This window comes from Marinilactibacillus piezotolerans (genome assembly GCF_900169305.1).
Lineage (GTDB): Bacteria > Bacillota > Bacilli > Lactobacillales > Carnobacteriaceae_A > Marinilactibacillus > Marinilactibacillus piezotolerans_A.
On the sequence record NZ_FWDP01000004.1, the window covers coordinates 922,743 to 1,038,085 of the forward strand.

The 115,343-nt window shown below is 37.3% G+C and carries 105 protein-coding genes and 2 riboswitches; of the genes, 35 read left to right on the top strand and 70 right to left on the bottom strand.

Translation table 11 applies throughout. The features are described from left to right. Nucleotides 1-603 precede the first annotated feature (603 nt). On the top strand, nt 604-1,008 hold the full coding sequence (locus B6F02_RS08185; RefSeq protein ID WP_080146865.1) for a hypothetical protein: 405 nt from the start codon (nt 604-606) through the stop codon (nt 1,006-1,008). 56 nt (nt 1,009-1,064) lie between these two features. Further along, on the top strand, nt 1,065-1,931 hold the full coding sequence (locus tag B6F02_RS08190; RefSeq protein ID WP_080146866.1) for an SDR family oxidoreductase: 867 nt from the start codon (nt 1,065-1,067) through the stop codon (nt 1,929-1,931). A gap of 135 nt (nt 1,932-2,066) precedes the next feature. Here the strand turns inward: B6F02_RS08190 and B6F02_RS08195 are convergent, their stop codons facing one another. The 6 genes from B6F02_RS08195 to B6F02_RS08220 all read right to left on the bottom strand — a co-directional run bounded on the left by B6F02_RS08195 (nt 2,067) and on the right by B6F02_RS08220 (nt 8,445). Next, nucleotides 2,067-2,591 (bottom strand): HD domain-containing protein, encoded by a 525-nt coding sequence (locus B6F02_RS08195; protein WP_080146867.1) that lies wholly within the window; start codon nt 2,589-2,591, stop codon nt 2,067-2,069. Between the two features lie 216 nt (nt 2,592-2,807). Beyond that, complete coding sequence (locus tag B6F02_RS08200) at nt 2,808-3,578, bottom strand: TrmH family RNA methyltransferase (RefSeq protein WP_080146868.1); 771 nt, start codon at nt 3,576-3,578, stop codon at nt 2,808-2,810. Nucleotides 3,579-3,681: 103 nt separating this feature from the next. Continuing rightward, nucleotides 3,682-5,085 carry a peptidoglycan DD-metalloendopeptidase family protein gene (locus B6F02_RS08205; protein ID WP_080146869.1) on the bottom strand — a complete coding sequence of 468 codons (1,404 nt, stop codon included), beginning with the start codon at nt 5,083-5,085 and terminating at the stop codon, nt 3,682-3,684. 351 nt (nt 5,086-5,436) lie between these two features. Further along, nucleotides 5,437-6,261, bottom strand: a complete 825-nt coding sequence (locus B6F02_RS08210; protein WP_080146870.1) for a carbohydrate ABC transporter permease — start codon at nt 6,259-6,261, stop codon at nt 5,437-5,439. Next, nucleotides 6,261-7,127 (bottom strand): carbohydrate ABC transporter permease, encoded by an 867-nt coding sequence (locus B6F02_RS08215; RefSeq protein ID WP_080146871.1) that lies wholly within the window; start codon nt 7,125-7,127, stop codon nt 6,261-6,263. Before B6F02_RS08215 ends, B6F02_RS08210 begins: the two co-directional genes overlap by 1 nt. Nucleotides 7,128-7,131: 4 nt before the next feature. Continuing rightward, nucleotides 7,132-8,445 (bottom strand): ABC transporter substrate-binding protein, encoded by a 1,314-nt coding sequence (locus tag B6F02_RS08220; protein ID WP_080146872.1) that lies wholly within the window; start codon nt 8,443-8,445, stop codon nt 7,132-7,134. Between the two features lie 522 nt (nt 8,446-8,967). Here B6F02_RS08220 and B6F02_RS08225 point away from each other — a divergent pair. Continuing rightward, nucleotides 8,968-9,747 (top strand): GNAT family N-acetyltransferase, encoded by a 780-nt coding sequence (locus tag B6F02_RS08225; protein WP_080146873.1) that lies wholly within the window; start codon nt 8,968-8,970, stop codon nt 9,745-9,747. Continuing rightward, on the top strand, nt 9,740-10,777 hold the full coding sequence (locus tag B6F02_RS08230; protein WP_080146874.1) for a GNAT family N-acetyltransferase: 1,038 nt from the start codon (nt 9,740-9,742) through the stop codon (nt 10,775-10,777). The genes B6F02_RS08225 and B6F02_RS08230 overlap by 8 nt, the downstream gene beginning before the upstream one ends. A 56-nt stretch (nt 10,778-10,833) precedes the next feature. On the opposite strand, the gene B6F02_RS08235 is transcribed toward B6F02_RS08230, so the two are convergent. Continuing rightward, nucleotides 10,834-12,531: a M3 family oligoendopeptidase gene (locus B6F02_RS08235; RefSeq protein ID WP_080146875.1), complete on the bottom strand. Its 1,698-nt coding sequence runs from the start codon at nt 12,529-12,531 to the stop codon at nt 10,834-10,836. Nucleotides 12,532-12,788: 257 nt separating this feature from the next. Here B6F02_RS08235 and B6F02_RS08240 point away from each other — a divergent pair, with 257 nt between their 5' ends. The 3 genes from B6F02_RS08240 (at nt 12,789) to rpoN (ending at nt 16,176) form a co-directional block, all read left to right on the top strand. Further along, nucleotides 12,789-14,252 carry a PTS transporter subunit EIIC gene (locus B6F02_RS08240; RefSeq protein ID WP_080146876.1) on the top strand — a complete coding sequence of 488 codons (1,464 nt, stop codon included), beginning with the start codon at nt 12,789-12,791 and terminating at the stop codon, nt 14,250-14,252. Between the two features lie 231 nt (nt 14,253-14,483). After that, nucleotides 14,484-14,846 carry a PilZ domain-containing protein gene (locus B6F02_RS08245; protein WP_179128551.1) on the top strand — a complete coding sequence of 121 codons (363 nt, stop codon included), beginning with the start codon at nt 14,484-14,486 and terminating at the stop codon, nt 14,844-14,846. A gap of 49 nt (nt 14,847-14,895) precedes the next feature. Next, nucleotides 14,896-16,176 (top strand): RNA polymerase factor sigma-54, encoded by a 1,281-nt coding sequence (gene rpoN / locus B6F02_RS08250; protein ID WP_179128552.1) that lies wholly within the window; start codon nt 14,896-14,898, stop codon nt 16,174-16,176. 61 nt (nt 16,177-16,237) lie between these two features. Here rpoN and B6F02_RS08255 read toward each other — a convergent pair whose 3' ends face one another. The 5 genes from B6F02_RS08255 to B6F02_RS08275 all read right to left on the bottom strand — a co-directional run bounded on the left by B6F02_RS08255 (nt 16,238) and on the right by B6F02_RS08275 (nt 22,769). Then, complete coding sequence (locus tag B6F02_RS08255) at nt 16,238-17,179, bottom strand: PTS system mannose/fructose/sorbose family transporter subunit IID (RefSeq protein ID WP_080146879.1); 942 nt, start codon at nt 17,177-17,179, stop codon at nt 16,238-16,240. 18 nt (nt 17,180-17,197) lie between these two features. Continuing rightward, on the bottom strand, nt 17,198-17,995 hold the full coding sequence (locus B6F02_RS08260; RefSeq protein WP_080146880.1) for a PTS mannose/fructose/sorbose transporter subunit IIC: 798 nt from the start codon (nt 17,993-17,995) through the stop codon (nt 17,198-17,200). A gap of 18 nt (nt 17,996-18,013) precedes the next feature. Beyond that, nucleotides 18,014-18,994 (bottom strand): mannose/fructose/sorbose PTS transporter subunit IIA, encoded by a 981-nt coding sequence (locus tag B6F02_RS08265; RefSeq protein WP_080146881.1) that lies wholly within the window; start codon nt 18,992-18,994, stop codon nt 18,014-18,016. A 158-nt stretch (nt 18,995-19,152) separates the two neighbouring features. Then, nucleotides 19,153-19,638: a PTS system mannose/fructose/N-acetylgalactosamine-transporter subunit IIB gene (locus tag B6F02_RS08270; RefSeq protein WP_080147412.1), complete on the bottom strand. Its 486-nt coding sequence runs from the start codon at nt 19,636-19,638 to the stop codon at nt 19,153-19,155. Nucleotides 19,639-19,901: 263 nt separating this feature from the next. Next, nucleotides 19,902-22,769, bottom strand: a complete 2,868-nt coding sequence (locus B6F02_RS08275) for a sigma 54-interacting transcriptional regulator (protein ID WP_080146882.1) — start codon at nt 22,767-22,769, stop codon at nt 19,902-19,904. A gap of 929 nt (nt 22,770-23,698) precedes the next feature. Here B6F02_RS08275 and B6F02_RS08280 point away from each other — a divergent pair. Together B6F02_RS08280 and B6F02_RS08285 are read left to right on the top strand one after the other, a co-directional pair. Next, complete coding sequence (locus tag B6F02_RS08280; protein WP_080146883.1) at nt 23,699-23,902, top strand: helix-turn-helix transcriptional regulator; 204 nt, start codon at nt 23,699-23,701, stop codon at nt 23,900-23,902. Continuing rightward, nucleotides 23,903-24,313, top strand: coding sequence for a hypothetical protein (locus B6F02_RS08285; RefSeq protein ID WP_080146884.1), 411 nt, complete (start codon nt 23,903-23,905; stop codon nt 24,311-24,313). Between the two features lie 57 nt (nt 24,314-24,370). On the opposite strand, the gene B6F02_RS08290 is transcribed toward B6F02_RS08285, so the two are convergent. The 7 genes from B6F02_RS08290 to B6F02_RS08320 all read right to left on the bottom strand — a co-directional run bounded on the left by B6F02_RS08290 (nt 24,371) and on the right by B6F02_RS08320 (nt 31,601). Then, entirely contained in the window at nt 24,371-25,774 is a 1,404-nt protein-coding gene (locus tag B6F02_RS08290; protein WP_080146885.1) for a cryptochrome/photolyase family protein, read from the bottom strand. Nucleotides 25,775-25,930: 156 nt separating this feature from the next. Continuing rightward, nucleotides 25,931-26,395: a glutathione peroxidase gene (locus B6F02_RS08295; RefSeq protein ID WP_080146886.1), complete on the bottom strand. Its 465-nt coding sequence runs from the start codon at nt 26,393-26,395 to the stop codon at nt 25,931-25,933. Between the two features lie 26 nt (nt 26,396-26,421). Further along, entirely contained in the window at nt 26,422-27,294 is an 873-nt protein-coding gene (locus B6F02_RS08300) for a VOC family protein (RefSeq protein WP_080146887.1), read from the bottom strand. Nucleotides 27,295-27,399: 105 nt separating this feature from the next. Continuing rightward, a complete protein-coding gene (locus B6F02_RS08305) occupies nt 27,400-27,900 on the bottom strand; it encodes a glycosyl-4,4'-diaponeurosporenoate acyltransferase CrtO family protein (protein ID WP_080146888.1) in 501 nt (166 codons plus the stop codon). Nucleotides 27,901-27,915: 15 nt separating this feature from the next. Further along, nucleotides 27,916-29,046, bottom strand: a complete 1,131-nt coding sequence (locus tag B6F02_RS08310; RefSeq protein ID WP_179128553.1) for a glycosyltransferase family 2 protein — start codon at nt 29,044-29,046, stop codon at nt 27,916-27,918. Nucleotides 29,047-29,174: 128 nt separating this feature from the next. Beyond that, nucleotides 29,175-30,683 carry a phytoene desaturase family protein gene (locus tag B6F02_RS08315; protein ID WP_080146890.1) on the bottom strand — a complete coding sequence of 503 codons (1,509 nt, stop codon included), beginning with the start codon at nt 30,681-30,683 and terminating at the stop codon, nt 29,175-29,177. 36 nt (nt 30,684-30,719) lie between these two features. After that, entirely contained in the window at nt 30,720-31,601 is an 882-nt protein-coding gene (locus B6F02_RS08320) for a phytoene/squalene synthase family protein (protein WP_080146891.1), read from the bottom strand. Between the two features lie 832 nt (nt 31,602-32,433). Between B6F02_RS08320 and B6F02_RS08330 the strand changes: the two genes are divergently transcribed. Next, nucleotides 32,434-34,194, top strand: a complete 1,761-nt coding sequence (locus B6F02_RS08330; protein WP_080146893.1) for a methyl-accepting chemotaxis protein — start codon at nt 32,434-32,436, stop codon at nt 34,192-34,194. Between the two features lie 55 nt (nt 34,195-34,249). On the opposite strand, the gene B6F02_RS08335 is transcribed toward B6F02_RS08330, so the two are convergent. Further along, nucleotides 34,250-34,756 carry a ClbS/DfsB family four-helix bundle protein gene (locus tag B6F02_RS08335; RefSeq protein ID WP_080146894.1) on the bottom strand — a complete coding sequence of 169 codons (507 nt, stop codon included), beginning with the start codon at nt 34,754-34,756 and terminating at the stop codon, nt 34,250-34,252. A 142-nt stretch (nt 34,757-34,898) separates the two neighbouring features. Here B6F02_RS08335 and B6F02_RS08340 point away from each other — a divergent pair, with 142 nt between their 5' ends. Further along, nucleotides 34,899-35,810 carry an AEC family transporter gene (locus tag B6F02_RS08340; RefSeq protein ID WP_080146895.1) on the top strand — a complete coding sequence of 304 codons (912 nt, stop codon included), beginning with the start codon at nt 34,899-34,901 and terminating at the stop codon, nt 35,808-35,810. A 16-nt stretch (nt 35,811-35,826) separates the two neighbouring features. Here B6F02_RS08340 and B6F02_RS08345 read toward each other — a convergent pair whose 3' ends face one another. Both B6F02_RS08345 and B6F02_RS08350 read right to left on the bottom strand, forming a co-directional pair. Continuing rightward, complete coding sequence (locus B6F02_RS08345) at nt 35,827-36,558, bottom strand: response regulator (protein ID WP_080146896.1); 732 nt, start codon at nt 36,556-36,558, stop codon at nt 35,827-35,829. Next, nucleotides 36,551-38,182 carry an ATP-binding protein gene (locus B6F02_RS08350; RefSeq protein ID WP_080146897.1) on the bottom strand — a complete coding sequence of 544 codons (1,632 nt, stop codon included), beginning with the start codon at nt 38,180-38,182 and terminating at the stop codon, nt 36,551-36,553. Before B6F02_RS08350 ends, B6F02_RS08345 begins: the two co-directional genes overlap by 8 nt. Nucleotides 38,183-38,516: 334 nt before the next feature. Here B6F02_RS08350 and B6F02_RS08355 point away from each other — a divergent pair, with 334 nt between their 5' ends. Both B6F02_RS08355 and B6F02_RS08360 read left to right on the top strand, forming a co-directional pair. Further along, nucleotides 38,517-39,569, top strand: a complete 1,053-nt coding sequence (locus B6F02_RS08355) for an AEC family transporter (protein ID WP_143745257.1) — start codon at nt 38,517-38,519, stop codon at nt 39,567-39,569. Between the two features lie 52 nt (nt 39,570-39,621). Beyond that, nucleotides 39,622-40,653 (top strand): 2-hydroxyacid dehydrogenase, encoded by a 1,032-nt coding sequence (locus tag B6F02_RS08360; RefSeq protein ID WP_080146899.1) that lies wholly within the window; start codon nt 39,622-39,624, stop codon nt 40,651-40,653. Between the two features lie 152 nt (nt 40,654-40,805). On the opposite strand, the gene B6F02_RS08365 is transcribed toward B6F02_RS08360, so the two are convergent. After that, the gene (locus B6F02_RS08365) at nt 40,806-41,276 is read right to left on the bottom strand and encodes a GNAT family N-acetyltransferase (protein WP_080146900.1); all 471 of its coding nucleotides are present in this window, start codon (nt 41,274-41,276) and stop codon (nt 40,806-40,808) included. An 83-nt stretch (nt 41,277-41,359) separates the two neighbouring features. Then, nucleotides 41,360-41,530, bottom strand: coding sequence for a PspC domain-containing protein (locus B6F02_RS08370; protein WP_080146901.1), 171 nt, complete (start codon nt 41,528-41,530; stop codon nt 41,360-41,362). 157 nt (nt 41,531-41,687) lie between these two features. On the opposite strand from B6F02_RS08370, the gene B6F02_RS08375 reads away from it, so the two are divergent. Continuing rightward, entirely contained in the window at nt 41,688-42,632 is a 945-nt protein-coding gene (locus tag B6F02_RS08375) for an aldo/keto reductase (RefSeq protein ID WP_080146902.1), read from the top strand. Between the two features lie 638 nt (nt 42,633-43,270). Here the strand turns inward: B6F02_RS08375 and B6F02_RS08380 are convergent. Both B6F02_RS08380 and B6F02_RS08385 read right to left on the bottom strand, forming a co-directional pair. After that, entirely contained in the window at nt 43,271-44,206 is a 936-nt protein-coding gene (locus tag B6F02_RS08380; RefSeq protein WP_080146903.1) for a magnesium transporter CorA family protein, read from the bottom strand. Nucleotides 44,207-44,311: 105 nt separating this feature from the next. Next, nucleotides 44,312-44,878 carry a TetR family transcriptional regulator gene (locus B6F02_RS08385; RefSeq protein WP_080146904.1) on the bottom strand — a complete coding sequence of 189 codons (567 nt, stop codon included), beginning with the start codon at nt 44,876-44,878 and terminating at the stop codon, nt 44,312-44,314. A 165-nt stretch (nt 44,879-45,043) separates the two neighbouring features. Between B6F02_RS08385 and B6F02_RS08390 the strand changes: the two genes are divergently transcribed. Continuing rightward, nucleotides 45,044-45,610: an NADPH-dependent FMN reductase gene (locus B6F02_RS08390; RefSeq protein WP_080146905.1), complete on the top strand. Its 567-nt coding sequence runs from the start codon at nt 45,044-45,046 to the stop codon at nt 45,608-45,610. A gap of 112 nt (nt 45,611-45,722) precedes the next feature. Here the strand turns inward: B6F02_RS08390 and B6F02_RS08395 are convergent, their stop codons facing one another. Beyond that, nucleotides 45,723-47,099 (bottom strand): FAD-dependent oxidoreductase, encoded by a 1,377-nt coding sequence (locus B6F02_RS08395; protein WP_080146906.1) that lies wholly within the window; start codon nt 47,097-47,099, stop codon nt 45,723-45,725. 639 nt (nt 47,100-47,738) lie between these two features. Here B6F02_RS08395 and B6F02_RS08400 point away from each other — a divergent pair. From B6F02_RS08400 to B6F02_RS08415, 4 genes are read left to right on the top strand one after another with little or no spacing between them, the layout of a single operon-like run. Next, a complete protein-coding gene (locus B6F02_RS08400; protein WP_080146907.1) occupies nt 47,739-48,032 on the top strand; it encodes a hypothetical protein in 294 nt (97 codons plus the stop codon). Further along, complete coding sequence (locus B6F02_RS11180) at nt 48,029-48,220, top strand: PH domain-containing protein (protein WP_080146908.1); 192 nt, start codon at nt 48,029-48,031, stop codon at nt 48,218-48,220. The genes B6F02_RS08400 and B6F02_RS11180 overlap by 4 nt, the downstream gene beginning before the upstream one ends. Then, nucleotides 48,210-49,802, top strand: a complete 1,593-nt coding sequence (locus B6F02_RS08410; RefSeq protein WP_080146909.1) for a PH domain-containing protein — start codon at nt 48,210-48,212, stop codon at nt 49,800-49,802. The genes B6F02_RS11180 and B6F02_RS08410 overlap by 11 nt, the downstream gene beginning before the upstream one ends. Then, entirely contained in the window at nt 49,789-50,262 is a 474-nt protein-coding gene (locus tag B6F02_RS08415; RefSeq protein WP_179128554.1) for a PH domain-containing protein, read from the top strand. Before B6F02_RS08410 ends, B6F02_RS08415 begins: the two co-directional genes overlap by 14 nt. A gap of 49 nt (nt 50,263-50,311) precedes the next feature. Here the strand turns inward: B6F02_RS08415 and B6F02_RS08420 are convergent, their stop codons facing one another. After that, nucleotides 50,312-50,572, bottom strand: a complete 261-nt coding sequence (locus tag B6F02_RS08420; RefSeq protein ID WP_080146911.1) for a hypothetical protein — start codon at nt 50,570-50,572, stop codon at nt 50,312-50,314. Nucleotides 50,573-50,782: 210 nt separating this feature from the next. Further along, nucleotides 50,783-51,115: a hypothetical protein gene (locus B6F02_RS08425; protein ID WP_080146912.1), complete on the bottom strand. Its 333-nt coding sequence runs from the start codon at nt 51,113-51,115 to the stop codon at nt 50,783-50,785. A gap of 353 nt (nt 51,116-51,468) precedes the next feature. Here B6F02_RS08425 and B6F02_RS08430 point away from each other — a divergent pair, with 353 nt between their 5' ends. After that, nucleotides 51,469-52,233 carry a class I SAM-dependent methyltransferase gene (locus tag B6F02_RS08430; RefSeq protein WP_080146913.1) on the top strand — a complete coding sequence of 255 codons (765 nt, stop codon included), beginning with the start codon at nt 51,469-51,471 and terminating at the stop codon, nt 52,231-52,233. Between the two features lie 95 nt (nt 52,234-52,328). Here the strand turns inward: B6F02_RS08430 and B6F02_RS08435 are convergent, their stop codons facing one another. From B6F02_RS08435 to pgeF, 4 genes are all read right to left on the bottom strand, one after another. Beyond that, nucleotides 52,329-52,994: an SdpI family protein gene (locus B6F02_RS08435; RefSeq protein WP_179128555.1), complete on the bottom strand. Its 666-nt coding sequence runs from the start codon at nt 52,992-52,994 to the stop codon at nt 52,329-52,331. Continuing rightward, nucleotides 52,987-53,262, bottom strand: a complete 276-nt coding sequence (locus tag B6F02_RS08440) for an autorepressor SdpR family transcription factor (RefSeq protein WP_080146915.1) — start codon at nt 53,260-53,262, stop codon at nt 52,987-52,989. The genes B6F02_RS08435 and B6F02_RS08440 overlap by 8 nt, the downstream gene beginning before the upstream one ends. A 137-nt stretch (nt 53,263-53,399) precedes the next feature. Then, nucleotides 53,400-53,594: a hypothetical protein gene (locus tag B6F02_RS08445; protein WP_080146916.1), complete on the bottom strand. Its 195-nt coding sequence runs from the start codon at nt 53,592-53,594 to the stop codon at nt 53,400-53,402. A gap of 12 nt (nt 53,595-53,606) precedes the next feature. Then, entirely contained in the window at nt 53,607-54,344 is a 738-nt protein-coding gene (pgeF, locus tag B6F02_RS08450) for a peptidoglycan editing factor PgeF (protein ID WP_080146917.1), read from the bottom strand. A gap of 147 nt (nt 54,345-54,491) precedes the next feature. Between pgeF and B6F02_RS08455 the strand changes: the two genes are divergently transcribed. Beyond that, nucleotides 54,492-55,532, top strand: a complete 1,041-nt coding sequence (locus tag B6F02_RS08455) for an ElyC/SanA/YdcF family protein (protein WP_080146918.1) — start codon at nt 54,492-54,494, stop codon at nt 55,530-55,532. Nucleotides 55,533-55,614: 82 nt separating this feature from the next. Here the strand turns inward: B6F02_RS08455 and B6F02_RS08460 are convergent, their stop codons facing one another. Next, on the bottom strand, nt 55,615-55,944 hold the full coding sequence (locus B6F02_RS08460; RefSeq protein WP_080146919.1) for a tRNA-binding protein: 330 nt from the start codon (nt 55,942-55,944) through the stop codon (nt 55,615-55,617). A 186-nt stretch (nt 55,945-56,130) separates the two neighbouring features. On the opposite strand from B6F02_RS08460, the gene B6F02_RS08465 reads away from it, so the two are divergent. Together B6F02_RS08465 and B6F02_RS08470 are read left to right on the top strand one after the other, a co-directional pair. Next, nucleotides 56,131-56,793: an HD domain-containing protein gene (locus B6F02_RS08465; RefSeq protein WP_080146920.1), complete on the top strand. Its 663-nt coding sequence runs from the start codon at nt 56,131-56,133 to the stop codon at nt 56,791-56,793. 266 nt (nt 56,794-57,059) lie between these two features. Continuing rightward, on the top strand, nt 57,060-57,896 hold the full coding sequence (locus tag B6F02_RS08470) for a metallophosphoesterase (protein ID WP_080146921.1): 837 nt from the start codon (nt 57,060-57,062) through the stop codon (nt 57,894-57,896). Nucleotides 57,897-57,944: 48 nt separating this feature from the next. On the opposite strand, the gene B6F02_RS08475 is transcribed toward B6F02_RS08470, so the two are convergent. Next, entirely contained in the window at nt 57,945-58,325 is a 381-nt protein-coding gene (locus B6F02_RS08475) for a PH domain-containing protein (RefSeq protein ID WP_080146922.1), read from the bottom strand. A 207-nt stretch (nt 58,326-58,532) separates the two neighbouring features. Between B6F02_RS08475 and B6F02_RS08480 the strand changes: the two genes are divergently transcribed. Then, the gene (locus B6F02_RS08480) at nt 58,533-58,787 is read left to right on the top strand and encodes a DUF3884 family protein (RefSeq protein ID WP_179128556.1); all 255 of its coding nucleotides are present in this window, start codon (nt 58,533-58,535) and stop codon (nt 58,785-58,787) included. Between the two features lie 110 nt (nt 58,788-58,897). On the opposite strand, the gene B6F02_RS08485 is transcribed toward B6F02_RS08480, so the two are convergent. From B6F02_RS08485 to B6F02_RS08495, 3 genes are all read right to left on the bottom strand, one after another. After that, complete coding sequence (locus B6F02_RS08485; protein WP_080146924.1) at nt 58,898-59,785, bottom strand: ROK family protein; 888 nt, start codon at nt 59,783-59,785, stop codon at nt 58,898-58,900. Between the two features lie 94 nt (nt 59,786-59,879). After that, nucleotides 59,880-62,114, bottom strand: coding sequence for an alpha-galactosidase (locus tag B6F02_RS08490; protein ID WP_080146925.1), 2,235 nt, complete (start codon nt 62,112-62,114; stop codon nt 59,880-59,882). Between the two features lie 250 nt (nt 62,115-62,364). Further along, entirely contained in the window at nt 62,365-63,360 is a 996-nt protein-coding gene (locus tag B6F02_RS08495; protein WP_218672173.1) for a metallophosphoesterase, read from the bottom strand. A gap of 312 nt (nt 63,361-63,672) precedes the next feature. Here B6F02_RS08495 and B6F02_RS08500 point away from each other — a divergent pair, with 312 nt between their 5' ends. Together B6F02_RS08500 and B6F02_RS08505 are read left to right on the top strand one after the other, a co-directional pair. After that, nucleotides 63,673-65,526, top strand: a complete 1,854-nt coding sequence (locus tag B6F02_RS08500; protein ID WP_080146926.1) for a sensor domain-containing diguanylate cyclase — start codon at nt 63,673-63,675, stop codon at nt 65,524-65,526. A 310-nt stretch (nt 65,527-65,836) separates the two neighbouring features. After that, entirely contained in the window at nt 65,837-67,693 is a 1,857-nt protein-coding gene (locus B6F02_RS08505; RefSeq protein WP_080146927.1) for a DUF4084 domain-containing protein, read from the top strand. Nucleotides 67,694-67,792: 99 nt separating this feature from the next. Here the strand turns inward: B6F02_RS08505 and B6F02_RS08510 are convergent, their stop codons facing one another. Further along, nucleotides 67,793-68,044, bottom strand: a complete 252-nt coding sequence (locus B6F02_RS08510; protein WP_080146928.1) for a hypothetical protein — start codon at nt 68,042-68,044, stop codon at nt 67,793-67,795. A 304-nt stretch (nt 68,045-68,348) separates the two neighbouring features. On the opposite strand from B6F02_RS08510, the gene B6F02_RS08515 reads away from it, so the two are divergent. Next, a complete protein-coding gene (locus tag B6F02_RS08515) occupies nt 68,349-70,214 on the top strand; it encodes a sensor domain-containing diguanylate cyclase (protein ID WP_080146929.1) in 1,866 nt (621 codons plus the stop codon). Between the two features lie 101 nt (nt 70,215-70,315). Here the strand turns inward: B6F02_RS08515 and B6F02_RS08520 are convergent, their stop codons facing one another. From B6F02_RS08520 to B6F02_RS08530, 3 genes are all read right to left on the bottom strand, one after another. Next, a complete protein-coding gene (locus B6F02_RS08520; RefSeq protein ID WP_080146930.1) occupies nt 70,316-70,759 on the bottom strand; it encodes a MarR family winged helix-turn-helix transcriptional regulator in 444 nt (147 codons plus the stop codon). 164 nt (nt 70,760-70,923) lie between these two features. After that, nucleotides 70,924-72,693 carry an ABC transporter ATP-binding protein gene (locus tag B6F02_RS08525; RefSeq protein ID WP_080146931.1) on the bottom strand — a complete coding sequence of 590 codons (1,770 nt, stop codon included), beginning with the start codon at nt 72,691-72,693 and terminating at the stop codon, nt 70,924-70,926. Continuing rightward, nucleotides 72,686-74,449 (bottom strand): ABC transporter ATP-binding protein, encoded by a 1,764-nt coding sequence (locus tag B6F02_RS08530; protein WP_080146932.1) that lies wholly within the window; start codon nt 74,447-74,449, stop codon nt 72,686-72,688. Before B6F02_RS08530 ends, B6F02_RS08525 begins: the two co-directional genes overlap by 8 nt. A gap of 648 nt (nt 74,450-75,097) precedes the next feature. Between B6F02_RS08530 and B6F02_RS08535 the strand changes: the two genes are divergently transcribed. Continuing rightward, nucleotides 75,098-75,598, top strand: coding sequence for a QueT transporter family protein (locus tag B6F02_RS08535; RefSeq protein ID WP_080146933.1), 501 nt, complete (start codon nt 75,098-75,100; stop codon nt 75,596-75,598). After that, complete coding sequence (queF, locus tag B6F02_RS08540; RefSeq protein WP_080146934.1) at nt 75,598-76,095, top strand: preQ(1) synthase; 498 nt, start codon at nt 75,598-75,600, stop codon at nt 76,093-76,095. The genes B6F02_RS08535 and queF overlap by 1 nt, the downstream gene beginning before the upstream one ends. A gap of 229 nt (nt 76,096-76,324) precedes the next feature. Here the strand turns inward: queF and B6F02_RS08545 are convergent, their stop codons facing one another. The 9 genes from B6F02_RS08545 to B6F02_RS08585 form a co-directional block, all read right to left on the bottom strand. Further along, nucleotides 76,325-76,972 (bottom strand): HAD family hydrolase, encoded by a 648-nt coding sequence (locus B6F02_RS08545; RefSeq protein WP_080146935.1) that lies wholly within the window; start codon nt 76,970-76,972, stop codon nt 76,325-76,327. Between the two features lie 10 nt (nt 76,973-76,982). Further along, entirely contained in the window at nt 76,983-77,450 is a 468-nt protein-coding gene (gene ribH, locus B6F02_RS08550; protein WP_080146936.1) for a 6,7-dimethyl-8-ribityllumazine synthase, read from the bottom strand. 24 nt (nt 77,451-77,474) lie between these two features. Then, nucleotides 77,475-78,668, bottom strand: coding sequence for a bifunctional 3,4-dihydroxy-2-butanone-4-phosphate synthase/GTP cyclohydrolase II (locus B6F02_RS08555; RefSeq protein WP_080146937.1), 1,194 nt, complete (start codon nt 78,666-78,668; stop codon nt 77,475-77,477). 18 nt (nt 78,669-78,686) lie between these two features. After that, nucleotides 78,687-79,340 carry a riboflavin synthase gene (locus B6F02_RS08560; protein WP_080146938.1) on the bottom strand — a complete coding sequence of 218 codons (654 nt, stop codon included), beginning with the start codon at nt 79,338-79,340 and terminating at the stop codon, nt 78,687-78,689. A gap of 3 nt (nt 79,341-79,343) precedes the next feature. Beyond that, nucleotides 79,344-80,438 carry a bifunctional diaminohydroxyphosphoribosylaminopyrimidine deaminase/5-amino-6-(5-phosphoribosylamino)uracil reductase RibD gene (ribD, locus tag B6F02_RS08565; RefSeq protein ID WP_080146939.1) on the bottom strand — a complete coding sequence of 365 codons (1,095 nt, stop codon included), beginning with the start codon at nt 80,436-80,438 and terminating at the stop codon, nt 79,344-79,346. Between the two features lie 231 nt (nt 80,439-80,669). Continuing rightward, nucleotides 80,670-80,783, bottom strand: a riboswitch (FMN riboswitch). A gap of 112 nt (nt 80,784-80,895) precedes the next feature. After that, nucleotides 80,896-81,618 (bottom strand): CBS domain-containing protein, encoded by a 723-nt coding sequence (locus tag B6F02_RS08570; protein ID WP_080146940.1) that lies wholly within the window; start codon nt 81,616-81,618, stop codon nt 80,896-80,898. Nucleotides 81,619-81,830: 212 nt separating this feature from the next. Beyond that, complete coding sequence (locus B6F02_RS08575; RefSeq protein ID WP_256864697.1) at nt 81,831-83,582, bottom strand: ABC transporter ATP-binding protein; 1,752 nt, start codon at nt 83,580-83,582, stop codon at nt 81,831-81,833. A 43-nt stretch (nt 83,583-83,625) separates the two neighbouring features. Further along, on the bottom strand, nt 83,626-85,338 hold the full coding sequence (locus B6F02_RS08580; RefSeq protein WP_080146941.1) for an ABC transporter ATP-binding protein: 1,713 nt from the start codon (nt 85,336-85,338) through the stop codon (nt 83,626-83,628). Nucleotides 85,339-85,364: 26 nt separating this feature from the next. After that, nucleotides 85,365-85,793 carry a MarR family winged helix-turn-helix transcriptional regulator gene (locus tag B6F02_RS08585; protein WP_080146942.1) on the bottom strand — a complete coding sequence of 143 codons (429 nt, stop codon included), beginning with the start codon at nt 85,791-85,793 and terminating at the stop codon, nt 85,365-85,367. Between the two features lie 172 nt (nt 85,794-85,965). Here B6F02_RS08585 and B6F02_RS08590 point away from each other — a divergent pair, with 172 nt between their 5' ends. Continuing rightward, complete coding sequence (locus B6F02_RS08590) at nt 85,966-86,880, top strand: nuclease-related domain-containing protein (RefSeq protein WP_080146943.1); 915 nt, start codon at nt 85,966-85,968, stop codon at nt 86,878-86,880. A 130-nt stretch (nt 86,881-87,010) separates the two neighbouring features. Further along, nucleotides 87,011-87,532, top strand: coding sequence for a hypothetical protein (locus B6F02_RS10950; protein ID WP_143745261.1), 522 nt, complete (start codon nt 87,011-87,013; stop codon nt 87,530-87,532). Between the two features lie 110 nt (nt 87,533-87,642). Here the strand turns inward: B6F02_RS10950 and B6F02_RS08595 are convergent, their stop codons facing one another. The 13 genes from B6F02_RS08595 to B6F02_RS08655 form a co-directional block, all read right to left on the bottom strand. Then, nucleotides 87,643-88,503 carry a DegV family protein gene (locus tag B6F02_RS08595; RefSeq protein ID WP_080146944.1) on the bottom strand — a complete coding sequence of 287 codons (861 nt, stop codon included), beginning with the start codon at nt 88,501-88,503 and terminating at the stop codon, nt 87,643-87,645. A 449-nt stretch (nt 88,504-88,952) separates the two neighbouring features. Continuing rightward, the gene (locus B6F02_RS08600; RefSeq protein ID WP_080146945.1) at nt 88,953-89,732 is read right to left on the bottom strand and encodes an energy-coupling factor transporter transmembrane component T family protein; all 780 of its coding nucleotides are present in this window, start codon (nt 89,730-89,732) and stop codon (nt 88,953-88,955) included. After that, nucleotides 89,707-91,404, bottom strand: coding sequence for an ABC transporter ATP-binding protein (locus tag B6F02_RS08605; protein ID WP_080146946.1), 1,698 nt, complete (start codon nt 91,402-91,404; stop codon nt 89,707-89,709). Before B6F02_RS08605 ends, B6F02_RS08600 begins: the two co-directional genes overlap by 26 nt. A 3-nt stretch (nt 91,405-91,407) precedes the next feature. Beyond that, a complete protein-coding gene (locus B6F02_RS08610) occupies nt 91,408-92,007 on the bottom strand; it encodes an ECF transporter S component (protein ID WP_179128557.1) in 600 nt (199 codons plus the stop codon). Nucleotides 92,008-92,050: 43 nt separating this feature from the next. After that, nucleotides 92,051-92,722, bottom strand: coding sequence for a thiaminase II (tenA, locus tag B6F02_RS08615; protein ID WP_080146948.1), 672 nt, complete (start codon nt 92,720-92,722; stop codon nt 92,051-92,053). Between the two features lie 298 nt (nt 92,723-93,020). After that, a riboswitch (TPP riboswitch) is annotated at nt 93,021-93,123 on the bottom strand. A gap of 777 nt (nt 93,124-93,900) precedes the next feature. Next, nucleotides 93,901-94,470, bottom strand: a complete 570-nt coding sequence (locus tag B6F02_RS08620) for a GNAT family N-acetyltransferase (RefSeq protein ID WP_080146949.1) — start codon at nt 94,468-94,470, stop codon at nt 93,901-93,903. Between the two features lie 447 nt (nt 94,471-94,917). Further along, nucleotides 94,918-95,136 (bottom strand): family 1 glycosylhydrolase, encoded by a 219-nt coding sequence (locus B6F02_RS08625; protein ID WP_256864675.1) that lies wholly within the window; start codon nt 95,134-95,136, stop codon nt 94,918-94,920. A gap of 2 nt (nt 95,137-95,138) precedes the next feature. Further along, the gene (locus tag B6F02_RS08630) at nt 95,139-95,933 is read right to left on the bottom strand and encodes a MurR/RpiR family transcriptional regulator (RefSeq protein WP_080146950.1); all 795 of its coding nucleotides are present in this window, start codon (nt 95,931-95,933) and stop codon (nt 95,139-95,141) included. Nucleotides 95,934-96,150: 217 nt separating this feature from the next. Continuing rightward, on the bottom strand, nt 96,151-97,221 hold the full coding sequence (locus B6F02_RS08635) for a S66 family peptidase (protein ID WP_080146951.1): 1,071 nt from the start codon (nt 97,219-97,221) through the stop codon (nt 96,151-96,153). Between the two features lie 244 nt (nt 97,222-97,465). Further along, a complete protein-coding gene (locus B6F02_RS08640) occupies nt 97,466-100,336 on the bottom strand; it encodes a DUF3427 domain-containing protein (protein ID WP_080146952.1) in 2,871 nt (956 codons plus the stop codon). Continuing rightward, nucleotides 100,333-100,734: a (deoxy)nucleoside triphosphate pyrophosphohydrolase gene (locus B6F02_RS08645; protein WP_080146953.1), complete on the bottom strand. Its 402-nt coding sequence runs from the start codon at nt 100,732-100,734 to the stop codon at nt 100,333-100,335. Before B6F02_RS08645 ends, B6F02_RS08640 begins: the two co-directional genes overlap by 4 nt. Nucleotides 100,735-101,087: 353 nt before the next feature. Further along, the gene (locus B6F02_RS08650; protein WP_080146954.1) at nt 101,088-101,426 is read right to left on the bottom strand and encodes a nucleotide pyrophosphohydrolase; all 339 of its coding nucleotides are present in this window, start codon (nt 101,424-101,426) and stop codon (nt 101,088-101,090) included. 35 nt (nt 101,427-101,461) lie between these two features. After that, on the bottom strand, nt 101,462-103,207 hold the full coding sequence (locus B6F02_RS08655) for a DUF2075 domain-containing protein (protein WP_080146955.1): 1,746 nt from the start codon (nt 103,205-103,207) through the stop codon (nt 101,462-101,464). Between the two features lie 207 nt (nt 103,208-103,414). Between B6F02_RS08655 and B6F02_RS08660 the strand changes: the two genes are divergently transcribed. The 4 genes from B6F02_RS08660 (at nt 103,415) to B6F02_RS11075 (ending at nt 105,787) form a co-directional block, all read left to right on the top strand. Then, the gene (locus B6F02_RS08660) at nt 103,415-103,765 is read left to right on the top strand and encodes a GIY-YIG nuclease family protein (protein ID WP_179128558.1); all 351 of its coding nucleotides are present in this window, start codon (nt 103,415-103,417) and stop codon (nt 103,763-103,765) included. 840 nt (nt 103,766-104,605) lie between these two features. Next, the gene (locus B6F02_RS11015) at nt 104,606-104,776 is read left to right on the top strand and encodes a hypothetical protein (RefSeq protein ID WP_179128559.1); all 171 of its coding nucleotides are present in this window, start codon (nt 104,606-104,608) and stop codon (nt 104,774-104,776) included. Beyond that, entirely contained in the window at nt 104,773-105,348 is a 576-nt protein-coding gene (locus tag B6F02_RS08665; protein WP_080146957.1) for a GNAT family N-acetyltransferase, read from the top strand. The genes B6F02_RS11015 and B6F02_RS08665 overlap by 4 nt, the downstream gene beginning before the upstream one ends. A gap of 13 nt (nt 105,349-105,361) precedes the next feature. Next, nucleotides 105,362-105,787, top strand: coding sequence for a hypothetical protein (locus tag B6F02_RS11075; RefSeq protein WP_218672174.1), 426 nt, complete (start codon nt 105,362-105,364; stop codon nt 105,785-105,787). A 253-nt stretch (nt 105,788-106,040) separates the two neighbouring features. Here the strand turns inward: B6F02_RS11075 and B6F02_RS08675 are convergent, their stop codons facing one another. From B6F02_RS08675 to B6F02_RS11020, 6 genes are all read right to left on the bottom strand, one after another. After that, nucleotides 106,041-110,270, bottom strand: a complete 4,230-nt coding sequence (locus B6F02_RS08675; protein ID WP_080146958.1) for an ATP-binding protein — start codon at nt 110,268-110,270, stop codon at nt 106,041-106,043. A 60-nt stretch (nt 110,271-110,330) separates the two neighbouring features. Next, complete coding sequence (locus B6F02_RS08680) at nt 110,331-110,906, bottom strand: GNAT family N-acetyltransferase (RefSeq protein WP_080146959.1); 576 nt, start codon at nt 110,904-110,906, stop codon at nt 110,331-110,333. A gap of 127 nt (nt 110,907-111,033) precedes the next feature. After that, nucleotides 111,034-112,761 (bottom strand): metallophosphoesterase family protein, encoded by a 1,728-nt coding sequence (locus B6F02_RS08685; RefSeq protein ID WP_080146960.1) that lies wholly within the window; start codon nt 112,759-112,761, stop codon nt 111,034-111,036. Between the two features lie 223 nt (nt 112,762-112,984). Further along, nucleotides 112,985-113,428, bottom strand: a complete 444-nt coding sequence (locus B6F02_RS08690) for a hypothetical protein (RefSeq protein ID WP_143745265.1) — start codon at nt 113,426-113,428, stop codon at nt 112,985-112,987. Between the two features lie 388 nt (nt 113,429-113,816). After that, nucleotides 113,817-114,935, bottom strand: coding sequence for a hypothetical protein (locus tag B6F02_RS08695; protein ID WP_080146962.1), 1,119 nt, complete (start codon nt 114,933-114,935; stop codon nt 113,817-113,819). A gap of 162 nt (nt 114,936-115,097) precedes the next feature. Continuing rightward, a complete protein-coding gene (locus B6F02_RS11020; RefSeq protein ID WP_179128560.1) occupies nt 115,098-115,259 on the bottom strand; it encodes a hypothetical protein in 162 nt (53 codons plus the stop codon). Between the last annotated feature and the right edge of the window lie 84 nt (nt 115,260-115,343).

Consider the following 115,343-nt stretch of genomic DNA (forward strand, 5'->3'; position numbering starts at 1 on the left):
TTCATATTTTAGCGAAGACATATGTCCAAGCTGCTTATCTGACATTGCTTCATTTTCTTTCATTATCTGATTCGAACTGGGAACAGCATCCATATGCTTCACCTCCACTAGAATTCACACACACAAGGTTTTGCGCTTAAATAACGCTTCTAAGAACACAAAAACCCCTGAGTGTATTACTGATTATTTCTTCTGCTTCGATCCCTGATTTCTCCATAAAAAAAACACGCTCTGAGCATGCAATCAAGATGAACTCTTATTCATTAGACCTGCACCTCTGCTATAAGTCCTGACTTTAAACCTCTCAATAAACCTTTACAAACCTAGTATTTTATTCAGACTTTTAAAGCTGATTTAAAGCGTTATTCCTAAGAAATGTTTTCATCTTTAATATAGAACCTTCTCAGTGGACAGATGAATTTCCTCCATAATCATAGCGAATTACGTTATTCGTTTCAAGATAATATTATTAGTTTTACATTACCCTATTCACTTTACTTTTTCAAAGATGACAGCTCGAAATTCCTTTCAGTCCTATTCTTTGTGATTGAAAGGCTTATTTTGTATACTGGCAGTAATCAATCAATCTTAGGAGAGATCGAGATGAAAAATTGGATAGCACTTAGTTTGGCAACGGTATTATTAGGCGCTTGTACATCGGAAGTTTCTGAAGAAGACACGCTTTCTCAAGAAGAAGAAGCAGCTGTCGAAGAAGAGGTTTCTGACGCTGGCGCAACAGACGAAGAATTAGCTCCGGTCAATTCTGAGTCGCTAGATGAATCGGAAATCATTTCTGATATAACACAGTATGAAGAATTTGAGGAACAAGATGTTTTCGATCCATCTCAATTCGATGCTTATTTAGTCGAAGACTCTTATGGCGTTAGAATCATTGTTTTTGTAGAAGAAGGTACACAGAGATTTAAAAGCATTTTTACCAAAGAAGATAACCGGTTTAAAGTTATCGACTTAGAAACCGAAGAAGTATTATTAGATGCACCTATATAGTGATATGAAAAATAGACAAACAAATAATTAACTTAATAAAGAAAGAGGTTGAAAAAATGACTGATGAACAAAAGATTGAGACGCAAGAACCTAAAAAGGATTATCTTATGCCGGATGATCGGGAAAAACTCGATCCGGTTCCTCAAGTAGATGATCCGGAATATCGTCCAGCGGGTAAAATGAAAGGTTTCAACACCATCGTTACCGGTGCAGATAGTGGAATTGGCCGAGCAGTGGCCATTGCTTATGCTAAAGAAGGCGCGAACGTTGCACTGATTGATCTTGAAGATAAAGAAGATGCTCAAAGTATCAAAAAAGATATCGAAGATCTGGGGGTTCAAGCTTTGTTATATACCGGAGATGTGGGTGACGAAGCTTTTGTTCAGTCCACTGTTAAAGAGATCACAGAAAAATGGGGCAAAATCCATGTATTGGTTAATAACGCTTCTGAACAGCATCCGCAAAAAAGTATTCTGGATGTCTCGGCAGCACAACTGGACAGAACTTTTAGAACGAATATTTTTGGTATGTTCTATTGGGCGAGAGAGGTTTTTCCTCACATGGCAGAGAATGGATCGATTATCAATTCATCGTCCGTAACGGCTTATAAAGGCTCTCCAGGATTACTGGATTATGCATCTACAAAAGGCGCGATCATTTCGTTCACGAGATCATTCTCTCAAAATTCAGAAGTCCTTGAAAAGAACATTCGAGTTAATGCTGTTGCACCTGGACCAATCTGGACACCACTGATTCCCGCAACAATGGGCAGCAGTTATGAAGAACACGGCAGTGTCCCTATGGGCAGACCGGGCGAACCTTCTGAATTAGCACCCGCTTATGTCTATCTTGCTACAAAAGATTCAAGTTATGTAACGGGTCAGACGATTCATATTAATGGTGGTACCATTGTAAATGGCTAATTCTATATAGAATAAGTTTAAAGCTCTGTACAATTTTCTGTACAGGGCTTTTTTAGTATAGCTATTCAGTCTCCTTTGCACCAAAAAAAGCATTAGAGGCAAACTCCTTCTAATGCTTAGCTTTTTATATTAATTTTAAGCGTTGACTAAACGCAATCTAGAGACCCAGTCTGTCACTTTTGTTTTTGTCTTCGCACGAAGCGGTTGTGAGACTTCATAAATTGCACAGTATTTATCTACACACGTTACAATCATACTCTCTTTATAACGCGGCATACCGACTTTTGAGCACAAAAACATATGCTTTAAGATAATATCACGTTCTAATTCATTGAGCGGTGTAATTTTTTCTGCATTTTCTACAGCGATTTTAGGATGCACACAGTTATGAGATCCTAGCTCCATTGCAGCAATTTCTTCTCGGCCTTCATGAAAAAAGTCATGCAGCAGTCCTGCGCGAGCAACAGCTCTGACATTCAAATTCATTTTTTTAGCAATACGATAACTCACATAAGATACAAAGATCGAATGCGTTAATCTGGTTGTATAGTGATGATGCGTAATATCATCCAGTTTTAACAAGTCTTTGTTTTCAATTAAATCTGCAATCAAAGCCATATAATCTTGGTCTTGCTGCCAGATCGATTCAACAAATTCCATGAAACGTCTCCTTTTTGCTTCCGATATAAAACAGTTCATTATGTTAGACAATCATTGTTTTTAATGTGATTTACATTGTCTATCTTACTCCAAACTGATCTAAATGCAAAGATGAAACTCTATCTAAAAGCGATTACATAAAAATATAACAGAAATTGTCAAATTTCCGTTATATTTATGATGAGTAATATTTTAAAATTTTATCATGGTACACATTTATGCATACAGAGAAAACATTAAGATGCTTGCAGCTATCGCCACATTTAAGGACTCTGCTTGTCCTTTGATCGGAATATAAAGATTCTTATCTGTCAGCAGCAGGAGTTCAGAGCTGACACCGGATCCTTCATTTCCTACTATTAATGCAAATGGTTCTATTTGTTTTTCTCCATTATAAGGTACTGCTCTATCGTCCAAAGCTGTACCAAAAACAGGTCTGCCTTCCGTTTGAAACCTCTTGATCCACTCTTTTAAATCTGCTTGGTAAACTGGTAAATGCAAGTGACTGCCCTGCGCAGCCCTTAATGTTTTCGCATTATATAGATCAGCGGAACCTTCTCCCAATACAACACCTTCGAATCCGGCAGCATCAGCTGACCTAATCAGAGTTCCCACATTGCCGGGATCTTGAACAGCATCAAGAAACAGATATGGACTGTGAATCTCTTGCGGAATCATTTTCTCTGTAATGTTTACAACAGCAAATACCCCTTGTGAAGTTTCAGTGTCTGCCATGTCTCTAGCAACTGAATCTGTAATTTCTATACATTCAGCAGACAGCTGATTCACCCAGTTTAACTTCAGGCTATCTTGCAGGATATCCTCACGAATCAGTAAGTGGGTTATTTCTTCACCTGCCTTTACGGCTTCTTCTACTAGATGAAACCCTTCAAGGATGTATTGTTGAGCTTTTTTTCTCCCTTTTCTAGTCTGAAGTTTTTTCCAGTCTTTAACTTTCTGGTTCTTTAATGATTCAATTCTTTCCAATGGAAGCTTCCTCTCAATCGTTCTTATGACTTTTAGTTTATCATAATATGTATCCAGTATATATAAAAAGAGGCGCTCGTAAGCACCTCTTTTCACTTTCCTACTATCCTCCGATGTAAGAAATTGGATTAACTGGACTACCATTGATCAGTACTGAGAAATGTAGATGAACACCTGTTGATCTACCTGTCGTACCCATGATTCCAAGTTGTTGTCCCTGTGATACATTTTGTCCAGGAGCTACACTTAGTCCAGGCTGCATGTGAGCATAACGAGTGGATACACCATTACCATGGTCAATCAATACCATGTACCCGTAAGTTCCAGAATAAGTAGCTTGAACGACTGTACCTGCTTTGGCTGCGATAATAGGACCGCCTCCAGCAATATCAAGACCATTATGCAGTGATCTTTTACCTGTTACAGGATGAATTCTATACCCAAAATGAGAAGAAATTCTTCCTCTTGCTGGTCTAGTCCACCCAGAAGAGTTTTGAACAGGTTTAGATGCTGGTTTAGATACCGGCTTAGATACTTCTTCAGTTTTCTTGCTGCTGCCGGAATTAGAAGTTGATGCAGACGATTTTGCAGATGCCTTCGCTTTTGCTTCAGCTTCCGCACGCGCTTTTGCTTCTGCACGAGCCTGAGCTTCCGCTGCTTCTTTTTGACGTTTTTCTTCAGCTAAGCGTCTTTCTTCCTGCAATCTTTTTTCTTCTTCAATAATTCTCTGTTGTTCCTTTTTCATTTCTGCACTCAACGTACTTGTACGTTCTGCAACTATTGCTTGCTCAGTTACAAATGAAGCTTTTTCTTGTTCTGTCATATTGAATTTTTCAGCGACTTGAACGATTTTGTCATCCAGTTCCATACGCTGTGCAACTAAGTTATTACGGTCGATTTCTAACTGAGTTTTAACCGCTTCGACTTCTTGGCGTTCTTTTTCAATATCTTGTTCTGCTTTTTCCATTGCTTTTTGATCATCGATTTGTGCCTGCATGATCTCTTGGTTTGCAGAAACGATCTGGGTTACCACACCAATACGGCCGATCAAATCAGAAAAGTCTTCTGAAGCCATCAATAAATCAATGATATCTGTCGCTGTTCCTTGAGTCTGAACAGAACGTGCTTGAGATTCCAATTGTTTATTACGTTGTTCGATCTGCTCTTTAAGTTGAGTAATTTCTTCTTGCAGTCTTTTAATTTCTTTCTCAATACGTTCAATTTCTTTTTCCTGATCTTTAATATTGACGATCAATGCATCAATATCTTTTTGAAGTCCTTTGACTTCTGATTCTAGTTTTTCTCGTTCTTGTTGCAAGTTCTGCATTTGAGATTCTTTATTTTGAATTTGATCATTTAATTGACTGTTTTGTTCATTTAATTGTTGCTGTTGCTGCTGCAGCTCTTCCAAACGATCTGATGTTTGAGCGGAAGCAGTTGTAGGTACGAATACTGGTAAGGATAAGGTTGCTGTTGCCGCAACTATGAATAATTTTTTTCTAAGCACTTCTATTACTCCTAATTCTACTCATGATATTTTCAGTGATCTGCGGGTGCATCTCGCTGACAAAATCTATCCTATCATGATTTCCTATGCCGTAAGATTTAAATCTCATGACAAAAACCACTAGGATTTGTTATACAATTGTGATGTTTGACGAAATTTTGAACGTGTAATTCTATCATAAATCCTTTAACGACGACTTTTATAACAGTCACAATTTAATATAACTGGTGCTTATACGGCGTGTCCTCGGTGAACAAAAATTGACAAATCTATCTCAGCTATTAATATTTTTATCTAAGTAAAAAAGCAGCCGAAACATACGGCTGCTCTCTTCTCTTCTTATCTATTTCATTACGCTTTTGTAGCACCTTCCGTAACACCTTCTACAATATATCTCTGTAGGAAGATATACAAGATAATAATTGGAATAATCGCCAGAACGAGTCCGGCTAAGGCCAGTTCCCATTGAACTGTATATTCGCCAAAGAAATAGTACATTCTAAGTGGAATAGTACGCATCCCATCCTGGTTGATGACTAGCGAAGGCAGCAAGAAGTCATTCCAGAGACGAATGGCATTTAATATAATGACGGTTACAGTCGTTGGTTTCAAAATAGGAAAGATTACTTTCCAGAAAATCTGCAATGGATTGCCGCCATCCAAGTAAGCCGCTTCATCTAATGATACAGATATTGACCGCATAGCACCATAATACAAGAAGATAGACATACTAGTAGCAAATCCCCAGTTCATAATGATCAATCCAAAACGATTCAGCAAATCCACTTGACCAAACATACTGACCAAAGGAATCATAACCGACTGAAACGGTATCAGCATCGTGATAGCACACATAAAATAAATTAGATTACTGATTTTACTTTTCCTTCTAGCTAAAGCATAAGCTGCCATTGAAGAAAAAATAACGATCACTACAATACTGACTGTTGTTATGAGCAGTGAATTTAAAAAACTCATGGTAAATTGCAGACTCTCATAAGCAGTCGGGTAATTGGTTGTAACAACTTCTTGCGGTGCCCATAATGTGTTGGTAAAAATTTCGGAGCGGTTCTTGAAAGATCCGAAAAAGATGATCACAAACGGATAAATCCATGTTAGGGAAACAATTAATCCTAAGATTATAACCAGCGCTTTATGTCGTTTCTCTCTACTCATTATAAATCAACCTCTTTTCTTCGTGTCAGGAAGATTTGAGTAAGCGAAATGGCTGCAACCAGCGCTAGAAATACGATTGCTTTTGACTGAGCGTAACCTTGTTGATATTGATAAAAAGCTGTATTGTAAATGTTCATAGCGACCATTTCAGTAGAACCGTATGGTGCACCATTTGTCAAAGCTAGATTCATATCATAAACTTTAAAGGCATTTGCCAAAGTCAGGAATAAACTGATCGTAAACGCCGGTGCAAGCATTGGAAATTTGATTCGCCAGAATGCCTGCCAGTCATTCGCCCCATCAATAAACCCTGCTTCTATCAAATCTTTTGGAATATTGGCTAAAAAGGAGATGTAAATAATCATGATATAACCGCTCATCTGCCATAAAAAAACAATCACCAATGCCCAAAATCCTGTTGTTGAATCGGCAAGCCAGCCACTGAAAAAGCTGATTCCAGTAGCTCCAGCGATTCCCTCGAACGCTCTGACAAAAATAAACTGCCAGATAAATCCAAGAATGATTCCGCCGATCAAGTTCGGCATAAAAAACACTGTTCTGAAAAATGTACTGACTTTGCCGAGTTTTTGTGTAACTACGAGTGCCAATCCCAACCCGATAACGTTAATCAAAATAACTGCGACAAATGAAAAACGAATTGTAAACCATAAACTGGATAAAAATTGTTCATCACTTAATAATCTTTGGTAATTCTCCAACCCAGTGAATGCAGCTGTATAACCGTCTGAGTTTGTTAGAGAAGTTCCGATCCCCAGCAATAAGGGGATCAGAATTACTGCTAATACGACTAAAACCGAGGGCAAGATAAAAGCCCAATAATACAAAGTATTGTGTTTACCTTTCATTCAATCACCGCATTTCTGTAAAAGCTCTCGCTGTATTTTCTTCGAATTCTTCCCATGTCTGATCACCATTCAGATATTTCTGGAATTCAGGGTACAGTACTTGCTGGAACCAGCCGTCTGGATATTGCTTATGAGTCATGGCTCCCGTTTCACCATCTAAAAGCGATTGATACAAATCACTGGAAACTGGATCAGAAATATCCGCAGGATCATACCCTTCTTGTGCAGGAACAAAAGCAAGATCTCCAGTGATCATCTCTTTACCTTCTTCAGAAGTATACATCCAGTCCAAGAAGTTTTTCGCTTCTTCAACGACAGCTTCATCTAAATTTTTATTAATCCCCACGTAGAATGGTGCTCCGGCAATAATCTTGCCTTCTGTATCATTTTCTCCGTACACAGGCAGCATCCCTAGTTTTTCTTGAGCAAACGCAGGATCAATCTCATTCAATGTCGGAACGATCCAAATCCCCTGATGTACCATTGCTACCTGATCATTAACAAACAGTTCTTCTACCGACCGGCTGTAGTCAACGGTTAAAATCGGTTGAACATTATACTGATTGAATAAGTCAGTATATTTCTTCATCTGATCTCCGTATTCCCACTCCAGCTCTTGTGCTTCATAAGACTCTATGATACTTTCATTAAATTCCGGACTGGTAAAGTTAGCAGAAAATTGATTGACAATATAGTTTTCTCCGCCGCTGAAAGCAAAGACTTCTTCAATGCCCAGTTCTTCTTTCTGACTATCCAGTGTCTCTACCGCGGATACAAAATCCTCATAAGATTGAATGGAGTCAGGATCAACACCTGCTGCTTCAAAAATCTCTTTATTATACATCCATCCGAAACCCTCGATATTAAGCGGCACCCCTAAAGGCGTTCCTTCAATAGTTCCACCTTCCAGCATGCCATCAATGATCGTATCGGTCATTTCCAGTTCTGTCACATCTAATAGTGAATCACTGTATCGCTCGATCTCGGGAAGTCCACCCAACATCATCAGTGCGGGTTCATTTCCAGAAGCAAAACGAGCCTGCAGTCCTGCAGAACCTTCACCGCTCCCAACCGTCGTGATCGTAACTTCTGTATTCCCGCCAGTTTCCTCACTGTACATATCTGCTAATTCTTCCAATTGAGTGGTAATCTCAGGCTTCTGGTTGAAAAAGTCAATGGTGACCACATCCCCATTAACACCGCTTTCAGGATTTTCATCAGAAGAAGGTCCTGAAGTAGTACCACCTGTTCCGCAGGCTGCTAATACGATCGGCACCGCAAATAAGGGGATCAATAATGTACTGTATTTTCTTTCCATTAAACTCACTCCTCCATATTTAGTAGGTTCTTATAGTGGAATAAATGTACGATTATGAAGCGTATTCTGTATATTTATTCTGATAAGAAGTTTTTTATATTCTCATATTAGCATAATGAAGTAAAAAAGCTGTACTGATTACACTTGCAAATTTGTAAACCACTTCGATGACTATAATAAATGCTTATGTATCTTGTTTTCACTTTCTTAATGTAATATGGACATAAGGATGATTCACTGATAATCCTATTGTAAAATGTCGTTAATTCAGTAAATTGTCCAGCAAATTATAACTTTAGTTATCTTACCTATCTACTTAATGAACGTTTTCTCATTTTATAAGGTATACTGACTGAAACTTGAGTAAACAAGCATTCTGATTTATGATTATCCAGATTGACCGCCGACAGGATTGCATAGTTTTCAGTGAATACAGTATACTGATAGAAGTTCTTACAATGTTTCAAACTGTTATTGAAAATAGATATTAAAAGTAAGCCATAGAAAGCAGGTAAACAGCTTATGAACGAATTCAACTTACTGCATACGCACAGTACAATGATCGATGAGAATGAATTTTTTGAACAGTTCTTTAACGAAAACTTACCAGAGAGATATGATTCCAATTTTTTCCGGCTGAAGTATCAGCCGACAATCGCGGAGTTTGAATTAATTGAGCAAATGCAGCTGGTTTACCACCTAGATGCTGGATTGAAGCATTTGAAGTTTTACTGGCCGCCAAATAAAGGATTCACTCCTGAGATTGTTTCTTATTTTGAACAAGAAGGATATCAAATTGAAATGCTTGAACTCTATTCGATAGAGCCCGCTCAATTTAAAGCCGGAAAAACAGATTCAGAAATTACCATAGAACCATTAAGTGCACAAATTCTGAAAGATTTCTATCAAGTGAATGAACCGGCTGACCGCTTGCATGGACAGGAATTTGTAAATCTCAAACGCAGAATGTATGCAGCTATGGTTGATGATCCTGCTATCGTTCCTTATATTGCCTTTATTGATGGTACAGCCGTCGGGACGGTGACCGCTATTGTTGGAGATAAGACTGTAGAAATCGATGACCTGTTGACTAGTGAAAATTATCGTCATCAAGGCGTCGCTACTGCCCTGCAAAAACAAGTGATGCAGCTGGCTGAATCACAGCAGAAGCGTGTGATCTTAGTTGCCGATGGAGATGATACGCCAAGAGAGATGTATCTGAAACAAAATTATATGTTCATCGGATATCAGCTTGGTGCTCTGAAGATATTACCTGATCAGGAGGAAGTTTTTAATGAATAAGCAGATCAGACCCCTAGCGAAAGAAGATTTTTCTTTATATCAAACAATGGAAACTGGACTCCAAGAAGACTATATGCTGCGTCTGTTTCCAGGGCTAACTAGCGGAGAAAATCGATTATATGGTTTATTTATTGACGAGCAGCTTGTCAGCACAGCGGGCTATACTGTTTTTGCTCATCACTATATTATGCTGGGACGGTTGCGCAGTGATAAACGGTTTAGAGGAAACAACTATGGAACGGAAATCTTACAGTATGCTAAAGACCAGGCACTGCAATTACAGGATGTATCCTTTGTCGGCGCCAACACTGAAGCACATAACCATTCAGCTCAGAAAGTCCTTGCAAAAATTGGTCTGCCGCATGTTATTACCTTATTTGCTGCACAAACAACTAATTTGTCTTCTTTAGTCAGTTCAAAGGCAGCATCCTGGTCTAAAATCGAAAATATCGGACGTAAACTGGAATGGTTGAAGCGGACTTATTTAAATGAAGACTTTCCTGAAACAATTTTCCCATTTGAAGCTTACTATCCTTTTCCAGCTTCAGAGGATTTATTCAAAGAAGAAACTGTTCGAAACTGGCAGTTTTATGAAAATGCTTCTCAAACCCGCTATCTGATCTTATGGGAGGAAGACAAAGGAGATCATTATCTGCATATCACCTATCCGTGGAGCGACTTCATGGAACAAGAGGGTTTTTGGACGACAGTTGCTTCAGTTTATGAAGGCATCCAAAGAGATCAGCCTGAAACCATTCTCTGGATCGATCTGACTCGGGAAGAAGCAGCGCTTTTACCAGCTGACCATCCGTTTGAGCTGCCTTCTCCGTGGATGCTGCATGGTGTCCATCCTGATAAACCAGCAGAACGTCCGGATGAACCTGATGTTGGTGAAACACTTGATAAGGCGTTTGAAAGTCTTGAATTTTTGGAACAAGAAATTCAAGACTTAGAGCAAGAACTGAATGAGACCATTCAAAAAACCGATACATTAAAACAGACATTAGATGAACTGGATACTGATTCATAAAAAAGAGTGTACGCTCCGCTTTCCAGACATGGGAAATAGAGGTACACTCTTTTATTTTATAATGTTGTATCGTCTACTTTATCTAACTCTTCTTCAATCGTTTTAACGACACCGCTTAATGAACCCTCTTCAAATGGCGAACGCAGATGTGCTGTTTTGATGATTTCCAGGAAGCTTTGAGTACCGCCTACACGACAAATTTCCAGATAGTCTGCCCAAGCTTGGTCATCTTTGTCAATCAGTGCGCGTTTCCAGAATTGCAGTGCACAAATCTGTGCCAGTGTATAATCAATGTAATAAAACGGCGTTCCAAAAATGTGACCTTGACGGAACCAGAATGTTCCTTTTTCTAAAAAGTCATTATCTGAAAAATCTCTTTCTGGAAGATATTGTTTTTCCAGCTTGCGCCAAGTCGATTTGCGTTCTTCCGGTGTCATTTCCGGATGCTCATAAACTTCATGCTGGAAGTGATCCACCAGCACACCATATGGCAAGAATCTCAATGCGCTGCTTAGATGATCAAATTTATACTTTTCAGTTTGTTCTTTAAAGAACAGTTCCATCCATGGATAAGTGAAGAACTCCATACTCATAGAGTGGATTTCGCAACTCTCAAATGTCGGCAGGACAATTTCCGGTTGTTTGATCCATCGAGACGAAAACACTTGGAAAGCATGCCCTGCTTCATGCGTCAATACATCAATATCGCCTGCTGTTCCGTTGAAATTCGCAAAGATAAATGGAGAATCAAAGTTTGGTATATACGTACAGTACCCTCCACCCGCTTTCCCTTCTTTTGACAACAGATCCACCAGCTCTTTATCAAACATAAAGTCGATAAATTCACCGGTTTCTGAAGATAATTCGTGGTACATTTTTCTTCCTTGTTTAATAATATAATCAGGATCCCCTTGAGGAACTGGATTGCCATCTAGAAACTGAAGCGGAGTATCGTAGTGTTTCATGTTTTGTATCCCAATACGGTTGGATTGTTTTGCCGCTAGTTTAGTCGTCACAGGCACAACGTATTCCAGAACTTGTTTACGGTACACGTCTACCATTTCACGGTTATAATCATACCGTTTCATTCTAATATAGCCTAGTTCAACAAAGTCTTTGAAGCCCAGCTTTTTAGCAATCTCGTTTCGGGTTTTTACTAACTGATCGTAAATATCATCAAATCTGGATTCATTTTCTTCAAAAAAGCTCCACTGTGCATCGGAAGCAGAACGACGAACAGTACGGTCCGTGTCTTGCAGGTAAGGTCCAAACTGTGCAAGCGTCAGTTTCTTTTCATCATACTCGATTTCTGCAGAAGCAATAAGTTTCTGATAGTCACTACTCAATTGATTCTCTTTCTGAAGCAACTCAATGACTGATTTATCAAATGACTGTAATTCATACTGCATATTCTGGATATACGTTTTAGGAAAATATTGTTCGATTGTCTCATAGTAAGGCGAGTCCACTACTGCACGGTAAAAGTCCGTATCGATTTCTTGATACAATGGAAGATGTTCATTCCAGTATTGATCCTCTGCTTCGTAAAAAGTATCTTTTGTATTAATGGAATGGCGAATGGAAGCCAGTGTCATCATCGTTTCCAATGAAGACATTTGTTCTGACATCTCATTGATTGAATCGATTGCAGACTCCGCTTGATCAGCAGACTGAATCTGTTTTATAATCTCTGCTGCTTTTGATTTATAAGCATCGAAGTCCGGTCTTTCATAAGTATACTCTTGAAATTTCATTTATAGCGCTCCCCTGTGAAATGTTTAAGTACTGATGAATGTAGTATATCATAGCTGAGCAGTTGACACCGCCTTATATTATTCAGTTAAAAGAAGGATTACTTTAGAATCTTTTGTAATCGCCTATTTTACTTTTGAAATAAAATTTCATTTTAAATAACCTAATATTGAAAATGTTTTTTATTGATTTCCTTTTATAATGTGATAGGATAAAGATGTAGCGAACTTACATAAACTTTACAATAGGAGGAAGCAGTATGGCAAAGCAGAATGAACAGCAAATTGCTAAAGAGATTTACGAACAGATCGGCGGTACCCGCAACGTGAATACTCTGATCAATTGTATGACTCGAGTCAGGATAGACTTAAAAGACCCTAGCCTTGTGAATGATGAAAGCGTTAAACAAATCAATGGGGTATTAGGAACCGTTGAGGAAGATACTTATCAGATCATTTTAGGTCCTGGACTAGCGGCTAAAGTGGCAAATGAGATGGGCTCGATCGCAGACTTATCTGTAGAAGAAGAAGGTTCTCCTTCTGAAGATCAGGCACTTTTCTCTAAAGATACAGATCATTTAGACCAACTGACGGCTCAGAACAAGGCAGCACAAAGAGAAAAACATAACCCACAATCACCATTGAAAAAAATCTTGCGCTCGATCGCAAGTATCTTCATTCCGTTGATTCCTGCGTTTGTAGGTGCTGGAATTATTGGAGGTATAGCTTCGATTTTTACCAACTTACTGACGGCCGGCACTATTTCGGGCGTTGGGTTTGAATATCTCGTATCAATCGCTGGATTGATCCAAGGGGCCTTATTCGGATTCTTAAATATTTACGTCGGGATCAATGCAGCAAAAGTATTTAAAGCGACTGAAGGACTCGGTGGAATTATCGGCGGGATCGTTTACTTGACTTCAATCAGTGAAGAACTGCCATTACCCAACATTTTCACAGGCGAGCCACTTACTGCTAACCAAGGCGGAATCATCGGTGTCATCTTTGCCGTTTGGATCTTGTCTCTTGTAGAACACTGGCTGCGTAAATTCATCCCGAATTCAATCGATATTATCGTAACGCCTACGATCACTTTAATCGTCGTTGGATTAGCGACCATCTTCTTGATTATGCCGTTAGCTGGATTTATTTCAACCAATCTTGTCGGATTTATCTCATGGATTCTTGGTGTCGGCGGTGCCATAGCAGGATTTGTACTCGGCTCTCTTTTCTTGCCAATGGTCATGTTCGGACTGCACCAGATCTTAACGCCGGTTCATGTAACCATGATCGAACAGACTGGCGCAACTCAACTATTGCCGATCCTTGCGATGGCTGGAGCTGGACAAGTCGGAGCCGCTTTGGCGTTATGGGTAAAAGCTCGTAAAAATAAACAACTGGTCACGATGATCAAAGGGGCTTTGCCGGTTGGTATTTTAGGAATTGGTGAACCATTGATTTATGCCGTTACCTTACCGTTAGGCAGACCTTTTATCACTGCCTGTATCGGCGGCGGAATCGGCGGCGCTGTGATCGGATTATTTGGCGGAGTCGGTGCCAGTGCTATTGGACCAAGCGGCGTAGCTCTTATTCCTTTAATTGTTGACAATTTATGGTGGGCATACATTTTAGGTTTACTTGCTGCATATGCTGGCGGATTTATCGCTACTTACTTCTTCGGCGTACCAAAAGAAGCGTTAGAGCCTTCTTCCGTATCTCTTTAAAATCATTTTTATCCTCTCTATTCTATTTAAACTAGAATAGAGAGGATTTTTTGCATATTATTTTTTTTTACATTGATTTTTCATAACCGTTTTTATGTTAAACTAGAGTAGCGAAATTACATAGACTATCTGGTTATTATGAGATATCTAGCCCTACATATGCTATGCGGTAAAAGACAAAACCTCTTTAAAAAGCGGTCTTGGATTAAGTGTGAGAGGATGCAAAACGATATGATCAATAAAAGAAGGCTTTTCAGAGTTAAAATAAAAGGGTTTGAAAAAGCCACTATGGTTTATAATGATAACTATAAAAACATGTTTACCATTATTTTAGTCAATATCAGCGGAAGCGGCCTGTCGTTTATGAGCAAAAAGAAGTTTCCGGTATCTCAAAATAAGAAATTCTCATTTATATTCGAATTGGAGGGGGAAGAATTTCACTTGAAAGGTTTCATTATCCGAAAAGCCCCTAGAGAAAATGATAAGTTCATTGAATATGGTGTGAAATTTACTTCATTGACAACAAAACAAGAATCAGAACTCATCAGTATCCTTAATAAGTATCAAAGTAAACACTATAAACTAAAGATATAAAAGGGTTAACAGCAACTTATATGGAATGGCAATAGAAAGGAACAATCAAATGGGATTGAATCAACATCTCGATTTATCTCAAAAGCAGCAGCTGCACCCTATGCTGCTGCAGCGTATAAAAATGCTCTCGTTTAATCAGGAAGAGTTGAAGGAATTTTTTAACGCAAAAATTCTTGAAAACCCTTTTATTGATATAAGTATTCCCTTTAACGGGACTGAGCAGCAGAATACAGATCAGGATCTTTCTTGGATTCCAGACACCAAGATCAGTTTGCGAGATCATTTGATCGAACAAGTTTTTATGACCTACCGAGACAATATGATTAGAGAAATGATTTTCTTTTGGATCAATCAATTAGATCAAAAGGGCTATGTAAAGAAGACTTTAGAAGAAGCCAGTCAGGAAACGCAGATTGAAGAAACCGTCTTGTTGGATGCTTTGGTTTTACTGCAGCAACTTGAACCTGCAGGAGTCGCTGCTCGTTCACTTCAGGAGTGTTTGATGCTTCAGACAGAACGAGATGACACTGCCCCCCGAACTGCTTATATTATTCTGGAAGATTCTTTTGATGCATTTGTGCAGCACAAGTGGAAAGAGATTTCGCGAAAATATGATATCTCTCTGGTAGAAGTACAAGCCGTAGCTGACTATATCAAAAAACTAGATCCCTTACCTGGACAACAATTTCAACCAGTTGTGGATCTTTCTATCCGCCCTGACTTGATCGTAACATTGGCAAACGAAGAACTGGTGATCAAAGAGGCAAAGCAATATACTCCAATTCTTACATTTGATACTGAATATGTCCTGGAACTGAAAAGTCATCAGGACAAAGAAGTGACTAGTTATGTAGAGAAAAAACAACAGGAGTACAAGACCTTGCAATCCAATCTTCAACAAAGGCAGGAAACCATCTTGCTTGTTGGGACAGCAATTATTCGCAAACAGAAAGCCTTCTTTTTTGATCAGCAAAATTCTCTAGTTCCCTTACAACTGAGCGAACTAGCAGCAGAATTAGATCTGCACGAATCAACGATCAGTCGTGCGATCAACGGAAAATATATTCAGACAGATTCCGGTATCTATGAATTCAAATTCTTTTTATCCAGAAAACTAGCACAAGAAGATGACAGTGATATCTCAACCCATTCTATTCAGCAGAAAATTCTCCAACTAGTGGAAAAGGAAGATAAGCAGAAACCATTATCCGATCAGAAAATCGTTGACTTGCTGCAAGCCGAAAAAATAGAATTATCTAGAAGAACCGTTGCAAAATACCGGAAACAGCTGAATATCCCTTCTTCTTCTAAGCGAAAACGATTCGAATAAAAAAGCTGTACGCCCTATTAAAAAAGGTCGTACAGCTTTTTAGAGTTTCTATTAATATAGATTATGCAAAGATTTTTAAAACAAATCCTAAAATACCAATGACAAATAGTCCAAAGATAATAGTGATAGGGCTGACTTTCTTACGAAGCAACCACACACACGCTAGCGTCAACAGCAATGGTCCAATACCAGGAAGCAGTGTGTCTAAAGTGTTTTGCAGTGTCGTAACTTCTACAGGTGAAGTACTTACCCCATTTTGGATGTCTTGAACGACCCCTTGTAAAAAGTCGCCAGTCAGTGCTCCTTCATTCGCCATTTGAGCGATTCCGTCAAAGTCAATGTATTCGCCTTCTTGCAGATTTACACTACTTAGCGGCAAGGCAAAATTCATTGTCGTCCATCTTGGAACCAGAATCCCCATGATAAACATCCCTAAAACAGAAGCGCCTTGTGTTAATTTTTGCATCAACCCGCCACTTAAGTTTTCTGTAATGTTACCACCTTGTACATACCCTAATTCTTGTGTATACCATAGGAACGCCATACGAATAAGATTCCAAACCAGGAAGAAAATGATTGGTCCTAACCAATTTTCTCCTAATGCTAGGGAAGCAGCAAAAGCTCCTAATACAGGTCTTACCGTTGCCCAGAAAATAGGATCTCCTACTCCTGCAAGAGGACCCATCATACCAATTTTTACCCCTTGAATCGCAGCATTATCGATCTCTTTACCAGCAGCTCTCTCTTCTTCAAGCGTTAATGTAACACCTAAAATCGGAGATGCCAAGTAAGGATGTGTATTAAAGAATTCTAAGTGGCGTTTCAGCCCTTGAGCACGATCTTCTTTAGAAGAATATAGTTTTCTCAATGCGGGAATCATTGCATATGCCCAGCCAATATTCTGCATACGTTCAAAGTTCCATGAAGCTTGCAGGAATTGACTTCTCCATGCCACGTTCAAACGGTCTCTTTTTGATAATTTATACTTTTTGTTTTCAGCCATGTTTTACAACGCTCCTTTTTAATAATCGTTCAAGATGTCGTCTAATGGATCTCCGCCGCCGGAGTTGCCTCCACCGCCGCCGCCTTGATTAAACTCCGGTGCAAACTGGATGTAAAGAAGTGCTAACACAACTCCAATAATCCCCATTGCGATAAGGTTTAACTCTGAAACAGCTGCTAGAGCAAATCCAAGTGCGAAAAATAACCATAGTTTCGGTGTTGCCATCATGTTGATAACCATTGCATACCCTACAGCTACGATAAATCCACCACCGACAGCTAAACCGCCAGTCAACCAAGCTGGAATGGCATTTAAAGCGTCTGTAACGTACTCAGCTGGAACTGATAAAATCAATGCAGCTGGAATAGCAATACGCAACCCTTGAAGAACTAGTGAGCCTAGATGATAAAACTCAACTGCTCTAAAAGAACCTTCTGTTGCTTTTTGGTCTGCAGCATGTGCAGCCGCAACAGTGATTGTACGAACAAAAATAGTTAATACTTGACCAGCGATAGCTAATGGGATGGCTAAAGCAATACCATCAGTAACAGATGCGCCACGCATAGTTACTAAAATAGCTGAAGCGATTGAAGCCAAAGCAGCATCCGGTGCAACAGCTGCTCCAATATTCATCCAACCTAAAGCGATCAATTGCAGTGATCCTCCTAATAATAATCCTTCTGTCGGATTACCTGTAGCTAAGCCTACTAGTGAACAAGCTACGATAGGTTGGTGGAACTGAAATTCATCCAGAATCCCTTCTACCCCAGCAATAAATGCGATTAATAATACTAAAATAATAGAAATAAATTCCATAATTTACTGCCTCCTCAATTATACTGATCTTGTCAGTTTTGATTTTCTTAATAATTCTTCCATGTTTTTGCGTTGATCCGCTGGAACTTTACGGACATCAAATTTTACACCGTAAGATTTCAGTTTTTCAAATGCATCTACATCTTTTTGATCTACAGAAAGTACATTGTTGATCATTACTTTTCCTTCTGAGTGAGCCATCGATCCAACGTTAACTTCTTCAAGCTCTACGCCGCCTTCTACGACTCGTAACACATCAGTAGGGTTTTCAAACAATAGTAAAGCTTTCGTTTTACCAAATCTTGGGTCATTCCAGATTTCGATCATTTTATCAATCGGAATAACATTTGCTTTTACCCCTGGAGGTGCAGCTTGTGTAATCAGAGATTTTCTTAACTCATCTTTAGAAACTTCATCTGAAACAACAATGATTCGAGTTGGATTCACATCTTTTGACCAAGCTGTTGCTACTTGTCCGTGTAATAGTCTTGAATCGACTCGTGCAAGTCCGATCTTGATCTTGCCATCTCCAACTACCGTTCCTTCTGGTAATGGCTGGTTTGGTTCTTCGCCATTTGAAGCACTTTCTGCAACAGCCGGTTGCAACTCTTCCGGTCTTACTTTAACACTGTCTTGCGCAACACTGATAATCGCCGCTGCAATATCCTGTGCTTTTTCCATTGAAAATCTAGATGTGTAAGCTTCGATGACCATTGGCAAATTCATGCCGGCAACGATCGCCCATTTGTCTTTATGTTCTTCAAACAATGTGTTGGCTTGATTGAACGGAGTACCGCCCCATAAGTCAACTAAGAACAAAATTTCGTCTGTGTCAAAAGAAGCAATGGCTTCTTCCATTTTTCTGCGGATATCATCTGGTCCTTCACTTGGCATCAGTGTAACAGCTGCAACATTTTCCTGTTCGCCGATGATCATAGATCCTGACTGTAATATCCCTTCAGCAAACTTTCCATGGCTTGCTAGAATAATTCCTACCATTGAGTTCCCTCCTACTAATAACGATTGGCAGTATCGTTATTTCAGTTTTTACGCAGTCGCTGAATATGAGAACGACTGCTGATTGATCGTTTGAACACAAAAGGTTCGATACTATACTCTTTTCTTATCCAGATAAATCAGATTCAGAAACTATCCACTTACTCCGCTTTTTTCAGAACTTCTGTCAGACTGATTCTACGGTCGCTGGGGACTTTCCGGATTTCCAGTTCAATCTCCTGCGATGCTAAATAGTTGAATGCCTTGATATCCTCCTCATCGACTGAGATGAAGTTCGTGATCATCTTCTTGCCTTCTGAGAATTTCATTCCGCCGATATTGACGGTATCGATTTTAATACCTGCTTTGACCAGTCGGGCTACATCACATGGGTTTGTAAATAAGAGCATGACTTTTACATTACTTAATAAAGTGTGATCCGAGATCTGAAGCAGTTTATCAACAGTCAGGACATTCGTTTTGACTTCCGGCGGTGCAGCCTGCATGAGCAGAAATTTTCGCAGATCACTATTTGCAACTTCATCACTCACAACCAGTATTCTGCTGATTCCAGTAATTTTCGTCCAAGTAGTGGCTACTTGACCATGCACCAGCCGATCATCGATTCGGGCTAATCTTATATCCATCATCTAAAATCCTCCAGTATCGATATTTCGGCATTCTCCTCTCTTTTTTTACCTAGACAAGAACTTTGCTGAACGCTAGATGATATTGACTCATATTCAATACTGCATCTGGCAAGCAAAGGAGTAAAAAGACGTGCTCACTTATATATAAGCAAAAAGCGTGCCAACTTTTTCAGTGTATAAAGACTGTTGTACCGGCAAAAAAAGAAGATACACTATAACAACACACTAATCAGTGTCTTATACAGTGTATCTAGAGTGTTTTATTCTTCTTCCAGCAATTCATCTAAAGCTGTAGATTTTTCTGAGAGGCTGTTGTTCTCTAAATAATGGTATAAATAAAAGTATTCCGTTAAGGGAATCGTAATATTGACTTGCTCTTCAAGCTGCCGTACACGGTCCTTAACAAGCTGATAATCAGGATGATGCTTGATTTCTTCCAGATCTCCCTCGACCGTTAATGTGTCTTTCAGAATTGACCGTTCAACGACACCAGCGGCATGCATAATAAAGTTGATATGAAAAGCAAAGGTATTATCCTCTATTTGAGACAATTCATAAAACGATTCTGCAAAAGCCCACAGTGGATCGATCAACTTAACTGGATTTAAAAATGTATAACTTTCTTCTATAAAAGTTTGGCATAATTTTTTTGCTTTCTCTTCATCCAATTCTGCAGTAATAAACTGTTCGGTGTTCTTATTGCTCAATTCATTTAATATCACTTCGACATCTTGTTCAATAAACTGTTCCAACGGTATAAACGGCGCATCGATTCTTGGATTTAAGATACCTGTTGAAGCAATGATAGAATAGTCTTTCAATAATTGTTCTTTCTTTGTTTTGATTTCTGCAACTGAACAAGCAATCACCGTAAGATCAAACCCGATATTCTGATCAATGGCTTTCTCTACCAGTTCTTTTATCCGCTGCGCTGTTCCCTCACCGCTGGCACAAATCGCAAGGATGGCTTGCTTTTTATTTTTTTGTACAGATAGTTCAAACCTCGGCGCTTGCACTGTGTCGACATATCCTCGAAATTTCTTCAGCGAGTCATACAAAGCATTCAAATCCGTATCGACCAATGAAGCTTTTCTGACTGCTTCAAGTACAACTGCCGTAGTTACCATATCAATGGTTTTCACAGCGATTCCTGTTTCTTCAATAATCGTTTGTTCAAAGGTAGATAAAGACCCCATGTCCACCAGTAATAAGACGCCGTTTCCTTCATCCACTTCAATGACCGCTTGTTTGATCCGTTCATAAGCTGTTTGTGGAGGCATATCGAGCGGCATGTCAATGGCTTTCAGTTTATCAATATCCAGCAGATCTTCTACTACATTGGTCATACTGCTTGCAGTAGACTGTCCGTGCGTTGCGACGACTACCCCTACTTTTCCGTTTCCTTCTACATCACGCAAGGAAACGAGCAGAACCGTTAAATAATACACTTCATTATTCGGGATCCTCACATTCAGTTCATCAGATATAATCGTGCGAATTTCTTCAGAAACGGCATATTCTTCTGGGAAATCAATGGCCATTTCCTTAATATTGTGATTAATATTCCGCTCTTCACCAAGATAAATCTTTTTAAGAAACGAACTGATATGAAGACTCATTGCATAGATAAAATTCTGCTGGAATTCTGCGCCGAGCCTGTCAATGACTAAATCATATAGTCGTCTTGTTAATTGGATGACCTCTGCGTTAACAAATTCTGCCAGCTTAGACTCTGTATTAAAAGAAAATCCATGATTACGGTAATAGGATTTCAAGTGAACGTTAATATCGGTTGAGATATAATGATTAATGGATTCTTGATCTAATCCTTCTGCTTTTAATAAGGCTGCTTTATCACCTATGATATCGTATAAGTTATACGGCAGTTCATAAGCGTCTGTTTTCATTTTTACAAAAGACTCATTTGGCGAGACTGTAATTTCAGGTTCAAGATATTTAGAGAGTTCCATTTGTCCTTTGCGATCAGCCGACAATTGAATCAATCCGGATTTTATACCGTCCGGCAAATCATTGACCGTTAAGTTGACTTCGTCTTTGTGCATTTGATGCATAAATCCTCTTGCACATACAAGTTGGATATTCGACTTCAGCTGACCGACATTCCCGTAGCCGACACTAGCAATCAGCGCTTTCGCTACGTCTTCTGTCAAACTGATTTTTCTCTGAATCCGATTCGCTTCGATTCCTGTCATCAGCTTCACTAGGTCCAACTGTTCATTTGCCGGCCGTTGTTTAAAGGAAGGAAGCTGAATATTGATCGGTATCCGTCTCATGAATGTATCCAGCAGTGCAGATCCTGGATCTTCAGTGGTAGCTCCTACAATTCTGACTTCAGAAACTCTTGTCTTTCCTGTTTCACCCATTCGGTTATAGGTCCCATGGTCCATAAAGTAAAAAATCATTTCCTGACCTTCGGGCGGCAGACGATGAATTTCATCCAGAAAAAGCATACTGCCATCCGCTTGCTGTATCAGCCCTTCTCGATCTGCAACAGCACCTGTAAAAGCCCCTTTTGAGTATCCGAACAAATGACTCATCAACAGTTCTGGATTGTGAGCATAATCCGCACAGTTGAAGACGACTAGTTCTTTTTTGGAGTCAATCAGTCCATTCGACTGAGAGAATCGAAACATGGCATGCGCAAAGAAGGACTTTCCGGAGCCGGTCGGTCCAGTAATTAGTGTATTTAATCCTTTAGGCGGATATAAGACAGCTGCTTTAGCCTGCTCAACGGCGTTTTTCATACTCCCGTTCGCCCCTATTGTCGTCTGAAAGATGTTTTCGTCTGTTGAAAATGACATATTAGGATTTTTTGGTTGCACCGGCGCCTTTTCAGGACGGGTTTCCTTATAACTGGATACATACTTAGTCAAAGGCTTATGTCGCATCAATTTGATATCAATATATTTTACGGGACGACCGTCCAACTTATAAAGCTTGCCTTCTCTGACCAGCATATTTAAGTCTTTGGATACATTACTTCTTTGAATATCCAGATTCTCAGAGATGTCTTTTGTTGTGACCCCTTCTCGAAGTTCTAATTCCCTTTTGGTATATCCCTGTGTTTCTTTCAACACATACTGATAAATCCGTTCTTTTCGTTTCACTCTGATAGCCCCTTTCTTATTCACTGCAGTTGTGAAGTGATTCACCGTAAGTATACACTAGAAGATACACAAATAAAACACACTAAGAACAATCAATAGAAAAACCTTCTATCAACTCTTCTTAGTGTGTCTATTTTGAAAATAAGAGTGCAGTGAGAAGGGAAGGACACTCCTTTCCTTCTCAACTATCACCCGGTAAGGGATACCCGTAATGAAACATGAACGGCAGTTGTACATCAGTCCATTCATGCGGCCGGTTCTTTACACGCTCTCCCTAAATAATCACAGCCAAACAAACATAAACTAAGGTTAGCGTCTCTGTCCTGTTTTGCAGCTGCTGAAAGAGAGCTGCGAATATTTGCAGTTCCTTTTCAAATTAATAAACAGGAGAAGAAGGAGAGAATGCATTAATAGGATGTTTCTCCTCCTGCTTATTACTCTTAAACTATAAAACAAATTTGTGAAAAAGTCAACAATTATTTAGTGATTTTATGAACTTATTCAATTCACTTATAGTATTATTATAATCCACCTATAAATCACTATACACAACATTCATAGTGAACCAATCACAATAATTTTGTTAATGATTGTTTGAATATGATTAAAATTAAAAATGTGCTCAGTGAGCTACCCATAAAACCGTTATAGCAACTAGTTTAACGCTTCTAACTAGTCACTAACAGATCAGATCCGTCAGAAAATAATAATTTGAACATTTGAGCTGAACCTGAGAACTAAAAAAGTTAATACAATAGTCATTATTAACCGTAATCTGAAGATAAAGAATTGAAAATATCATTAAATCCAAGATTCTATCTTTTAATCCCTCTAACTATTTTGTAAAGGAAACTTGACATGCTAAATATGATTTGTTAGTGTATTTGTAAAGTTACCTTTACATAAAACAAAACCATAGGAGGACTGCTGTGAAAAATCGTCTTGAGTCATTACGCAAGTCACAAAATATTACACAAGCAGAGTTGGCTAAAACGCTGGCTGTCTCAAGACAGACAGTAAGCTCGATCGAAAATGGCCGGTATAATCCTTCTTTGGATCTAGCCTTTAAGTTAGCTCGGTGCTTCAATTGTACAGTAGAAGATATTTTTATTTTTGAGGAGGAAATGATTTAAATGAAGAAACTATTTCATTCGATTTTTAGTGAACGTTCCATCTTTTTAACGATCGGAGGGCTGCTGGTCATTATAGGAATAGGACTTTTTCTGACCGACTTATTCGAACTATGGACTGTATTCCGTGTATTCGGCAGCGGAATTATCCTGCTCGTCTTTGGTGGATTCGAGCGAACGGCCCTACACTTTCTGGAAAAATCAGCTGATCAGCATATGTACGACGAACGCTATCATTATCAAATGATGCAAGCCGATGCCAAGATGCGGCCCTTTGCCACCAGAGGTATCCCGCTGATCATTATTCTTTTTTTAATTCTCGATGTTTCTGTCATTCCCATTATCATTTTATTTGTCTATTTAGCAATCGGGCAAATCTACTATATCCAGAATGTCAGCAAGTATACCGTTTGATTGCACTATAAAAAGAACCTTTGTACAGACAATAAGCTGTGCAAAGGTTCTTTTTGTTTAGGCATCCTTGCTTTCTTCAAATATTGAAATAGCTCGTTTACGAGCATAGGAGTGGTTGACGATCGGTGCAGGATAATCACTGCCGATCAGCACGCCCGCTTCTTCTTGTTCTTCCGTGCTCATTTTTTCAGGAGCATGAATATATTTCTTTTTGACATCTTTTAATTCCGGAATATATTTACGAATAAACTCACCAGAAGGATCAAATCTTTCGGCTTGGGTCGTCGGATTGAAGACTCTGAAGTAAGGTACAGCATCCGTCCCCGTTGAAGCAGCCCACTGCCAGCCGCCGATATTATTGGCAGCATCATAATCTATCAGCATTTTCTGGAAATATTTTTCTCCTAAGCGCCAGTCAGTCAGCAAGTCTTTAGTTAAAAAGGAAGCAGTAATCATCCGCAGCCGATTATGCATCCAGCCCGTTTTGTTCATCTGTCTCATGGCAGCATCGACAATTGGATAACCGGTCTTGCCTTGTTTCCATTTCTCAAAGCTCTCTTGATGATTATCCCAGCGTATGTGTGCATAATTTTCTTTGATTGCCTTTTCTTTTTGTTCTGGATGTCCAACATAGATCATATGATAGAAGTCTCGCCAGCATAGTTCTTTTAAGAAAGTTTTTTGACTTTCTGAATCTGCTTCATTTTTTACAGCATCCCAGACTGTTCGGATACTGATCTCTCCTGTTCTCAAATATGAAGATAATCGACTGGTCCCCTCATTCAGCGGTATATCTCTTTCCTTTTTATACTGATCCAATCGTTCTTCAATAAACTTTTCCAGCTGCTCGTGCGCAGCAATTGTACCAGGATTGTAGTCGATATCCAAGTCAGCTTCTTCTACCAGTTTTTCTAATTTATTTTCATTCTCTTTAAATAAAGTCTTTTTATAGACTTTATCCGTATCCAGCTTTACCTTCATTGGAGTCGGTTTATCCAGTTCGATCCACTTGTTATAGTATGGTGTAAAAACTTTATAAAGCTCTCCAGAGTTGTTCTGGATTTCATAGGCACTATGAAGATAATGGTCCATATAAGAATGAACTTGGATATCATTCTTTTTGAAAAAAGCTCTCATCTTGTCATCTCGAGCTTTTCCATACCCTTTTTCGTCCTGGTTAAAGTAGACTTCTGCCCAGTCTGGAATTTTTTCTTTTAAAGCGTTAAAACTCTCTTCGACATCACCATACAGAATCTGCAAATGCATGCCTCTTTTATGTATCACTTCTTTGAAATGCTGTACACTTGCAAAAAAAGCCGCATGATTCATACTATCTTTCAAAAACTGATCCGGATTAACTTGAAACAGCAGAATCAATTTTTCTGATTGTTCAAACGCTTGTGATAAGGCAATATTATCCTCTAAGCGTAAATCTCTTCGAAACCACATTACAGATACCATATCATTTCCCTTTCAAACTTGTTCTCTTTCAAAAATAGCATATTCGGTCATAAAAAATACACTCATATGATTTCAATCGTTATTTTAAAAAAAACCGTTAAACAGGTGCCAAAGATACTTGACGCCTGTTTAACGGACCAAAAGTTCACATACTTATTAAAGCAGTTTTTCTAAATCTTTTGAAATCTTAGAAGGATTCGTTGTCGGTGCATAATGCTTCACCGGTTCTCCCTCAGCATTCACTAAAAACTTTGTAAAGTTCCATTTAATTAAACCCGATCGGGTTTCTTTTTTCAAATACTGGTACAGCGGATGTGTCTCTTCACCATTTACATTGATCTTACCAAATAAAGGAAAGGAAACATCATAGTTCACTTGACATAATTCAGCAATTTCTCCTCCTTCGAGCGGTTCCTGGTTCATAAATTGATTGCAAGGGAAGCCCAGAACAACGAAGCCGCGATCTTTATAGGTCTCATAAAGTTCTTCCAAATCTTTGAACTGAGGCGCCAACCCGCATTTGCTGGCTGTATTAACGATCAATACTGGACGACCAGCATAATTTGAAAGCTCCACTTCTTTACCGTCTAAATCGTTTACTGTATAAGCTGTGATTGACATCTTGAACTTCCTTTCTATCGATTATTTCATTCAGATTCCATAGTCAATAGGACAACAGATATACCGCTGGGATCTTTGAAATGAATAGATCCATCAGCCTTTTCTGAAACCAAAACGTTATACTGATCGAGTTGATTTTTGACCTTTGATTGTGCTGCCGAAGATTCTATTAGAATCGTATATGCGTCAAGACCTAAGTCTTCAGCAACGGGTTCAGGAAGATCACGCCCAAGCCATATGTTCGTTCCTATATGGTGATGATATCCATCTGCTGCAAAAAATCTGGCTTGATCGCCAAAACGATCCTTCAAGTCAAATCCTAAGACCGTTGTATAGAACTGTTCTGTTTTCTCTAAATCTGAAACCGATAAATGAATATGTCCGATTCTGGTCCCTGCTGGAAAGCTCTCATTTGGCTGTGCAGATCTGCTGGCTAGTACTCCTTCAGCATCCATTTCAACTGTAATACCTGCAATTCTGCCGTCAGGTCTAATATCCCATTTTTCGCGAGGTTTATCTCTATAAATTTCGATGCCGTTGCCTTCAGGATCTTCCAAGTATAACGCCTCACTATACCCGTGATCAGAAGCTCCGAGGATAGGAAGCTTTTTAGATAATAAAGTATACAATACATCTCCTAGTGACTGTCGGTCAGGAAGTAAAAAAGCGGTATGAAATAGACCAGCTGTTTTGCGAGGTATATTTGGTTTGGGAACTTTTTTCAACACCAATAGCGTTGTATTTGAGGCTTGAACACCAAGCCGCACAGTCTTTTCAGATTTTTCAAGCATTTCTAGTCCCAGCAACTGATAAAAAGTACTGAGTTTTTCTAAATCAGAAACCTTCAATGTAACAGTTCCTATCATTGTTGAATCTGGTATACGATTACTTACTTCCATTAATAGACTCCTTACATCTGTTTTTTTTACTCATCAAATTTACTTTATTTGCTTTGTTTGTTTATTTGTTCTACTAAGTATACTCCAAAAAAGCATTGTGTAAAATCAAAGTCGTTTTCTTTTTTCCTTTGTTCGCCGAATCCTTTCCAATCTGGGACGATTATATCGCTGGATCAGAATGAAGGGTATATTGGCTATACACCCATACAGGACATTTATCCAAGCCGCCCAATTTGGATTCCATAAAAAGAAGATGGGAGAAATCAGAAGAATACCCCAGTGCGTTAACTCAGCTCTTTTTGTTTCCAGTGAGAACTCTGCTATGTCGCTTTTCTGATGAGAAGGAAGATGCTGCTTTTCATACCCTAGATTAAACAATGCAGCTCCATCAGGTACCCTGTCTTTCCAGCTTTTAACTGCAAAGATTCGGTCCCATACTTCCCCTTCTTTTTCCCATCTGTAGGTTTTAAACACCACAGCAAATCGACTTTGTCTACTGAAAATATATTTAGAGACATGCAGAAGACTGATCGAAATAGAAAAATGAATGATGCACCACGCACCAATGTTGATCAGTAACAACCCTAAAAGTTGATAAACTCTCACCGTATGTCCCCTTTCTTACACCTTGATTTTTCGTCCGCGCCAGGTAACCGTGTGTAAAATGTGTACTTGGATAAAAGACCAGCAATAAACCGTCACAAAAGCTAACAGCAAGACCGGATATAGCAGAAACAGCCAGAACGGAAAACGTCCAACTTTCCCTGCCAACCAGTAAAAAAGTCCAGCATAAACCGCATACAGCAGTATCTCTATAGTTAACCATATAGTTGAAACACTCAGCAGCAAAGACAATCCTATCAGTATCGGGATTAAAAATCCGCCTATAATCCATAACGCCACTGCTGTCATCACTAGCGGATGTGTATTGCTCGAGCCATTTGCCAGGCTTTTAGACCACCCAGACAGCCATTGTCTAGGTCCTTCAGGATACATCCGAAAGGAAACAGTCCCTTTTCCGCCATAATTCCTGACAGGCAATTGATGGGATTGATAGAGTTTTGTCAGCATGAAATTATCCAAGTGAGAATCTAAAATCTTTTTATGCCCGCCTAATTCCCAGTATTCCTCAACGGAACACATAAGAAAAGGGCCAAAAGCTCCCCCTGTTTTTAGACGGCTTTTCAATATAGTGAAACTATTTAGACCAGCAACCACAATCATATTCAGCGGCGCTGACAGCTGTTCGTATAATTTTTTAGTGATGTGATAAGGTTGAATGGTCAGCAATCCAGAAGCTGAATGCTTACTAAATTCCTGGCAAATATCCCGCAAGCTATCCTGATGATCAAAATAAGTATCGGCATCTATAAATACAATCCAGTCACCGGTTGCACTAATCGCGCCCCGGTAACATGCTGCTGTTTTTCCTACAAATCTATCTTTCTTTGACTGTTTGTCTTTCAACTTGATCTCTACATCATACTGGGAAGCTGTCGCAACGGTTTGATCCGTTGAGTCATCATCGACAATGATCACTTGATGAGGTTGAATAGATTGCATCGCAAGAGAATCCAACAGTTTGGGTACTGTATGCTCTTCGTTTCTAACAGGGATAATGATCGATAGTGTTCTAATTGGCAAATTTCCTGGCTCTTTTTTCGAAATATAAGGCAGTTCTGATAACACAAACCAACCTCCGGCAAGCGCAAAAATAATAACCATAATAGTCAATAAGAATAGTGAAGACAAAGAACCCCTCCTTTCAGACGAACGACCGCTCATTCTCTCTTCTCAATGCTTGCTTCTGTAATGACCGCTTATATATATGTAAAGCGAGAGCAGCCGCTCTCGCTGACGAAACACCTTACTATTCTCCGTTACTTCAAATCACGTTTAACAATCATATCCCGTACTTGCTGACCACTCAATGTAACCATCGGCATACCGCCCCCGGGGTTGACAGTGCCGCCGACAAAATATAAGTTATCATAGCGTTCGCTGTGTTTGGGATGCTTAAATCCGTTATTCCTTTTTTTGTCCGCTGCTACGCCATAAATTGCTCCGCGATGAGAGTAATAGGTTTGCTGTATGTCTTCTGGCAGCCACATATCTTCAAAGACGATATGATCTCGCAGATCAGTAAGCCCCATATTTTCCAACTTAATCAGTACCCTTTCTCTTAAAGCTGCATATTCAGCTTCTGAGAAGGGTTCATCTTGAATATAGGGAATGTGCGGAAGAACCTTAAGATTCTCATGACCAGCTGGAGCCTGATCTGCATCCGTTTTATTCGGATTGACCAAGTATATCGTTGGGTCTTCCGGCAGCTCGTGTCGATGAAAAACTGTCTCATAATTCTCTTTGGAATCTTTAGAAAAGAAGAAATTGTGATGAGCTAATTGCGGGTATGCTCGATCGACCCCTAAATGGAGTACCAGGCCAGATGCAGCTGGCTCAAATTTCTTTTCTAATTGATCAATGAAGTTCAGGTCTTCTTCTAATAGATATTGGTAAGTCGGAATTACTTCCATATTTGAAATGAAGTAGTCGGCTGTGACCATTGTTCCATCTGCACATTCTGCTGCATTGATTATTCCATCTTCTGTACCGTGCAGTTTGACAATTTCCAGACCTGTATAGATCGAAACGCCAATCTCACTAGCCAGCTTCCGCAATGCTTCTCCTAATTTATGCATGCCTCCAGGAACATACCATAATCCTAAATGATGCTGCATATAAGCCAGCATATTCAGTATCGCAGGAGCATCTTCTGCAGAAGACCCTACATATTTGATATAGTACTTCAGCATTTCTCTTAGCTGAGGGTTCGAAATTCTCTTCTCAATAGCACTAGACATCGTTGAAAATACATCAAAATCTTTTAATGCAGAAATAGGTCCATGATATTTAACGACATCTCCCAGCGTATCCAATCCTTTACCAAAATAGCCTTCTAATGTAGTTTCATAAAGGGTCTTGGAATAGTCCAGAAAATGTTGATACTCTTCTAGATCTCTTTCACTTAAGAAAGGATTATTATGGTTCATCGCAGAAAACGTATCGTAAAGATCAATGGTTGTACCATCTGCAAAGAACGAGCGCCACTGTAAATCTAGTTTTTGAATAGTTACGTAGTCTTCCATCCGTTTTCCACTCACATGAAACAACCGTTCAAAAATAAAAGGCATAGTCAATATTGATGGACCTAAATCGAAACCGTACCCTTCTCTCTCCAGTCGATTCAACTTTCCGCCGATATGATTATTCTTTTCATACAATGAAACCTTATAACCGCTTTGAGCCAGTGAAATCGCCGCCGAAATACCACCTAAGCCGCCGCCGATGACGACGATCGATTTCTTTTTATTTTTTTGTTTGTCTATCATTCACTACTCTCCTTTGTAAACAGATAAGCGTTTCATTCAACGCTTCAGTTGTTTCTTTGTTTTCCGATATAAGCAGAGCTTTCTAACCAGAGTAGTTTTATTTCTAATTGTAAAAGAATCATATTGATTACTTCTAACAACGTCTAGAATCTCCTGATAAATATTAGCCGATAGCAAAACTGGGAATTGGCTGTCTTCATCAAATTTCCGCAGATCTTTTTTAAACAAGCTGTAAAGCATCTCTGAACGAGCTGCCAGCCTTTCCCATAATTCAATAAAGCTGGTATTTACCGTTTCCTGCTGCAAATCCTGCTCAGAATATCCGGAAGCTGCCATCAGTTCAGAAGGTAGATAGATTCTGCCGATTTCCCGCTGATCTTCTCCTACATCCCGCAGAATATTTGTGATCTGCATGGCTACACCTAATGAGATTGCTGATTCATGCAATTCATGATGACGATCTGTCGCCAGAATGGGTAAAAGCATGAGTCCTACAGACCCGGCAACATAATAACTATACCGTTCCAGATCTTCTAATGTTTCCGGCTGAATAAAATTAAAATCCATTGTCTGACCTTGCAGTTGATCGTAAAACGGTTGCAGCGACATTTCATAAGTATGAAATACATCTTCCAGCGCTCTCCAAATCGGATCATCCGGAATATTCCCTTCACTAAACTGATCCAGTTGCTCTTTTAACTGCTGCAGTGCTTTTTCTTGCTCTTCTATAGAACTTGCTTCATCAATACTGTCATCTGCTTTCCTGCAAAAAGCATATATGGCATAGATAGCTCTCGCTTTTGACTTTGGCAACCTGGAAAACGCAAAATAAAAGCTCTTAGAGTGCTCCTTTATGATTTCTTCACAGCAATCATAATCCGCCTCTATACTGCTCTGCGGTTTTCTTTCTTTTTCGATTTCACTTCCTCCTCAAAACAAATAAGGTAAATTTATTCAGAGATTTTCATTTTCATAATACAGATGAAGACAATCGCTGAGTTGAATATTGATCAAAAAGATCTATTCGTTGAATTAATTTTAACATATTATCTGTTATTGATTAGTGCACAACGTTTTAAATCAGGAAAAAAACTAACTTTCAATGTCATTATCAAAAAATACACTTGCCTGACTGGTCTGCTGCATGACTATCCTTTCAATATATAATTACAGTTTAAGTTGATAGATATTTGTTAATTCAACTAACTATCTTTATAAAATAATCGACTGATCTGTTCACTTAGATTCTTCATTATTTATTCTATTTTTGTTAACGACCATTCTTATCTTAAAAGATCACTTAATTTATAGATTGCGCAAAATTAAATAGCCTATCCATTAATTTAGAAAAACTTTATACTAGTAAGTCCATTAGCCGGATTTTTAATTTTATGTAAATCGTCTTTTTTTGTTCACAATGAAAACTCTGTTATCTTTTTTATAACAGTCGATAGTCTGCAAATATAAAAATGACACAATATTAACAAGGGTGTAATGTTACTTGTAGAATGACATATGTTTTATTCCTATTTTATAAAAGTTTATACAATAACTATTCATATTCTACAATTAGTTTTTTAATATCCACTTCCAATTTACAGTTTATAACCATCAATAATTTAATATTATTTTATCAATATAAATCTATTAGCTGCTTACTTAATCTTATACAATTTAAAAAATTCATATTAATACTATAATGATTTTTAATTTGTATCCGATAGTGATTTTAGAAAAGGAGTGAAGCAATATGGATGTATCAATCAATCAAAACACACAACAAGAAAAAGTTGAAGGAACAAAAAAAAGTCGTCGTCTCTTTAACTTTAAGAGTTTAAGAACAAAAATTTTATTTGGATTCGGATTAGTTATTTTGCTTGTAGCAGGATTAGTCACCATAACAAGTTTATCTTCGAATACAATCAATCAGGAATCTAAATTAATGAAGGACCACCAGATTCCTCTAATGATAGCAGATGAACGTGTTGGATTTTCTATAGCAAGACGTTCAACAAACGTTCGGGCTTATCTGATGACTGGTGAACCAAGATATCGAACGATGTTTGAAGAAAGTTCTGAAGCTGTCATTCCTTATTTGGAAACCTTAGGCAGATTATCCGAGTCAGAAACCATCGATAACGTGATTGCTGCTCATGAGGAATGGACCCAAGGGATGCTGACAGATGTTTTCGATGTCTACGAGAGCGGAAATGAAGCTTTAGCATTAGAAAATATGAGCGATTTAGCCCCTACCACAACGATGATGCTGGACGAACTATCCGCAGCGGCCCGAGAACGAGAAGTGCTGATCAATGAAGCACAGCAGGATATAATAGAAACTGGAACAGCTTCACTGATCACGAATATCATTTTAGCCGTTGTGATACTTATTGTATCGATAACCATTGCTGTTTTCACTGCGCGTTCTATTGCCAATCCGATCAAAAAGGTTATGGAGCGGATGCATCAGATTCAAGAAGGTAATTTAAAGAATCAACATCTAGAAGTCACTACTCAAGATGAAACTGGAAAGTTATCAAGTGCAGCTAATGCGATGCAGGAACGGTTAAAAGAGCTCGTCTCCAGCATATCTGAAGTTTCTTACTTATTGACTTATAACAGTAAAGAGTTGTCAGAAACGTCTTCTGAAGTCATGGCTGGAACTGATCAAGTTGCAATGACTATGCAAGAGTTATCAGAAGGCTCTGAAACACAAGCGAACTCTGCTAGTAAACTCGCTTCCATTATGGATATATTTTCCAATAAAGTATCTGACACAAACAAAAGTGGTCAGTATATTACAAAACTTTCCAATAAAGTATTAGAAGAAACGACCAGCGGCAAAGCATTAATGGAATCTTCTGAAGAACAAATGCAGAAAATCAATGATATTGTGAAGCAATCGGTAGAAAGAGTCGATGACCTGGATACGCAGACTCAAGAAATCTCCAAGTTAGTGGAAATTATCCAAAATATTGCGAACCAGACAAACCTTCTAGCATTGAACGCTGCGATTGAAGCTGCACGAGCTGGTGATCATGGTAAAGGATTTGCTGTCGTTGCAGATGAAGTCCGCAAACTAGCTGAACAAGTCGATGTTTCAGTTTCTGAGATCACCGGATTCGTTGAAAGTATACAAGTTGAATCAAGAAATGTGAGTGATTCTCTTCAAGAAGGCTATACCGAAGTCAAAACGGGTACTTCTAAGATTAAGGCTACCGGAGATACCTTTAATCAGATTACTCGATCTTTGAATGATGTAGACAAGCAAATCAGAGCCATCAATTCGAATTTGACTGATTTAAAAGATAGTACTGAAGAAATGAATGTCTCTATCGAAGAAGTAGCTTCCGTATCTGAAGAATCAGCTGCCGGTGTCGAAGAAACATCTGCTGCTACCCAACAAATCAATAGTTCAATGGAAGAAATGGCTGGAGATGGCGGTAAAATTTCTCAACTTGTTGAGCTTGCCCAAAATATGGATAATCTTCTAAAAGGATTTAAAATTTAAACAAACGTAAATAAAAAGGCGATGTTTTGCTATAATTGCAAAGCATCGCCTTTTTTTAAGATAAAGACCGTTTATACTTTTTGATTTTTTTAATGGCCCAGTTGTAATGACTGGATAAGTTGGAAATAAAATAAGAAGCTAAGTGAGAGGTTTTTGTCCACTTATAATATTTTTTAGTGAAAATCTCTTCTTCGCTATGCTGATGAACGAGTGTCAATACTTCTTCATGACTCTTTTTCAAAAGCTGTTCCGCTTCTTCCAGCGAATAAGCTTGAACAGATGACCAAATTTGCTGATTTAATGCAGGTAATTCTCTCCAAGTGTAACCAGGTGCCGGCATATCCGGTTTTCCTCCGCTCATTCCAACTTTGTACCATTTTAACAGCATTTTATGCCATTCATGTAAATGCATCAATACGTCAGAAATCTTTTTGTCACGATCGTCAAAAGGAAATAGTTCCTCTCTTTTGTCTGCTGGAATAGAGTAAACCAATGTATACAGATCATTAAAAGACTGCGTTGCAGCATCGATCAGATCAGACTTAGTAGTCGGCCTTGCCATTTACCTCTCCTGCCTTTCTTTATATAATAGATGATGTATCTTCGATTGAGCCTCAAAAAACTTGAACTACTGCTATTAACACCCTATGATAGAGATAGTACTCACTTTTACTTTATCTACATTATATCAAAGGAGCTTTTATATGGCTGCCATTTTTTTACAATCTTTTAGCTTTCTCCTCGTGATTCTTGTTGCTTATTTATCGAAAAAAATTGGGCTGCTAACTCCTAAAGATGGAACGATCCTGCAGAAAATTATTTTAAATCTAACTCTGCCTGCCACCATTATCATCGGATTCAATGCTGTTAAAGTAGATCTGATTTTATTTGTCATGGTTGGACTAGGACTTCTTTCTAATTTAATCTTGATCCTAGTCGGCGGTTTTATCTGGCAGAAAAAAGATGCTGCCGATCGCTCACTGATGATGTTCAGCCAAGCCGGGTATAATATCGGTAATTTTACTATTCCATTCGTACAAGGTTTTTTCCCTGCTGCTATTCCGTTTATCGGTAGTTTTGATATGGGCAATGCCTTGATGCTGTTTGGCGGTTCTCCAATGATAGTCGATAAAATACTAGGCATAGACAGAGAAGAAGCCGGGTATATTCAGAGAGCATTAAGTCTGTTTCGATCGCCATCTTTTACCACCTACGTTGTAATGTTTTTGCTGGCTTTGCTCGGCATTGTCTTACCAACGGAGCTGACATCGATTTTTGAATTATTTGCCAGCGGAAATGCCTTTTTGTCCATGTTTATGGTTGGGCTGTACCTCGAGATCGACATGGATGCAAAAGCACTCAAAAAGATTTCTAAATTACTGTCTGTACGGTACGCCCTGGCTGTTCCTGTAGCACTATTATTCTACTTTGTACTGCCGCTGCCTGAACTCGTTCGTCTTTCACTAGTATTAGTAGCCTTGGCGCCCGTTGGCACTGTCTCTACTATCAACATGATTATTTACGGCAACGAACGCGCCATCTCCAGTTTTTTATCTTCTATCAGCATTATCCTCTCACTGATTTTAATGACATTAGCTTTGACACTGCTTAATTAGCTTGTTAAAGCTTTTTTTATTTAGCTAATTCTTTCAATTCTTTATACTGCTGATCATTCACTTTGAATATTGCTGCAGGCCTGCCATTGTTCTGATAGTCCATTTCTTCTTCCAATAATGCTGCATCGACTAAAAACTGAATATACTTTTTAGTGGAAATTCTTGAAAGCCCGATAGAAGACGCGATATTCTCAGTAGTAAACCAGTCACTAGTCTTTAAAATTTCTTTCACTACTTTTCTAGTAGTGATTTTGGAAATTCCTTTTGGAAGTTCGTGTTCGTCCCTTACTTGCTGGTCTCTGACAGAATCTGATGCTGGTCTTATATTGAAATACTGATCAATCACTCTTTGGTCCGTTGCCGTCTGGTCCGATAATGCCCGGTTAAAAAGAATAATTCTCTCAACCGCATTTTTGAATCGTTCAAAAGTAAAAGGTTTGATCAAATAATCCACAGCACCGTATTTGACAGCATCCTGTACTGAGCTTTTATCATCCGCAGCAGAAATAAATAAAATCGAACTGAATATTCCTTCTTTCTTCAACGTTTCAGCAAACTCTAGTCCAGTTTGTCCCGGCAGATAGATATCGAGCAGAATCAGATCGGGTATGTGCTTCTTCATTACCTCCCAAGCTTCTGGTACAGATCCTGCTTGAGCAATCACCTCTACTCCCTCTATTCGTTCAGAGAACTCTTTGTTCAACATTGATACCATCGGGTCATCTTCAACAATCAGTACTTTAAACATCCGCTTCCTCCAACTTAACTTCTAATTCAATCAATATATTGGTGCCTTTCATTTCTTCTGATTCGACTTCAATCATTCCATTATAAGATCGGATGATCGTTTGCACTGCATCCAATCCATATCCTCTCCGATTTCCCTTCGTAGAAAATCCTCTATTGAAAATTTTTGATTTGTTTTCTTCTTTTATACCGATTCCCGTATCTCTAACTTGAATCATTAAAATTTGTTCTTCTTCATTGTAATACAAGTAAAAAGACACTTCTTTATAATCTGATTCTTGCACAGCTTCAAATGCATTATCCAGCAACACACCGATAGCTACAATTAAATGATGGGTCAACCGATTAACTTCAATATTTGGGAAATAAGAAGACTTATCGATCGAAAACAGAACGTTCTGTTCTTGTGCTTCATTGGCCTTTCCCAAAAGGAATCCAGCTAATACCGGAGACTTGATTTTTTCTGTGATATAACCGACTTGCTGATGGTAGGATTGATTTAAGATGGATACAAAGTCTTTTACCTCTTCATATTTTTTCAACTCAATCAATCCTAGGATGACGTGCAGCTGGTTCATAAAATGATGACTTTGAGCCCTAAGCGAATCGACATACTGCTCAGTTCCACTTAATTCTCTCAATAAATTCTGGACTTCTGACTGGTCTCTAAAAGTTGCTACAGCTCCAGAGAACTCATTATTGATCATCATAGGTGATATATTGATGACCAGCTCAATGTGGTTCAATACAATAGATTGATTAGAAATAGCTGACTTTTTCTCAAATGCTTCAGAAAATAGCACAGCATAGACTTCTTCATTTAAGTGTCCATCTATCACGATCGTATGGGTCAAATCTGCTTTTGTCAAAATAGTTTTAGCATTTTCATTGATCAGTAGAACTTTTCTATGACCATCTATCGCAATAATGCCTTCTACTACTGCATCTGTAATAATTTTTCGCTCTTTTAAACGTGTGGCAATCTGTTCTGGTTCTAGTCCAAGCAAGGTCTGTTTGATTTTATTAGCTAAAAGTATGGATCCTGACAAGCCGATCAGCAGACCGATCACTACTCCTAACAATAATTTCTGCTGAGCTTCTCTTGTCTGAACCGCAATCGTCTCTTTGGTATATCCTACACAGACAACTCCGACTTGCTCTCCTTCTTCATTTAAAACAGGTGTAAAAAATCTTAATCCATCTCCAAGTATCCCAACATGCTCAGAATAATGTTCATCGCCGTCTAATGACTTGCTGGCATCATTCACATTAGAAAACGTCTCTCCGATAACAGAGGACTCTGGATGAGAGTATCTAGTCAGTTCCATATCTAAAACGACAATAAATTCAACCCCGGTATCTGTGATAATTTCATTTGTATAAGACTGGACTTGTCCTTCCAGTTCCCGCTGGCTGACCGCATCGATCACTCGTTCATCTTCTGCTACGATTCGAGCCACAGATGAAATTCTATCTTTAATAACTTGATTTTCTCTGTTCTCAACATAGTTCTGTACAAATAATGCAGAGGCAATCAAAGAAATACTGATCGTAAGCAATATCAGCAGGATCATTGAAGTTCTTAATGATAAAAAGCGAAACCAGCGTTTAAAAATTGTTTTCATATAATAAGTCCATTCTATATGTAAATTTAATCCTTCACTTTACCTCTTAATAAAATTACCACTGCAGAATCTAGAAGTAAAGATGTAATGTTGTGCAGTTTAAAACAATTTCAAAGATGTACATATCACACTGTTAAAGAAGGTTTTCCAAATCGTCGAATCTTAAAATCTTATTTTTGTGATTATATTCACTTACATAAGTTTCAAAACTTACGATACTTTTAAATTGTTCACTAAATCACAAATCAATTGTATAGTACAGACATAGATAAACGTCGACGTTATCTCAAGGTAAAACTATATGTGAAATACCAAACATAAATTAGGAGGAATAATCATGTTTTTAGATATTCTCAATACTACATTAACCGATATGACCATTTTAAGTGCCATCAGTTCAACCATTTTCATTATTCTACTAGGTTTCTATTGTCGCAAGAAAGGCATTTTCACAGACCAGTTCGGAAAAATACTTTCTAAAGTTGTTTTGACCGTGGCCTTGCCGTTTTTAGCATTTAAAGCTTTTATGCAAGATATTGACCCTGCTTCTTTAGCTGAAGGCCGTAACGTACTCATCTGGGGAATCGCCATCTATATCATTATGATCTTAATTTCTAAACCGTTATTCATGAAATTTAGAGGCGACAAACAAGATACACTGCGCGTCTTGACAATATTCGGTTCTACCACCTTTTTTGGAATTCCTATCGTTGGTGCTATTTACGGGGCTGAAGGTGTTTTATACGCTTCTATTTTCAATATTGGATACCGAATCTTCCTGTATTCATATGGATATATCAAAATGAGCGGTCTGAGAATGGAAATGAAAAATATTAAAACTATGTTCTTGAACCCTATTGTTATCGCTACATTTTTAGGTTTGTTTATCTGGCTCGTTCAAGACTTTCTACCACAGATGACCGTTGCTACAGAAACAGGTACTGCTACAGTTGCCTTCTTAAGAATTGATTTGACAGCTCCATGGCTTTTTAAACCGATGACTTATCTAGCTGGTCTGGCTTCTCCGTTAGCATGGTTAGCTATTGGTTCTACCCTTGGAGAAGTCAGCTTCAAAAAAGCTGCTGCTTCAAAAACTTCCTGGTTCTATAGTTTTGCAAAAATTATCCTTGTTCCAGTTATCAATATTGTATTCTTAATGATCTTAACTTCTACAGGTATTTTACCAGTGAGCTTAGTCGGTCTTGGTACTATCGTAGTTATGATGGCTACACCAACCGCTACAGTCGCTGCTGCTTATGCCATCAGCTTTGACAAAGATGCCCTGCTTGCTTCAAATGCTTCTTTATTATCAACGATTGCCGCTGTAGTCATGATGCCGATATGGATCGTTATCATTAATCTGTTAGGTTCATTGAGTATTTTTTAATAAGCCCCACTTATCACTAATCGAACTATTATAGAAAAAGGAGAGAATCAATATGTCAGTAAACGTAGTTTGTTATGGCGTTCGTCCAAATGAAAAAAGTTATTTTGAAAAATTAAATCAGTTTGGTTACACATTAAACTTAGTAGAAGCTTTGTTGTCTCATGATAATATAAAAACAGCAGAAGGTATGGATGCAGTTATTTTAAGAGGAAACTGTGTAGCCGACCGCCAGAATATTGAAAAATTTGCTGAATACGGCGTACGCTATTTACTAACCAGAACAGCAGGATTCAACCATATCGATTTACAGGCAGCTGCTGATCACAATATGCTGGTTGCCAGAGTTCCTTCTTACTCACCAAATGCTATTGCTGAGTTGTCTCTGACACTTGCTATGTCATTATTGCGACATGTTGCCTATACAACGAATAAAACAGCAAATAAAGATTTTAGAGTAGACAGCACAATGTTCAGCAAAGAGATCAGAAACTGTACAGTAGGTGTAATCGGTGTTGGTAAGATTGGACTGACCGAAGCTGAACTTTTTAAAAACTTAGGAGCTGAAGTGTTAGGTTACGATGTTTATCAAAGCGATGCAGCTAAAAAAGTCGTTCAATTCAAATCACTAGATGAAGTACTGGCAGAAAGTGATATCATCAGTCTTCACGTTCCTTATATTCCAGGAGAAAATGATCAAATGGTCAATGCGGACTTTATCAGCAAAATGAAAGATCATGCTATACTGATCAACACAGCTCGAGGCGAACTGCAAGATAATCAGGCTATATTAGATGCAGTGGAGTCCAACAAACTAGACGGAGTAGCAACGGATGTTTTCGCAAACGAATCTTCCATCTTTTTCCGCAAATTCGAAGAAGGACAGAAACTGGATGATCCAGTGATTCAGCGTTTAGTAGACTTATATCCAAAAGTTTTGATCACACCACACATTGGGTCAAATACCGATGAAGCCCTCAAAAATATGATCGAAACCAGTTACCAAAACTTAGATGATTTATTGAAATACGGTCAGTCACCAAATGATGTAGCACTACCAGAAGCTTCATCAGCTGTAATGAATTAACGAAAAAAGAGACAATGAACTGAATGCCATTCTTTGGGCTCAGTCATTGTCTCTCTTTTTTAGTTGCAACCCCGTTAGAATAGCCTATTATAAAAAGCTGGTTCATAATCAACTGATCGTACATTTAAAAATATCAAATCCCAAAACTTATTCTACTTATAGTCAATTTTTTCAGCATCGCGTTTGCAGCTATTTAATCTTTTTTCCATCGTTTTATGAATAATACCGACTTGCCTATACGTTTCACTGATAAAGTGATAGCCGGATTTTTTATAAAAAGGCCATGCATTCTGTCTAGCATGCAGCCAGATTCTGCTGCTTCCCTGCTGCTGAATTGCCCATGTCTCTGCAGTTTCAACCAGCCTTTTTCCAATCGCCTTTCCTTGATGTTCTGGGTCGACTGCCACTTGTTTCATTTGATAATCTTTATTATCGTCCGGCATCAAAAAAAGTGTTCCGATGACTTTCTCGCCTTCAACAGCCACAAAATGTGCAGCAAGAGGCTCTTTTGTCAGATCATCCTCTTTGATATCTAAACCCAGCGGCTTTCTTAGGACAAGATTTCTTAATTCAAGCGATTTTAAGTATTCCGGCATATTAGTCGTGACTTTTTTAAATTCCATTTAAAGCACCTTCTTCTCCGAATTCATAAAAAATCCTTATATCAAAAGAGTATACACTCTAACGATATAAGGATTCAACCTTATTAATCTTCCGGCATAACGATGGCTAATATGATATACAGCATGATGCTTGGAACAAAAAGAACAAACAATAATCTGACGGCCCAAGAAGGAAGGCCTAAAAATTCTGCTATACCACCGCATACTCCAGAAATATACCGATCATATGAAGACTTTGTTAATCTACCTCTCATTGTATCTCCTCCATTCCTTGTAACGACTTCTCTACTATTAAAATACCGTTCTTAAACCTAAAAAGCAATTAATTTAAAGAAAGCAAGAGTAATGACTACAAATCCATTTCTTTTCATTTATAATATAATAAGAACCCTACTTAAAGGAGAGATTTTGATGAGTGAATTTGTAACATTAGGCAAGTCTGGTTTAAAGGTTCATCCAATTGGACTCGGTGCAAATAAAATCAGTGATGCTGATCCTTCTACCAATACAGAATACGGTGGAGACATATTATTAGATGCCATCGACAAAGGACTGAACTTTATTGACACTGCTTTTATCTACGGAGACGGCAAGTCTGAATCGATCATAGGGGAAACTTTGAAGAAACACCAGCTGCGTCAAGATATCGTGATTGCAACAAAAGGGGCGCACGAATACGTCAATGGTGAAATCAAGCTGAATAATCACCCTGACTTTTTAACTCAACAAGTAGAAGACAGTTTGAAGCGTCTGCAAACTGATTATATCGATTTATACTACATTCATTTCCCTGATGAGGACACACCAAAAGCTGAAGCAGTCGGTGCGCTTTCTCGCTTGAAAGAACAGGGAAAAATTCGTTCAATCGGTGTCTCCAACTTCTCTCTTGATCAAATCAAAGAAGGGAATGTTCATGATGACATTGATGTCGTTCAAGATGAATACAACTTGCTGAACCAGTCAGCTGAGAGTGAAGTTTTCCCTTACTATAGAGAGAAAAATATCAGCTTCATTCCGTATTTCCCTTTTGCATCAGGTTTGCTGGCCGGAAAATACGATAAAGATACACAATTATCAGACCGCCAGAAAAGTCGTCCGCAATTCCAAGAACCGACTTACAGCGAAATCTTGTCAAAAGTTGATCAACTGAAATCACTGGCAGACAAATACAATACAGGGATTCAAAATATCGTCTTAGCGTATTATTTATCAAAAGATGTCGTAGATGCAGTTATTCCCGGCGCACGAAACAGACAGCAGATGGAACAAAACTTAGCAGCTGCTAATATCCAGTTAACTGCAGAAGAATGCCAATTCATTTCTGAGGTATTCCCGTCTTCATTCAAACTGAAGTAATAACTGTTCAGTAAAAACACGTATGCTCGGTATAGCGACTCCTGAAAAACTAACTTCTCGGGGTCGTTATATAGCATACGTGTTTTTGTTTTGCGATATTTGAGGTTTTAAATCTCATTTTATTGTTTATCATGTGAGATTGAGGCTGGATTCAGTGCTTTATTTCTCATTTTGCGATTTAACGTGCGCAGTTAAGGCTCTATTCGGCGTCTTATTTCTCTTGTCGCGATTTATCATGCACAATTACCGCTCTATTCAGTACTTTACTTCTCTTGTCGCGATTTATCGTGCACAATTACCGCTCTATTCAGCAATTTATTTCTCTTGTCGCGATTTATCATGCACAATTACCTCTCTATTCAGTGCTTTATTTCAAGTGTTGCGATTTATCATGCACAATTACCGCTCTATTCAGTACTTTACTTCTCTTGTCGCGATTTATCGTGCACAATTACCTCTCTATTCAGCATCTTATTTCTCCTGTCGCGATTTATCGTGCTCAATGAAGACTTGGTTCAGTATCTAATTTCTCAATTCAAAATTTAACGTTCACAATTATCTTGCAATTCAACGCTTTACTTTCTATCTCTCATTTAACAGCAGCAACCCAACGCTCAGTTAAGTTACGCTCAAACAAATCAGTATTCTTTTCTTCTTAGATACACATAAGTAACTAAACCGAGCAGAATGGCGAAGACAACAACACCAATCGAACCGTAAGGAGAGTCGGATCCCAGCAAACCGCCTGTATTGATCCCCCATAGACTGAAAATCAGTGTAGGTATAGTAATGACCAGTTGGGCAGAATCTAGGTATTCCATAATACTATTCAGTTTGTTGTCAATAATTTCAGAAATCAACCCACTAGTTGAATTGATCAAATCGCTGTAGAGGTCTACTAGCTTTTCTGTCTTTTTAATTTTCCTTTGAATCTCCTGAAATTGTCTTTCCTCTGTTACCATCTTCAAGAATAGGTCGTCTTCCATCAGAGCTTTGATTGTTTCCTTTTGGTCATCCAGTGTTTGTTCTAAAAATACCATGTCTCTTTCTGCATCGGACAGACGAATCAGAATGTCTCGCTTCGTACTCGAACGTGCCAGCTCATTAATTTCATCGATGGTTTTTTTTAAACGATTCAATTCTATAACGTATAAATGATAGATATTAATGATACTGTCGACGATAAAGTCTCCTGGAGAAGCGTCTTCTTCTAAGTTAAGTTTGACAGAAGGTTTGACCAATTCGTCTTTCTCATCCGTGATGGTAATCAACACTTCCTCATTAAAAATATACGTAATCGGATATAATCCTTTCTCAATGGAGTGTGGCTTATTCAAACGGTAGTTGATCAATACTAAGTATAAGCAATCTCCTAACACGGTTGAATCAAAGCGTTCGATTTCTGTTATGTTTTCCGGAAAATAACTGTTCACGAACATATCCCTTGGAATATCATACTGATCCGAAAATTTCTCAATTTCTGTACTGGTCGGATTCTTGATCGCTATCCAATCAGCATCCTCTGGTCGCCCAGTCGCTATTTTATCATCTGAAATATTGTAGTAAGCAATCATTTTAGTACTCCTAATCTGTATTCAGTCATTATTTATTCATTATCTCATGTTTTCCAAAAAATAAAAAACTGAAGACATTGAGGGCACCTACGTAACTCTCTCCCATTACAGTTGAATGGTTTGATGAATGGATTTCATTGTTTGATCAAAATAGGTTTCTGGATCCTGATGACTCTGTGACTTCCACTCAAATGCTGCTCCAACCAGCATCCAACTTAATAATGAGGCTGTATTCTCAAGCTCACTTTGTTTTTTAAATTGGAATCTCGGTTTTAATATTTCAAGCAAAACTTGTTTCACTTCGACTCTTAAAATATCATCTGTATTTGCAGTCATTTCAGTATAGTTTCTGGAGCAGGTATCAGATAGTTTATGATGAAACCGGGTTAATGAAAGAAAAATGTTTTTTAAGGTATTTTCACAAAACGTTTTGTTCTCGTCTAACTCCATTTTCACATGCTGCAGCAGTCCCTCTTTGGTTGCTACTTCAAATAATTCATACTTGTCTGCAAAGTGATCATAAAATGTAGCCCGATTGATCATCGCTGTCGTTGTTATATCGCTGACTCGAATAGAATCGAACCGCTTTGTTTGCATTAATAAGTTAAATGACTCAATGATTGATTTTCTTGTTTTGACTTTTCGTATGTCAATAGTTCCTGTGTTTTGCATTTTATCACTCCTATACTTTATCAACAGTTTTAAATTTTTGTCGTCTATCCAACAGTCTTGATACATTGTCGGTTGATACTTATAAAAAGTAAGTTATAATTTAAGTATACAACATGTATTAAAGAAATAACAGTTGTTTAAAACAATTTATAAGGAGAATGTATCATGACTGATCAATTAAAAATCGGTATCATTTTAGGAAGCACTCGACAAGGACGCGTAAGTACACAAGTTGGACAATGGGCAAAAGAATTTGCCGACCAGAGACAAGATGCACACTACGAAATTGTTGATATTGCAGATTACGATCTTCCATTTGTTGGAACAACTGATGGGAACGAGCCTGGGCTTATGAAATGGGCGGATAAAATCAATGAGTTAGATGCTTTTGTATTCGTTGTTGCAGAGTATAACCACAGTATTACAGGCGCATTGAAAAATGCTTTGGACAGCGCTCCGCAAACTGCTTGGCATAATAAAGCAGCGGGCATAATGAGTTACGGTTCTACTGGTGGCGCTCGTGCCGCTGAGCATTTACGCGGCATTTTAGGCGAGTTAATGGTGGCTGATGTACGTGTTCATCCAACGTTCTCTCTTTTTACAGATTTTGAAAACTTCTCAACCTTCAAACCAGCAGCACTTCATGCAGAAAATATGACTGCGCTACTTGACCAAGTAAACACTTGGGGACATGCGCTGAGCACTGTTAGAGCATTACCTGTAAATGCATAAATGAATAACTGGTTCACCTACTAAGACTTGTCTAAACGACAAGTCTTTTTTTTGCACCAAAAAAAGAGACCGGGACATAAATCCCAGCCTCTTTGTATTGAATTCAGTTGAATTAGTTAGATCCAGCGTTCATTGATTCTTGTTCAATCTCAGCTTCGTGTGCCATTGCTGCTTGACCTAATAGGTTCAAGTAGTTCCAAGGACGGTCGAATACTGGTTGGAAGAAGAAGTCAACTAGAGCTAAGTCTTCGATTGTCATTTTGTTTTGAATAGCCAATGACAATGTGTTCGCTGATTGAGTGATGTCGTATTTAGACATTACTTGTCCACCAACGATACGTTTAGTTCCAACTTCGTATACAAGTTTCATCATAATTTTTTCGTTTGTCGGCATGAATTCTGGACGGTAGTTATCTTCAAACATAACCGCACGAGTTTCAAGTCCCATAACAGGTGCAGAGTTTTCACTTACACCAGTTGAACCAATGTTCCAACCGAACAAGTAAAGTCCTGAAGTAGATTGAGTTCCTCTGTATTCTAGAGTAGGTTCTTTGATATTTTTACCGACTAATAGTCCCATACGAACAGCGTTAGTTGCTAATGGAATATAAGCGTGTCCGCCAGTTGGATTGTAGTTCACTGCACAGCTGTCTCCAGCTGCAAATACGTCTGGATTGCTTGTACGCATATAGTTATCAACGATGATAGCACCGTTACCTAGCATGTCTACTTGACCTTTGACTAGTTCAGTGTTTGGACGGAATCCAACACATAGGATAACCATATCAGATTCGTATTCTCCGCCAGAAGTTTGAACAGTTGTTGTTCCATCTTCGTTATCTACAAATCCTTTAACCATTTCGTTTAATTGGATTTTAACACCGCGGTTTCTTAAGTCGTCTTCTAAAACTGAAGTGAATTCAGGATCTAGATATTTGTTTAAGATACGGTCAAGTCCATCTACTAATGTTACTTCTTTACCATCTTCAGCAAATGCTTCAACAAGCTCGATACCAATGTATCCTCCGCCTACAACAGTGATACGTTTTTTGTCATCTTTACGTCTGATGATTTCTTGTGCTTGGTTATAGTTTTTACATAAAACAACGTTATCGCTTTGGATTCCATCGATTGGAGGAATAATTGGCCATGAACCAGTTGTAACGACTAATTTGTCGAAAGTATCTTGAGTTTCTTCGCCAGTTTTTAGATCTTTTACAGTTAACGTTTTGCCTTCTGTATCGATATCTAAAACATCATGTTCCATTTTTACGTCTGCACCAAATGATGCTAATTCGTCAGGGTTTGAGTAGAATAATCCTTCAGGGTCTTTAACAACTCCGCCAACGTATAGAGCGATACCGCATGATAGGAAAGAAACATTGTCATTTCTTTCATATACAGTAACTTCTGCATCAGGATTTTCCGTTAAAATAGTTTTGACAGCTGACGTTCCAGCATGCGTACAACCTACTACTACTACTTTCATTCTCTATTTCCTCCTAGAAAAGTCTATTGTGTTTTCTTTAACAACGAAGAACAGAGAGATATCAGGCCGAAAGTTACCAAATTCACAATTCAGAACAGAAATGTTTAATAGAAATGTGTGTGCATTCCAAAAAACACAGTCCTTTGAATAATGACATGGAAACCATTCGATTATATAAGTCTTGCTTTCATATCCCTTACCCGGTGATCTTCTGCACTAGTTATAGATGAAAACAACATAACTGTTATTTTCATTTTAATTATACTCCTGATAGCATAAATTACAAGAGGTTTGCTCAAATTTATTCAAATAACAATCTTTATTCTTGTTTTTTTACGCTCAATCACTTATTTATAATAAGTAGATTGTATTTTTTTCTAATAACCTCCCCTGGTACTCTATTTTAAAATGATTATTTTATTTCTTCTATTGACTGAATCACTGCCATTTAATCAGCAGCAATGTCAAATAGAGCACAAAGAGGTCTTGTACATGAAAACGAATCACTTTCTAACCCCGAAACCACTTTGTTTCTGAAAAATAACTGATGAAATCTAATAATAAGATTGTTATAATGAGAAACGTTTTCTACCTTTATCTTAAGTTATGAATTTTTCATTATAAGAACGGAGTATGTTTATGGAACAAAACCTGCCTGCCAATCGGTTGCATGATAAGGTTATTCGATACGATAAAACCGAAAGCATCATCAGTGGTATATTTTTGATCATAGCTGGTGCATTGCTGGTTGTCGCTACCCTTTATTTTGACTGGCCGACTTGGCTGAATTACATATGGATCACTGCATCAATTGTGATTTCTCTTATTGATTATCTGATATTACCTGCTTTAAGACTGCGTTCGATTCGCTATGAAGTCCACCCGACCTATTTAGAAATTTTAGAAGGGGTCTTTTCCGGTCTCGTGAATTGATTCCGATCGAAAGAATCCAGCATGTAGAAATCAAAGACGGTCCTATTTCAAGGAAATACCATGTTCAAAGTGTGAAAGTTACTACAGCAGGGACTAATCATGAGATTCCTCTATTGTTAGAAGACGATGCTCAACGCCTTCATGATCAAATCGTGCAGTTAATCAAGGAGGGACAGTATGACCTTTGATAAACAGAGATTACATAAAAAGACCTTGATTGCCAAACCGCTTATTCGTTTTTTAAGTTTTATTGGTCCACTTATCGTTATCTTACTGTTCAATTTTCCTGATTTAACAGATATCACCAGTTTTGAAACCTTTTTGGATGAATTCCTAAGCTATGCAGTGATTGTTATTCCCATTATCATCCTGGTTATTGTTGGTGAGCTGGTCCAATTCTTCCGGACTTATTATTGGGTTGACGGGAATCGAATTGTTTTAGAGTCAGGATTATTTGTAAGAAAACAGCAGGATATCCAGATCAATCGTATACAAAGCATCGATACTTCAGAACCGGTCATTCACCGATTACTGCATTTAACAAAGGTGATTATTAAGACACCAGGGAAAGGCATTACCTTGGATGCTATGTCTCAGGCTCAGTATGAAGAACTATCCCGTTATTTGAATGACTTAAAGCATCATTTGAAGCAAGAAACAGCAGCTGAAGAAACGCCCAATGAAGATGCGTTCTACGGTGAAACAATCTCAGCAAATCACACATTTTCATCCGATCCATCTGATAAGCTGGTCACTGAACCCGCAGCTGATGAAGAAACTGAAACACTGTATCACCTTTCTGTTTTAGATATTATAAAAATGACACTCATGAGCGGAAGCTTTTTCAGTGGAGTTGCTGTCTTACTTGTTGGACTAGAATTTTTAACGGACGCCCTGCCGATTGATGCTTTATTTTCAAGTGCTGAATCCTTCGTTTTAAGTACTTCTATCTTATTGTTGATCCTGATTTTTATACTGATGGTTGTGGCCGTCTATCTCCTGGCAATAGCTGCAACAGTTATAAAAAATTACAATTTTACAGTAAAACGGACAGGAAATTTTCTGATTATTAAAAAAGGATTGTTTGAAACGAAAAGTCAAACTGTGAACTTGAAAAATATCCAGTCACTGGAAGAGGAACAGAATTGGATCCACAGTATACTTGGATTTACATCTTTTTTTGTATCCATTACCAGCGACTCAAAAACGGATAATAAAAATGCAGAGTCTGAGGACTTTGGGAAAATCAACCTTTTCCCATTGATAAAAAAACAGGCGCTCATTCCAATATTAACGGATTGTTTACCGAACTATCAGTTTAGCCCAGCAGTTCCAAAAGCGCCTAGAAGGTCGTATAGACGCTTTATCCAAATCCCTATTATATTCTGGGGTCTGGTTGCTGCAGCGGTCAGCTACTGGTTGTGGAGCTGGGTATGGGTGGCCTGGCTGCTGATTCTCCTTCTTTACTTGATCTATGGTTACCGAGCGATCAAACTAACCGGTTTTGCTCTTAATCAAGAGGAAGTGACCATCCAGACAGCTACTCTTTTTGGTGTCACTCAATCCTATATTCGAAAAGAACGCATTTTAAGTATGAAAGTCAAACAGACGCCATTTTTAAAACGAGTTCGCTTGTGTAAATTATCGTTTTCTGCGGCTATGGGCGATGCTAGTCAAACCTATCAATTGGATTTCATTGAAGAATCCGATGGTTTTATCCTGTTCAACTGGTTCAAGAAAGAGGGAGGTTCTGCAGATGAGAACAACTAAAACAATTAATCCAGCAGTAGTAAAATATTGGAGAATCAAAGCCGTGATTCAAAGTATCATCGTAATAATCGTAGTCTTCATAATATTAAACGTTATAGAATTTTTCATGGATGCCAGTATTCCTGAATGGATTACCATTCCAATTTATGTACTAACTGTATTGGATTGTTTATATGACATTACCCTAGCACCCTCCTTAAAACAAAAGTTTTGGCAATATGGATTCAGTGACGACCGGATTCTTCTAAAAAAAGGTATCTGGTTCAGAAAGCAGATCACCATTCCGATTCTGCGTATTCAAAATGTAGAAACAAAAATCGGGCCTATCGCAAAAACCATGAACCTTGCCTCATTAGAGATTACAACGGCAGCAACAGATTATACTTTTCCAGAAATGAATATCGAAGAAGCTGAACACCTGCAGAAACAGATCCAAAAACAAATCGAACAAACAGTATAAATAAAAGATCGAGTCCTTTTTTGAGAAAAGACTCGATCTTTTTATTTCATTAATTTCCCCAATGAGGATTGTGGAATCCAATCAAATAGTAAAGAGATATGTAAATAAAGTAAATTGTTCCAATAATGATCAGTACAGTTTTTGTTTTCTTACCTAATGCATCAAAAAAGGACAACCCCAAAACCAGCCCCATAGACGCCATTCCAAAGTTCATTAGTATGTTATCCGGCGAGCTTTCATACTGTCGATTGATGATCAGGCTTGACCAAATAATGGCAACCATAACAACATAAACCATTATTCTAACCAATTTAAAAATCTTTTTGTTCAGTCTTATTTGAATCTCCTCCTATTTCTGTAAGATACTAATCTATTCCAAAGGTTACTTTAATCATTTATGAATTGGACTAAATTTAACCACTACTATATCATAATAACTTAATTAAAACAGACTAAGACACAAGTCCAAAAAAATATGAACCTCATTATCTTATTACGAGCAGATAACAAGGTTCATAAGTTAAAATTCTGGAATATCAACGTGTGATTCATCCAGTAGATCCCGCTTGATCATTTCTTCTTTATATAGTCGATTCATCTGTTCATACTGCTGTTTGCCGTATTTATAGAATGGACCATATACTAGTATATTCATCAAAATGGTTGTGTTGTTATTTTTGGAAGATTTGTAATATCTTCTCAGCTTTTCATCATCAATTTTTCCACTGGCGATTCTTTTGGTGATCGTTCGTTCCTGCACCTTTAATATCCAACGCATAAACAAACCGAATAATAGATAAAATCCTCCTAATAAAATGACTAAAAATAAAATTAATACAATGAATTCTACCATATTACGCAATCTCTCCTTGTTCAATTGAATTTCACTATGAATATTCTAGCACAGTATCTATTTAAGCTCAATTCAAAACTCCTTCTACAGCAGCTTTCATTTCCTTCAGAACTTTTTAAGCAGTTTTTTCATACGATCAAGTCAGACTGCTGTAGTATTTATATATTCTACTTGCGTTTGAGGTATGCTATTATTTTAGTAGTACAGTATTTAAGTAAGGAGCGAAACCTTATGGAAATTAAACGAGAAATCTCCTCGATGTAGTTGAGTTAGATAGGCACTATATCGAGGCACTTTTCCTATCTGCTTGGCTATATCGCATTCAAACTATTATTGAATAAGGAGATATAGCAATGAACATTACAGAGCAATTAATACAATCCTGGCTGGACAGCGAACAGAATCAGAAGGACTTTATCGGATGGGAATTTTCCTATTTAAAAGGGAAATATGAACAAGAACCATTACCGTGGAGTTACCACTCCCATGTGACAGAACACCTCAAACCCACTCATCAATTGTTAGATATGGGGACAGGAGGCGGTGAACTGCTGCAGTCATTTGAACATCCGCTTTCGTTGACTTCTGTCACAGAGGGTTGGAAGAAGAATTATCACTATTTAATCAAACAGTTAAAACCTAAAGGTGTAAACGTTCAGTTTGTAAAAGAAGATGATCATTTGAATTTTCCTGATGATTCTTTTGATATTGTCTTGAATTCGCATGAGTCTTTTTCAATCAATGAAGTGAGACGTGTACTGAAGCCGAATGGCTGGTTTATTACGCAGCAAGTTGGAGACCTAAATGGATTAACGCTGTCTTCTAAACTGATTCCGGACTTCACAGTCGATTCCTTTGATCTTCATTTATCAACGGTCGTCTCCAAATTGAGAGCAGCAGGATTTAAAGTGCTGTATCAAAATGAGGCTTATCCAGTGCAACGCTTTTTTGACATGGACGGTTTGATTTATTATGCAAAAACGATTTCTTGGGAGTTCCCAGGTTTTTCTGTCGAAACCCATCTCCCCCAATTAGGCGCACTGCAAGAAGAACTAGAAAGAAATGGATTTATCTATAATCAAGAACATCGGTTTATCGTTGCTGCCCAACTGAACTAACGAATGAATGAATTTAATCTAGCTTTCAGCTGCCACAATACAGCCGTTAAATAAAACCCGGCTAGACTCTCATGGTGAGAATCTAGTCGGATTTTTTAAGATTTTTTGCGGTAGAGCAAAAATGAATAAATAGCTGGAATCAAAACCATCCCGAGGATCACGACGACTATCATTACGGCAAACCAGCTGCTATCGAAATAAAGGAATTGTAGTATATTACCCAGAAACAATAGAACACCACCGACCATGAAACAAATCCCGCCTACTCGATGGGTTTTATTCCAGTTATCTGGATCATTGAGTGTCCAGGGTAATTTAATTCCAATCGTATAGTTTTGTCTGGATTTTGGCAGATAATTGCCGATAATGATCAGCACAATACTAACACCAAGAGAGATGACAAAGGGAACAGAAATATCACTGCCAAGCGCTACAAGATAGGTCAACGGCATCGTTGTTAATGATAGTACGGGTACGATCCAGTAAGTGAAACGTTTCATCCATTTCGACTGATTCTGTTTCTTGGGATCATTTAAGACAGCGAATAATACAATCAAGTGTATAACAATAAAGAAGATTGGCAAGCCGAAAATCACAAGCGGCTTAGACGCTGTCTGGTCAATTTCACCAGCTGAGTTCCAATGAATCGGCAATTGTTCCGGTAACTGATTATAAAGTACCAAACCTATAACAGCAGGCAATAAACAAATTGCGGTCGTTAACCAAAGTATTTGTTTGTTTCTGTTATCGCTATTAAACATCTGGATCATCCTTTCTAAATTGAGAAAACCATAGCATCGTTTCTTCGAACACCGTTGTATTCAACTCATAGTAAATATAGTTTTTATATTTTATTTCATGGATCAGCTCAGCTTTTTTCAGCTGTGCTAGATGATAAGACAGTGTTGCGCCCGTGATATCGAAATGATCTTTGATTTCACCGACCGAGAGTCGTTTATCTTTTAACAGGACCAGAATCTCTCTTCGTATTGGATCAGACAGTGCCTTAAATGTTTCTGGAAATCCCATCTCTTCCCTCCTTATTTGACTCGAAACCTATTTCAAATTTCATCTAAATAGTACACCTTAAAATTCAAAAAGTCAATTCTATTTAAATATTTTTCTAAATAGATCACGTAAAAAAAGAGCGCTGAGTGCTCTCTTTATTACTTGCGCTTGGATATTTTCTCATCCACATACTCCAGCATTTTATTGACCAGCAAAAAGACACTCACACCAATCAAAGTGTAGGAGATAAATTTCACAAGAATAGAAGCTTCGATCGATAAAATCTGTGTAATCAGCACCGTAAGTGCCGTCGTTGCAAACAACCGTAACAGGGATTTTCTCTGTTCACTCATGTTTTTGCTCCTTTATTCTTTCGTTTGTCCGCCCATAATCGTCAGCATACCGTTCAGTCCATAATCCGCCCCTTCGTCTCTTGCAGAATGAAGCGTTGACTCTGTATAGGTTGATGCTCTCTCCACTTGGATCTGTTCCGGTTTAATTCCTGCTGCCGTTAAAATATCTAGATTGGCATCCAGCATGCTCAAATGGTATTTATCGCCTGACGGTCTAAAAAACTGATCCCGATTAGAGAAGGCTTGGAATGCTTCGTATACTTCGGGTCCGACTTCATAATGATCAATATCGATAGATGGTCCCAGGTAGGCGATTAAGTTGTCCAAATTGCAGCCGAATTCTAAGGTCATTTTCTCGATGGCTTTTTCTGAAATACGTTTTGTCGTTCCTCGCCAGCCAGAGTGCACAATAGCCTGGACCTTTTTTACCGGATCAAACAAAACGACCGGTGTACAATCTGCGAATTTGACGAACAGACCTATTCCCGGTTGATCTGTGATCAAACCATCTGTTTCTTTAAACGTTCTTCCGTAGATAAACGTCTCACCATTTTGTCCATCTGCATAGGCAATATTTGCACTGTGGGTCTGTTGACCAGAATATAGCCCAACAAGTCCGATTTTCATCTCCTCGATTATCTTGCTGATATCTTTTTCAATCGCTTTTCCGACTTTCTGGTAGCGGAAATTAAAGTCCGATCCAGCGATATAGTTGTTTAATCCATGTTGTTTTAATAATGATGAGTGCACAGTTTTTTCCCCTGTTCCTTAAAAAATCGTTTTATTTTTCTTGTAGTCATATGTGTTTCAATTTTACTCGTTCTCTATTATGATTGTAAATGATTAGACACTAAATAATATCGCTTATCAAACATTTATATATATAAAGGAGAACCTATGATATATATCCTTACATTAACTTTACTTGTCATTTTTATTTTATCCTATCTGCAAGACAGGCGGAAAGTCATCAATGGTTTTTTTCTGACTCTTTTTATCATCAGCTTATACGGATCTATTGCTATTGAAGGATTAGAACGTTCCGGCTCTCTCATATTCTGGATTTTCATCGTGTTAACTTTGCTTTATGCGTTCCTTTTAATTACTGGCGGATTTTTATTTGTTCTGTTTTCAATTTTGAATACTCGTCAGATCTACAAAAAAGAAGGAATCAAGCTGAAAAATTCACTGGTATTAGGCTTAGGCATCGGTATTGTTATCCTATATATTTTATCGTTATTCGACTTAAATGATAGAATTCCAATTGAATTAGGTTTCTTATTTTCTTTTGCCGAATTTAGTATCCTTTATGTTGCCTTTTTCTTATTCCTGTTTTTGGTAACTTCGCTCTTATATCAAGTTTATTTTCCAAAGTTGGATAAAGATTATATTGTTATTTTAGGCAGCGGTTTGATTGATGGCTACCGAGTTCCTCCGCTGCTGCAGAGCAGAATCAAAAAAGGTGTTCAATTCTACCAAAAACAATTAGCAGAAAATCAGAAAAAGGCGTTCGTGATCTTTTCCGGCGGGCAGGGTCCAGATGAGAAGCTTTCTGAGGCAGAAGCTATGGCTGACTTTGCATGTACGCTAGGTCTAGATGACCAGCAGATCATACTAGAAAATCAGTCTAAAAGCACTTATGAGAATATGAAATTTTCTGCTCAAAAAATGGAAAACCCGGCAACTGATAAAGCTGTCTTTGTGACAAACAACTATCATCTTTTAAGAGCTGGTATCTATGCGAAACGTGCTGGACTGCATGCAGACGGCATCGGTGCTCGAACCGCTTTTTACTTTATTCCTAATGCGTTCATTAGAGAATTTATTGCCTTTATGAATCTTTATAGAAAATATCACCTAGCCATTTTGTCTGCTGGATTAGCCCTCAGCGTCATTCTTACGATAACATTATTTATTTTGCAGCACTTGAGCAGCTAAGATCGTGCCCATGTAAGTGTACGACGAATAATGATTTTAAAAGCCGCCCTTTTTGACTAAAGGCGGCTTTTATTGTATTCAGTTAACCTAACTGATCTCCCTTGCTGACCTTTCTTTCTGGTTCGATCAGGACGACTCCTTCTTTAGTATATGTCCCCATGACCAAGACTTCTGACTTGAATCCTGCAATGTTCATCGGCGGAAAATTAACAACAGCGAGCACTTGTTTCCCAGTTAACTCTTCAAGCTGATAGACTTCCGTGATCTGTGCGCTGCTTTGCTTGATCCCTATCTCTTCTCCAAAGTCGACCCATAATTTATATGCCGGTTTTTTAGCTTTTGGAAAAGCCTCAGCTTTAATAATTTCTCCTACTCGAATATCCAGTTTTTGAAAATCTTCAAAAGTTGCCATCTGTCAGCCTCACATCCGTTCTAGTTATTGTTGGTTTTATTTTGTTCTGTATAATTTATCGTTTATCAAATTTGACTGCTCCTATGTATACCTGCCATTTTTTATACATCCAACTATCGTTTTCTTCTCAGTTCATTGGTACAATAGCCAATAAGACACTATTCCGACCAAAAGGAGCGAATTACAATGACTGAAAACATCAATAAAGCACTGAAATTTTTACAACAGACTTATGATAATAGCGCGTATTTTGAAGATCATCCTAGTGAAAAGGAGTACCGCTATCAGCATACTTTACGGGTATCACATATTGCCGAAACGTTAGCGGAAAAAGAAAACTTGGATAAAGATATTGTTGTTATCGGTGCTCTGCTTCATGATATTAGTTATGCCAAAGGGTTCAAAACTGAGCAGGAGCATAAAAATCACGGCCGAACATCTGCAAAAATGGTTTCTTCATTTTTAGGTGAACTTGATTTAACCAACCAGCAGATCGATGAAATTCTATTAGGTATCGCTTGTCACGTAGATGGCGATCCTATGAGGGACGGATCACTCACGACGAATGCACTGACCATTTCTGACAGCGACAATCTTGACCGCTTCGACATTTACCGAGTGATTGAAAATATGAATTATAATGGCTTTTTTGAAAAGTCGGTAAAAGAAAAAATCGATTTTTTAGAAGAAAAGATTGCCAGAAAAGCATTACTGCTGGAGGTAGAAGAAGAATTTGTCACGAAGACTTCCAAGCAGATGTGGCGCGACCGAATCTCAAAACATCAGGAGATTTATGCTGACTTGTTGACTCAACTGAAAAGCGGCTTTCTATTCGATCAGGATAAATAGCTGATTACACAATAACCTGAAACAGACTATGCAACTTATCTCACTGTCTGTTTCAGGTGATATTTTTGTCCTGCTTAGTCCTAATCAGCAATAGACTCCCAAGCATATACGTGTTCTTCTAGTTCTTTCCCAAACATTACTCACATCTCTGCCATGCTTCCCTTAAAGATCTTTAACGCTCTAAAATTTTAAATTAATTCAGACATTCTGTGCACTTTTATTGTAAAGTAGAAGCAGAGAAATAAAAAGACTAAAAGGAAGATACGATGAAAAAATTGACTAAAAAAAAGTCATTAAAGTTGATTAGTTTAGTTGGTTTGTTTGTCCTTCTCTTTATTATTTGGATTATCTGGGACAATGTACATATCCAAACGACTCATTATTCTATAGAAGATGAAGCATTACCCGAAGCGTTTGACGGGTTTAAAGTTGCGCAGATTTCTGACTTGCACAACAAAGACTGGGGAGCCGACCTTGCAGAAATTTTAGAGCAGGAGCAGCCTGATCTGATTGCCATTACCGGAGATCTGATCGATTCTTCGACCGAAGATTTTTCTCCTGCACTCTCACTCATCGAGAGCCTGACTTCTATTGCGCCTATTTACTTTGTCACCGGAAATCATGAAGCGTGGCATATTCAGTACGATGCTTTAGAAAAATCGCTGATAGATAAAGGCATTACCATTTTAGATGATCAAGCAATAGAAATTGGAAAGGATTCCTCCGTGCTAACATTGATGGGCATTCAAGATCCTGCATTTTCAGAAGATACTTCTGACACATTTGAAAATACATTAACTAAACTGGCGGATTCTTCAGACGAGTATACTGTTTTACTTTCTCATAGACCAGAACGATTCCAAAGTTATGTGGAGAGCAATGTAAACATCGTACTCTCTGGACATGCACATGGCGGACAATTCAGACTTCCATTTATCGGCGGTCTAGTCGCACCTGATCAAGGACTGTTTCCTGAATACACTGCAGGAGTTCATACAGCTGAAGAAACAAGTATGATCGTCAGCCGCGGATTAGGAAATAGTATTATACCCATTCGATTCAATAATCCTCCTGAATTGGTGATTGTCACTTTAAACCACTAAAAAAACGCCTAATCCTTCAATCTGGACTAGGCATTTTTAACTAAGAGATTATTTTAAAATCGCTGCTGCTAATGCTTTTTGAATAGCATTGATACTGTCATCTTTTCGGAATTGCAGTGATTGAACTGGCAGCGCTGCACCTCCGACAAAAATTTTCAATTCAGCATCCAAGTCAAACGTTCCTGCTGTTTCCACGCTGAATCTTGAAATACTCTTGTATGGAAAGGTCTTATAATCGACTTTCTTTCCTGATAAGCCTTGTTTGTCTACTACGATCAATCTCAAGTCAGTGAAAACGACCAAATCTCTCACTAATTTATAGGCTAGATCAATCTCTTCTCCCGGCAGCAAGACATTTGCCAATTCTTTTCTAACCTCATCATGATTCGCATCTGTTGCATTTCCCATTAATCCGTCAAATAATCCCATGTTCATTCTCCTTTTTCTATGTATTTCTTTGCCTATTTTACAACAACCAGCTTAAGAATACATCGGTTATGTTAAATAATATCCAGTCACCCTCTTTTATTGATCATTTAATTTTTACGATTTAAACCGTATGCGCTTTAATTCCAGCTATATTATGCTACAATCACAGCATAGAAAATGCTCATTGATTCAAAGGAGAGGGTCTTCATGACGGGTAAAATTCATTATCAAATTATTCATATCAAATTTAAAAATGGTGTCATGCTTAACTTTACTGATTATCCTGACCTTTGTAATTTAGCAACCTGGTCTTCTGAATCCGGCAGGACGTGGAAATGCAAAAGTTTAACACTACAGTTAGAAACCTTCAAAAAACAATTTTACGCCATCACCCAGACAACAGAACAGGACGTCGCAATACTAGACGGCGGCACCGAAGAAGTGACTTGTACCTGGTTATAATCAAAGGACATAAAGCTCAGAACCTGTAACCTTTCAGGCAACTTAATTTCTATTAATAAAACAGGCTGCCTTTCTATTTGCAGGCAGCCTGTTTGAAATCCGAAGTTTATTTACAGTTGATCGTTTTCAATCTTAAATTGATAAGCCGCTCCGATCAGGTTCGAGTCATTGAAATATTTACAAACTTCAAGCTCATACTGCAAGTCACCGGCCCCTTTACTTTCAGTCAGTTGGGCTACTTTTGCCCTCAAAGCAGGGACTAGCCCTTCTCTTCTGGAGATTCCGCCGCCAATCAAAACTTTTTCAGGGTTTATAGAAACAAGTAAATTAAAGATTCCGACGCTAAGAGCTGTATGAAATTGCTCGACTGCTTCCACGGCATCTGAATCGCCGCTTTCTGCCAATTCAAAAACATGTTCACTGGTGTAGCCAAGTCCGTCTCCTTTTTTCTCCGCATATCGTTTGGCCATCTTTATTGGACTGCCTAAATCACTCAGCGTTGCTAGACTATTCAGATCAACAACCTGGTAACCGAATTCTCCTCCGAAAAGGTTATGTCCAGTATATAATTTCCCATCCAAGATCAGTGCGCCGCCAATACCAGATCCAATAATGACAAACCCCACGTCTTTTGCTCCTTGTGCATTTCCTTTCCACAATTCTGCCAACGCTGCACAATTTGCGTCATTTTGAATCGCAACTGGCAGATTAAATAATGTTTCCAGCTCTTTTTTGATTGGAAATCCATGAATGTAAGGAACTGCACTGATACCATTTATGATTCCTTTTTCTGCATCTACAGCACCTGGAGAACTGATTGCTACTCCAGCAAACGACTGATCCGGAAGACCTTCAAGCGTTTCTAGAAAAAGAGTTTTCATTTCTTCCCATGTACCGGGTGTCTTCATTTTATCCAGCTGGATCAATGTCTCCCCATTCCAAATACCGCGTTTTACTGAAGACCCGCCAATATCGAATAATAGTAATTGCTTCTGCATCCTGCACTCTCCTCTAATAGGTCATCCATCTATCGACAAAAAATCTTTTTTGAATATCGATTTGATTCCTTTGTAAATGGATGATTGTCATACTTTACTGTTTGATTGATTTTATATGGTAAATATAAGATTGAAAATCTCCTTTAACTTGAGCTCTATCGTGATTCGCTCCATTAAACTGATACGGTTTTCTGATTCCGACTTGTTTTAGGACTTGCCCGCTGACCGTTTCATTATTCACCTGATACACTTCTGTCTCAGAAACGAACGGCAGCTTGATGTAATCTTTAACAGAAGGATTAGGTTCTGCCAATATTCGGTAGAATCCAACCATTGCTTCTCCTGTTGCTCCATCATATACACTCCAGCAATATTCGTTATTTCGATCATCGAGTTCGATCAGTTGTCTGAATGTTCCAAATGTCAGCAGTGCTCGGTGTTGTTTATAAAATAGAATCCGCTCTGAAATTTCCTTCTTTTCAGATTCAGTGAGCTGATCAAGGTCCAGCTCATAACCCAGCGGACCAAACATCGCCACATCTTGTCGCATTTTCATCGAAGTCATTCTGCCGACTTGATGGTTTGGCACAACAGAAACATGATTACTGAAGCTGGATAGCGGATAGGCTAATAACGTTCCGCTTTGGATTTTGAGTCTCTCTACTGCATCACTATCATCACTCGGCCAGATTTGCGGACTATAATATAAAATCCCCAAGTCATATCTTCCGCCGCCTCCGGCACAGCCTTCAATCAACACATTCGGAAACTCTGTCAGTATTTTAGTATATAATTCATAAACACCAAGGATATACCGGTGGAAAAATTCTGTCTGATTAAGTCCATTTTGTTCTAAATAAGTTGAATAAGCCTCAGTAATATTTCGATTCATATCCCATTTAATATAATCTAGATTAGTTTCTTCAATGACTTTTTTCATTTGCTGATAAATGTTGTCAACGACTTCTGGATTGGCAAAATCCAGTACATATTGCCCGCGGCCTATTGCGATTCGTTTATGCAAATGTCTGACGACCCATTCAGGGTGTTGTTGATACAGCTTGCTATCTGGAGACACCATTTCCGGTTCAAACCAGATTCCCAGCTGCAGATCCATTTGATGGATTTTATCTGCAAAACTTTTTAGACCATCAGGGAATTTTTTTGTATCACAATACCAGTCGCCTAACGAAGAGCGATCACTATCTCGGTTTGAAAACCAGCCATCATCTACTACAAAACACTCAATGCCTATGTCCTTGCTGATTTGAGCAAGCTTCAGCAGTTTTTCTTGATCAAAATCAAAATAGGTGGCTTCCCAGTTATTGATAACGATCGGACGATTTTGCCCCTGCCATTTTCGGTCGATAATATGCCGTTCTATAAAGGAAGCATACTCGCCGGCTAATCCATTTAATCCTTTGTCAGAATAGCCGAGTATGCATTCCGGCGTTTCAAATGTTTCATCTGGTTTTAAGGTCCAGGAGAACTGATCAGGATGGATACCCAGCATCAGTCGAGTATTATCCCACTCATCCACTTCTGCTTGCCCTAAAAAATTCCCGGAATAAATTAGATTCATTGCAAATACTTCTCCGGTATCTATGGTTCCCTGCTTGTGCTGCAAAGCGATAAACGGATTATGCTGATGTCCGGAAGCTCCTTTTAAAGAAGAGATCGAAACAGTCCCTTGCGCTAGATTATGCCGAGTGATTTGACGTTCTTTCAGCCAAGCACCTGATAGATGCAAAAAGTCATAGTCTGCTGAAGGGAGTTCATAATGACCACTCAGCATTTTGGTGATTTTCTTAGCTGTTTTCCCTGTATTTGTGATGCGCTGATTTTTAGCAATCACAGTACTCTCTTCGAAAATAGTGTAATTCAACTCCAGCTTCAAGTCATGCTCGCTTTCTGTCAGAACGATCGTTAAAGTCTCAGACTCGTTCGCCTCAGCATAGGTGGCTGGCTTCGATAAGACTCTTTCTTTTCCTTTAGACTCATAATGAGCATGATACTTGAAGTCTAGATAGAGCGGCGTCTCGCCATCAAACATTTCAACCGCACCCGATCTAAAGTCGCTGGTTCCGTATACGGGGTACTCCTGCGGCCGGTCCGATAAAGTAAAGGCACTGTCCTCTTCTGAAAATTTGACTGTACCAGCAGCTTTGTTTTCGTATTTTGCTAAGTAATCCAAATCACTTTCTGACAAGTGATCTAATGCCTTCCCGTAATACAAGTGTCCCAGTTGCTGATTCGGCATTAGATAAAATATGTAGCTCACCTTGCTGTTTTTCAAATGAAAATACTTGTTGCCAATATACTCAATCATTCCTTTGCCTCCAGTTTTTTTGTAATGCGCTCAATTCAACTAATTACTTCAAATATCTACTGCACTCGTCGGCTAGTTTTTTCACTGGTATTTTTACTTTTTTCTTGCTATTAAGTTTCTTAAATCATACATTTTTATAGGAAACCGTTTACAAAAAACATTATACTGTTTCGTATATCCACATACAACATCAAAATAAAAACAGCACAAGATTATTTCTCTCTTGTACTGCTCAAATTATCTTGATTGATCACCGCTGCATCCCTTCCTCACGAAAGGCCGCTCGCTCTTCCCTTTCTTTTTTGGTTCTCTTCAGTTTCAGTTCGGCCAAGTATTCCGCTACTTTTCTTGGTTTGCGGATATCGAACCGCTCGACGGGCTCTGGACCTCTCATAGTTTCTCTCTGAATATAAAGAACACCTTCATCGTCTACTTTTTCTTTCCACCTGACCAGACGAATCATGCCCTCAGAAATTTCCAGCGCTGTGATACTCGCAGGATAAATGCCGCATCCGGTATTAAAGTATGGATCATCATTGTTTTTCGGAAACTTGAAACGGTGAGTGTGACCGCAAATCAGCATTTTTCGATGCTCTTGGATCCATTTACTATAGTTCCGTTCGATTTTATGTCGCTTTGAGACATTGTTGATTGGACTGGCCGGATTACGGATGCCGAATCGATGCAGGAAACGCCAGAAATACTTCAGAGAAAGCATCGTTAAGTACCAGAACTGATCGTTTGGAGCATCTCCTTGATGACCATGCAATACAAAAATCTCTTGGCTCGTTTGTCTATGCTTCAGCACCAGTGATTCCACTGGTTCAAGACCTTTCAGGAAATCATAGCTGATCTCATTGTAAGCATCATAGTTCTCATAATAGTGCTTTTCAACGTACCGTTGATTTTTAAGGAATAAGTCATGATTTCCGTAAATCCTTATATACCTGTCATCATCATGAAATTTTTTTATATTGTCATAAACATCTACATGAGCATTCCGGATATGTTCAAATTTAGAATATTCTAGAAGCTCTTCTCCATCTCCGACTTCCACAAAGGTATAGTCACTCTCATAATATTCACTTAGTGCATGCACAAAAAGATTATGACTGCGCAGAAACTCATCTGACACACTGCCATCTCCACGATGGGCATCACTCATAAAAACGATTCTAGAATAATCGTCAAAATACATTCTTTTTGCTTTTTCATACGCACCCGTTAATCGTTTATCTGTAAACATTCTCTTCTTCTCCCACTCATTCATGTCGTACTTTTAGTATACGCTAGATGTTTTGATTTTAGAAAGAATCTGCATATGTGTATAATGAGTAGTTGGTTATAATCGGTGATTTTAGTTATGATTCTGAGCTATACGTATATATACATAACATTGTCAAAACTTCTATTATTTCGCCCTTAATCAGAAGTGTTTTGTTACGATATAATACAAACATAGTCTAATTTACATCAATATAATAATAAACGTTATTTTATATCGCTTTTCACTAATTGATTTTGACGAAACTTACATCCGCTTAAAAAGGAGACTACTATGTCTATCCGAAAGGAAAATAACTATTGGCTTCTTGCTCTTATTAGTTTTACTTTGCTTTACTATGCCTGGATATTTATCTGGCAGCAAAACGATTTTATGCTCACGACCGGTGGCAGCCTTCTTACAATTTTTGGCGCCTCGCTATCCAGTATCTGGTTATGGAGAGCGATTGTTCAAAGCGCTTCTCAAAAAGATAGACAAATGTACTGGATATTATTGTTCTCTTGTACCTCCTTCTATGCAGCAGCTGAGATTATCTGGTTTTTTGTTCATCATTTTCTTTATGAAACATCGGCATTTTCGGGATTACACTATTTTTTCTACATTTGTTCAGATGTCTTTTACTTCTTAGCTTGCGTACAAAGGATCTGGAAACGCGGGAATCGATCTTTGCTGATCAAATTTATTTTTAATGTTGGTGTATTAATGACTGTTTCCCTTTCTTTTACATGGTATTACTTAATTGCACCGCTGATCGAACAAGAAACCGGTTCTTTCTTTTCTTTAGCTTCTATTCTTTATTATCCTGTCGCTGATCTATTTTTGATCTTATGCGGATTCACTTTTTATTTTGGAGGAAATCAATTCTTCAAAAAACGGACACTATATGTAGTCCTTGCTGCTATGTTGATTCATTTTATGACGGACGCTGTTTACTTTACCGAACTCATTCAAGGGTTGCAGTTTCCGGATCACTTAGTAGATCCGCTTTTGCTTCTGCCTATGATGCTGGTCGGCTATATTGTACTGGTGGATAGAGAACCTGCAACAATGCCTTTTCAGACTAACGAGAATTTGGAACACCAAGTATCCATTTTCCAACTCGCTCTACCTTACTTATTTGTTGTTCTTCTATTTGTTTTTACGGCTGCTAGATCAAATGGAATCGATGCTATCAGCATAGGATCCGGCATTTCTATTGTCTTTATTATCCTTAGACAGATTTTTGTTATTTCTGATAACCAGAAATTAGTCAGACAGTATCAGCAAAAGAGAGAAGAATTGAAAATCAGTGAAGAGCGATATCGCTCTCTCTTTGAATACCACCCCGACACTATTTTTTCATTAGATTTAAAAGGAAGAATCGAAAATATGAATACTGCGGGTGCCAAGTTGACAGGTTATGATCATGAATTCATGGTGGGTACTCATATTGCCAGTATTGTTGAGACACAACATCAAACAGCCTTCTTAGAAAACTTCTCAAAAGTTAAAGAAGGCTGGATTCACAGTCATGAATTTACTCTAAAAAAGCAAGACGGAAAACACTTATGGATCAACATGACTCATATCCCTATTCTGGTAAAAAATCATCTAGTGGGTATTTTTGGTGTAGGAAAAGATATCACTGAACAAAAGTTAAATGAAAAGAAAATCCGATTTCTGGCTTATCATGATTATTTAACTGGATTAGCTAACAGAAGACTGTTTGAAGTGAAGTTGAAGCAGGCAATTGAACATTCGGGTTCAACTAACACAAACCTGGCCGTTTTATTTTTAGATATCAATAAGTTCAAGTCGATCAACGATCTATATGGGCATGAAATTGGTGATGAATTGCTTATGGCTGCAGCAGAAAGAATCAAGCAGTTTACCAACAACAGCGATACAGCGGCACGAATTGGCGGAGATGAATTTACGATATTGCTTCAATGTGACTCTGCTGATCACGCACAACTTGAGATCAATAGGCTGGAGCACTTGTTAGACCTGCCTTATACAATCGGAACACATACCTTAAGCTGCACAGCAAGTATTGGCATTGCCCACTATCCAGCAGACGGTACAACACCCAACGAGTTGCTGAATAAAGCCGATCAGTCAATGTATAAAGTGAAACGTATGGGGTGAAAATCCAAGTGATTTTAACCAAAAGCATTTCTAACTTAAACCATAGAGCGTTCGAACTGGAGTAAAAACAGCGTTGGTTTCTTTTGCTTTCTAATGCTGTTTGGCTCTTTTCTACTCTTTTTGACGTCTGTGGATCATTGCGTAGATGATTTAGGTTAATAAATTCCCTATGATTAATAGATTCGTCTGTTTCTCCCCTTAGCCCGAAGAGGGCCGTACATAATTAAACAGACTGTTTAACAGTATAAATAAGAGTCCCCTTTCTTTCAGACCAAGGGATGGGAATAAAAGTCAGTAAAGGAGTAAGACTATGTCAACAAAAAATAAAAATGAATTGTGGTTAGCCGCTATTATTGGTTTAACATTATTTTACTTTGCATGGCTGCAAATCTGGCAAGATCAGGATTTCATGCGTACAATCGGCGGCAATCTTTTATCGATTTCGGGAGCTTTTATACCCAGCATCTGGCTTTTTAGAGCTGTCCGAAGAAGTACATCAAAGATTGATCGAACCTACTGGATACTGATCCTTATCAGTACGCTGAGTTATTTGTTTGCTGAGTTTTGCTGGTTTTACACTGAAACGATTCTGGCTGCAGAAATAACCTTTACAGGTATTTACGATATTTTCTATATTGCTTCTATTATATTTTACTTTTTTGCCTTTGTTTATAGAATCTGGAAGTACAGCAAGAACTCGATGGTTTTAAAATTCATTTTTGATATCCTCATCGTTATGATCGTTTCTGTTACTTTCAGCTGGTATTATATCCTGGCACCTTTTATTGAACAAGGCGATACTTCGCTATTATCTTTATCGATTACCCTTTTTTATCCAATAGGTGATTTAATGCTTTTATTCTGTGTTTCGACTTTTTATTTTGGCGGAGAATTTCTTTTCCGAAAACGAACGCTTTATTATATTCTGATTGGTTTAAGTATTCAGATTTTTGCGGATTCGATTTATCTCTTTGCCAGTGCCCAGGGAACTTATTTTTCAGGAAGCTGGTCTGATCCTTTTTATATTCTCCCCATCATGTTGATCGGATATACTTCCTTGTTAGAGAAGGAGCCCGTTGATCATGCAGAAGCAGAACGGATTGAGGTAGACGGAGAATCTCCTTCTATCATTCGGCTCATTCTTCCGTATCTATTAGTCGCTGTATTATTCATGTTTATGATCGTTCGTTCAAATGGTGTAGATTCCATCAGTGTGGGTTCAGGGTTATCTATCGCATTTGTCATCCTGCGTCAATTCATCGTCATGTCTGATAACCGGAACTTGTTGAAACAGTACTATCAAAAGACAGCAGAACTGGAATTTAGTGAAAAGCGTTATAAATCTCTTTTTGAGTATCATCCAGACTCTGTTTTTTCTCTGGATCTAAATGGAAAAATCGAAAGTATGAATAATGCCGGTTCCATCTTAATTGGGTACAAACCTCAAACACTGGCCGGGTTCCCTCTGACCAGCTTCATGGAAAAGCATGATCAAAGATTGGCCCAACAAAAAATGCAAAACGTAAAAAAAAGAGCAGTCCAAAATTATGAGTTCACAATAAAAAACAAACAAGGACACTCACTTTATATAGACATGACACATATTCCGATTCTTGTGAAGAACAACATCGTCGGAACGTTTGGAATCGGCAGAGATGTCACAGAAAACAAAAAGAATGAAGAAACTATTCGATTCTATGCTTATCATGATGCCTTGACTGGACTCGATAACAGAAGATCCTTTGAAGAAAAACTGGAAACAGCTATGGCATCTGCTCGTTCTTCCGATACCAGTTTAGCCGTACTGTTTTTAGACTTAGATAAGTTCAAAGAAATCAATGACTATTATGGTCACAGCATGGGAGATAAACTGCTTGTTGCTGTTGCTGACAGAATCAAAACCTTTATCGGTACTGAACATACAGCTGCACGTGTAGGCGGCGATGAGTTTATTGTGTTATTGAAAAACTTATCAGCTTTTGGCTATCAGAATAAGATGTGCGTTCTTTCTGGGAGTCTAAGCCAGCCTTATTATATTGATCATGTTGAGCTTCACTGTACTGTCAGTATAGGGATTGCTTATTATCCGACAGACGGTCATACACCTGGAGAATTATTAAGTAATGCCGACCAATCTATGTATCGTATGAAAAAACGTGAAGCCTAAAAAAGGTCGCAGCCGCAAGATCCGTTGAGTAAGTTGGATCTTGCGGCTGCTTTTTAATGGTTTTGACTTTTATATCCAAACAAATTCAAGATGTTTAACTTACTTATGCTTTAAAACCTCTGGATAAAACTCTGTTACTTCTTTTTGGTTATCCGCTCTAGAAAGGAAAGCTTCTTTGCCTGAACCTTTTCCTTCTCTAATTTCAAGTATACCTTCTTCAAATAGCTGTTCTACATTCTCAATGATTTCTCCATCAGGAAAAGCTGTTTTCAAATCGCCGATTTTCCCGTTGATTCCCTCATCGCTTTTGTAGATCTCAATGATTCGATCTCTTAAAATATCTTCTGACAAAATGATTCCTCCTGTCTAGTCAATTTGTTATCGTTTAACTAGTTCAATTATATCAACGGTCCACTACCTATTCAAAACAAACGATTATAAGCCGCCATTTTTGTCTATTTTGTGCTCATCACATGCTTGTCACTTAAATCTTTAAGATTTAAGATTTACTTAAAGGGGTTAACAAAAGGGTATTTTTATCCGATTATAATAAGAAGTGTTCTATTCTTAAAAAAGTCATTCGTTATTTAACAATGATAATCGTTTAGTATACTGATTTTATACGCATGATCAAAGTACATTAAGGAGAGACGACATGACTCGTAAAAAGGAAAACAAAGTATGGTTGGCTGTGTTAATCGGACTTACCTTATTTTACTTTGCCTGGTTGTATATTTGGCAGGCTAACCCATCTATGCGAACGATCGGCGGGGACGGATTAGCTGTAATAGGCACCTTCTTGCCAAGTTTATGGTTATGGGGCGCTTATAAAAGAAGCGGTACACGAAACGATAAGCGGTACTGGGGACTATTGTTTTTGAGCACGCTCAGTCATTTTTTCGCGGCTACTTATTGGTATTATATAGAATTATCCCTGCCTGGAGCCGCTCCTTTAACAGGCGTTTATGACTTTTTTTATGTCTGCTCCGGTTTCTTAAAATTCTTTGCATTCTCATACAGGATCGTGTCTTTGGGCAATAAATCGATACTGACTAAATTCTTTTTTGATATTGCTGTAGTGATGACAGTTTCTGTAACCTTCAGTTGGCATTATTTGATTGCACCTATTCTTCAGCAAGGCGAGGTTCCACTAGCCTCTTTAGCGACTACACTGTTTTACCCAATCGGAGATTTATTTTTGTTGTTATGTGTGGTCACATTTTATTTTGGCGGAGAGTATTTTTACAAGGACCGCACGCTGCATTATATTTTGCTTGGGATCTGTACACATATTGTATCCGATTCTCTATATTTTATTGATACTGTACAAGACACCTACTACTCAGGCATATGGTACGATCCGCTGTTTATTCTGCCCATCATGCTGATCGGCTATACTGCACTATTGGAAAAAAATCCTATAACACCTGCTGCTCGTTTAAAGCGGCGTAATGAAAAAGCCATGTCCCTGATTCGAGTGAGTCTTCCTTATTCTCTGGTTCTCTTTTTATTTTCACTAACCATCACAAGATCTAACGGATTTGATGTAATCAGTATCGGATCAGGCATTTCTATTCTATTAGTCATCATTCGGCAGTTTATTGTCATTGCGGATAATCACCGCCTAGTCAGACAATATCATCAAAAAACAGTACAATTAGAACTCAGCGAAGAACGCTATAAATCGCTTTTTGACCATCATCCTGATTCTGTATTTTCTTTTGATCTTAAAGGGAAGATTGAAAGTCTGAATCCTGCTGGTATTCAGTTGATGGGGTCAAGTCAAGCTGCTATGATTGGTTCTCCTATTACTGATTATATTGAGCAAGAGCATCTAGCAGATGTTGAAAAGAATTTTTTGACAGCTAAAAAAGGATTTGTCAAAAGTCATCAGTTTACGATAAAAAATCCTGAAGGGAACTCACTATGGATTGATATGACTCATATTCCGATTCTTGTGAAAAATAAGCTGGTCGGTATTTTCGGAATCGGAAAAAATATTACCGAAAACAAAGCAAATGAAGAAAAAATCCGGTTCTATGCTTATCATGACTATTTAACCGGATTAGCCAACAGAAGACAATTCGAAGCAAAACTGGAACAAGCAATCGAACAAGCTGATCAGAAGCAAACCTCTTTTACAGTACTTTTTTTAGATCTGAATAAATTCAAACAAATCAATGATCAATATGGCCACGATGTTGGTGATGAACTTTTATCAGCGATAGCAAAAAGGATTCAAGACTTCACAGAAGAAAAAGACATAGCTTCTCGATTAGGCGGAGATGAATTTTCCTTATTGCTGACAGAGGTGGATAAAGCAACTGCTCATAAAAAAATCGCGGCACTCATGGATTTATTGAGTCATCCTTACTCCATTAACCATCTGGAGTTGACTTGTATCCCTAGTATAGGAGCTGCCTATTATCCGTCAGACGGTACGACACTTTCCGAGCTGCTCAGTAAAGCAGACCTGGAAATGTATCGAGTGAAACACGGCGACACATCCAATGGTCACTAATGGTACTTTAAGTAATGCTCAAAAATTTACTGCTGCCTACAAAAAGAATCCAATCAAAAAGGGATCCCTCTTAGCGATAAGAAGGATCCCTTTTTCATGCATCAGCATTCGTCAAAATTTGATTTGATTTTACTGAGTGTATTTTTGAATTGTTCTAGTTCCTGATCACTCAAGTTGGCAGTGATCTTTTCTTCCAGCTTGTCTGCATAGTAACTGAATGCTTGAATCTGTTCATAGGCTTTTTCTGTCAGAACCAGCTCTTTTAATCGCTTGTCTTCTTGAGTGCCTTTTTTGATTTCAATGAATCCATTCTTTTCCATACGTTTGACTAAATTGCTGGCTGTCGACTTTCTGATCGAGAACTCTTTTTCCAGATCTTTAGAGAAAACAGGACGGTCATTGTGCTTGACCATATACCCTAATGTCCAGGCTTGCAGATTTTGTATATCGCTCAAGCCATTCTGAGCTTTTTCTTTTTCAATAAACCGGATCATTAAAATCGATAGTTCTCTCAGTTCAAATCCAATTGTACCGCGGGGTTCCATTTTGCTCCAGTCCTTTCTCTGACTTCTTCAGATTTATGGTAAGAATCCTTGTACGCATTGTCAACCGAGCGATTCTCTGGACTGTTTTACCGAGAAGCATTCTGCCGCCTTCAAACCGCTTTTGTAACACTCTATTTCATTAAGTGCTCTACTACTTGTCTGTTCTATTTCTCGAACTGACTGTTGTATAGATCATAATAGAATCCTTTATCTTCAATCAAGGCTTCGTGATTGCCGCTTTCGATGATTTCTCCATTTTTCATGACCAGAATCGTATCTGCATTTTGGATGGTCGATAGTCGGTGGGCAATAACAAAGGTCGTTCTGCCTTCCATCAATTTATCCATGGCGATTTGGATCAGCTCTTCAGTTCTTGTATCTACAGAACTGGTGGCTTCATCTAAAATCAGCATTGGCGCATCTTTGAGTAAGGCTCTGGCAATCGTCATCAGTTGTTTTTGACCCACGGATAAGGTCACTTTGTCATCCAGTACAGTGTTATATCCTTTAGGCAGTGTATTGATGAAATGATCGATTCCGACTGCTTCACAAGCTGCAACGACTTTTTCATCTGAAATGTTCGGCTGGTTATAGATCAAGTTTTCTTTGATCGTTCCTTCAAACAGCCAAGTATCTTGCAATACCATACAAAACTGGTCATGCACTTCTTCTCGGCTCATTTCTGCAATGTCAACCTGATCAATCAGAATACGTCCTTGAGTCACTTCATAAAACTTCATCAATAGATTGACTATGGTCGTTTTACCTGCCCCAGTCGGTCCGACAATCGCGATTTTCTGACCCGGTAAGGCTTCTGTTGAAAAGTCATTGATAATGGTTTCATTTTCATCATAGCCAAAACTGACATGATCAAATGAGACGTATCCTTGAGCTTTGTTTGCTAACTTGACTGTTTTGGCAGTTTCGTCAGGCAATTCCGTTTCATTCAGAAATTCGAATACGCGTCCCATTGCTGCTTGTGCTCGCTGCAGTCCGGAAAAAGCTTGCGCCATTTGTCCCAGCGGTTGGGAGAATAGTCTGACATAAATGGTAAAGGCAACAATGACACCGAATGTGATAGATTCATTGATCACAAGGATCGCACCCACCACACTGACAATTACAAATCCGAAGTTTCCGATAAAAGCCATGATCGGCTGCATCATACCTGATAGAAACTGCGCTTTCCAAACGCTGGAAGCAAGGTCTTCATTCAACGCTGAAAATTCTTTCGTTGTATAGTCCTTTGCATTGTATGAATAAATCGTGTTGTGCCCTGTATAAGCTTCTTCCACAAATCCATTCACTTTAGCCAGATTTGCTTGCTGTCCTTTAAAGTGAGTCTGTGACTTTCTCATAATTACAGTCATTAGAACAAACCCGATTAGTACAGAACCCACAGCTGAAAAAGCCATGATGGCATTTGTCTTGAACATCATAAACAATACCCCGAAGAATAGAACAATGGAGCTGACGAGAATCCCTAAGCTCTGATTCAGTGACTGCCCTACTGTATCCATATCGTTGGTGACTCGACTTAAAACATCTCCTTGACTGTTTGAGTCAAAGTATTTTAACGGCAATTTATTGATTTTCAATGAAATTTCTTTTCTCAATCGTTTGGAGAATTTTTGAGTAATCGTTGCGACGATGAACCCTTGTCCATACGTCAATAAACTCCCGCCTAAATATAAGAAGACCAGCGTCATAGCGATATTACTGATTTTCTCCAGATCGATTCCTGTCATAAGCCCCGCTGTGATTGTATCTGTGATATCACTCAGTTTATCCGGACCGATAATGACCGCTACACTGCCCAGTGCCGCAAATACTACGGACAACAGGAATGCCCATTTATATTGACCAGCATAATGATCGACATTTTTTAAAATTTCTTTTAACGTATAACGATTATTTTTTTTCGTATTATCCATTTGTCAGCTCCTCCTTAGACAGTTGTGAATAAGCAATTTCCTGATAGACTTGATTGTTTTCAAGCAATTCCTTGTGTGTGCCTTGGCCGACAACTTTTCCTGCATCAAGCACAAGGATCTGATCAGCATCCATAATCGTACTGATTCGCTGTGCTACAATCAATTTAGTCGTATCTTTCATTTTTTCTGTCAGATTGTTGCGCAAGGTTTTATCCGTTTTATAATCCAGCGCTGAGAAAGAATCATCAAACACTAGAATCTCAGATTTGCGTGCAACTGCTCGAGCTATGGACAGACGTTGTTTTTGCCCACCTGAGAAGTTTGTTCCTGCTTGTGCGACATGACTGTCCAGCTGGTCGTCTTTTTGCAGAACAAATTCTTCTGCTTCTGCAATTTTCAGTGCTTCCGTTAATTGCGTGTCATCATCTATGTTCGCTGCGCTGTGTCCAAGATCCAGATTCGAACGGATCGTTCCGCTGAATAAGACTGGTTTTTGAGAAATATATCCGATTCTGTTGTTCAAATCTTCGTGACTATAGTCTTGGATGTCTTTTCCATCAATTAAGATTTGGCCTTTTGTTACATCAAAAAACCTTGGAATCAGATTAATGACCGTACTTTTCCCGCTTCCGGTTGAACCGATAAAAGCCACGGTATCTCCCATATTAGCTTTGAACGATACATTTTGAATCACTGGTTCTTCAGCATCTGGGTAAGCAAAGGAGACATCTTTGAATTCGACAGTTCCTTTTTCGCTGATTTCTCCCGCTGTCTGTTCTTTGAATTGAATAGATGGCTCTAATTCCAGCACTTCATTGATCCGATTCGCTGACGCAACCGCTCTTGGTAAAATCAAGAACACAATCGTCATCAGCATAAACCCAAGTACGACTTGCATAGCATAAGAGGAGAATACAACCATGTCGCTGAACAAGGTCAATTTATCCTGCAATTCCGCTGCATCAATCAAGTAAGCTCCAATCCAGTAAACCGCTAAAGACAAGCCGCTTGAAATAATCGTCATTCCCGGATTCATGATTGCCAGCATTCTGCTGGTGAACAAATTTGTTGAAGTCAATTCTTCATTTGCAGTTAAAAACTTATCGTTTTGATAATCATCTGCATTGTATGCTCTAACCACTCTGATCCCCTGAAGATTTTCACGAGTCAAGCTGTTCAATTTATCCGTCAACGCCTGGATCCGCATGAATTTAGGTTGAACAAAAATCAGAATACTACCCAGCATAACCAGCAACGCCAAAACGGCTACACCAGTAGAAAATGTCCACTGCCAGTTTTTGTCCGCGATTTTAGTGACCGCCCAGATAGCTGTAATCGGGCCTTTAATAACGACTTGCAGCCCGATCGCAATGACCAATTGAATCTGTGTGATATCATTTGTGGTACGAGTAATCAGACTAGGAATGGAAAATTGCTGTACTTCGCCTGGTGTGTAATCCATCACTCGATTGAATACTTTTGACCGAATATGCTTAGTCAAACTGGATGCGACTCTTGCCGCAATAAATCCGACAAAAATAGACGCTGCCAAACTAAGCAAAGATAAGGTTACCATGATGGAACCAGGTGCCAGGATATCTTGCACAGTCGTTCCTTCTGTCTGCAATTTAGTAGTGATTTCCGATAAATATTCTGGTACTTTCAGTTCCAGCCAGACTTGGGCCATGATAAAAAGAATACTAACCACTATCGCTATTCTTTCTTTCATCGTCGTCTGTTTTAAGATCTTGTACATATTGCCCCTCCGTTAAGTAAGCCTGCTAACTTTATAGGTCTTCATTCAAATGAGTCGATTGAATTTGATTCACTTTATCTTCTGACCAGCAGCATGCGCTTTTGCTTATTCAAATTAGTTACTGTGCTAACTATATTATCCTTCCTCTTACTTAAAGTCAATGAATATTTTGTGAAGAATTTAAAAGATTTTTTTGGAACCGTTCTTTTATAAACACCTTCATGACGGCGTTTACACTTCCTTCACCCTCTCCAGCACTTGTGAAAAACCTCCTTAAAACAAGCAGAATCCAGTCTCCGATTTCTTCAGGATTCCGACATCCTGCTCGCTTAATTGCTCTCTGTACTAGTAAAACTATTTTTTTTTTGTATCTATTTTTGTTAACCAGCGCAACAGAAATTGTGCTGACTTTTCTATTGATCCTTTCATTTGATCAGTTCTCCAGATTGCTTAATCCTTTAAGCAAGATTAACTAGTAACGAACCACCATCCATGGTATCCTACTAGAGACCAATAAAATAGACAGTTCGTAACCATCCTGTCGAAAAACAAAACTAGGGAAGCAGCAGGTAATGCCTGCTGCGTTTGACGTTCTAGCTGTATGCAAGGGACGTTTTTTTTATAATCAATGAATTGGAGGTGATAAATATGAAAGAGACTGCAACCCACACATTCAACACTCGAAAACTGGCTATTTCCGCTTTAGTCATTGCTTTATACGTTGTAATTCTAGCGGCAACCGCTTCTTTTTCCTTTGGTGCTTATCAGATTAGAATTGCGACTAGCCTTTATGCTCTTTCTTATTTATTCCCTTTTCTTGTTTTTCCACTTGGTTTAGCAAATGCACTATCGAACTTCTTTTTTGGCGGTCTAGGTCTCATTGATATTGCAGGCGGCTTTGTGATTGGGCTGTTGGTATCCGGTTTGATCGCGTTTATCCGTGTCTTCGGACTGCCTCGTTGGCTGATTGCCTTGCCGATTATTTTTGTGATCGGATTCGGTATCCCAAGCTATCTGAGCTTTTTACTAGGGGTTCCTTACTGGGCCTTGGCGTCTAACTTGGTCGTAGGTCAGATCATTCCGGGGATTGCCGGCGTCCTGCTTGTTAACGTACTGGAAAAACCACTTAAAGTTAGAAGGATGATATAATGGCTGGAAGAAATGAAAGTGAATTAAACGGTATCTCTCATTTGGGCAACCAACAAGTTGAGTATAAAATGAACTATGCTCCAGAAGTCCTGGAAAGTTTTGACAACAAACATCCGGGCAACGATTATTTTGTAAAATTCAACTGCCCTGAATTTACCAGTCTGTGCCCAATTACCGGACAACCTGATTTTGCAACAATCTATATTTCTTACGTACCAGATAAGAAGATGGTAGAAAGCAAGTCACTGAAGCTTTACTTATTCAGCTTTAGAAACCACGGAGACTTTCATGAAGACTGTATGAACATTATTATGAAAGATCTGATCAAATTAATGAACCCTAAATATATTGAAGTCTGGGGTAAATTCACTCCTAGAGGCGGGATTTCTATTGATCCCTATTGTAATTATGGGAAACCCGAAACACGCTGGGAAGAGGTTGCCTGGAACCGTTTGGCGAACCACGATCTGTATCCAGAAACCATAGATAATCGTTAAATCATCATCACCGCTGCTTTTGAGAGAGCAGACATTATTCAAAAGATGTAGTTTTTAGAGCCATCAAACGAAGACGTTTTGCCAGTGCAGCTTCAAAAACGGTCTCCATTGCCACTGGGGAAGTTAGAGGTTTTTTTCTGCTTTTTACAGTCGCGTTGCTACGCGTGAGAATAGTTAGAACAAGAAGAGCTGATCACCAAATTGACAGGTGATCAGCTCTTCTTCATCTTTAAAAATACTGAAACAAATCGCTTATATCTTCTATCTTGATGTCTGCCATATCCAATTCAGATGCTTTCCCGTATCCATAGTTACAGCCCACAGTATAGATCGATTCAAGTTGACCCACTTCTATATCTTGAAATCTGTCTCCAACAATTGCGTATCTGGCAGGATTTTCTGCTAAATAGTGTTCCACAATTTCTTTTTTTGATTTTTTGTAGTCATATTGTTCACTGCAAATCATTTTTGAAAAGTATTGATTGAGCTTAAACGTTTTTTTGTGTAATTCCATATAATTGATAGAACAGTTACTTAGAAAAATCAGCTGATAGTCCTTGCTTTTCAAATAGTCAAGAATTTCTATAGAGTGTTCATACAATTCAGCTTTCCCTTTTAGAATACTTTTCAGCATTTCTCTTCCAATAATATCAGAAGCTTTCTTTTGCTCGTTTTCATCTAAGCCAGGCATGAAAGTACTCCACATCTGTTTCTTATCATAACCCAGCCATTGTGTGATTTCTTCGTCTTTCCAATGTGTCTGCTCAGCAAGTCGGTTTTCAACTAAATACTGATACGCTTTTTTAAAAGCCGGTATATAAATTTTGCTGCTGTCATGTAAAGTTCCATCATAATCAAAAATAATCGTATCAATCATTTTACACCTTTCATTTAGAGAATTGTTTCATCAGGTTTGCCATTTCAATGGCACCAACAGCTACTTCAAATCCTTTATTTCCAGCTTTGGTTCCAGCACGTTCGATTGCCTGCTCTATTGTATCTGTTGTCAAGACGCCAAACAGAACCGGTACTCCAGTACTGTCTGCAGCAGATGCGACTCCTTTTGATACTTCTGCACAAACATAATCGTAATGCGAAGTAGAGCCTTTAATCACAGCACCGAGTGTAATGACTGCATCATATTTTCCGGAAGCTGCCATTTTTTTGGCAATCAATGGAATTTCATACGCTCCAGGTACCCAAGCTACTTCAATTTCTTCTTCGTCTGCTCCATGTCTTCTAAGTGCGTCTACTGCTCCTTCAAGCAACTTTGTTCCAATAAATTCATTGAAACGGGCTGCAACAATCCCAATTTTCAAGTCTTTCGCAATTAACTGTCCTTCTATTGTTTTCATTTGATTTTCCTCCAAGATTTTAATTTATAATTCTATATAATGGTTCATTTTTTCTTTTTTTGTCTTAAGATACCGTTCATCAGCTGGATTTGGTTTGATTTGAATCGGTACTCTGTTTTCTATTGTCAATCCGTATTGCTCTAAACTCGAGACTTTCAGTGGATTATTTGTCATCAGATTGATTCGATCGACTCCCAAATCATCGAATATCTGTTTACATTCATAATATTCTCTAGCATCCACAGGTAATCCCAATAATACATTTGCCTGAATCGTGTCATGTCCCTGATCTTGCAGAGCGTAGGCTTTAATTTTATTAATAAGACCGATTCCTCTGCCTTCTTGTCTCATGTACAGTAAAATACCTTTTCCCTCATCAGCAATTTTCTTCATCGCTTTATCTAACTGTTCTCCACAATCGCATTTACTGGATCCAAACACATCCCCCGTCAGACACTCGGAATGAATTCGACACAACACAGGTTCTCCATCATTTATATCTCCCATGACCAGTGCTGTGTGATGTTCGTTTGAAAATTTATGTTTGTAGGCAACAATTTTAAAAGCGCCATACTTTGTTGGTAATTCCGCTGCAGATTCTCGAACGATTACTTTCTCATTCGCTTTCCGATATTCTACTAAGTCTTTGATCGTTCCGATCTTCAAGTTATGCTCTTCTGCAAATGTCAGTAAGTCATCTCTTCTTGCCATGGTTCCGTCGTCATTCATGATCTCACAGCATAACCCTACCTTCTTTAACCCTGCCAATTTCATCAAATCAACTGTGGCTTCTGTATGTCCGTTTCTTTTCAGTACACCTCCTTCAACTGCTTCCAAAGGAAACATGTGACCAGGACGTTTAAAATCTTCAGGTCGGCTTCCTTCTTCAATCGTTTTAATAGCTGTCAATGACCGCTCACCAGCAGAAATCCCGGTAGTCGTACTGATATGATCAATTGATACAGTGAAGGCCGTACCGTGACTATCCGTATTATTCGTGTTCATAGGAGAAAGGCCCAGCTTTTCTGTGTATTCTTTTGTCATGGGAATACAAATCAGACCTCTAGCATACTTAGCCATGAAGTTAACATTCTCTGGAGTGGCAAACTCAGCAGCACAAACAATGTCTCCTTCATTTTCTCTATTTTCGTCATCTACGATAATGACATTCTTTCCTTGTTTTAAATCGATTAGTAACTCTTCAATTTTATGGAACATTTCTTCACTCCTGTCTGATTATAAAAATCCGTTTTTCTGTAAAAATGATTCTGTTAAATGATTTTGGACCGGTTCGGATTCAGGAGAGTATTTCAGCAATTTCTCCACATATTTCCCAATCAAGTCGCACTCTAGATTTACTAAATCTCCTATATTGTTCTTTAGCAGTGTTGTTTCTTCTGCAGTGTGAGGGATAATCGAGACTTGAAAGTCCTCCTGAGTCACCTTGGCAACAGTCAGACTAATTCCGTCTATAGCGATTGATCCTTTTTCTATCACATATCGAAGAATGTTTGTGTTTGCCTGGACCGTCACCCATACCGCATTGTCTTCATTTTTGAAACGGGTTATCTTACCTGTATCATCTATATGTCCACTGACCATGTGACCGCCTAAAGGTTTCTGAAGCGTCAGCGCCCGTTCCAGATTAACCGGGCTGCCTTTTGAGAAAGTATTCAAATTTGTACGACTTAACGTTTCTGACATAACATCGGCCATAAATGTATTCTTGCCCAAGTTTTTTACTGTCAGACACACTCCGTTCACCATAATACTGTCACCGACATTTGTGTTCTCTAATACTTTTTCCGCTCTAATGGTCAATTCACTGGAGACCGTTGCTGTTTTCACTTTTTGGATTTCTCCAATCTCTTCTACAATTCCTGTAAACATCCTCTATTCCCTCTTTTCTAAATAACCCTCTATCAGTAAATCCTTACCTAAACTTTGATAATTGATTTTATTGATGTTGAAAGTCTCCGATATATTGTCCACACCTTGTCCTCTAACTGGCGAAATCGCCATTTCCCCGGCTATCAGCTTAGGTGCTACATAGAGATTCACCTTGTCAACGATCCCCGCTTCTAAAGCAGCTCCGTTCAGCGTTCCTCCACCTTCTAGTAGAATGCTGTCTATCCCTCTTTCTCCGAGAACGTTCATGGCTTGCTTCAAATCAATTCTTCCATCCAGTTCTGGAACGGTCAGCACCTCAATGTTTCTACTTTCTAATATTTTTGTCTTTTCTGACGATGCTTTTTTTGTAGTAAGAATTATAGTTGGCGCATGGTCTTGATCTTTCAGCAAATTTGCTTGTTCTGGTATTCTTAATCGGCTATCTAAAACAATACGAGTTGGATTTAAGTATCCAGGTACCCGGCAGGTCAGTTGAGGATCGTCTTTCAAAACTGTATCGATTCCAACCATTATCCCAGTTAGATACCCCCTTAATAAATGTGCATGATTCCTAGCTGCTTTAGAAGATATCCATTTCGAATCCCCAGTTTCGGTAGCGATTTTACCGTCCAGAGTCATCGCATACTTCATTACGACAAAAGGAAATCCAGTTGTTATATATTTATTGAACACTTCATTGAGGTGATTGCTTTCTTGTTCTAGTACTCCTGTAGTGACTTCAATACCGGCTTCTTTCAGCTTTTTCAATCCTCTTCCAGAAACTAAGGGGTTCGGGTCAGTTGCCGCTACTACGACTCGCTTGATTTTTTTCTTAATAATCAAATCTACGCATGGTGGAGTTTTCCCATAGTGAGAACAGGGTTCCAATGTGACATACATTGTTGCTCCCTCAACTGATTCTGCAACATTATTTATAGCATGAACTTCAGCGTGCGGACCTCCAGCTTTCTGATGATATCCTTGTCCAATGACTTTTTCATTCTTTATAATTACAGCGCCGACTAACGGGTTAGGAGCTGTAAATCCTTTCCCTTTCTCAGCCAACACCAATGCTATATTCATATACTTTTTATCCATGAGTACTCCTTTCAATACAAAAAGCCCTGAATCAAAAAACAGATTCAGGGCTTTAGTATACTTGATCAATTGTACACAAAATAAACAGTCACTATTGTTCTATTTACATAGAATAATATGATGAATGTAAAAAATGCCCTGGAATAAAATTCCAGGGCATTACAAATACATCGTCAGACTATCCTGAAAGTATCGTTAAAGAGACTCCCAGAATAATGATTGTGTAGATTATATCGTCTTCTTCCATCCAGACTATACTGTCGGCTTCGGAATCTAACCGAATCTGCCATAAGGCTCGTGGGCTTTACCACCGGTAGGGACTTGCACCCTGCCCTGAAGACTATTAAGTTATAGTAAGAGAATATATTGTTTGTTTAGGGTTGTCAAGAAAAAGTATGATTTCGGATTAAAATAAATTGGGATATTATTCAACATATATTATAAAGACTAATTTCTATCACTTGTTCTCAATAATTTCAGGTATATCCCAAGGCGTGATGATGCCTAATAAGTCACTCGGTTCGGTTACTTTTCCGTCCTTAGCGATCAGCAAGAAATATGCGATGATGCCTTCCTCAATTTTTCTGGAATAGATGGCTTCTATATCGAAAATCGACTGATCTGCCGGAATGATCTCATACGAGTCTCTTTCATGATCATTTTCGAGTACTTCCTCAATCGTCGTTCCGCTGATAGAAATCCAGTCATCTTTGATCGAATGCGCCAGGAAGTTGGTGATCCCATTTTCTGAAATCATACCGACCAATCGTTGTTCCTGGAAAACAGGAAACTGGGAAATCTGGTTGTCTTTGATCGCTTCAAGCACATCGCTCAATGGATCCTTTAAGTTAAAATGAATGACTTTTTCTAAGAATAAATCACTGACTGTTTTTGGATGTTTGATTTTCTCTGAAATCTGCTTCATTACATCAATCAAAGACTGACTCGGATCAGCAATCGATTCATTCTCATTGATCGTGCTATGTACCAGTATATTTCTGAATCTTCTATACAGATCCAGTTGACTTTTATACGTTAAGACGACTTTATCCTGCTTCTCTTCTGCAGCATAAATCAATGAACCGAAGTTGGTATCCGGATCTTCCTTCAACTGTGCAGCAACGACTTTCTGCAGTTCATTGAAGACATGCATGAATTCACTGACGTTCTCTTGCTTCATTTCTAACACTCCCTGCAATAGATTTTCAAATGTTTCTTCTATTTTACCTCTTCACTTTTATTAGTATAACTTAGATCCACCGAATACGCTTCTCAACACACCTATTCTCTACAGATAGTCTAAAAAAGCCGACCCATTATTGGATCGGCCCTTTCTAGCCACCTTACAGTATAGTGATGACTTTGATTTTTAGTTAAGGTGAAAGAAATTTCTTAAGCTGATAGTTCAAATTGAGAATGGTATAAGTCAGAATAAAGACCTTCTTTTTCAAGCAGTTCTTCGTGATTTCCCTGCTCAACGATGCGTCCGTCTCGCACGACCAGAATGGTGTCCGCGTTTCGGATGGTCGATAAGCGGTGGGCAATGACAAAGGACGTTTTTCCATTCATCAGCTCCTGCATGGCTTCTTGGATCTTCATCTCGGTTTGGGTGTCAACGTTTGACGTTGCTTCATCCAAAATCAGCAGATTCGCATCCAAGATCATCGCTCGTGCAATCGTCAGCAGCTGTTTCTGACCTTGAGAAATATTCAAGCCTTCCTGATCGATCACTGTCTGGTAGCCATTTGGCAGACTCATAATATACTCATGGATCTGCGCTGTTTTAGCAGCTTTTTCCACTTCTTCAGTTGTCACGTTCTCTTTCCCGTAAGCGAGATTTTCAAAAATCGTCCCGCTGAACAACCAGGTATCCTGCAGCACCATAGCATAAGAAGAGCGCAGACTTTCTCTTGTCGCTTGTGTGGTATCCACCGTGTCCAGTTCAATCGTCCCTTCGCTTGGATCATAAAAGCGCATCAGCAAATTCACTAAGGTCGTTTTCCCGGCACCCGTCGGACCGACAACGGCGATTACATTTCCGCTCGGTGCTTCAAAGTCCAGATCATGGATCGTCATTTTATCCGGCGAATACCCGAAATTGACCTTGTTCATTCGAACGTTTCCTTCTGCCTGGTCAAAGACATGGGCATCTAGAACATCTTTCGCTTCAGATGGTTCATCCATCAGTAAAAAAACGCGCTCCGCAGCTGCAAAAGCAGACTGCAATTCACTAATAATATTGGCTAACTCATTGATCGGACCGGAAAATCTTCTGGAATACAGAACAAACGAAGAAACGCCACCCAACGTTAAATAATTGAATAGGTAAAGCAGCGCTCCAGCCACACTGACCAAAGATAATGAGAGGTTATTGATAAAGTTGATCGAAGGTCCAACCATACTTCCGTAGTAGTCAGCTTGATAATAAGCAGTAACTGCTTCGTTATTTTTTTCATCAAAGCGTTCAATCATGTTTTCTTCCTGATGATACGCTTTAATGGTCTGTTGCCCGGAAATCATTTCTTCTACATAGCCGTTCAACTCGCCCAGTTTCACAGACCGTTTCTTGAACAGCGGACGGAAGCGCGTCACCATGTATTTGGTCAATAAAATGGAAGCTGGAATCGTAACTCCAAAGACCAGCGTCAGTATCGGAGAGATGATCAGCATCATCGTTAATGAACCGATAATCGTGATGGCACTCGTCACGATCTGGATAAAGTCATTTTGCAGGGACTGATTGATCGTATCGATATCGTAGGTGATCCGGCTGATAATATCGCCAGTTTGATGCTTATCAAAAAAGCCAACCGGCAATTCTGCCATTTTATTGAAAACATCTCTACGTAATCGTCTGATCGTCCGCTGTGTCAGTCGAATCATCAAAATCTGCATGAAATACTCTAAAACAGACGACAATACAAAGAATCCAATCATTAATCCGACATAAAAAAATACTTGCTGGAATAAAACTTCGCCCTCTCCCGGCTGAATCGAGTTGATTGCCAGTCCTGATAAGTAAGGACCAACCAGTGAAAAGGAATTACTGATGACCATCAGAATCGTTGCGGTTATCAGCATCCATTTATAGTGAAATAAATACGCCCAAAGCCGTTTCAACACGTAAAAGCGGCTGGTCTTCAAGGTTTCTGGTGCTTTTGGGTTTGTCGCTTGTTTTCCTCCGCCTCTACGCAATCTCTTTTCCTCCTGACTGGTTATAGTAGATTTCTCTATACGGTTCACACGTCTTCATCAGTTCTTTATGTGTGCCTTTCCCGATGATTCGGCCTTTTTCAAGCATAATGATCTGATCTGCTTGCTGGATAGAACTGATGCGTTGAGCAACCATGATGGTCGTCGTATTCTGATACCCTTCCGTTAATGCTTTTCTTAACTGCGCGTCTGTCTTATAATCCAAGGCACTGGAAGAATCGTCCAACATCAAGATCTCTGGATTGCCGGCTAATGCGCGCGACAATAGCACCCGCTGCTTTTGTCCTCCGCTTAGATTTGTTCCTTTTGCTGTCAGTCTGTGTTCCAGACCTTCATCCAACGAATCAATAAATTCTTTCGCTTGAGCCGCTTCAGTTGCTTGTACAATTTTTTCATGGGATAAATTGCGGCCAAAATCGATATTTTCCGTCAGCGTATCCGCATATAGAAAATCTTTTTGGAAGGCCGCGCCGAATTTTGTATGCAGTTCTTTCAAACTCATACTATTAACATTTTTACCGTTAATTCGAATACTCCCAGAATCTGCATCATACAACCTCAGCAGCAGCTTAATAATCGTTGTCTTCCCGCTCCCGGTCGCTCCGATAATCCCCAGCGTTTCGCCTTTGTTCAGCGCAAAATCAAAATCTTCCAGCGTATAACTCTTTTCGTAAGCAAAAGACACATGATCAAATCGAATATGCGCTGTATCTGGTTTTTGATCCAGCGGTTGAATCTCCAACTCTGGTTCTGTGTGCAAAATTGTATGAACCCGGTCAGCCGATGCGATTCCTCTGGATAACAGCACAAAAATCCGAGTAATACTCAACATCGCATTCAAAATGATTGTAAAATAAGTCATAAAGGCAATAATAACGCCCGGTTCTGTTAGTCCAGCATTTACTCGGTAAGCACTGGCCAACACAACTGCTGTCAGTCCCAGATTCAAAAATAGATTCATCAGTGGAGTCGTCGCTGCCATAGTACGATTTGCTTTGGTTTCTGCGTCTACCACGCCTTGATTGACTCCTTCAAACCGGGTCTTTTCATATTCGGTCTTCGATAGAGCTTTGATCACTCTGGCACCTGTAATGTTTTCTCTTACCGTTCTGACCAGTTTATCGACCTCTTGTTGGAGCAAGTCGAATAGCGGCACACCTTTTTTTGATACATAATAGACCGTCACCGTCGCAAACGGCAAGACGCCCATCATCACTAATGTCAAAACTGGATCCAACGTGACTGTCATCAAAATCCCGCCTATCAAAAGAACGGGTGCGCGAACACCGATCCGCTGCATCAATCCAATCGTCCGGTGAAGATTGTACGTATCTGATGTCAATCTTGAAATCAGAGAAGGTGTTCCGTACTGATCAGCCTGACTCGCCGAAAGATAAGTAATCTTATCATAAAGATCATGACGAATGTCTTCCACGGCATCTCTCGCTACACCTGAAGCCATCCGATTCGCCTTGATGCTCAGTGTCACTGCCAAGATCGAACAGATCACCATCGCTCCACCCCAGAGCAGGACACGATTGATATTTCCAGTCGGAATCACGACATCAATAATATAAGCCAGGATCAAAGGCAGAAACAAATCCATAATCGTTCCCACGAATTTTACGGAAAATCCTTTGAGCATCCTGCCAAATAAAGGTTTTAAATATTCTAAAAATAAGTTCATCAAAACGACCTTTCTATCTAATAGGTTTATTCTTTATTTACCTTATCTACAGCAGTTTTTGCTTTTTCCATCATATCTGCCAGATGCTTCTCCAGTACTTCTTTTTCTTCTGAAGAAACGCCTTCTAGAATGATTTCATTCCATTCGCTCAAAATGTTTGCGACTTTTGGATAGACATCATGCGCTTTATCAGTCGGATAGACCAGCAGCTTGCGTCCATCTTTAGGATCTGGAGCGCGTTTTACGTAGTCGGATTTTTCAAGAAACGCCAGTTGTCTGGCAACATTGCTTTTATTGACAAAAATAATTTCAGCCAACTGTTCCTGCGTAACACCCGGATTGTTGCAGATGTTCAGTATGTAGGTATGGTGCATGCCTTTTAATCCGTACTTTTCCATTTTTTCATTTCGATACATCTCACCTAATCGAGACGTACGATTGATCAATCGCATCATTGACAAGTCTGCTTCACCTTCTTTTGTTTTTACTTATTTGACTACTCTATCAGAGATTCGTTGCGGGTGCAACTAATAGGGTACAAATGACATTTTTTCAGTCACCATTATTAGTATAGTCATTTTAGTGAAAAATTTAATAAAACGTAAATATACATATGGAGGCGGTCAAATGGAAATGATCAAAGCAAGAGAAAAACCAGCGCTGCTGACTATACTGGAACTGCTGGACAAGCGCATGACTCTTTCTTCTGCAGAAAAACAGCACTTATATGCTATGTCAAAAGGATACGATGGAGAAGTTTTGTTTGATTCAATGATAGAAAAGTATATTGATACTGATGTTCTAATATTAAATGATCTGTCTCTGATTTCAGGCACTACGCCTTTTCAGATAGATTCTGTCGTGCTGACATCGGATACGCTTTATCTTTATGAAGTCAAAAACTTCGAGGGAAAATACACCAATCGATCTGGCCAATTTCACTCTGGGTCCGGCCAGGAACTGATCAACCCTGTTAATCAGTTAAGCAGGACAGCAACTCTTCTTTCCAAAATGCTAAAAAAATGGAAGCTTACTATACCGGTTCAAACAGCAGTCGTTTTCGTCAATCCCACATTTGTCCTTTACGAGGCTGAAGAACATCATCCTTTTATTTTCCCCTCGCAAATCGCAACGCACTTTACTGCTGTGAACCAGCGAAAAGGACCTCTGTCAACCAAACATCATTCTATAGCTCAGAAATTGATGGAAGAGACTCAAAAAGAACTGCCTTATCGAAGGCAGTTACCGTACTATGATTTTAATGAACTTAAGAAAGGATTGCCTTGCAGTCGTTGCGGATCTTTCGACTTGAAACACACAACCAAAAAAAGCCGCTGCCAAGTCTGCGATACTGTTACCTCAGTGAATGAACTAGTGTTGGCTCAGGTCAAGGCATTCAAGATCCTCTTCCCTGATAGACTTGTTACAAGTAATAACATATATGACTGGTGCAACAGCATGCTCCCAAAAAGAAGGATAACCGCCATTTTAAATACTGCATATAAAAGAAAAGGTCATTCCAAGGCAACTCACTACTGTTGAACAGCAAAAAGAATAGCTTAAGAGGAAAAGACTTATCGCAATAAGTCTTTTTTCATTATTCAGAACCAGTTCGAGTGTTAGACTTTCAAATTTTAGTAGATTCAGCTTTTTTGCGACTAGTCCTGGGGGAATGCTTTGTTTAACTAGTCGCTATATCGCTTTTGCGACTAGTTCTGAAGGCAACTCTTCTTTAACTAGTCGCTATATCGCTTTTGTGACTAGTTCTGAAGGCTGCTCTTCTTTAACTAGTCACTATAATGCTTTTGCGACTAGTTCTGAAGGCTGCTCTTCTTTAACTAGTCATTATAATGCTTTTGCGACTAGTTCTGAGGGCTGCTCTTCTTTAACTAGTCACTATAATGCTTTTGCGACTAGTTCTGTGGGCTGCTCTTCTTTAACTAGTCGCTATAACGCTTTTGCGACTAGTTCTGAAGGCAACTCTTCTTTAACTAGTCGCTATATCGCTTTTGTGACTAGTTCTGAAGGCAACTCTTCTTTAACTAGTCGCTATATCGCTTTTGTGACTAGTTCTGAAGGCAACTCTTCTTTAACTAGTCGCTATATCGCTTTTGTGACTAGTTCTGAGGGCTGCTCTTTTTTAACTAGTCGCTATATCGCTTTTGCGACTAGTTCTGAGACTGCCTTGCTATGAACTGGTTCCAATACTGCTTTAGAAACCAGTTTTGCAATTAATATAATGAAAGACTCGATTCTTTAAAGACTCTATAGTTATTCTCTAACTTTATCCCTGACCTCACCACTTTAACCAGCTGTTTTTTCAATCCCTGTAATACCAATCGCTCCGGGACCGCCATGGCTGGAGATTACAGCACCCGCCTGCATCCATCTGGTTTTTTGAACACCATTTTCTTTCAACAGACCGCTAATCACCTCTTTCTGACTGTCTTCGACACCCGGAGGACTTACTATCAGAACGGTATCCGGGTTAATGTTATAGCTTTGGAAAAAATGATTCACCATCTTTTTCAAGCAGTTATCAAAAGATCCACGGTACTTCTTCTCCGGGACCAGGTATCCATTTTCTAAAACAATTGACGGCTGTATCTTCAACAAATTTGCTCCATGAAAAGCTAGACTTGAGACTCGGCCGCCCGCTTTCAAATATTGAAGAGTTTTAGGCAGAAAAACCATATGAGTGCGTTCTCTAACATCTTCGACAAAAGCAATAATGGCTTCAGGACTTGTATCAGGATTTTCTTCAATAAATTGAGCTGTTGCTTTAACAATAGCGGCTGCTCCAATAGAGACATGTTTGGAGTCTACAAGGTAGACGTGTTTAAAGTCTTGAGCTGCAAGTTTTGCAGCATTGAAGGAAACCGTTGTTACTGCAGAATACCCAATGTGGATGATCGTTGCATCTGGATGTTCAGCAAAAACTTGTTTGAAACCTTCGGTATTATCTTGGGGTGAAGAACCAGATGTTTTAGGTAGATTCCCTGTTGTTTCAAAATAATCAAAAGCTTTCTGAACATCAAAACTACCATCAGGAAGAGTTTGATCCCCCATTGTTACATGCATCGGAATGACTTGTATATTGTAGCGATCAATTATTTCTTTAGATAAATCTGAACCACTTTCAGTTGTGATAATATATTTTTTCATCAATATCCTCCATTATTTTGGTAGATTATAGTTCCACTACTAACTTCAGTATTCAATATTTTAATTGTACTATATAAATTTCATAGTATATACTCAATTTATCTCAATAAAATTTCAGTTATCGAACACTTCTCATAACTTTAGATAATTCTTCAGGACATTTTAACTTCTTGTCCTTATTAATGCATGGCATCAGTAAACTATTCCATAATTGTACGAATCCAAAAATGGATATCTTCGCAATCGCCGATTTTTAATTTGTTTAATTCCCAAATTAACTAAAAAGAGTATACCCCCATTTTTTAACCTTTACCAATATCATCTTGTTTCTTGTTATAAACTTATTAAATCCAATTAAACAAGAACTGAAAGAGAAATAGAAAAGATTATTAAGCGATAACCTTAACAACCTTTCCTATCTCTTTACAAATACTATTACAACTATCCAATCATTGTAAAAAGAATATTCTTCCTAAAGTAAGTCCTGCATATAAAAGAAATAGTCCAAATCCAAAAATCAAATCTTTTTTTGTCCAAGATATTACTCGATAATAACTACGCTCTGTACTGCCATCAAAGCCTTTCGACTCCATCGCAATCGCAACTCTCTCTGCTTTTCGGATTGCACTAGCAAGTAAAGGAATCATATACCGCTTGGTTTCATCAACTTTCCCCTTTAATCCTTTTGGTTCTCCTAGTCCACGTATACGATGCGCAGCACGAACTTGATTGAGTTCTTCTCGAAACAAGGGTAAAAAACGATACGCCGCCATCATGCCATATCCAAAACGCGGTGGAAGCTTACAATTCTGCACCAAACTCAGCATAAATTTTGTAGGTTCCGTTGTGCAGACAAATAATAAAGACCAAGAAACAAACACTAGTGAACGTAATCCAAGTGATAACCCTGTTTGTACATTCTCCAGCGCAACCGGCATGTTAAACAGGGTGAACAGAATCGTTTCGCCTCTTTCATCAGGAAACACCACGTTCATCCACACAAAGCTAAACGCAAACAAACTAAACGGCAACAAAATCAGTAGAATGAACCGCAAAGGTACGCCCCCAAACAATGAAATCCCGATAATCGTCACCACCAATAATAAGAAAGGTGTCCAAGGATCAAAAATCAAGACCATATAAAAGATGACAGTCAACAGACTCATCAATTTCATAGTCGGATTGACTTGTTGCAGAAAATGATCACTCTTCTGATAGTGTTGTAACAAGATTTTCGCCTCCTTCGATTGTATTTAACCAATGTTTTAAGGCATAGGAAATTGGGACTTTGATTGAAGCATGTTCAAGTAAAGTCGTGTGTGCAAAAAATGTCTCTACGTCGCCACCATATTGAATTTCACCTTCATGTAATAAGAGGACCTTGTTGGCATATTCGTAGACTAACTCCATATCATGCGTAATCATTAAAATTGTTTTTCCCTGTTGATTGAGCGCTCGGAGTAGTTTCATGAGTGCTTCTGTATTCACAAAATCTTGACCGAACGTCGGCTCATCCAAAATTAACAGCTCCTGGTCATTCATCAACATCGTCGCAACCGATAAGCGTCGTTTCTGCCCTTGACTCAACGAAAATGGATTTTGATTTTTGTGTTCAACTAATTGAAATGCTTCGAGCAATGACTGCACTTTCGGGTGCCAATCCTCTTTTGACCACCCCAACAATTTCAACCCATAAGCGAGTTCTTGTTCCACCGTATCACAGATAAACTGATGCTCAGGATTCTGAAACACAAATCCGACTGACCGCATTAATTCTTGAACATTTTTCTTTTGAATTACCTGATTTTTAAAATAGATTTCACCTTGACTAGGGTGCAATAGTCCAATCAACAATTTTGCCAATGTACTTTTTCCCGTTCCATTGGGTCCTAGTAATGCGACAAATTCTCCTGACTGGATAGAGAAGTTGATATTTTTTAGTACTTCATGGGTTTTGTACGCAAATGTCATATTTTTTAATTGTAAGATAGTGTTTGTTTGATTTCGCACTCGTGATTGATTCGACTGCACCATTGAATTGTGCGGAACGATATTCTGTCTCGTCAATTCTTTCTCAAATTCTTGTAAAGAAAGGGGGAAATTTAACCAGTTAATCACACCTTGTTGTTCTAATTTTTTAGCAAAACGACAAATTTTCGGTATCCAAATGCCTTGATCGAGTAAGGTGTCAAACTGTTGGGTGAAAAGGTTTCTTGGTGTGTCGTCGGCTATGATTTTGCCATTCGTTCCTAAAACAATCACGCGTTCAATATGTGGAAGTAATCGATCCAACTTATGTTCCACAAACAAGATTGTTTTATTGAGTTCTTCCCCCAGTTTAATGACTAAGTCAAAAATTTCTTCTGTGCTTGCTGGATCTAAATTCGCCGTCGGTTCATCAAGGACTAAAACGTCAGTATCCATCGCAAGCAGACAAGCAATGCCCAATTTTTGTTTCATTCCACCAGACAGTTCTTTTAGTTGCGCAGTTCGCCATTTTTCCAGCCCCACTAATCTTAAATTCTCTTCTACCCTGCGCTCCATTTCCGACTTAGATAAGCCCAGATTTTCTAATCCAAATATGATTTCATCTTCAACGGTTAACATGCAAAATTGAGTCTCGGAATCTTGAAAAAGGAGGCCGATTCGCTGGCTGGTTTCTTTAAAGCTCAAGTCTAATGGCGATTTCCCGTCAATATACACTTTGCCTTCAGCTTCAGCCTCTATTGATTTTGGAATCATGCCATTCAGCGTCAAAGCGAGCGTACTTTTTCCACCGCCGCTTGGACCCAAAATCAACACTTTTTCGCCTTTTTCAATCGTTAAATCGATGTCTTTTAAAATCGATGCATTTTGATAAGGATAGCGAACCATCAACTGTTGTGTTTTGAGAACCGCCATCTATTAAACTCCTTTATTTAATTCTTGATTTTGTCTGCGTAATTTCCCTAATGCAAAGTTGTCCAATACGCCAGTGCAGCTTAAGGCATCCGAAATCTTTTTACTACCTAAACCTGCAAAAATCGCACCACTGATCATCATCGCACCTAGCATGAGCCAAGTAACGAGCGGTGAATATTGACTATAGCCATAGAGCACATACGTCGTCATAAAGTTCGCAAACGTTCCAAGCACCCCCGCTAACATTAAGCCAGGAAGCTTATAATTTCTGTACAAGAATAAAGCTAAGCCAATCTCCGCACCTAATCCTTGCGTAAAGCCCAATAAAAGCACCGTGCCCGCATTTACTGAACCGACTAATATCTCGGTCACAGCCGCAATCAACTCCGCAGCTAAGGCAACACCAGGCTTTTGAATAATATACGCACACATCGTCGGCGCCATAATCCAGACACCTGTTATCAATCCCCAACCGACTGGACCCAGCACACCTCTCACCACTTGTCCAAAGAAAATCCAGCCTAGATATAACACACCAAACACAATTGCAATCGAAGCCATCACCACGATTTCTCGTAAATTTAACGTTTTTGAATTTTTCATATCGTTCCTCCACATGATTTAATTAACGGTTAAACTCGTAATGTTATTTTTGAACCGGCCAGTCTTCCAATGTATACGCCATATCAAAAAACTTATACTCCAGTTGGCATCCTTGAATGAAATGTTTTTTCATTCTTGCTTTTTCTTCTTCATTTGCATTTTCCGCTAATTGATCCATCAATTTAATGAATGCATTCATTCTCGGCATTTCTTGTGCACCGTAAAACGAAATCCACTCATAAAACGGATGATTTTCTTCTGGCGCATATTCCTTAATCATACGCTGACAAATATCTAAATAAATCCACGGACAAGGTAGTGTCACCGCAATACTTTCCGCAAGTGTTCCTTCATGTGCCACCGTCAACATATGATCCACATACTGTTGAGCAGTCGGCGCTAATGGAAAGCCTTGTAAGTCTTCATAATCTACACCCGCTACTTCACAAAAATTATGATGCGGATGCGTTTCACTATTCAAAATAAACTCAATCCCAGAACTGAACAAAGCCGTATCTTCACGATTCGTACATTTCGCTAACCCTAACGCACGTGCTTTGATCATCCCATTCAAATATTCAAAATCTTGTTTCACATAATGCATCAATTGTTCAGGTTCTACCTCACCTTTCGCAATCCCTTGTACAAATGGATGATTGTACGTTGCCTCAAAAATATAATCTGCTTCCTTACGTAATGCTTTCCCAAAACTCATTCCTTATTCCTCCTATTTTTGAAGAAATCCTAGAAGTGATTGGTAGCCAATGCAGGGAAGTGGGACGTTTACGCCTCAGAGCGTAATCGGAAACTACGCTCCGCTTTGCTACGCCTACTACTTTGCTCGTAATTCACTACGTTCAAACGAGCAAAGCAAAAAGGCCGCCCCGAAAAACGGAGCGACCTAAGATTAAATGTTTGATTCATGTATACGTTTTACAAGGCATAATGAAACTGCCTGTATTTAAAACCTATACCCATTCAATGAAACCACTGAATGCTTTTCGTCAAAAAAATGAAAGTCGACTCCACTTTCCTACGCTGGTATTAACCAGATCAGGTTCTAAGGGATCAAGGCACAGCCTTATCTCAGCTCAATGAGCACCCCTAGTGGATTTCTTATTTGATTGAGTTTATCTTACCATGTTGGATGGAAATGTCAATATGGGATGGGAGACGGTTTACTCTAAAATTGTTACCTCTACCATCATATTAAATCTCTATTTTTCATCATTTTATTCATTCAATGTTGTTTCAAATCATTCTTTCTTTGTAACACCTTTTGAAACCGGTGATCTATTTTCTATATTTGGTTCAATACTCAATTTTCTTAAAACTATTGTGAGTTCATTTTCTACTCGTAATAACTCTTCTTCCATATTGTTTAAAGAAGTCTCTCTTTTAGTCAGTAAAAAATTTATCTACAAAGTGATCAACCAACTTTAGAAAATCATCAATTCTATATTGCTGTTTTACTAAAGGTTATTAGGGAAAATAGCACTTTAATAAGATCTAAATTTTGCTAAATTAGGTTGCCGCTTGCAATTGTAGTTGTACTCATATTGATATTTAATTTTGTCGATCGTTAATCTCTTTCATTATCTTTTCTATACGTGAATCTAAAATTTTTAGTACTTCGTGGTTTTCCCAATCATATACATCCCAAAACTCACCATCTACAAATACAGCTATTTTATATTTTGTTATTGCTATATATCTAATTAATCATCTTATTTATCTTTTTAATAGTTATGTTGAAGTATATTATTGATAGAAAGAAATAGAACTTCCATTTTTTGGAAGTTCTATTTAATAAAATGTTTTATTCAACTAAAACACTCGGTAGTGAAAAAGTAACTATTCTTACGGAACAATCGATTTTCATTTTTAAAATATTTACTCTGTAGAATTTTTAAAGTAAACTAGATTATCTGTCCATTCTCCAAATTCAAAAATAAAACCTTTTCGTGTACTTTCATACTCCATCCCAACGCTCTCTGCTAAACTGATTGACGCAATGTTGTCTAAATTGATATGGGCTTCTATACGATGGAATTTCAAATGATTAAAAGCAATATAAAGAGCCTCTCTAACTGCTTCTTTACCATAACCCTTTCTCCAGTATTGATTATGGATTGTGTATCCAATTCTTCCCCACTGGAATTCTCCTCTTTCCAAGGTCGAAAAATCCACCATACCTATATGTGTGCCATCTTTTTTTCGGAATACACCAAATATATAAGCACTATCAATATCTGCTAGATTTTGGTGTTTATCTACCAAATTATCAAACCATTCCGATGTACAAACGCTCATATCAATTTTCCCTTGATCGTGGCGATGTTTAGAAGGCTTTCTGTTTTCAAATTCATTCAACCAATTTTCATAGTCAGTTTCTTGTAATGGTCTTATCACTAATCTTTCTGTTTCTGATACAAAATCAAACTTATCTTCGTTCAATTTCAATGTGACATCTCCTTAGTATAGATTTTTTCCTGAATACTAACCTTACTTTATCATCGTAATTTATTTTATTTGCCATAAGACATCACACCTTTCGTTATTATATATGTAAATTACACGGTCGTTTTTCATTGACTGAAAAAGGCGTGTTTTACAAACAAGCTCTTTTAGTTCAATAATCAACAATGTTAATACAACAAATTTTTAACTAATTTAATTGTATCATAAGATTCTGAATTGTGTACTAAGGTTCCTCTAATAATTAAATCTTTCAGCTACTTTTTAATCTAATATGATAATCATTCACGTTTATGAGATTGTAAAGCCCCGTTGTATAGATTTTACTGTCAGAACAAGGTCGATTGGTAAAATTCCACACAAATACTGGTAAAATAGTCCGCACAAGGTGGTAAAAAGAACCGCACTACTGGTAAAAAACGGCCGCAATACTCATCCTGCTTCTTTCATAAGTTGCACATCTTCTTTATAAAAATGATAGTGATCAGACGCGATAGAATTATCAGCGTAAGGTTTTTTCTTTTTACTATTTAAGTCAATGATGGCTGGAGCACGTCCATCTTCTGCTACTGCCCCTTCAACTTGCCAAGCCGAGCTTGAAGCTCCCCATAAAAAATCTTTCGGAAATGTCGGATTGTCTTTATAATGCATAATCAAATTCCTTCCTTTTTATACTTCATTAAATATCCATTGAATAATAAATCTAATACGAAATTGATCCCATAAGTGTAATACAGCAAATCGTTTATATCGCTTTCATGATGTTGTGAACTCAAATGATAAAGCTTGTCAAAGTCCTGATTATAAATTGGATTGCGATTATTCGTGAATAAGATTTTAGTTGCCTCGATCTGTCTAAGTTCTGAAAGAATCGTTGAAAGTAAAAGCCCTGAAATTGAGAACACAATAATCAGCGGTTTTTCTTTTGCATTCTTGAACTTTCTCAAGTCATCCAGTTCAGTCAATAAGGTGACTCTCTTACCAAAAATAATCATTCGCTGTTGAAATGTCTTTACCAATCCTGCAATGTTACTAGAAGTAAAAATAATAACTTCATTGTTTTCATTGATGAGTTTATTTAATCGATCCACTTCCTGCGTATTCATTCGTATACTCAGCTCTTTCATCAAAGCCTGAATATTCGACACCAATACATCTAAGAAACCCTCCACTCCATAAAACTGCTGAAAATCATGAATACCATCATCAAATTCCTGAACATGAGCTTTCATATCTGAAAAATTTGCATATCCTAGCTGCTTAGCGAATCTTCGAACTGAAGCTCTTGATACATTGTTGTCTTCTGCAATTTGATAGATATTCCATTTGTTAACGCTTTTAAAATTTTCTAAGAAGAACTTTGCAAGCTCATACTCTACCGTTCCGATCTCTAATTCATTCGCAATATGGTTCAACTTATAAATCAAGTTCAATCGATAATTATCCATTTTTATTTAATCTCCCTTGGCCAAGTTTGATTGTATACATAGTATATCGCACTCATTATTTATTTGGGGTGCAAGTTCTGCACCCTAAAACTTTAAAATCAAATGTTTGTTTTAAGAATCTAAAGTGAAAATCAAAATACCCAATCTACTTTAATAGTAAATTGGGTATTATATGAGTTTTTTAGTTCATTGGTGATTACTTAAACATATCCGCAAATCACCCAAAATAAGAGTCATTGAATCTTACTGATTTCTTTTCTGTATCTAATGTAGCTTCAATACCGTAGGGCAGCAAACATCTAGGATAAGCATGTCCAAAAGGGAGATTGTAAAGGATAGGTAATTTTTCATCGGAAACCACATCAATGATAACAGATTTGTATTCCTCATAATAAACTTCGTTCTGAGGTTTCCCAATCAAACTACCACTGATAACATCAAATAGTCCATATTCTTTTAAGACAGTCAAAAGTTCTCTTAATTTTTCCGGACTAGGCTTTTCTTCGCTTGTTTCAATAAACAGCAACTTACCTTTCCACTCATCCAATGAAGGAAAGATATTGTAGGACTGAATCATCTCTGCCTGCTCTCTGTACCGTTCTCCAGTCAGACACTCGGCTAGACTTTCCAAGCAGCCCCCAAGCAGTTTGCCCGATACATTTCCCGTGCCTTGCAGAACTTCTACTCCTCGTTTTTCTAAATGTTTCTTCCTTTCTGTTCCGACCGCATCCTGAGAAAAATCACTCCGTTCTTCATACCAAAACTCACTCTCAGGAATTCCGTTAAGTTCTCGTTCTTCAAAAAATCCAGAAATGATCTTTCTAGTATAAGGAAGCAGTTCCTCCCCTAACTCAGCGAAGTCATTTAAAATATTTGGTCCATAAAAAGTATTCATACCTAAGCGTTGGAACATCAAGTGGTTAATGGTTGTATCCGAAAAACCTGTAAAAATTTTGGGAGAAGTTTTTACATTATGTATAAACTCTTTGTCCTCCATTAAAAAAGGAAGCAGTCGATATGTATCATCTCCTCCTATAGCACATATGATTCCTTTGATAGAAGGATCACGAAAAGCAGCTTTTAAGTCTTCTGCTCTCATCTCAGGATGGTTTTTTAACACCTCTGTCCCTTTTAACGCATTAGGCATAAATATAGGATCCAAGCCAAATGATTTTAATCGTTTTGTTGCAATTTCTACCTGATGTTTTGCAAAAGCTTCTCCTAGAATTCCACTAGAAAGACTGACAATGGCTACTTTATCTCCCTGTTTTAATCCTTTTGGTTTCATATATTTACCTCTATTTCACAACTGTAATTAATTTCGTTAATTTTTTTCTTTTAAAACAAAGATTCTTTCTTGGCCACTTTCATTTACAGGTACTTAAAGGATTTCTTTCGGTTTTTCATATTCTAACATTTTTTTCTACCATTACATTCGTGTCAGCATGGTCAACCATTACAATTAAAGACCTTTGCTTTTCTATAAACAATTTATGTCTATTAACAGTTTTATAATCTTTCACCACATATGATTAACTTCTATACTGCAAATATCGATACAACTTAGTCTCAATCGGCTCCAGAAACTTTAATTGCATCTCGACAACGTTTTTCATATTGCCTTTCTTGTCTGGTTTTTCCAATTGAGTAATGGTTTCTAATTTCGGTTTTACTTCTCCCAGATAATAAAAATCAGAACCTTCATCATCTGACTTTTTGACGAAGACATGGATGTCATAGTCATCTGGCTTTTTAAGTTTGATGACTTCTGGAGAATTTAGTGTTCGTGGAGATTTCGTAAACCATTTCATTGTAGAGACGTCTAATAACTCATCCTCATAAGCCATTTGAGCGCCAGCAAAATCATCCCCTTTTTCCAACGTAACGAAAATGACAAACTGGTCTTTGAAATCTGTATATCCGCCAATATTCTGATTGATCATTTGTTGTTCCCACTTTAGTAACCTGATGACGTCTTTACGACGATACTTCTGAAATCTGGTCAGTGGAGTCGTTTGATCAAACTGTTTCGATTTTAGTTTTCCAGTGATCAGTGTATCTTTGATCAACTTGATAAATGTTTCTTTTTTTAGTGCCTCTTTGAATTTGCTTGTTAATTCTACTTCCCCATCTTTAAATTGAATTAGTTCAAGTCCACTGTAGACTTTAGCTTCTTGACCGGTAAAAAAGCTCAAGTCCAGTGTACGAATAACGGAATGGATCATTTCTTCATCATTTAACAAACCGCAGTCATAGAAGAACTGCTTTAATTCAGCTACTGTAAACTTTCTACTCGGCTCATTGATCAGCTTCAGCATCAAAACCAATTCGTGTCTTCTCATTCCTGGTAATAACTCTCTCGTTACAAAAGTCAGATATCCTGACTCTACTTTACTCAATTCGTCTTCACTTTCTTTAATAGCTGCCAAAAACTCATAGTAATTATGCTTCTTACCTGCAATTAAAGCTGGATCTAATGTTTGCTGTTCTTCAAAATCTTTTAAATAAGGAATTCTTCCTAATCGATTTTTCAATAACTCATAAGACTTTTTCAGCTCCATCATACTATCAACCGCAACCTGGTTAATGGAAGAATAAATTTGTTCTCTGGCAATTTCTTCAAAATTGATGGTTGAAACCCCTGAAATGTAGTGCGTATCAAATGTATCTTTTCTGAGGTTATTTTTGTTTCTAGACACATCACCAGATAATGCCATCGGAATCATGTAGTTATTCTTGTAATTCCCGATAAAATCGATGACATTTACAAACTCTTTAGACTCATGCTTTCTTAACCCGCGACCAAGCTGTTGAATGAAGATAATACTGGATAAGGTGTTACGCAGCATGACAACTTGATTGATTTTAGGAATATCAATTCCTTCATTGAAAATATCTACTGTAAAAATGTACTGCAACTCACCGTTTTCAAGTCGCTCAATTTCCCTCTCCCGCTCAGTAAGAGAATGCGTGCCTGCCAGATAAGCACTCGGAATGCCTCGATAACTGAATTCAGCTGACAGTAACTCTGCTTCTTTTCGGCTACTACAGAAAACAAGGCCTTTTGGAATATTACCTGAACATCCATAATATTTAATTTTTTCAATCAAATAATTCACTCGTTCTTCTTCTACTAAGTATCTCAAGTCCGTCGTCTCGGTGATCAATTCGCCTTCTCTTTCATAATCCGTGACACCAAAATAATTGAATGGCGCAATCAAGTCTGCTTCTAACGCTTTTTGTAGACGAATTTCATAGGCAATATTGTAATCAAACAATTCGAAAATATTGAAGTTATCCGTTCTTTCAGGTGTTGCTGTCATACCCAATAAAAACTTCGGTTTAAAGTAATCGATCACGCGATGATAAGATTCAGCTCCGGCTTTATGGACTTCATCAATTAAGATGTAGTCAAAATGACTTGGATCGAATTGAGTTAAAATGGATTCTTTTGAAAGTGTCTGAATCGTTGCAAATACATATTTAGCGTCCGTCTCTTTACGATGTCCTGACAGTATTCCATACTCTTCAGACTTTCCGCCTAATACTTTCTGATAATCCTGTTTTGCTTTATTCAAAATCTGTTCTCTATGCACAACGAATAAGACACGCTTTGGTCTGACCTTTTGAACATCAAACGCAGACAAGTAGGTTTTCCCAGTACCCGTTGCTGAAATGACGAGTCCTCTTCTTGCACCAGCCGCTCTTAATTGTTCTAGGTTCACTAATGCTTCTTCCTGCATCTTATTTGGTGTGATATACGTGCCATCAAATTCAATTAAAGTATCACTATCTGCTCTTTTCAGTTCTTTGATATACACAGGTTTCTGGTAATTCTGTTTGTAGTGTTCGATCCATTCAACGGTTAAAGCTTCAGCCTCTAACCATTCTTGCTCCATATGTAACCCAATTTCCTGAATCATTTCACCATGATCACATGATGTCAGACGAACGTTCCACTCATAATTGATTTTTAGCGCACTCATCGTCAAATTAGAACTCCCAATAATAAAGGAATGATACTCTGCTTGTTTAAACAAATACCCTTTAGAATGGAATCCTTTTTTACTCGATATTTTGACTTCAACATTTGGAATTTTAAGCAAGTCCTCAAACACTTCAGGTTGATTAAAAGCTAGATAAACAGAGGTCAAAATTCGACCTTTTATCCCTTTACGATTCAAGTCAGCTAACTGTGTTTTTAATGCTGCTAAACCATCTTGCGTAAGAAAGGCAACAGAGAAAAAGAACGCCTGACAGGTTTCCAGTTCTTCCTGTAGTACATTCAGCATAAATTGCTGCTGAGAATCATTATTAATAATGATCTTTGGATCAAAATGAGATCCTTGAATTGTCTGATCAATAAATGCTTTCTTCAGCGATTGTTCTAACTGATCCGTCATACTGTAATTCCTTCCAAGATAAGCTTTTCTACTGCTGGAATATCTGCCGGTGCCCATTCCACGCTATTCAATTCTTCTGGTTTCAGCCATCTCACTTCAATATGCTCCGTCAGTTTAGGTGTGCCTTCTTTTAAGATACAAATAAACGTCGTTAAATGGACCGTTCCAAAATCATACTCATAAACAGTATGTTCAAACTGATCTGGCTTGACTTCCACTTCAATCAGCAACTCTTCTTCTAACTCTCTAACAAGTGCCTCTTGAGGCGTCTCTCCCTGTTCAATCTTCCCGCCTGGAAATTCCCATAGGTTCGGCAAAGACTTTTCAGCGCCTCTTTGCGCACATAAAATCTTTCCATCTTCTATGATAATTGCACCCACTACATTAATTTGTTTCAATTACTTCACTTCCTGCCTAATATTGAAATTAATAAATCGTTCTTAATCATTTTCTATTTATTTTCGGATTGCTTATTCTTTCATTCTACTAACAATAAGTTTAATTAAACAGTTAGAACAAACATTATTGATACAATCGTCTGTTCTTGTCATACTTTTTAGTCTTTCTTCATTTTATTCTATATTTACTAGTAAATAAAGATCAATAAGTAGAAGAAATGATTAATATTAAAACTAAAAGTAATATATCAAACATATAAACTCATCATAAAAAACCGCTCCATAACGGTGCGGCCTTTAAATGTTATTCAAATGAATTAAAAATATTTATCCTGCACCCTTATTATTGTTTTTTAGATACTATTATACTTTTCTTTCTTTCCTTTACTCTTATCTACAGGATATTTTTCATCATTTTTCAATAATTTATCCTTAACAATTTCTTCTAGATCAAATCCTAATTCGTCATTGAGCATCAAAGCATAGATGAGTACATCGGCTAACTCTTCTTTAAGATTTTCGTTATTGACTTTTATTGCTTCTTCACTTGTTTTCCACTGGAAATTCTCTAGCAGCTCTGATACTTCTAAGGATAGAGATATAGCTAAATCTTTTGGATTATGAAATTGTCTCCATTCCCTATCATCTCTGAATTTATTTACCAAAGTTGTTAATTCATTAATATCTGTCATACTAGTTATACCTCCTCTTTAATGAATTCCATTTCTCACTTTTGCGCTGCTAGCAAAGCTTCACGCAACTCTTTATCTACAGCATAGATATAAAGTCCATTTACTCCTCGAGTGAGCAATACGTTAAGTTCGTTTCTCAAAAATGTATCAGCAAAAGATTCCTTTTCCCCATTTTCTAATGTTCTATTACGCGTTGCTTTTTTATTTGCACTTGCATCGGGATCAAACTGAATTTTTCCATCTCGATAAATCACTGAAGGTCCAATGATTACCCCAGCATAATTTAAATCAAATCCTTGAATGGTGAAGGTAGATCCTACTTGATCAATCGTTTGAGGCTGCTCTGCCCAAGCCAAATCTTTAACTTTTGACCGTATCTCCTTAGGTTCATGAGACAAAAGATTCCAAGGTTTTGACCACTGATCTATTTTCACTTTCCAATATTCACCATTTTCAGTCAGATTCTTGTTATGGTACGGCCAGTCATATGTTGCTAAAAGTCTGGACAGACCAAAGTCTTGATTATTAGCTTTTTTCTTTATTTCTTTATCTAATTCTTCTGGAGAATTAAAAATCCTTAAATCATATTCTTTATCATTAGGAATAGATTGTACTTCACCTTTATCTATAATATCCCTAATCCAATTAACAGTATCGATATTCGCTTTAATTCGAATTTGTTTTTCCAATTTAATATAATTGTTTTGATCTAGAGCTTTCTCTTTGAATTCAATTAATTTATGATTTTCCCAATATTGTTCCGTAGTTAAAATCTGATTCTCGTCAAAAATCAAAACGACTACTTTTGCTCTTTCTAAAATGTCTTTAAGATGATTATTTCCACGATAAGACTGTTTCCCTTGCGTTAACAGGAGATGCCCCTCATCGATTAGAACGACATCCACCTTTTCTTCTGGAGATATTTGATTAATAAATCGAGTTGGTTTTCCGACAAATTCATTCCCGCTTTTTAACACTCCCAGCTTCTCCATAATTTGCTGGTATACCGTTAACTGTTCATCATGATTGACTAACAAATAATTATTCGTGTCTTTATAGACTGGATTTCCTTCATCAGTTTCTTGGAAAAGATCATAAAAAAGTGAACTTAATAAAACTGTTTTCCCAGTCCCCGCTTCTCCATGGACAAAGATAAGTTGACTCTCTTTTTCTACAGTCATAGCACTTAAAATTTTTAACATAATTTCATTTTTTGCTTTTGATTGTTCTTTTGTTAATTTATGAAAAGGAGATGCTTTAAATAAAGCGGAATCTTTGATAACACTTTCCAAAGGAAATAAATTTTTATTTTTTCTTCTTAATTCTTGCCATACTTTAGAAAAAATATCATTTAATTTATCAGAAGTGTAATATTCCTTTTGATCATTTGATCGTCTATTATAAATTTCTTTTACTCCATCTAAGCTAGACATATATAACATCAATTTGTTTTCAATATCCATTGTAAGTGACTTGTTAAAATAATCATGTCCAATTATAAACATATTGGAATTTGAAGCATTCTTTATTGTTTCCCAATCTTTACGCTCTAATGGATCGTTTCTTAAATGTTGACTGGTACGTCGAATAATATCTGAAGTTTCTCCTATGTATACTGATACTCCATCTCTATCCTGGTGATTTACTATATACACAGTCGGGAAATCAAAAATCAATTTTTCTGTATCTTTTGACTTATTTGATAGTTCTTCTTGTAAGTTATTTAAACTTTCTTCTCCAAAGGGTACTGAGTATATTTTTGGAGTGCTTATTCTGCTCATAAAATCACCTTAATATTTTTAATAATTGAATTTCTAATTTGTTTATCTAAAATAATAGTAACATATATACGGCATCTACTCTGTTAAAAATTGTGTTGTTTAATTATTTCTATCATCTTATCTATCTTTTTAATTCTTACATATCTAAGATACCTCGAAAAAAGAGAAACTATTGAGTTTATAAAAGGATTATCAGAAGATAGTGTAGTGTTGTCTGTACACGATTTTTTAGAGTTGAGAAATCGCAAAGGCAGAAATAGGAGGTTATATTCTAACTCTTTAAATTTCAAAGGAGTTTATCTGCTTCATAATATTTCAAAAGATATCTTCTACGCTGGCAAGTCCAATAAAGTACTCGATAGAATTAATAGTCACTTTGTTGGCAGAGGTAATGGAGATGTTTATGCTGATTATGTGTACGGAGATTCTTTTGAGATCAGAGCCATCTCGTTATTTGGAAGTGGATATAATTCCTTGAATAAACTAGAAAGTGATACGATCTTTACTTATAAAGCATTTGAAGAAGGCTATAATAAAAACAGAGGCAGTCGTAGTTAAGATTGGGTATTTTTTTCAAAATATTTTAATTTATAGTAGCTTTCTTGGTTGCTAAAGTGTATGACACTTGTGAATTAGTGAGTTTGATACAAAATACAGGTTAGACATACATATTAAATAATAAGAAATTAGCTGCGTCACAAGTCTTAGAAAATTGCTTGTTTTATGGAGGTGACAAAGATGACTAAAAAAGTTTTTTACCGCATACTTTCATTCGGCTGTGCATTTGCAATTCTGATTATCGCAAACTATTTTAATACAGGTGATACATTTTATGTTCAATTTTACGGTATATTGAATAGCCTGTTTTTTATGACATTGAGTATTTTATTTATGTTAATGAGTAATGACTGAATTCTACAGTTCTGTTATAAGCTGTAAAAGTTTGTGTAGAATGGCAAAATGAACTAAACGATTACATACCATTTACATCTTTCTAAAAGCACAAAGAGACCGTTCATTCTTCTTAGGCGGTCTCTTTATGTTTCGTTAATTAAGTACACTAGTGAAAAATATAGACGTACTTCGTAGTTCCCTACTACCTTTTACACCTCAAAACTATTAATCAATTCAAATAGTATTCTATTTAAAGTTCATATGAGAATGTCTATTTAAATCCTATTAATATAATTTCTATTGTGGTTTCCCCCTTCTGCACTTAATTATTAATGAGTGAGCTGCTAATATCTTTATTGGGTGTGCACTATTTTTACCTAACTTTTACTTACACATAATTTTTAAAGCTCCTTAAGGTTCCAATAATACGCTTGCAAGTCAATTTTGACTATGGTACTTTGAAGCTGTAGTAAGAAATGCGTTATTTTATGAGGAGGATACTTAATGAAAAAGTTTTATGATACCAAGACTGGGGAAGAAATAACTCCAGGGGAAAGAGTCATTATTGAAATCGACTTTCCTGAAAATTTAAAGGATGTTGGAAGATTAGATAAATTCTTGGAAACTTTATTGGAACAAGAAAAAGGATCTATCCAAAAAATCAAAAAGCAGTGACTTTAAAATTTGAGTTTACGGTTCACGATTTTATCGCCGTAAAAACATTTTTTTATGCCAGTTACATTATGGTTGTAAGTATGATTGATGTGCACAGAATAGAAAAAATGAATAAAGCAGATGCGGAAGAAATAATTAAATGGAAATATGAAAGTCCATATGATTTTTATAACATGACAGAGGATAGTCTGACAGAAATGCTGGAAGAAGATTATTACGCCTGTTTTGACGGCAGGAATCTTATCGGTTTCTTCTGTTACGGGAAAAGTGCCCAAGTTCCTATCGGTCATAATACAGGAAGTTATAAGAATTCAAATTTATTAGATATTGGCTTAGGATTGCATCCTTCTTTGACTGGAAAAGGAACAGGTGCAGCATTTGTTAGAAGTGGCATTGACTTTGCTAGGTCTAAATATCACCCAGAGGGCTTTAGATTATCTGTGGCAGCTTTTAATGAAAGAGCCTTATCAACTTATAAAAAACTTGGATTTGAAGTTCTTGCCGACTTTTACACCACTTCAAGTAAACAACCGACTCATTTTTATGTAATGGAACTTATGGAAGACGCTTGAAGTTTATTTGATCATGAATTCCTGCGAAAAATGCATGACGTCTTTCTCAAAATTCGTCCACGTTTTAGCAGACACTACTATTCTCTCTTTGTTTGTGATGTTCTCAAATATACTTAACTTTATTTTGTTCTATAAAATATCTTACTTAAGCTTTGGATGTTACCAGTGTATTCTTTTTACAATAAAAAATAAAATCGGAATTGTTTTAGTTACTCCCTCATTTATTAAACGTATCAAAGCAGAAGGTATAGCAGATAAAGAACTTTCAGCTTTGCTTGCTCGTGATTTACTTGTTCCTATCGTACATGAAACAATTTTTGATGAACTTTGTGAAGTTAGTCCATTGCTTGGATCAAGAAGTGGGTTGAGCACCATAGAAGATTCTATTGATACTATCGCGTCTAAGTTAGCTGAACGAGTTTTTGTACACAATAATTAATCTAAGATGAAAAATGAGTTTTTGCTCAATAATCTGTATATTGAATAGAGGCTGGGACAAAACTAGCCAATTAGAACAAATACGTCAAATTTAGGATATCTAATTCTTTATTAGACGGATTTTTTACTTGTCTGATTTTACGAAATAACGCTAATCAGTGACTTAAGTCCCAGCCTCTTTTATTGATATTACATTTTATTTGATTATTATAGAATAATTAAATTTAAGCAGGGATAATATTACTTAAACTTTCCTATTCTTGTATATCTTTAGAATACCTTACTACTTCACCAACAATATCATTATCAACAAGAGTAAGCAATCCACTCCATTCGCTCCATTCCTGATCTCTCATTTTCTCAATCATAAATCGCTTTTCACCAAGGCATTCCCAAAATAAGACTAACTCATTTTTATTCAAAAATTTATCTAAATGTTTCTTTCGAATTAATATCCTGTGTGGACTATCAAAATTTTCGCTTTCTCTTTCGTAAAACACTACCAGTTCGCCTTTTTTATCATAATAGTAACCATCATGCTTCCGCTGTTCTAACTCCAATTCATCTATCAAAAATCCGCAAGGCATATTAAAAGAAGTAGCCTTATTTTGAGAAGCATCATATTGTTCTTCCCACAAAAATCGATTAGAAGTTCTCATTACTTTTGCAATTAATTTCTGGATAGGTCTTTTGCATTCTTTAAATTTTATTTCATCATTTTCATCTGGCTGCATATCTTCTTCATCAAAATTATAAATGATGGGGATTTCTATTTCCGGATATTTAACAGTTTCAAACTCACCAGTTTCAGCACTATAATCCAGCCAAGCATCTTTCTCTAGCACTTTATATCCTGTTGACCAACCAAACTCACGGTTAAATAACCAATAGATGCTTTGAACTCCTTCAGGAAACCATCGACCCATAAAATTTTTATTCATTAAACTACTTTTTAACAAATCAAATTCTTCTTTCTTAACAAAATATCCTTGTGCCATCAACCACTTATCTTGATCACCAAATTCCTCCCATCGAGATAAGTCCAATTCGATATCAGTATTTCTTAAAACATTATAATAGTCCAATGTTACCCATTCATTGTCTTCCTCATCTAAGAGTAACAATTCTGAATTTAAGGCAAAGAAATTATCATCTTCGTTATTCACCCACTGATTTATATCTTTTCTAGATGCATCTTTTTCTATAAAATCTGTTTCTCTTAGGTTTTTTTTTATTAAATTTGGACGATTCGGATCATTGAGAAAATTATTGTTCAATGTTGGATCGAAATCACGAACATAAGGATTCCAAGATCCGTCAAATATTATTGCTTGGTCTTCATTCCATACATTAGAAAGTTTGTAATGGTCTGAAATTCTGGCCAAAATATTGTACATTGTGATCCACTGATATTTCTTGCCGATTCTCTCAATTTTGTTTAAATTATGTCTGTTATAATTACTAAGGTTTAGTGATTTATCATATTCACCGAATAAATCGTTTTTGTAGCCTAACTCACTTTCTATAAATTTCATTGAGTAATTATAAATATTGCTATTATCCACATCTAAAAAATAATTCAGAGCCGAGCCAAGTACATATCTTCCAAAATCTCCGTACATTCTATCTATGCCTTCAGGTGCCATAGAATAAGCAATAGTATCTAACCCTGAGTCGTATTCACTTCTTACTTTTTCTACTATTGGTATCGAATCTGAGTTGTATGGCGGTATTATTTTTGATTCTTTAATATTTGTTTTACATGCTGGAAATTTAAATAAGAAATATTGAATAATTAGCTTGGCATAGTCTCTTAGTAAAATATCTGGATAAATAGACTGTTTGTCAAATATCGTTGCATAAATATATTCTACTAAATTTTTATAATCTAACTCAGTAAAATTAATAACTTTTGTGCACGCACCAAAGACGATTCCATACAGTCTTTGTATGACATAAGGATCATTTACTAACTCAAACTTTTTTAGAAGTGGTAGACAGAGTGAAAAATCAATCTTCAATAACTCAATCATTGCCTTAGATACCTTGTCTCTCAATAATCTATTTGATGAGGTCAAATGCCAAGATAATAATAATAGCACTAGCCAAGTTTTTTCGCGAGAATTGTCTAACTTTTTGCCTTCATCAAAAAATTTGACCAATTGAAACACTCTATCATGTTCATCCTCGAAGCCGTTAATGTAAGTTGTCCATAAATAATCTCGCACATTTAAAGGCTTATTGTTAAGGATATTATGAAGAAACTCAGCATTTAATGGATTATCCAGTCTCACACTATTCTCAATCAACACGCTAAAAACAGTATCTCGGTCTACATTTTTTTCGTTTACAAAATTAAGAAAATAATCGCTTTTTGTATTTTGTGACAGACGCAAAGAAAAAGATTTTACAAAATCGCTTTGTAGACGATTTCTGTCATAATCATTCTTAACATCATCAATAATATCAATACACTCTTCGCCAAATTTCATGAAAAATAAATTTGTTAAAACAATAAAGGTATCAGTGTATCTCCAGTTAATTCCCTCGACATCACTTATTTTAAGCAAATCATTTCTTAGGTAATTTTTGCATTCCTTTGCGGATGAGAACTTATTGATAATCACTTTTGCATACATAAAATCTTCTAATAAATTGTAGCCGAATTTAAACATTTCTGTATCATCACGCATAAAAGTTAAAAATATTCCAGATCTTGTAAGCGATGATAGGTATAAAAGTTTATTTGCGACTAATCCATAATGATTCCAGAATTTCAATTCCAATAAGTCGTGCTCGCTAATTGTATAAGTTTCATTTTTTAAATGAAACTCTGCGATTTCACTAATTAAATTATTCAATATCCTCCGATCACTTGGTAAACATGCATTTTTTTGTGCTTCTATGTCTGACGCTTCCAAAAAATTCTCAAGTACATGATATAAATCGAACTCACTCCCGTCATAAGCCTTACAGAACATAGTCAAAAACAAAGGATTCGTCATTTCTGATTGAAGAATATAGGATGGAGAAAATGGAATATTATAGTGATTCAAAAATTCTTTAATTGCCTCAATACTATCGTTTTGAAATCCATAATGAGTGATTTCAGGAATTTTATATTCAGCAATTTTTTGTTTGATATTTTGATCAAGAACTGAATTTTCATACCCACTCCGAAGCGAAACGGCAACTTTAACAAAATTCAGTTTCTCTATTTCGCGAAAAAGCATAAGTAAACCTGTTTTCCAAATTTCTTTATTATTACTTTCATTTATTGCGTCAATAAATATATAGACTTTTTCATTGGCTAACTCACCAAGCGTCTCAAGAATATCTAAAAATTCGGAAAAGTTAAGACTAAGTCCTAAATAAGATATAATTTGTTTTTTAATTGGTTCAGAAGATAAAAATGCATGTCCTGGCAACAAAATAACATATCCGTCATTTTTCATAATTGTGTTGGCCGCTTCAGATAAAAGTTGACTTTTCCCCATCCCAGCTTTACCGTTAATGATAAGAACTTTTTTCTGAATGAGATTTTGTTCTAAACTACTGAACTCAAGAGATGAAGGGATTTTTATGAGTGTTTGCAAACGATTAGCTTTGTTCGTATTTTCCTGTTTTTCAATTTTATCTTCAGTTTCTATTTCATTTAACTTCTCTATCTCACTGCTAACTAATTCGAATTCTTCAGAAAAATAACTTTCTAAATCTTCTTTCCAAACAAGGCACTCTTCTATTTTTGCACGATTATGAATTTTATAAGAATGAATTTTGATAAAAATATCACGAGCTAGCAAGTCGTTTTCTTCAGAAAGATAATATTTCAAACCCTTAAGGTTACTGAGTGCATTCTTTTTCTTTTCTTTAATAATTTTCAGTGTTTCCACATTGTTCAAAAAAAGATTAAACTCTTTCTCTGTCTCAGTTGATATATTAAATAATTCATTGTATCTAGTTCCCATAGAATCAAGACTTTGTTCTAATTTTTCCTCAAACCACTCTTTGTTTAAAGAATGCTGTCCAAAGAAGTACTCACCAAGTCTAGGATTCTCGATAACACGATCAATAATTGCTTTATTAGCAATAATTCTAATTTCGATACCAGCAGAATTAAGCAAATCTTTACATTTTTTGTATCCTGCCGAATCCGTGTTTATGTCCTTATTGCAATACAAATAAAAAATATCTAAATCGTTTGAATGATGTTTAATAGTTACTTCTACTGATTCTTTTATTTTGGAATAATTGATATTGGACGAAAAGAATTTTGATTGAAAACTGATCCATTTTCCAGATTTTTCTTCAAATACTGGAAAAATTTCAATACCCGGATGGTTTGGTTTTGAAACAAAATTTTTATTACCGTCAAAAAATTGCTTATTAAAAAGCAGCCTACACAAATCTTCAAAAGAAGAAGTTATATCATCATTTACTGCTGAAAATTGTGTCCAAGAAATATTGTTTCTTTTTGAATTCATTTCATTACCTCTTTTTTGTTTATAAAATCCCTAACCTCATTACCTATAAAATTTTATGCTTCAAAAAAATTTTCTATTATTTTCAGAAAAATAATCATCTTTTAAAATTTCATAAGTAATGACATCACATATGCCTGTATTATTAATTGCTACTTGCCTTCTCAAACCAGTATATCTAAACCCAGACTTGACTAATACTGAGCCCGAACTCTCATTTCTTGGATCAATATGAGCTTCTATACGATTAGCAGCAACTTGAGAAAACAAGAAATCTACCACCACTTGAACTGCTTCAGTTGTTAACCCTTGATTCCAATAATCCTTCCCAATACAATAACCAATTTCTAAAGACTCTACGTGAGGATTGATTGAAACGACACTAATACTACCAATTGGAATTTTGTTCTCCTTTAAAGCAATGCACCATCTATATGTTTCTGGTTCTTTGTATTGAGATATCCAGTGATTCAAAATAGAACTGGTTTCCTGAGTATCATTATGGGTAGGCCAAGTTAAAAATTTCGTCACCAGCTCATCATTTGCCCAATTTTGAAACATCATACTCGTATCTTCCGGCTCAAATTTTCTTAAAATTAATCGATTTGATTTTAAAAATTCCGTTCCTTTATGGTTCATGGTTTCCTCCTGTGTCTCAAGTTTTTAAATATTAAATATAGAAACACGGTTACCTAACTTGTTTATGATATAGTTCACGGTATCAGATGTTACCGGGGTTAAAATCATAAAACTTAAAATTTTTTATTTACTTGATTATTTTGTTTGATTGCTTAGAACTTATCAGATCCATTAATTCAAATCCTGTGTTCATGTTAGAGTAAATCGAACATACTACAAAGAGGTCTTTGTCTGCAAATTTCACAATTTTACTTCTTCCAGCCGATGCTGGTATGTGATGATGGCCATGTATAACTCCAATTACGTTATATTCCTTAAATAGTTTTTCAATTTTAGGTTCAGAACAATTGTATTCACTATTATAAGCATTGCTTTCCATGGAGAGCATATTTAATTCATTAAATAGAGGTGCATGTGAAAGAATTACCGTCGGAATTTCATTGTCGTTATTTAGTAATTTCTTTAAGGTTTTGAGAATAAATTTTTGTTGCTCATACTTTCTCTTAACTAAAGCCACTGGTACTGTGATCCCAATATATCGGATTCCTTCATGAATTATATGACTATTATGTAATACTTTTAATCGTGGGAATCGTTGCTCAAGTTCATATTTAACTACTTCATAGAATTTATGATTGCCTACTGGCAACATGTACCAAGATTCATCTGGATTTTCTAATAGCTGTTTAAACCATTTTCTTTTAAGAAATGGTTTCCATTTTTTCTCTTGAAATTCTTTTCTACTTCTCGGCAATACATCCACTAATTCATGATTTCCCATAACGTAGATACCTTCAATATCCCCATCAGCTACTTGAGAATCTGAAATATCTCCTACCAATATATTGAAATTTCTATTGATGAATGGGAGCTTTCCGTCATTTGAGTGGACATCAGAAACAACATTTAATAAATTTTTATTCTCTGTAGAAAGAACATTCTCAAAATATTTTTCTGTTTCTTTAGGATGAACACTATGTGGAACATAATTTTTTCTGAGGACAGAGATTTCTTTTCCAAATTTTGATCTTAAAATAGGTTTTGCTTTTACGGCCTGGGATTGTTTCGCAATAATAATTGAATTTTCTACACTAATATCTATTTCTTGAGATATTAGTCTAAGCGCTGGCTCAATATCTGATGTATAGGTCAAAAATCCATCTCTTTTTCTACTATTTGAAAAGGATCTCTCTGACTGATTCGTTTCTAATATTTCAACTCTTTTTCCATCAGTTTTTACAGGTAATGAATTGGTGAGTTGAACGACAAAATTAAGGTATTCAAAAATATACTCAGATATTCCAGTATTTATATTCTCACTAAATAAGAATTTACCTGCAATATTTGCAGAAATTGGTCCAGTTTCGTCATGCTGCAGAAGTCGTCCAAGAATTTGAATCTCAAATAATGGATTCTGAAATATGGCATTATAGGCTTTTTCAATTTCCTTATTATTTTTATTCATCCGTTTATTAGTTACTTGAAACATACTCAATTTAATATATTGTTCCAAATTACCTTTATGCATTTCAATATAGTTACGTACCTCTTCCGGATGGAGTAAATATTGAATAGCCGCACGTTGGATGTAGTTTCTACCTGTATCATATGGAATAGCTGAATAGACAATGTCTCCTAGGGATGATACAGCTAATTCTTTAGTCTTCATATTATATTTTAATTCAAAATAGTCGTTTTTAAATAAAGTTTTATTAACAGGTCGTCGGATATTCTCTGGGTAAAGTTCAAATTGTGCAATAAGTTCTGACGGTAGTTCCTTGTCATCTTTTATTGATGTAAAAGGAATCTGACTTTCAGCGATAATTAAAGAATCTTTTGGCTTATTAAATTTCATTAATTCGTCCCATCCTTTAGGTATTCATCCAGAGTTGACTATTTTTTTGACTGATTTGCTTTTAATACTATTCTTTATATTACTTATAACCTAGGATTATTAATTCTTTACTAATCAATCTCAATAGTAATAAATTTATTAATAATTTCTCTTTATTACGTTCAACACTCGTCAACAAGGCATAATTTATTATTAATTTTTATATCATTTATTTAAAAATAGATTATTTATCTATATCGTTAATTGAAAAATAGATAGGTTCATAGTGAGCTCTTCCTGTATGATTTTCAACATAAATATAATATTTTTTCTTTTTAAATTTTAAATAACACTTTTTCCACGTTCGATTAAATTCTTCTTCTTCAATTATAATTGTAAATTCTTGGCCAGAGTCAAAAGTATCCGAATAGCTATCATCCTCTCCTCCGATAGACTCAATACTCATAAATGGCTCATGCCACTTTCTATTTTTAAAAGGAGTAATACCTTCAGAAACAATTCGCGTTGAAATTGTCCCCAAGTTTTTAATTTCAATAATGTGATGCCAATCCTGTCCTGACTTTTCATCTGTTATTACAGTATAAATATATAAGTTAGGTTTTCTATCATACTTAGCAAGCCATAGCGAAACAACAACTGCTCCAAATGTTCCTATTGCAGTTAACATTTCCCAAAAGTTTCCTAAATCCACTTTTATAGTAATAAAAAACTCTCCTTTTATTTTTTATTATATAAAGCCATAATAAACTCAGAAGTAAAACTTTAACATTAACTAACTACCAACGGTCTTATTTTTCAACGAAAGTTATTATTTTTATTTTTGAAGTATTAATTTCTTTAAACTAGCAATACTTCCTCTAAAAAATTTAAACTTGTAACTTAAAGATAGACTTATCTACTTATGGTACAGTTCTCCGTAGTATATCAAAATGAGGTTTTTGAATGAGATTCTACCTTAAAAATCAATAGCACTAGAAATTTAGTTAATATCCTAAAAAAGCTCATAAATCTCTGTATCCTATATTAAATTATTCATTAAACTAGTTATAATAATTCTATAATTTAAACAGATTAAATTCAAAATGCATTCCATTTATTATTAAAGCCATTTCATTAAAAGGACTTAAAAACGAAGTATAGCTTTCAATCATAGAGTTTTTTTGGTGTTCATTCAGGGCTTCAATGCTACTAGGACGAAAATACAAATCTTCTGTACAATTGAATATTGTATAACTTAAGTAATCCAACAGTTCTTCTTCAGTAGAATCTCTTAACTGCGCAAAAAGCACTTTATAATTGTTATCTATATATTTATTGTACGAAATTACAATATTAGTTTTTCCCTCTACAGGGAATACATTTATAAACACACCTGGAATTACAATATCTTCATCTAGATTATAAATATCATGTAGTGTATTGTTTCTCATGTCCTTAGATATAGTAAAATATGAGGAAACCGCGAAATTAATTTCGTAATTCAGTACATAAACAAAACTTTCTATCGTTGAAAAATTTTGATTATTAAAATTATTTTTCAGTAACTCACATTCCAATTCATCATCTTTCATGTCTAGCTGTGCAGTACGATACATTATAATAGCTTGAGGATCAAGTAGTGAACTTGGATATTTTTTAAAAGCATTTCTAAGGATACTCATCTTTCTGATTACCTTATGATATGCTACAAAAAATGCTCTATATGCTAATAAAAAGTTTTGTTGCTCAGTATTTTCGTATGTATTTTGCTCAATTGGTTTAAATATCTCTGTATCATGATAGTCACAAAAACCAAAAAATGTGCTAGCTTTATTTTTGCTAATTTTATTAAATTTGGGTTTTACACTACTATTTATTACTGATGCTTCTATATTGTATACATGTCCTTCTTCGCTGATTCTATTTAAAATTCTGTTGTTTTGGATAGAGTGGGCTGACTTTATATTTCCTTTACAGTCATCATTTTCCGCGAAACAAATTTTAAAATCGGTCTCTCGCCAATTTGTCTTCAGCAGATTTTGCAGCCTACTGTCATTAAATGTGCGGTATGTATTCTCTTCTCTTAAAAACTGTTTAGCCTTTTTAAAACAACAAAATTTAAACTTCTTGTCAGATCCACAAGGGCAACTTTCATATGGGTTTAAACTAATATTTCTATCAATGATTTTCAACATGCTCACCTCCATCAATATTATATCCGTTTCGATTTTTTGAAGTAATATGATTATCAATAAATTAAAATCCAAAACTACTCTTTATTTCTTTTTGCTACACGTTTTCTTGTATTATGCTATGCAGCTTCCTTTATTTGTTTATCGAAATCATTATTAGGATTTTTAAATTCTTCTTTTAAAAAACTTAATGTTATTTTTTATAGCAGAATTTTGTTCTATAATTTTGGTACTCTCTACTTTAGCTTTTAATTTTTCTTTAGTTATTTCTAAATCCTTTTCTTTTGTTTGAATTTCTTTCCAAAATTCTAATTCCTTAAATTCCATTTCATGTTCATGGTTGTATTTTATGCAAGTTTTCTAATGCATTATGTTTTTCTTTCTTTTTTGATTTACTCGTTAGGATATAAC

Coding starts and splice junctions, on each gene's coding strand:
- B6F02_RS08695 (WP_080146962.1), bottom strand. CDS start 114,935: ATGTTGAAAATCATTGATAGAAATATTAGTTTAAACCCATATGAAAGT.
- B6F02_RS08370 (WP_080146901.1), bottom strand. CDS start 41,530: ATGAGAGGTAGATTAACAAAGTCTTCATATGATCGGTATATTTCTGGA.
- B6F02_RS08470 (WP_080146921.1), top strand. CDS start 57,060: ATGAAAAAATTGACTAAAAAAAAGTCATTAAAGTTGATTAGTTTAGTT.
- B6F02_RS08440 (WP_080146915.1), bottom strand. CDS start 53,262: ATGGGATTTCCAGAAACATTTAAGGCACTGTCTGATCCAATACGAAGA.
- B6F02_RS08380 (WP_080146903.1), bottom strand. CDS start 44,206: ATGATTGCTTACTACAATATTTCAGATGATAAAATAGCGACTGGGCGA.
- B6F02_RS08680 (WP_080146959.1), bottom strand. CDS start 110,906: ATGAACCATAAAGGAACGGAATTTTTAAAATCAAATCGATTAATTTTA.
- B6F02_RS08500 (WP_080146926.1), top strand. CDS start 63,673: ATGTCTATCCGAAAGGAAAATAACTATTGGCTTCTTGCTCTTATTAGT.
- B6F02_RS08315 (WP_080146890.1), bottom strand. CDS start 30,683: ATGATAGACAAACAAAAAAATAAAAAGAAATCGATCGTCGTCATCGGC.
- B6F02_RS08390 (WP_080146905.1), top strand. CDS start 45,044: ATGACTGATCAATTAAAAATCGGTATCATTTTAGGAAGCACTCGACAA.
- B6F02_RS08560 (WP_080146938.1), bottom strand. CDS start 79,340: ATGTTTACAGGAATTGTAGAAGAGATTGGAGAAATCCAAAAAGTGAAA.
- B6F02_RS08400 (WP_080146907.1), top strand. CDS start 47,739: ATGGAACAAAACCTGCCTGCCAATCGGTTGCATGATAAGGTTATTCGA.
- B6F02_RS08260 (WP_080146880.1), bottom strand. CDS start 17,995: ATGGAATTTATTTCTATTATTTTAGTATTATTAATCGCATTTATTGCT.
- B6F02_RS08580 (WP_080146941.1), bottom strand. CDS start 85,338: ATGAACTTATTTTTAGAATATTTAAAACCTTTATTTGGCAGGATGCTC.
- B6F02_RS08485 (WP_080146924.1), bottom strand. CDS start 59,785: ATGCAGAAGCAATTACTATTATTCGATATTGGCGGGTCTTCAGTAAAA.
- B6F02_RS08605 (WP_080146946.1), bottom strand. CDS start 91,404: ATGGCGGTTCTCAAAACACAACAGTTGATGGTTCGCTATCCTTATCAA.
- B6F02_RS11075 (WP_218672174.1), top strand. CDS start 105,362: ATGAATTCCTGCGAAAAATGCATGACGTCTTTCTCAAAATTCGTCCAC.
- B6F02_RS08195 (WP_080146867.1), bottom strand. CDS start 2,591: ATGGAATTTGTTGAATCGATCTGGCAGCAAGACCAAGATTATATGGCT.
- B6F02_RS08350 (WP_080146897.1), bottom strand. CDS start 38,182: ATGAAAACAATTTTTAAACGCTGGTTTCGCTTTTTATCATTAAGAACT.
- B6F02_RS08410 (WP_080146909.1), top strand. CDS start 48,210: ATGACCTTTGATAAACAGAGATTACATAAAAAGACCTTGATTGCCAAA.
- B6F02_RS08300 (WP_080146887.1), bottom strand. CDS start 27,294: ATGGAAGTAAGTAATCGTATACCAGATTCAACAATGATAGGAACTGTT.
- B6F02_RS08505 (WP_080146927.1), top strand. CDS start 65,837: ATGTCAACAAAAAATAAAAATGAATTGTGGTTAGCCGCTATTATTGGT.
- B6F02_RS08610 (WP_179128557.1), bottom strand. CDS start 92,007: ATGAAAAATTCAAAAACGTTAAATTTACGAGAAATCGTGGTGATGGCT.
- B6F02_RS08675 (WP_080146958.1), bottom strand. CDS start 110,270: ATGAATTCAAAAAGAAACAATATTTCTTGGACACAATTTTCAGCAGTA.
- B6F02_RS08690 (WP_143745265.1), bottom strand. CDS start 113,428: ATGTTAACTGCAATAGGAACATTTGGAGCAGTTGTTGTTTCGCTATGG.
- B6F02_RS08265 (WP_080146881.1), bottom strand. CDS start 18,994: ATGGTAGGAATTATTCTAGCAAGCCATGGAAAGTTTGCTGAAGGGATA.
- B6F02_RS08285 (WP_080146884.1), top strand. CDS start 23,903: ATGAAGAAACTATTTCATTCGATTTTTAGTGAACGTTCCATCTTTTTA.
- B6F02_RS08530 (WP_080146932.1), bottom strand. CDS start 74,449: ATGTACAAGATCTTAAAACAGACGACGATGAAAGAAAGAATAGCGATA.
- B6F02_RS08340 (WP_080146895.1), top strand. CDS start 34,899: ATGGCTGCCATTTTTTTACAATCTTTTAGCTTTCTCCTCGTGATTCTT.
- ribH (WP_080146936.1), bottom strand. CDS start 77,450: ATGAAAACAATAGAAGGACAGTTAATTGCGAAAGACTTGAAAATTGGG.
- B6F02_RS08225 (WP_080146873.1), top strand. CDS start 8,968: ATGAACGAATTCAACTTACTGCATACGCACAGTACAATGATCGATGAG.
- B6F02_RS11015 (WP_179128559.1), top strand. CDS start 104,606: ATGAAAAAGTTTTATGATACCAAGACTGGGGAAGAAATAACTCCAGGG.
- B6F02_RS08345 (WP_080146896.1), bottom strand. CDS start 36,558: ATGTTTAAAGTACTGATTGTTGAAGATGACCCGATGGTATCAATGTTG.
- B6F02_RS08235 (WP_080146875.1), bottom strand. CDS start 12,531: ATGAAATTTCAAGAGTATACTTATGAAAGACCGGACTTCGATGCTTAT.
- B6F02_RS08595 (WP_080146944.1), bottom strand. CDS start 88,503: ATGAAAAAATATATTATCACAACTGAAAGTGGTTCAGATTTATCTAAA.
- B6F02_RS08685 (WP_080146960.1), bottom strand. CDS start 112,761: ATGAAATTTAATAAGCCAAAAGATTCTTTAATTATCGCTGAAAGTCAG.
- B6F02_RS10950 (WP_143745261.1), top strand. CDS start 87,011: ATGCTTTGTTTAACTAGTCGCTATATCGCTTTTGCGACTAGTTCTGAA.
- B6F02_RS08545 (WP_080146935.1), bottom strand. CDS start 76,972: ATGATTGATACGATTATTTTTGATTATGATGGAACTTTACATGACAGC.
- B6F02_RS08555 (WP_080146937.1), bottom strand. CDS start 78,668: ATGTTCCATAAAATTGAAGAGTTACTAATCGATTTAAAACAAGGAAAG.
- queF (WP_080146934.1), top strand. CDS start 75,598: ATGGCTGGAAGAAATGAAAGTGAATTAAACGGTATCTCTCATTTGGGC.
- B6F02_RS08475 (WP_080146922.1), bottom strand. CDS start 58,325: ATGGGATTATTTGACGGATTAATGGGAAATGCAACAGATGCGAATCAT.
- B6F02_RS08385 (WP_080146904.1), bottom strand. CDS start 44,878: ATGCAAAACACAGGAACTATTGACATACGAAAAGTCAAAACAAGAAAA.
- B6F02_RS08395 (WP_080146906.1), bottom strand. CDS start 47,099: ATGAAAGTAGTAGTAGTAGGTTGTACGCATGCTGGAACGTCAGCTGTC.
- B6F02_RS08455 (WP_080146918.1), top strand. CDS start 54,492: ATGATATATATCCTTACATTAACTTTACTTGTCATTTTTATTTTATCC.
- B6F02_RS08635 (WP_080146951.1), bottom strand. CDS start 97,221: ATGAAACCAAAAGGATTAAAACAGGGAGATAAAGTAGCCATTGTCAGT.
- B6F02_RS08190 (WP_080146866.1), top strand. CDS start 1,065: ATGACTGATGAACAAAAGATTGAGACGCAAGAACCTAAAAAGGATTAT.
- B6F02_RS08655 (WP_080146955.1), bottom strand. CDS start 103,207: ATGAGCAGAATAAGCACTCCAAAAATATACTCAGTACCCTTTGGAGAA.
- B6F02_RS08435 (WP_179128555.1), bottom strand. CDS start 52,994: ATGTTTAATAGCGATAACAGAAACAAACAAATACTTTGGTTAACGACC.
- B6F02_RS08245 (WP_179128551.1), top strand. CDS start 14,484: ATGATCAATAAAAGAAGGCTTTTCAGAGTTAAAATAAAAGGGTTTGAA.
- B6F02_RS08585 (WP_080146942.1), bottom strand. CDS start 85,793: ATGATGCGATTGATCAATCGTACGTCTCGATTAGGTGAGATGTATCGA.
- B6F02_RS08210 (WP_080146870.1), bottom strand. CDS start 6,261: ATGAGTAGAGAGAAACGACATAAAGCGCTGGTTATAATCTTAGGATTA.
- tenA (WP_080146948.1), bottom strand. CDS start 92,722: ATGAGTTTTGGGAAAGCATTACGTAAGGAAGCAGATTATATTTTTGAG.
- B6F02_RS08480 (WP_179128556.1), top strand. CDS start 58,533: ATGACGGGTAAAATTCATTATCAAATTATTCATATCAAATTTAAAAAT.
- B6F02_RS08570 (WP_080146940.1), bottom strand. CDS start 81,618: ATGAAGCAAGAGAACGTCAGTGAATTCATGCATGTCTTCAATGAACTG.
- B6F02_RS08185 (WP_080146865.1), top strand. CDS start 604: ATGAAAAATTGGATAGCACTTAGTTTGGCAACGGTATTATTAGGCGCT.
- B6F02_RS08525 (WP_080146931.1), bottom strand. CDS start 72,693: ATGGATAATACGAAAAAAAATAATCGTTATACGTTAAAAGAAATTTTA.
- B6F02_RS08425 (WP_080146912.1), bottom strand. CDS start 51,115: ATGGTAGAATTCATTGTATTAATTTTATTTTTAGTCATTTTATTAGGA.
- B6F02_RS08625 (WP_256864675.1), bottom strand. CDS start 95,136: ATGCATTATAAAGACAATCCGACATTTCCGAAAGATTTTTTATGGGGA.
- B6F02_RS08535 (WP_080146933.1), top strand. CDS start 75,098: ATGAAAGAGACTGCAACCCACACATTCAACACTCGAAAACTGGCTATT.
- B6F02_RS08640 (WP_080146952.1), bottom strand. CDS start 100,336: ATGACGGATCAGTTAGAACAATCGCTGAAGAAAGCATTTATTGATCAG.
- B6F02_RS08365 (WP_080146900.1), bottom strand. CDS start 41,276: ATGGAATTTAAAAAAGTCACGACTAATATGCCGGAATACTTAAAATCG.
- B6F02_RS08295 (WP_080146886.1), bottom strand. CDS start 26,395: ATGTCAATCACAGCTTATACAGTAAACGATTTAGACGGTAAAGAAGTG.
- B6F02_RS08330 (WP_080146893.1), top strand. CDS start 32,434: ATGGATGTATCAATCAATCAAAACACACAACAAGAAAAAGTTGAAGGA.
- B6F02_RS08375 (WP_080146902.1), top strand. CDS start 41,688: ATGAGTGAATTTGTAACATTAGGCAAGTCTGGTTTAAAGGTTCATCCA.
- B6F02_RS08430 (WP_080146913.1), top strand. CDS start 51,469: ATGAACATTACAGAGCAATTAATACAATCCTGGCTGGACAGCGAACAG.
- B6F02_RS08335 (WP_080146894.1), bottom strand. CDS start 34,756: ATGGCAAGGCCGACTACTAAGTCTGATCTGATCGATGCTGCAACGCAG.
- B6F02_RS08360 (WP_080146899.1), top strand. CDS start 39,622: ATGTCAGTAAACGTAGTTTGTTATGGCGTTCGTCCAAATGAAAAAAGT.
- B6F02_RS08460 (WP_080146919.1), bottom strand. CDS start 55,944: ATGGCAACTTTTGAAGATTTTCAAAAACTGGATATTCGAGTAGGAGAA.
- B6F02_RS08650 (WP_080146954.1), bottom strand. CDS start 101,426: ATGACAGATATTAATGAATTAACAACTTTGGTAAATAAATTCAGAGAT.
- B6F02_RS08215 (WP_080146871.1), bottom strand. CDS start 7,127: ATGAAAGGTAAACACAATACTTTGTATTATTGGGCTTTTATCTTGCCC.
- B6F02_RS08515 (WP_080146929.1), top strand. CDS start 68,349: ATGACTCGTAAAAAGGAAAACAAAGTATGGTTGGCTGTGTTAATCGGA.
- B6F02_RS08230 (WP_080146874.1), top strand. CDS start 9,740: ATGAATAAGCAGATCAGACCCCTAGCGAAAGAAGATTTTTCTTTATAT.
- B6F02_RS08590 (WP_080146943.1), top strand. CDS start 85,966: ATGGAAATGATCAAAGCAAGAGAAAAACCAGCGCTGCTGACTATACTG.
- B6F02_RS08220 (WP_080146872.1), bottom strand. CDS start 8,445: ATGGAAAGAAAATACAGTACATTATTGATCCCCTTATTTGCGGTGCCG.
- B6F02_RS08495 (WP_218672173.1), bottom strand. CDS start 63,360: ATGTTTACAGATAAACGATTAACGGGTGCGTATGAAAAAGCAAAAAGA.
- ribD (WP_080146939.1), bottom strand. CDS start 80,438: ATGGATAAAAAGTATATGAATATAGCATTGGTGTTGGCTGAGAAAGGG.
- rpoN (WP_179128552.1), top strand. CDS start 14,896: ATGGGATTGAATCAACATCTCGATTTATCTCAAAAGCAGCAGCTGCAC.
- B6F02_RS08630 (WP_080146950.1), bottom strand. CDS start 95,933: ATGGATAATTATCGATTGAACTTGATTTATAAGTTGAACCATATTGCG.
- B6F02_RS08465 (WP_080146920.1), top strand. CDS start 56,131: ATGACTGAAAACATCAATAAAGCACTGAAATTTTTACAACAGACTTAT.
- B6F02_RS08415 (WP_179128554.1), top strand. CDS start 49,789: ATGAGAACAACTAAAACAATTAATCCAGCAGTAGTAAAATATTGGAGA.
- B6F02_RS08270 (WP_080147412.1), bottom strand. CDS start 19,638: ATGGATATAAGATTAGCCCGAATCGATGATCGGCTGGTGCATGGTCAA.
- B6F02_RS08290 (WP_080146885.1), bottom strand. CDS start 25,774: ATGGTATCTGTAATGTGGTTTCGAAGAGATTTACGCTTAGAGGATAAT.
- B6F02_RS08445 (WP_080146916.1), bottom strand. CDS start 53,594: ATGAGTGAACAGAGAAAATCCCTGTTACGGTTGTTTGCAACGACGGCA.
- B6F02_RS11020 (WP_179128560.1), bottom strand. CDS start 115,259: ATGGAATTTAAGGAATTAGAATTTTGGAAAGAAATTCAAACAAAAGAA.
- B6F02_RS08490 (WP_080146925.1), bottom strand. CDS start 62,114: ATGATTGAGTATATTGGCAACAAGTATTTTCATTTGAAAAACAGCAAG.
- B6F02_RS08240 (WP_080146876.1), top strand. CDS start 12,789: ATGGCAAAGCAGAATGAACAGCAAATTGCTAAAGAGATTTACGAACAG.
- B6F02_RS08520 (WP_080146930.1), bottom strand. CDS start 70,759: ATGGAACCCCGCGGTACAATTGGATTTGAACTGAGAGAACTATCGATT.
- B6F02_RS08255 (WP_080146879.1), bottom strand. CDS start 17,179: ATGGCTGAAAACAAAAAGTATAAATTATCAAAAAGAGACCGTTTGAAC.